The organism is Bacteroides sp. D22 (assembly GCF_000163675.1).
GTDB classification, from domain to species: Bacteria; Bacteroidota; Bacteroidia; order Bacteroidales; family Bacteroidaceae; genus Bacteroides; species Bacteroides xylanisolvens.
The window spans coordinates 93684-191124 of the sequence record NZ_GG774803.1 but is presented as its reverse complement, the minus strand read 5'-3'; the positions used below and the strand labels follow the sequence as shown (position 1 = coordinate 191124).

At 42.3% G+C, this 97441-nt stretch carries 72 protein-coding genes, 1 other RNA gene and 1 pseudogene (1 of these 74 running past the window's edge); 25 read left to right on the top strand and 49 right to left on the bottom strand.

Annotated features, from left to right (window positions below; genetic code table 11):
- Positions 1-239, top strand: a pseudogene (locus HMPREF0106_RS27790) (transposase); the annotation flags it as partial.
- A gap of 37 nt (positions 240-276) precedes the next feature.
- Here the strand turns inward: HMPREF0106_RS27790 and HMPREF0106_RS14575 are convergent.
- The 4 genes from HMPREF0106_RS14575 to HMPREF0106_RS14590 all read right to left on the bottom strand — a co-directional run bounded on the left by HMPREF0106_RS14575 (position 277) and on the right by HMPREF0106_RS14590 (position 5612).
- Complete coding sequence (locus HMPREF0106_RS14575; protein ID WP_004308326.1) at positions 277-1491, bottom strand: sodium ion-translocating decarboxylase subunit beta; 1215 nt, start codon at positions 1489-1491, stop codon at positions 277-279.
- Between the two features lie 14 nt (positions 1492-1505).
- On the bottom strand, positions 1506-1937 hold the full coding sequence (locus HMPREF0106_RS14580) for a hypothetical protein (protein ID WP_008021027.1): 432 nt from the start codon (positions 1935-1937) through the stop codon (positions 1506-1508).
- Between the two features lie 395 nt (positions 1938-2332).
- Positions 2333-2770 carry a hypothetical protein gene (locus HMPREF0106_RS14585; RefSeq protein WP_008645296.1) on the bottom strand — a complete coding sequence of 146 codons (438 nt, stop codon included), beginning with the start codon at positions 2768-2770 and terminating at the stop codon, positions 2333-2335.
- Between the two features lie 82 nt (positions 2771-2852).
- Positions 2853-5612, bottom strand: a complete 2760-nt coding sequence (locus tag HMPREF0106_RS14590) for a transglutaminase domain-containing protein (protein WP_009039725.1) — start codon at positions 5610-5612, stop codon at positions 2853-2855.
- A gap of 326 nt (positions 5613-5938) precedes the next feature.
- Here HMPREF0106_RS14590 and HMPREF0106_RS27425 point away from each other — a divergent pair, with 326 nt between their 5' ends.
- Together HMPREF0106_RS27425 and HMPREF0106_RS14595 are read left to right on the top strand one after the other, a co-directional pair.
- Positions 5939-6076, top strand: a complete 138-nt coding sequence (locus tag HMPREF0106_RS27425) for a hypothetical protein (protein WP_004301914.1) — start codon at positions 5939-5941, stop codon at positions 6074-6076.
- A 93-nt stretch (positions 6077-6169) separates the two neighbouring features.
- Positions 6170-7348, top strand: a complete 1179-nt coding sequence (locus tag HMPREF0106_RS14595; RefSeq protein WP_009039724.1) for a C1 family peptidase — start codon at positions 6170-6172, stop codon at positions 7346-7348.
- A 161-nt stretch (positions 7349-7509) separates the two neighbouring features.
- Here HMPREF0106_RS14595 and HMPREF0106_RS14600 read toward each other — a convergent pair whose 3' ends face one another.
- From HMPREF0106_RS14600 to dinB, 3 genes are all read right to left on the bottom strand, one after another.
- Complete coding sequence (locus HMPREF0106_RS14600; protein WP_008645302.1) at positions 7510-8211, bottom strand: DUF4627 domain-containing protein; 702 nt, start codon at positions 8209-8211, stop codon at positions 7510-7512.
- Between the two features lie 59 nt (positions 8212-8270).
- Complete coding sequence (locus HMPREF0106_RS14605; protein WP_008645303.1) at positions 8271-10205, bottom strand: heparinase II/III family protein; 1935 nt, start codon at positions 10203-10205, stop codon at positions 8271-8273.
- A gap of 478 nt (positions 10206-10683) precedes the next feature.
- Positions 10684-11775, bottom strand: a complete 1092-nt coding sequence (gene dinB / locus HMPREF0106_RS14610) for a DNA polymerase IV (protein WP_004301910.1) — start codon at positions 11773-11775, stop codon at positions 10684-10686.
- A gap of 217 nt (positions 11776-11992) precedes the next feature.
- Between dinB and HMPREF0106_RS14615 the strand changes: the two genes are divergently transcribed.
- On the top strand, positions 11993-13420 hold the full coding sequence (locus HMPREF0106_RS14615; RefSeq protein ID WP_008645305.1) for a DUF4419 domain-containing protein: 1428 nt from the start codon (positions 11993-11995) through the stop codon (positions 13418-13420).
- A complete protein-coding gene (locus HMPREF0106_RS14620) occupies positions 13405-14547 on the top strand; it encodes a YhcG family protein (RefSeq protein WP_162864659.1) in 1143 nt (380 codons plus the stop codon). Before HMPREF0106_RS14615 ends, HMPREF0106_RS14620 begins: the two co-directional genes overlap by 16 nt.
- Before the next feature lie 198 nt (positions 14548-14745).
- Here HMPREF0106_RS14620 and ssrA read toward each other — a convergent pair.
- Positions 14746-15142: a transfer-messenger RNA gene (gene ssrA / locus HMPREF0106_RS25870) on the bottom strand.
- A gap of 183 nt (positions 15143-15325) precedes the next feature.
- On the opposite strand from ssrA, the gene HMPREF0106_RS14625 reads away from it, so the two are divergent.
- Complete coding sequence (locus HMPREF0106_RS14625) at positions 15326-16507, top strand: lactonase family protein (protein ID WP_032851254.1); 1182 nt, start codon at positions 15326-15328, stop codon at positions 16505-16507.
- A gap of 43 nt (positions 16508-16550) precedes the next feature.
- On the opposite strand, the gene HMPREF0106_RS14630 is transcribed toward HMPREF0106_RS14625, so the two are convergent.
- From HMPREF0106_RS14630 to HMPREF0106_RS14665, 8 genes are all read right to left on the bottom strand, one after another.
- Positions 16551-17192, bottom strand: a complete 642-nt coding sequence (locus tag HMPREF0106_RS14630; protein ID WP_009039721.1) for a M23 family metallopeptidase — start codon at positions 17190-17192, stop codon at positions 16551-16553.
- A 28-nt stretch (positions 17193-17220) separates the two neighbouring features.
- Positions 17221-17886, bottom strand: a complete 666-nt coding sequence (locus HMPREF0106_RS14635) for a B3/4 domain-containing protein (RefSeq protein ID WP_009039720.1) — start codon at positions 17884-17886, stop codon at positions 17221-17223.
- A gap of 50 nt (positions 17887-17936) precedes the next feature.
- A complete protein-coding gene (gene pgeF, locus HMPREF0106_RS14640; protein WP_009039719.1) occupies positions 17937-18749 on the bottom strand; it encodes a peptidoglycan editing factor PgeF in 813 nt (270 codons plus the stop codon).
- Complete coding sequence (obgE, locus tag HMPREF0106_RS14645; RefSeq protein ID WP_008021004.1) at positions 18746-19909, bottom strand: GTPase ObgE; 1164 nt, start codon at positions 19907-19909, stop codon at positions 18746-18748. Before obgE ends, pgeF begins: the two co-directional genes overlap by 4 nt.
- An 89-nt stretch (positions 19910-19998) precedes the next feature.
- On the bottom strand, positions 19999-20568 hold the full coding sequence (locus HMPREF0106_RS14650; protein WP_004301902.1) for an adenylate kinase: 570 nt from the start codon (positions 20566-20568) through the stop codon (positions 19999-20001).
- A 59-nt stretch (positions 20569-20627) separates the two neighbouring features.
- Positions 20628-21164, bottom strand: a complete 537-nt coding sequence (gene hpt, locus HMPREF0106_RS14655) for a hypoxanthine phosphoribosyltransferase (RefSeq protein WP_004308350.1) — start codon at positions 21162-21164, stop codon at positions 20628-20630.
- A gap of 40 nt (positions 21165-21204) precedes the next feature.
- On the bottom strand, positions 21205-22749 hold the full coding sequence (locus tag HMPREF0106_RS14660) for a peptide MFS transporter (RefSeq protein WP_009039718.1): 1545 nt from the start codon (positions 22747-22749) through the stop codon (positions 21205-21207).
- A 193-nt stretch (positions 22750-22942) separates the two neighbouring features.
- A complete protein-coding gene (locus HMPREF0106_RS14665) occupies positions 22943-23167 on the bottom strand; it encodes a winged helix-turn-helix domain-containing protein (protein WP_004301899.1) in 225 nt (74 codons plus the stop codon).
- Between the two features lie 1066 nt (positions 23168-24233).
- On the opposite strand from HMPREF0106_RS14665, the gene HMPREF0106_RS14670 reads away from it, so the two are divergent.
- The 3 genes from HMPREF0106_RS14670 to HMPREF0106_RS14680 all read left to right on the top strand — a co-directional run bounded on the left by HMPREF0106_RS14670 (position 24234) and on the right by HMPREF0106_RS14680 (position 27206).
- A complete protein-coding gene (locus HMPREF0106_RS14670; protein WP_008021001.1) occupies positions 24234-25745 on the top strand; it encodes a bifunctional ADP-dependent NAD(P)H-hydrate dehydratase/NAD(P)H-hydrate epimerase in 1512 nt (503 codons plus the stop codon).
- 72 nt (positions 25746-25817) lie between these two features.
- A complete protein-coding gene (locus HMPREF0106_RS14675; RefSeq protein ID WP_009039717.1) occupies positions 25818-26885 on the top strand; it encodes a DUF4831 family protein in 1068 nt (355 codons plus the stop codon).
- A 36-nt stretch (positions 26886-26921) separates the two neighbouring features.
- Positions 26922-27206: a hypothetical protein gene (locus HMPREF0106_RS14680; protein ID WP_004301893.1), complete on the top strand. Its 285-nt coding sequence runs from the start codon at positions 26922-26924 to the stop codon at positions 27204-27206.
- Between the two features lie 18 nt (positions 27207-27224).
- Here HMPREF0106_RS14680 and HMPREF0106_RS14685 read toward each other — a convergent pair whose 3' ends face one another.
- The 16 genes from HMPREF0106_RS14685 to HMPREF0106_RS14760 form a co-directional block, all read right to left on the bottom strand.
- Positions 27225-27575 (bottom strand): PqqD family protein, encoded by a 351-nt coding sequence (locus HMPREF0106_RS14685; protein WP_008645320.1) that lies wholly within the window; start codon positions 27573-27575, stop codon positions 27225-27227.
- 97 nt (positions 27576-27672) lie between these two features.
- Positions 27673-29061 carry an MFS transporter gene (locus tag HMPREF0106_RS14690; RefSeq protein ID WP_004309797.1) on the bottom strand — a complete coding sequence of 463 codons (1389 nt, stop codon included), beginning with the start codon at positions 29059-29061 and terminating at the stop codon, positions 27673-27675.
- Positions 29062-29310: 249 nt separating this feature from the next.
- Positions 29311-29706, bottom strand: a complete 396-nt coding sequence (gene secG, locus HMPREF0106_RS14695) for a preprotein translocase subunit SecG (protein ID WP_004301890.1) — start codon at positions 29704-29706, stop codon at positions 29311-29313.
- A gap of 6 nt (positions 29707-29712) precedes the next feature.
- Positions 29713-30486, bottom strand: coding sequence for a hypothetical protein (locus HMPREF0106_RS14700; RefSeq protein ID WP_008775527.1), 774 nt, complete (start codon positions 30484-30486; stop codon positions 29713-29715).
- A 5-nt stretch (positions 30487-30491) separates the two neighbouring features.
- Positions 30492-31019 carry an LptE family protein gene (gene lptE / locus HMPREF0106_RS14705; protein ID WP_009039716.1) on the bottom strand — a complete coding sequence of 176 codons (528 nt, stop codon included), beginning with the start codon at positions 31017-31019 and terminating at the stop codon, positions 30492-30494.
- Positions 31006-32247 carry a sigma-54 interaction domain-containing protein gene (locus HMPREF0106_RS14710; RefSeq protein WP_004309800.1) on the bottom strand — a complete coding sequence of 414 codons (1242 nt, stop codon included), beginning with the start codon at positions 32245-32247 and terminating at the stop codon, positions 31006-31008. The genes lptE and HMPREF0106_RS14710 overlap by 14 nt, the downstream gene beginning before the upstream one ends.
- A 9-nt stretch (positions 32248-32256) precedes the next feature.
- Positions 32257-33351 carry a 4-hydroxythreonine-4-phosphate dehydrogenase PdxA gene (gene pdxA / locus HMPREF0106_RS14715; RefSeq protein ID WP_004315824.1) on the bottom strand — a complete coding sequence of 365 codons (1095 nt, stop codon included), beginning with the start codon at positions 33349-33351 and terminating at the stop codon, positions 32257-32259.
- A 4-nt stretch (positions 33352-33355) separates the two neighbouring features.
- A complete protein-coding gene (locus HMPREF0106_RS14720; protein ID WP_004309802.1) occupies positions 33356-34396 on the bottom strand; it encodes a DUF4837 family protein in 1041 nt (346 codons plus the stop codon).
- An 18-nt stretch (positions 34397-34414) separates the two neighbouring features.
- Complete coding sequence (rlmN, locus tag HMPREF0106_RS14725; RefSeq protein WP_004309803.1) at positions 34415-35449, bottom strand: 23S rRNA (adenine(2503)-C(2))-methyltransferase RlmN; 1035 nt, start codon at positions 35447-35449, stop codon at positions 34415-34417.
- Positions 35450-35552: 103 nt separating this feature from the next.
- Positions 35553-38906: a DUF4062 domain-containing protein gene (locus HMPREF0106_RS14730; RefSeq protein ID WP_009039715.1), complete on the bottom strand. Its 3354-nt coding sequence runs from the start codon at positions 38904-38906 to the stop codon at positions 35553-35555.
- Between the two features lie 211 nt (positions 38907-39117).
- Positions 39118-41259: a peptidylprolyl isomerase gene (locus HMPREF0106_RS14735; RefSeq protein WP_004320851.1), complete on the bottom strand. Its 2142-nt coding sequence runs from the start codon at positions 41257-41259 to the stop codon at positions 39118-39120.
- A 119-nt stretch (positions 41260-41378) separates the two neighbouring features.
- A complete protein-coding gene (locus tag HMPREF0106_RS14740) occupies positions 41379-42635 on the bottom strand; it encodes a hemolysin family protein (protein ID WP_004314044.1) in 1257 nt (418 codons plus the stop codon).
- Between the two features lie 57 nt (positions 42636-42692).
- A complete protein-coding gene (gene lptC / locus HMPREF0106_RS14745; RefSeq protein ID WP_008645327.1) occupies positions 42693-43310 on the bottom strand; it encodes an LPS export ABC transporter periplasmic protein LptC in 618 nt (205 codons plus the stop codon).
- Positions 43311-43353: 43 nt separating this feature from the next.
- On the bottom strand, positions 43354-44679 hold the full coding sequence (locus HMPREF0106_RS14750) for a tetratricopeptide repeat protein (protein WP_009039714.1): 1326 nt from the start codon (positions 44677-44679) through the stop codon (positions 43354-43356).
- 65 nt (positions 44680-44744) lie between these two features.
- Positions 44745-46022: an OmpP1/FadL family transporter gene (locus HMPREF0106_RS14755; protein WP_009039713.1), complete on the bottom strand. Its 1278-nt coding sequence runs from the start codon at positions 46020-46022 to the stop codon at positions 44745-44747.
- A complete protein-coding gene (locus HMPREF0106_RS14760; RefSeq protein WP_008645330.1) occupies positions 46009-46797 on the bottom strand; it encodes a type III pantothenate kinase in 789 nt (262 codons plus the stop codon). Before HMPREF0106_RS14760 ends, HMPREF0106_RS14755 begins: the two co-directional genes overlap by 14 nt.
- A 652-nt stretch (positions 46798-47449) precedes the next feature.
- Between HMPREF0106_RS14760 and HMPREF0106_RS14765 the strand changes: the two genes are divergently transcribed.
- From HMPREF0106_RS14765 to HMPREF0106_RS14785, 5 genes are all read left to right on the top strand, one after another.
- Positions 47450-48637, top strand: a complete 1188-nt coding sequence (locus HMPREF0106_RS14765) for a DUF4105 domain-containing protein (RefSeq protein ID WP_009039711.1) — start codon at positions 47450-47452, stop codon at positions 48635-48637.
- Positions 48637-50211, top strand: a complete 1575-nt coding sequence (locus tag HMPREF0106_RS14770) for an alkaline phosphatase family protein (protein ID WP_009039710.1) — start codon at positions 48637-48639, stop codon at positions 50209-50211. The genes HMPREF0106_RS14765 and HMPREF0106_RS14770 overlap by 1 nt, the downstream gene beginning before the upstream one ends.
- A gap of 197 nt (positions 50212-50408) precedes the next feature.
- Positions 50409-53726 carry a preprotein translocase subunit SecA gene (gene secA, locus HMPREF0106_RS14775; protein WP_009039709.1) on the top strand — a complete coding sequence of 1106 codons (3318 nt, stop codon included), beginning with the start codon at positions 50409-50411 and terminating at the stop codon, positions 53724-53726.
- A gap of 234 nt (positions 53727-53960) precedes the next feature.
- Positions 53961-55067 (top strand): DUF6340 family protein, encoded by a 1107-nt coding sequence (locus HMPREF0106_RS14780; RefSeq protein WP_009039708.1) that lies wholly within the window; start codon positions 53961-53963, stop codon positions 55065-55067.
- Positions 55068-55128: 61 nt separating this feature from the next.
- On the top strand, positions 55129-55575 hold the full coding sequence (locus HMPREF0106_RS14785; RefSeq protein ID WP_009039707.1) for a hypothetical protein: 447 nt from the start codon (positions 55129-55131) through the stop codon (positions 55573-55575).
- 132 nt (positions 55576-55707) lie between these two features.
- Here the strand turns inward: HMPREF0106_RS14785 and HMPREF0106_RS14790 are convergent, their stop codons facing one another.
- From HMPREF0106_RS14790 to HMPREF0106_RS14810, 5 genes are all read right to left on the bottom strand, one after another.
- Positions 55708-57720: a DUF5689 domain-containing protein gene (locus tag HMPREF0106_RS14790; protein WP_009039706.1), complete on the bottom strand. Its 2013-nt coding sequence runs from the start codon at positions 57718-57720 to the stop codon at positions 55708-55710.
- On the bottom strand, positions 57720-58988 hold the full coding sequence (locus tag HMPREF0106_RS14795) for a hypothetical protein (protein ID WP_008645339.1): 1269 nt from the start codon (positions 58986-58988) through the stop codon (positions 57720-57722). The genes HMPREF0106_RS14790 and HMPREF0106_RS14795 overlap by 1 nt, the downstream gene beginning before the upstream one ends.
- A 22-nt stretch (positions 58989-59010) precedes the next feature.
- On the bottom strand, positions 59011-60762 hold the full coding sequence (locus HMPREF0106_RS14800; protein WP_008645340.1) for a RagB/SusD family nutrient uptake outer membrane protein: 1752 nt from the start codon (positions 60760-60762) through the stop codon (positions 59011-59013).
- Between the two features lie 31 nt (positions 60763-60793).
- Complete coding sequence (locus HMPREF0106_RS14805; protein ID WP_009039705.1) at positions 60794-63970, bottom strand: SusC/RagA family TonB-linked outer membrane protein; 3177 nt, start codon at positions 63968-63970, stop codon at positions 60794-60796.
- 247 nt (positions 63971-64217) lie between these two features.
- Complete coding sequence (locus tag HMPREF0106_RS14810; protein WP_008645342.1) at positions 64218-65240, bottom strand: FecR family protein; 1023 nt, start codon at positions 65238-65240, stop codon at positions 64218-64220.
- A 134-nt stretch (positions 65241-65374) separates the two neighbouring features.
- Between HMPREF0106_RS14810 and HMPREF0106_RS14815 the strand changes: the two genes are divergently transcribed.
- Entirely contained in the window at positions 65375-65950 is a 576-nt protein-coding gene (locus HMPREF0106_RS14815) for an RNA polymerase sigma-70 factor (RefSeq protein WP_004315857.1), read from the top strand.
- Between the two features lie 313 nt (positions 65951-66263).
- Here the strand turns inward: HMPREF0106_RS14815 and HMPREF0106_RS14820 are convergent, their stop codons facing one another.
- The 3 genes from HMPREF0106_RS14820 to HMPREF0106_RS14830 all read right to left on the bottom strand — a co-directional run bounded on the left by HMPREF0106_RS14820 (position 66264) and on the right by HMPREF0106_RS14830 (position 71615).
- Positions 66264-68159 carry an ATP-binding protein gene (locus tag HMPREF0106_RS14820; protein WP_009039704.1) on the bottom strand — a complete coding sequence of 632 codons (1896 nt, stop codon included), beginning with the start codon at positions 68157-68159 and terminating at the stop codon, positions 66264-66266.
- 116 nt (positions 68160-68275) lie between these two features.
- Positions 68276-70912 carry a valine--tRNA ligase gene (locus HMPREF0106_RS14825; protein WP_009039703.1) on the bottom strand — a complete coding sequence of 879 codons (2637 nt, stop codon included), beginning with the start codon at positions 70910-70912 and terminating at the stop codon, positions 68276-68278.
- A 64-nt stretch (positions 70913-70976) separates the two neighbouring features.
- Positions 70977-71615 carry a hypothetical protein gene (locus HMPREF0106_RS14830; protein ID WP_004315854.1) on the bottom strand — a complete coding sequence of 213 codons (639 nt, stop codon included), beginning with the start codon at positions 71613-71615 and terminating at the stop codon, positions 70977-70979.
- A gap of 140 nt (positions 71616-71755) precedes the next feature.
- On the opposite strand from HMPREF0106_RS14830, the gene HMPREF0106_RS14835 reads away from it, so the two are divergent.
- The 9 genes from HMPREF0106_RS14835 to mazG all read left to right on the top strand — a co-directional run bounded on the left by HMPREF0106_RS14835 (position 71756) and on the right by mazG (position 80655).
- Positions 71756-72808 (top strand): DUF3810 domain-containing protein, encoded by a 1053-nt coding sequence (locus HMPREF0106_RS14835; protein ID WP_015532482.1) that lies wholly within the window; start codon positions 71756-71758, stop codon positions 72806-72808.
- A gap of 79 nt (positions 72809-72887) precedes the next feature.
- Positions 72888-73790 carry a helix-turn-helix transcriptional regulator gene (locus tag HMPREF0106_RS14840; protein WP_004315852.1) on the top strand — a complete coding sequence of 301 codons (903 nt, stop codon included), beginning with the start codon at positions 72888-72890 and terminating at the stop codon, positions 73788-73790.
- Between the two features lie 393 nt (positions 73791-74183).
- Positions 74184-74741, top strand: a complete 558-nt coding sequence (locus tag HMPREF0106_RS14845; protein ID WP_008645402.1) for a PD-(D/E)XK nuclease family protein — start codon at positions 74184-74186, stop codon at positions 74739-74741.
- Positions 74742-74743: 2 nt separating this feature from the next.
- A complete protein-coding gene (locus HMPREF0106_RS14850) occupies positions 74744-75862 on the top strand; it encodes a hypothetical protein (RefSeq protein WP_004315851.1) in 1119 nt (372 codons plus the stop codon).
- Positions 75863-75868: 6 nt separating this feature from the next.
- Positions 75869-77143: a DUF805 domain-containing protein gene (locus HMPREF0106_RS14855; RefSeq protein ID WP_004315850.1), complete on the top strand. Its 1275-nt coding sequence runs from the start codon at positions 75869-75871 to the stop codon at positions 77141-77143.
- Between the two features lie 11 nt (positions 77144-77154).
- Entirely contained in the window at positions 77155-77742 is a 588-nt protein-coding gene (locus HMPREF0106_RS14860; RefSeq protein WP_008771153.1) for a hypothetical protein, read from the top strand.
- 11 nt (positions 77743-77753) lie between these two features.
- Entirely contained in the window at positions 77754-78524 is a 771-nt protein-coding gene (locus HMPREF0106_RS14865) for a zinc ribbon domain-containing protein (protein WP_004315848.1), read from the top strand.
- A 135-nt stretch (positions 78525-78659) separates the two neighbouring features.
- Positions 78660-79829 carry an ATP-binding protein gene (locus tag HMPREF0106_RS14870; RefSeq protein WP_008771152.1) on the top strand — a complete coding sequence of 390 codons (1170 nt, stop codon included), beginning with the start codon at positions 78660-78662 and terminating at the stop codon, positions 79827-79829.
- A 37-nt stretch (positions 79830-79866) separates the two neighbouring features.
- Positions 79867-80655 carry a nucleoside triphosphate pyrophosphohydrolase gene (gene mazG, locus HMPREF0106_RS14875; RefSeq protein ID WP_008020955.1) on the top strand — a complete coding sequence of 263 codons (789 nt, stop codon included), beginning with the start codon at positions 79867-79869 and terminating at the stop codon, positions 80653-80655.
- A 218-nt stretch (positions 80656-80873) separates the two neighbouring features.
- Here mazG and HMPREF0106_RS14880 read toward each other — a convergent pair whose 3' ends face one another.
- The 6 genes from HMPREF0106_RS14880 to rpsA form a co-directional block, all read right to left on the bottom strand.
- Positions 80874-81341 (bottom strand): hypothetical protein, encoded by a 468-nt coding sequence (locus HMPREF0106_RS14880; protein ID WP_004315845.1) that lies wholly within the window; start codon positions 81339-81341, stop codon positions 80874-80876.
- Between the two features lie 27 nt (positions 81342-81368).
- Positions 81369-81746 (bottom strand): hypothetical protein, encoded by a 378-nt coding sequence (locus HMPREF0106_RS14885; protein ID WP_008645696.1) that lies wholly within the window; start codon positions 81744-81746, stop codon positions 81369-81371.
- Positions 81747-81793: 47 nt separating this feature from the next.
- Positions 81794-82345, bottom strand: coding sequence for an RNA polymerase sigma factor (locus HMPREF0106_RS14890; protein ID WP_008016827.1), 552 nt, complete (start codon positions 82343-82345; stop codon positions 81794-81796).
- Positions 82346-82369: 24 nt separating this feature from the next.
- Positions 82370-83911, bottom strand: coding sequence for a L,D-transpeptidase family protein (locus tag HMPREF0106_RS14895; protein ID WP_009039702.1), 1542 nt, complete (start codon positions 83909-83911; stop codon positions 82370-82372).
- A complete protein-coding gene (locus HMPREF0106_RS14900; protein ID WP_009039701.1) occupies positions 83901-84839 on the bottom strand; it encodes a ribonuclease Z in 939 nt (312 codons plus the stop codon). The genes HMPREF0106_RS14895 and HMPREF0106_RS14900 overlap by 11 nt, the downstream gene beginning before the upstream one ends.
- A gap of 293 nt (positions 84840-85132) precedes the next feature.
- Positions 85133-86932, bottom strand: coding sequence for a 30S ribosomal protein S1 (rpsA, locus tag HMPREF0106_RS14905; protein WP_008645692.1), 1800 nt, complete (start codon positions 86930-86932; stop codon positions 85133-85135).
- Between the two features lie 96 nt (positions 86933-87028).
- Here rpsA and HMPREF0106_RS14910 point away from each other — a divergent pair, with 96 nt between their 5' ends.
- Positions 87029-93070 (top strand): DUF3320 domain-containing protein, encoded by a 6042-nt coding sequence (locus tag HMPREF0106_RS14910; protein ID WP_032851250.1) that lies wholly within the window; start codon positions 87029-87031, stop codon positions 93068-93070.
- Positions 93071-93120: 50 nt separating this feature from the next.
- Here HMPREF0106_RS14910 and HMPREF0106_RS14915 read toward each other — a convergent pair whose 3' ends face one another.
- The 3 genes from HMPREF0106_RS14915 to HMPREF0106_RS14925 form a co-directional block, all read right to left on the bottom strand.
- Positions 93121-94251 (bottom strand): retron St85 family RNA-directed DNA polymerase, encoded by a 1131-nt coding sequence (locus HMPREF0106_RS14915; RefSeq protein ID WP_009039699.1) that lies wholly within the window; start codon positions 94249-94251, stop codon positions 93121-93123.
- 207 nt (positions 94252-94458) lie between these two features.
- Positions 94459-96666, bottom strand: a complete 2208-nt coding sequence (locus tag HMPREF0106_RS14920) for a DUF5686 family protein (RefSeq protein WP_009039698.1) — start codon at positions 96664-96666, stop codon at positions 94459-94461.
- Positions 96667-96834: 168 nt separating this feature from the next.
- Positions 96835-97441, bottom strand: the 3' portion of a protein-coding gene (locus HMPREF0106_RS14925; protein ID WP_008020943.1) for an Rpn family recombination-promoting nuclease/putative transposase. Its footprint extends 230 nt past the window's final position; only the last 607 of its 837 coding nucleotides appear in the window; the start codon falls outside the window, past its right edge; the stop codon is at positions 96835-96837.

Here is a 97441-nt window from a genome sequence, read left to right as displayed (position 1 = left end):
TGATGACTCCCGTTAAAGCAATAAAGGGAGAGGAGCCTATTATTACTCAAAGAGAGAAAGCGGGCAGAGACCTGTTTTCAACTGCAGTATCAAAGGTCAGACAACCGATAGAATCTTTTTTCAACTGGCTGAATGAAAAAACAAATATTCAAAGAGCGATGAAAGTCAGATCTACATCTGGACTTTTAGTACATACGATGGGCAAAATTGCCATCGCATTCATTTATCTAATTTTCTAAAACAAGGAATCAGAGTTCAACTACTGATTCGCATTATTTATAAATATGGAATTATCGTAATATAAATACCAGTAATAATAGCCGAAGTAATTACTCCCGAGATATTAGCTCCCAAGGCATCTCCCAGAACAAATGAGTCCGGATTATCTTTGCTTACAATCTTTTGTGCAACCTTCGCGGTAGTGGGTACACAGCTAACAGCTGCAATACCGATTACCGGATTGTAATTACCCCGTTTAATAATATACATGATATATCCTCCGATTATTCCTCCAATACCGGAAAGTAATAATGCTACAATACCTAATACTAATAGTTTCAAAATCTTCGGATCGAGCAACAGATGTGCATCACAAAGTACACCCAGCAGGACACCCAACATAAAAGTGGAGCCATAAAGCAACGGACCACTCACAAAATCATAGATATGTTTCATACCCGACTCACGAACAGCAACACCCAGAAACAAAGAGAAGAACAAAGGAGAAGCTACCGGGAACAAGAAACAGAGAATAGCACAAAGAACAGCAGAGAAAGCCAGTTTCACTTTAGCATCGTAATTCTTCGGAGCTTTCTTTGTCACCATCTTAATAGCGCGGAAGCGTTTGGGAACCAACAGTTTTACCAAGTATGGATAGCCTCCATACGTTAAGCCCAAATAAAGATAGGCAACCACCGTAATAGGGACAAAGAGATGCTTTGCCAATGCCAACGAAGTAAACAACACCATTGGTCCGTCGGCTCCACCCACCATAGCCACAGATGCACTTTCTTTCAGAGTCAGACCAAGAGCAGAAGCAATAGGTACTGTCAGAAAAGTGCCCAGCTCTGCGCACAAAGCCAGGAATATACTTGCAAATGGTTTCTGAAGCAGGAAGCCGACATCCAGAAGCGTCCCGATACCCATAAAGACAAAACAAGCTATCAGCCCGTTACTAAACGTCAGGGTATAAACAGGTTGCAGGAAATCTATCTGCATAGTATTCATTAATTGATCCGTATCTGAAAGCATCGGATCGAGAAAGAGATTACCCAGTGTACCGTCGGGCATAATGAGGGTTCCGCAGTTGATAGCTACCATTCCCAATCCCATCGGAATCATTACCATCGGTTCGAGTATACCTTTCCAGCCTAAATAGATCAGTAACAAACCGAGAAGTACTAAAAAAACTCTTGCAGAAGCAAGCACCCATCCGCTTGCCATCATTGTACCAATACCTTGAAACAAGGTAGCAAAATCTATATTTTCCATAAATTAGTTCTCTTTTATTGTTTGTTGTTAGTAAGTTTCTTTGAGTTCTTCTTATTGACATGTGCCTGCTCTTCTTCCCGAAGAAAGAATTCGCGGGTATCCTGTGAATAATAATAATTCATCAGATTATTTTCAGAAGCTCCCGGACTCACGCCATGATAATAGCCGGAATAACCAGTAAAGTTTCTGTCGATCCCCTTACTGTAATCTTCACGGAAATCTCCCAAAGCATCTTCATCTGCAATGGGAATCTGTCGGACTAATCTCTCCACCTTTTGCCGATGCTGACGCCAGCGTCGCAAACGGAGTAGCTCCAAACGGTGGGAACTATAAAAATCAAATGAATCGGCCGCATAGGCAATCAACTTAATGACCGCAGCGACAAAAAAACCGATGAGGAACGTAAGCCCCATCATCGCAAGAGTAGATAGTAATAAATGAATCATAGTAATATAAAAAATTAGGTTGTATAATCTTATTCAAAAAAAGAAGAGGCGCCCAATGGTAAAACCATTACAAAATTTAGACACACATGAAAGTTAATCCCATTGGGCCTTCCTCATCACCATATAGAAGCAATCGGCGGATAACACTTGCCTGAAACCACTTCGGTATATATCCTTGCTTTTATACGACGTAACTCCCGTTTCACAACGGGAACACAATATTTTAATCCTTAAAGACAGGCACATCAATATCCGTCCTTTGTTCCAAGTCATAGGAAATACATTCTTTGTTTTCCATGTTAACATGAATAAAACTAAGATAATAAATAAAGGAAATGATGGTAGATGGAGGATCTGAATAGGCACCTCACCTTACCCAAAGATAAGAATATAGTCTAAATGAGAATATGCGCCAATGTATAGACGTAATACTTACACGAATATTTAGTGTAATTGACATCAAGGCCGGTATGCCCCAAACGATTCTCCGGAAGCATAACATTCAGAGAGCTCAATATCTGTATAATGACAGTATTGGTATTGAACTTCAGGTTCTTGAAAGGAACAATGCTTCTCGGAAAAGAGATATTGTCAAAAATGCAGTCACTAACATTACAAGTGGATGTCTCGTCAACAAACTGCGAATGAGAATCTTTACCTGGCTTGTCGAAGCCGGCAGAAGAAACGCAACAGCATGACACTGCTTCATATCGCATGTCATTAGACGAGGTTTCAGTTTTTTTCTGAAATCCCTGCAATTCTTTATTGGAAACATTACTAAATCCCAATACTAGAAATGCACATGCTAATATGCAAAAAATGTACTTAGTCATAATTTGCTGCAAACGTAATCATTCTTTTCCGAAAAAACGCATTAAGGGCAAGAATTAACGATTATTGTATACCTCCTCTTTTCTATAACCCATGTACAACTTTCATCAATTGCTCACCCAAACCGATTGTATATCCTTGAGAAACAAAGACTACCCTATTAAATGTATCTGCAATGATAAATACCGGCAGAATAGAATTGTTCAAATTCATAGCCTGCACTATTTCTTTGCGGATGCTGTCATCGACATCAATACCGTAGGTGATGATAGACGGAAGTCCTTTAAATTCGTCGGCATTAAATTTCTTGTATTGTTCTTCCGAAGGGAAAAGAAAGACCATCTTACGCCCCCATTGTTCGAAGTCATTGCCCAAAGCGGCTATATCTCTTAGTGCATGATTGGTAGGTTCCTGCCCTACTCCAAGCACAGCTACTACAAAATAGCCACGCCCACAGGTTTGCAGAATACTCTGTTTTGACAAAGATATCACTTTCTCTCCTATTCCCTCCACCGGTGCAAAAAGCGATTCGGAATTGAAATTACCGATAACAGCCACTTTTTCTCCGGATTCACGCAAATGATAAGGTACTTTGGTCGCTACAGGTTTGAATTCGTCTTTCTGTGCAGGTAATACAAAAGAAGAAATTCTCGCCAACACACCTCCATCAGCAAGCCTTGTGCCAGTAACCAACAAGTAATATCCGGTATCCAATGTCCCTATATATCGCAACTCGGGATGTTCTTCGTCACAGCTAATCAATTCTGGTCTGCCCTCCCGCAACCTGGAAATGGTAAACTTATTATAATACTTTACTCTCTTATCATCACGAGCAATTGCCTTACCGTCCTCATAAAAACGATAAATGCCTCTGGATGCCTCCACTTCTTCTTGTTTATCGAAATCAACTTCCACATATCTATTATCCCCCCATTCATCCTTTTCAGGATCCATATAGCTTATGCGTCCATCCATCTTTCTCATATCAGCAGCAATATTCAGGCTACGCGCCAAAGCCACAAAGAAAATATCCCGTGAAAATGAATCCGCCACCTTCGCACGCCAAACCCCTTCCGGAGAAATAGGAATACGCAGAAAGTTATTTTCCTCATCAATCGTAATATTACGGTTTACCCATTCAACTAAAGCTTGCGGATGATTTCGAAAGGTATCTATTTCCGTTTCGGAGAACTTAGACTGAAAGAACGATTTATAAGGCGTCAATACCTCCGTTGAAATACGGGGAGCAAGTATGTCATAAATATCTCCAACCGAAGCATCCATACAGCGCAAGGAGGGAATAACACAATCATATAAATAGTTAGGAACATCTTTCGTATTCAATAAATGATCAATCAATACTTCATAAGGTACATCACGAAGATCTTTTTTAGTAAGCATGGACAGCAAAGCCGCACCTTTCATTAATTTTCCCTGCCGGTCTGCCTCATTCAGAAAACGAACCAATACATCATGATTCCCTCTTGATTCCACTAAGAAAGAAGCCAGTGCCTTCCTTACGAACGAACCTGATTTTCCCTTCAAACAGGATATAATAGAATCAGCTTGTTCCGCAGTCGGGAAAGTAGCGACATAAGCATTGCGAATCGAATCCTCCTGCATCATTCTCCGGTCATTCTCCGCCCGCTGCTCTGGCGTTACTTCCGGTAAAATAGGATTCTCAACAGGAGGAACGATATCAATATCCTCTTCAAATATATCTCCTTCCTTCTTATCAAGTGTCAATGTCAATTCCGGTTGCTTGCTGAAAGATAGCTTGGAAAAGCCGAATGTCCCTTTATAGGAAGCCCATACCAACATATCTCCCTTACCGGCCGTTAATGACACTTGACCACTGGCATCAGTATATTTAGTAGCCACTGTATAGAACTCCGCATAGTTATATACTTTAAACTCCACTCTTGCTCCGGTGACAGGTTGTCCATTCCTATCTTTCACCGTTACCAACGCTTTTGCGATTGGAGCATAATTCTCCGTTACATTGATTTCCGTATAATTCGGTGTCTCAAGCATGATCTCTTCCGGACCGTTGTAACGTCCGAAAACCTTGGTATGCATCAACATTCCCCGACTGGCAGGGGAATTAAACCATCCCAAGTTCAAAACCGGTTCCGGTTCACAGGCTCCGAAGAAATACCAATGTCCATCCGCCCATGCTTCCACCCAAGCATGATTGTCATCCGTATGCGCCCAGCGGGGCGTATACACTTGCCGCGCCGGAATACCGACTGCCCGGAGCGCAGCCACCGTAAATGTAGACTCTTCGCCACAACGTCCATACGCTGTTTTGACAGATGCCAATGGTGAGCTGGTGCGCGCGTCACTCGGACGATAGACTACTTTCTCGTGACACCAGTGGTTCACCTCCAATATCGCGTCTTTCATCGGCAGTCCCTTCACCCTGTCTTTTAGTTCATCATAAAACACACGGCGGGAATCATCCAGATTCTCGTTATTCACCCGGATCGGCAGAACAAAATGACGGAACACTTCATCGGGAATCTCTTTGCCCCAAGGCATCTCGTCACGTGTCTGCTTCGACAGCCGGACATTCTCCAAGTAATAATCTCCCGGATAGTCCGTCACATCCCCTATCGGCATATAAGCGTAGAGAAACATCAATGCTTCGCGCTCGTAGACTGACAAAATAGAATCGGCAAAGATTGCAAATAAATCTCCATGAGGAAGTGCCTGTTTTTTCTGCTCAAAGTCTTGAGCTACTTGATTCCGGTAGGATTCTTCTTTGAGGAAGTGAGCATTGTTACAAGCAAACAGTACAATCGACAAAATCAGGACGCACAAAAGATGGGTGAATGTTTTCATATAAGTGTTTGGTTTATTCTATTAATAAGGTTGCTGACTGACAAAAATAGAAGAATATTTTCTGAATACCTAGATAAGTACATAAAAATGTGATAGATAAGAATAATATTGTCATTGATGGGAAAATCCGGGAATTTTGTAACAGGTTTGTAATATAGACCGTGTTCGAACCCTTATAAAAAAGAAAATTCAAAAGAAAAAGAAGATTTCTTATGTTTTACAGCATATAATTCGAAAACAATTTGTATCTTTGCAGTGTTATTAGAGAAAACAAGATGTAAAACCGCTCTTCAAAACGTGGAGGGCAAAAAAAGAGGAAACAAATTATGAAAAAGAATGCAAATGAAAAAATTATGATGTTACAGTACCGTATTAAACGCTATCAAGCAATGGGAAATGGTGCCATGTGCCAAACATTAAACGGTAAACTTCAAAAACTGCTGTCACAGCAGGTTGCCATGTAAATAAACACACTAATTATAATAAATAGAGCGAGGAACTTTCGAGTATCCTCGCTTTTTTTATACATTTGCAGAAGAAAGATAATAAAACACATTATGAAAAAGCTATTTATGTCGGTTGCGCTCCTCATATTGGTCGTAACCTCTTTTGCACAAACACCTGGTTATGAGTTCACAACCGTTGTATCTCACCAAGCAACGCCTGTCAAAGATCAGGGTTCCACAGGAACCTGTTGGTGCTTTGCCACCGCTTCTTTCATGGAGTCGGAACTGCTCCGAATGGGAAAAGGAGAATATGATCTCTCGGAAATGTTTATCGTCCGCCAAAAGTACATGAATCAGATGGAGGACAATTATCTCCGTCGTGGTAAAGGAAGTATCGGTGAAGGAAGTTTGGCACACACTTTCAAAAACGCTTATAAGAAAGCGGGAATCGTTCCGGAAGAAGTGTACACCGGATTGCCGGGCGATAAGAAAGACCACAATCACGGAGCATTGTCACGCTACCTCAAAGCATTGGTAGACGCAAATATTGAATCTAAAAAGCGTACTCCGCAATTTGATGCGCTTATTAATAATCTGTTCGATATTTATCTAGGTAAGATTCCCGAAAAGTTCACTTATAAAGGAAAAGAATATACTCCTCAATCTTTCACAGAAAGTCTGGGATTGAATATGGATGATTACGTTGAGCTGACTAGTTTCACTCACAAGCCATCTTATGAGACATTCTCACCTGAAGTTCCCGACAACTGGGAAAACCAGCCGATGTACAATCTTCCGTTGGACGAACTGATCGGGGCTATCGACTATGCACTGAACAAAGGATATACCGTATGTTGGGACGGTGACGTTAGCGAACAGGGTTTCTCTTTCAAGAACGGAATCGCCATCAATCCGCAAGTGGAGGATGTGAAAGATTACTCGACTACCGACCGTGCCCGTTTTGAGAAAATGCCTAAATACGAACGAATGGACGAAGTGTTCAAGTTTGAGCATCCTTATCCGGAAATCAACGTAACACCGGAAATCCGTCAGGATGGTTACGAGAAGTTTGTGACAACTGACGACCACCTGATGCACATCACCGGCATTGTGAAAGATCAGAATGGTACTAAATATTATATCACCAAGAATTCCTGGGGAGCGGATAGCAACAAATCCGGAGGTTATCTGAATATGTCTGAAAGCTATGTACGTGCTAAAACAATCTGTGTGATGGTACACAAAGATTCTCTGCCTAAGGAACTGAAGAAGAAACTCGGTATTCAATAAATCGCATGAAATCACTCCCGAAAGGAGATTGACTGTTTCATACATTTATTTAATCGGAACTCTCCATTATATTCATATTAACAAAAGAAATAGGGCAACGAAGTATCACTACTTCACTGCCCTATTTTTTTGTTAACCTACTATATTAAATCCTTTGCTCTTTATTTCTTTTTCAATGTCACGTCGCTGATTTCTACAACACCGCCTTTGTTCTGGGAAAGAATAGCCACATAACAATCTTTCAGAATAGCAGCATCATCGTCTGTATCAGACACTTCCAAGTTAGCATTTGCTTTCTTGCTGCTAATAGCATTTACCACTTGCCCCATATCATAATAAACCACTACTTTAGTCCATTTACCGGCATCTTTAATTTTAAAATTGTACTGTGCGCCCGAAGCATTTGGTTGAGCATCCGCGTCATAGTCTCTACGCATGAAGAAAGTAGTATTGTACTTGCCACTATCGTTCTTTTCCTCATTGGTCTGCTTGATGTATACACTGACCGGAGTTCCTGCTTCTTTAGCTTTTGCATAGAAAGTAAGAACATAGATACCTTTGTCCAAACCATCGGTAATACGTTGTCCCAGGAAAGCTTTATACCAAGAGAGATTCTTTTCGGCACCGGAGTTATCCAATTTCATTGCATTCGGATATTTGGCATCTCCTGTTTCTTCCCAGGCAATAGTAGTTACGCCGTCAGCTTCATTATTCATGATAAACCACTCTCCTGCGGTAGCTTTGTTGGCATTAGTCACTTTAGTCTTCACTTCAGTGGCGAATTTTTCGTTTTTTATCAGGTTCTGCGCACTTACGCTTACTCCTGCTAGGACCAAAAGGCCGGCAAATAACACTTTTTTCATCTTACTGTGATTTAATTGTTTATACTTTATTTTTTCTAGCTTTAAAAATCTATTTCATCCTACTTCACTTGTTGAATAACAAATCCATATTTACCAGTCACTTTCTTTTCTTCAGTCTTTAGTGTGATGCGGTAAATCTCTTTGCCCCATACGTTAGACAGGCGCGGATCATCCAGTTTGATTGTTTCCAGTTCGGCTTTAAACTGCGACGGATAGTTCATTTCTACCTTTTGTCCCTTTACTTCGATGCGGATTTTTCCGGCTGACGGGAAAGTCACATTGCCCCAAGTTAAAAAGTTCATTTGATTAGGAGCAATAGCCTCATCCAACGTATAAATATCACCAATAATAAGTTTTTTATCATCAAGAGCATAAGAGCGAACCCAGCTTTTCACTTTCGCTTCTGCCGGATAAGCAGTAGCTATATCCGTAGAGAACATCCGCTTCTTCTCATTGCAAACGGTATTGGTAGCTTTATACTCCTGCCCGAATTTCTGCGGTACTCCGTTAATCATCGGCAAGTTATGATAGTTGCTCTGCATGGTCCAGATGGTATAGCGGTCTTTACCGAACGTCTGTTTGGTATATGTACCTACACCGGCATCAATAATCACAGGAATTGTATTTACGTATAAAGAAAAGGTTCCTACATCGTTGTGGTTATGGCTTTCGTTATTAAATCCGCCTTTAGCGGCAACAAACATACCGTTCTTGTTCTTCATATAACAGAATTCCGTTTCGGGATACCAGGTTACATCCGGCATATCATGTTTCGGAGTTGCTTTTGCCAGCTCATTACAGCAAAGTAGAGATTGAAGCGAACGAAAAGCATCGTTGCCCATGGTAGCATACGGTTTTCTTCCATTCAACAAGTATGCGGCAAAGTGCATCATTTCATCGCTGTTTACAGCTTTACCGAAGCGATAGATTAACAAAGGATCGCCCCCGCCTTGTGCCGATGCATCAGCAAAATTCACCACCCAGCCATTGCCCACGTATGAGCGGGACATATATTCTCCCATCCGGCGAATCATCGGTTCATTGAACAGAGACAGTTTACCGCCTGTGCCATCAGAGAGTATCTGCAAATAGTCATAGAGCTTTCCGGCGGCATGTCCCCAGTAAGAGGTTCCCTCCTCACAGGCACCATCGGATTTCACGAAGTTGATAAACTTATCGACTGACTGCATGGAACGATAAACAGCTTTCGCCAACTTATCCTTATTGTTCTCCATCAGTAAGAAACATTGCAGGGCATTGGAGTTACACCAGGGATTCCAGTTGTTGATGATTTCTCCCGGTTTCCAGTTAAAAGCCATCCACCACATTTCGTCGTCGTTCATATACGGATCGAGAATACGTTCTTTGATTGCTTTACGCATTTGCAAGGATACCACAGGATTGATTTTGTCGAATGGTTTACGGAAGAAATAGTGTACCCAGGCCATTAAAGCTCCGTATCCGCCTGAACCGAGGTCGATAATCTGTTCGCGGAAGTCGGGAAGTGAACGTTTGCTGCTCTGGCGGGGCAAGTGTGCGGATAGAACCCATGAATTCATTTCGCAGCTCATATATGCTCCGTTCAGTAATTGGTCGATAAAACGTCCTTTCCCTTCGGCCAGTTCGGCGAGCATCAAGGCGTTAAGTGCCTGGCGGTTGGCGTCATAAGGAACTTCCATTATTTTACGGTTACCGCTACGTTCGTATTCCAGATAAGCGGTGGCAGGTATCAGTTGCCATTTATAGTCGAGGAGTTTTTCACCGGCTTCGATGAGGCGTTGCTTATTGGGGCCCATCAAAGAATCCCAGGCGGCACGATCTGTATAAGCAGGATAAGGCATCCATGCTTGTTTCATTACCAACACGTTTTTTAACGTAGTTTCGTCTGCCGCTTTTTGCAGCATATTGCGTTCGGTGTAAGCGTTTGCCTTGAAAGAAAAACTTCCTAAAGCTGCTAGTAAAAGAACACAAAATAAATGTTTCATTCGATTCATGGTATTTTCATTCATTTAAGTATTGCAAAGATAACGTATCTGATAAAAAATGAGGTGAGTAAATCATACGAACCTGATGACAAAAAAGTACATACTTCAAAAATAGTACTCTTAATTGCTATATTTTAGGCTTTTAAGTCATTATAAGAACAAATTAAGTCATTGTAGAAACAAATCAAGTCACTATAAAAACAAATTAAGTCACACGGAAACCGGGTTTTCATTTCGGAAAAACAAAGATGCAGTTTTAGAAAACAGAGGCTTCCTTTGGAGAAAATAGAGGTTCTATTTATTCCAAACAGAGGCTCTGTTTAGGTCAAATAAAGGCTCTATTTTATTTCAAATAGAGTATCTGTTTTACTTCAGACAAAGTATCTGTTTGGATATTCTATCCTCTTTCTTTTTTTCATTCTTTGATTCTCTTCTTTTTCATCCCTTATTCTTTCCTCTTCATCCCTCTATTTCTTCCCCTTCGCCTTCAATCCCAATCGCTAAATTCAAAGCTCAACTGTTCCCAAACACCGTGTTGTTCATCGGCTTCCTCTTTTGGATTGGAGACGGAAAGACCGATGAGCCGGATTGGATGTTGCTCAAATTCGACGCTTTTAAGCAATTCTTTTGCAAGTGGGAGTACCCGGTCTAAGGTGGTGAGTTCCTGCGATTGAGTAAGGCTTCGGGTTATCTGGCTAAAATCATGAAACTTGATTTTCAGAGTAAGCGTGTTGCCTTTGAAGTCTTTTCGCTGAAGACGTTCAATCAGCTCTACTGCTACATGGTATAGTTCGATAATGACCGATGAACGGGCTGAAATATCACGTTCCAATGTACGTTCGCAGCCAATGGATTTACGGATACGAATTGCTTCGACAGGGCGTTCGTCAATTCCTCGTGAGCACTCATAATACAGTGCGCCGGCTTTCCCGAAATGGGCTGTCAGCATTTCAAGAGAGCATTTCCGTAGTTGAAGTCCATTGTGGATGCCAAGTAAATGCATCTTCTTTGCAGTCACCGGACCCACTCCCCAAAAAGATTCGATAGGAAGACGGGCGATAAAATCAAGGGCCTGTTCCGGATGAATGGTACATAAGCCGTCCGGTTTGCGATAGTCCGAAGCTATTTTAGCCAGAAACTTATTATAAGAAACTCCGGCAGACGCAACAAGGTTGAGCTGCTCCCGAATCTTCTGCTTTATTTCCTTTGCTATATCCACAGCCAGGGAAATATCTTTCTTATTTTCAGTGACATCCAGAAAAGCTTCATCCAGAGACAGAGGTTCGATGATATCCGTATATTCGTGGAAAATCTCATGTATCTGACGGGAAACGGATTTATAAACATCCATCCTGCCAGGTACAAAAATGAGTTGGGGACAAAGTCGCTTCGCCTTTTGCGAAGCCATAGCGGAACGGACACCGTAACGCCGGGCTTCATAGCTGGCAGCAGCCACAACTCCCCTCTCTTCTGCATGACCTACCGCTAAAGGCTTGCCACGAAGTTCTGGATTATCACGCTGCTCTACAGAGGCATAGAAGGCATCCATGTCAATATGTATAATCTTTCTCTGCGTCATTGTTTGGGATTAGCAGAGCAAACTTACTATAAATTCCCGAATAAATCCTGCTTATCGGTTCAAGAAATAATATGCTTATGATTTTTATAGATATAAGTCAAAAAAAACATTCAATATCTCGTCAAAGACAGTTCTTATAATATTATATTTGCATATCGTCTATTCAAAATATAGAGGTAGTTAATAAGTTTGTGTCATCATACAACTCTTTAAGATTATGAAAAACACATTATTTTGCTTATTCATATTTTGCAGTGTTTCCACATTCGCTCAAAATGGAATCACTTTTAAGGTCGAAAAGCTTTCAAAGCCTGAAGAATTACTTCATATACACTCCCCGAATGAAATTTACGAAAGTCTTATATTATCAGATATGAACATAGAGCCTTATGAGATAAAAGAGAAGAATATCAAGGTTCCTTATCATATCATTGCAAAGAGCGAATCTCCCGACAGTCTCGTTTCTTTTGGCCCTAATTCTTTTTTCAATGGTATGTATCAGGCTTATGCGGATCACAGGCCATTCGTATTGTCTCCGGACATGATTTGGCTATTAATCAGCCAGGGATTTGCACGGCATATCAATGCCAATCAGGAATCTATGAGAAATGAACTTGTTGATTTCTCCGGCAAACTATCCTTAATTGTAAGAGAAGACAAAAAGCTGGAAGACCCTACTCTTTCGTGGGAGAAAATCTTTCCGCAATTTACAGAACAAATATCCCAATACGCCGGTAAGCATCTGACCGAACTGCTCACCTGCAATTTTTCAACGACTACCTCTTTAGAGAAAGTTGCTTCCGAAATAACAATCATGGAAGCTGTAAAACCTTACTTTGAGTTTATCATCATACGCATTGTCTGTGGAATACCTGAAATAACTCTCGAAGGAACACCGGAGGACTGGGAAAAACTACTGCACAAAGCCAGAGGGTTGAAAGAATACAAACTCGATTGGTGGATTTCAGAACTGGAACCTCTTTTGGAAGAATTTGTCAAAGCATCTAAAGGAGAAGTCAATAAGGACTTTTGGCGCAACATGTTTAAATATCATTCACAGAAACGATACGGAGCCCCAAACATTATTGATGGATGGATCGTGAAGTTTTTCCCTTATGATAAGGAAGGGAAAAGAAATAATCTGAAACAGCTGGAAGGCAAAAATTGTCTCCCTGATGAGATAGTGAAGGTAGATGTAAAGTATCAGGAAGTATATGGCGACGCTATCAAAGAAACTCCATTAGAATTTTGGGCAGGTTTCATTGGATTAGAGCAAAACAGCAAGACTTTTGCTCTGCGACCGCAAATTGGTTGGATGGTCAGGAAGAAAGACGTTAATAAGGAGGGATTAAAAAGTAAATTAAGTGCTGATGCTCAAAAGGATGGTTGGGGAAGCGGCATCAATATCAGAGTAAAAGAATTTCCGGCTGTACTGTTGGAGCTCAAAGAAATAAAAAGGTTGGATATCCAATTTATCGATACAATCAATATACCGGACGAAATATCAAAGATAAAAATCGGATCGTTGAGTTTATATGGAAAGATTACTAAAGAAGGGATAGAACGTATCAAAAGATTATTACCTGACACAGATATAAAAATAAATGGTTCGCGAGGTGGGAGTGCTTCATTTATGACTCCATAATAAAAAGAGGCTATCCAAAAGCCATAAGTCAGATTTCAAAGGCTATCAAGATGCACTATCCCGAAAAGAAAGGATATTCAGCGAGAAGCCTTACCTATATGTGTCAGTTTGCCCGAACATACCCACTAGAGATATTACAAAGAATGCTTTCTTGTGACAAGGTATTGGGAACGCCAACAATCCCCAATATGCTATCCTTGACTGATGAACTGAACTGTTTACCAATTACGCAAGAACCTCTTGCGCAATTTCAGACAAATATATTTCAATCAAAAGAATTTACGCAAGAGCCTCTTGCGCAAATTCAAAAGATAGACAAGACAATCTCCGCAATGCTGCAAACATCCATTGATGATATTGAAAAGGATTTTGTTTGTTCCCCCATTTCAAAAATAAACTGGACCAGTCATGTGATACTATTGGATAGCTCATTACCCTTAGGAAACAAATATTGGTACATGAAACAGTCCGTTGAAAACGGATGGAGCAGCAACGTATTAAAGATACAGATTGAGACTAATCTGTTCAAACGGCAGATAGAAACACAGAAAGTCAACAACTTTACAAAGACCTTGCCCGCTCCTCAAAGTGACTTAGCCAACTATTTGCTGAAAGACCCGTATATATTCGATGTAGCAGGTACAAAAGAACTGGCAGATGAAAGAGATATTGAAAAACAGCTTGTAGAACACGTCACAAGGTATCTATTGGAAATGGGGAACGGCTTCGCCTTTGTAGCCAAACAGAAACATTTCCAAGTCGGGGATAGCGATTTTTATGCAGACCTTATCCTATACTCCATAAAACTCCACGCCTATATAGTCGTAGAATTAAAGGCTACTCCATTCAAGCCAGAATATGCAGGGCAATTGAATTTCTACATTAACATCGTAGACGACCAGTTGAGAGGTGAAAACGACAACAAGACAATAGGATTGTTGCTCTGCAAAGGCAAGGATGAAGTAGTAGCACAATATGCCTTGACGGGCTATGCACAGCCCATAGGAGTAAGCGACTACCAGCTAAGCAAAGCCATTCCCGAAAATCTGAAATCCGCCTTGCCAAGTATCGAGGAAGTGGAGGAAGAATTATCACAGCTACTCGATAACAAGAAAGACGAAAAGTAATCCGATCAGTCCCGTTTGGACAGTCTTGACATTTAAGCCGTCTGCCACCTATACAACGACCGATTCGACCCGAGCATTGACGAACAGATGAATATCACAGAAAATAGAAATATTAAATAAAACAAAAACACCCCGCTTTACATTCTAATAATGTAAAGCGGGGTGCAAATCTCATAAATTACTTAAAATCAGCATTTATTGTGGACCTGGAGGGAATCGAACCCTCGTCCAAACGAGGAAATCATAAGCTTTCTACATGCTTATCTTTGCCTAAATTTTCGTGCAGGAACAGAACCAAAGCCATCAATTCCTGCCTTATCCTCTAAAGTTTCATCAAAAGTGCGAGGCCGCCTTTGACTATCCCCGATGTAACTGCACCACTGAACCGGAATGCTTCGGAGCAACAGCTTCCGAGTGATGTCTCGTCCTGGCACCTAGTGCCTGGATTAAGCTAATCTACTGTGATTCGATTAAGCAGCAAGAGCGTAATTAGTTTCGCCAGATAAAATTTTGATAACTGATATTTAAGTGGAAATTACCGACCCACTGCATGCTTACCTACCATTTCTGCCCGCTGTCAAATCCAGTCAAGCCCAAATTTTTATTCGTACAGAATAGCGATTGTTTAGAACGCTTTCCAAGAGTGCAAAGATAGGAAATGTTTTCTAATTTACGAGAAGACGTTAGCAAATATTATATCAAAGCACTATCTTTACGGAGCTATTTTATATTTAAGATGAAAAAGTATCATGAAAAATCAACCAATAATAAGCTACTTATGATTAAGACATATCTATCTAAAACATCTATATTCAAAGCATTTGCCGCTGTTTGCATATTCGGAATCAGTATCAGTGGCTGTACTTCTAAAAAAAAGACTCCTATGGAAACAACCGATACAACGGAAAACGAACTAACCATGTTGGTGGGTACTTACACATCAGGAACCAGTAAAGGGATATATAGCTACCGCTTCAACGAAGAAAACGGGACTTCCACTCCCTTAAGTGAAGCGGAAATTGAAAATCCTTCTTATCTTGTTCTATCTGCCGACGGAAAATTCGTCTATGCAGTCAGTGAATTCAATAATACGCAAGCTGCCGCCAATGCATTTGCCTTCAATAAAGAAAAAGGTACTTTGCAACTATTAAATTCACAGCAAACGGGAGGTGAAGATCCCTGCTATATCATCGCCAGTGGAAATAATGTGATAACCGCCAACTACAGTGGCGGCAGCATCTCCGTTTTCCCTATCGCAAAAGATGGCTCGCTCCTACCCACTTCCGATATTATACAATTCAAAGGTACGGGAGTAGACAAGGAACGACAAGAGAAACCGCATCTGCATTGTGTCCGTATCACTCCGGATGGTAAATACTTGTTTGCCAATGACTTGTGTACAGATCAAATACATAAGTTTATCATTAACCCAGCTGCAAATGCAGAGAATAAAGAAGCATTTCTGAAAGAAGGATCGCCTGCTGCCTTTAAAATGAAAGCCGGTTCGGGTCCCCGCCATCTGACTTTCTCGCCAAACGGTCATTACGCCTATCTGATTAATGAGTTATCGGGCACAGTAATCGCTTTTGAATACAAAGACGGAGATTTAAAAGAGATCCAGACAATCGCTGCCGATACGGTAAACGCACAAGGAAGTGCTGACATTCATATCAGCCCGGATGGAAAATTCCTGTATGCCAGCAATCGTTTGAAAGCAGATGGTATTGCCATATTCAATATCCACCCGGATAACGGAATGTTGTCAAAAGCAGGCTACCAACTGACAGGGATTCATCCACGCAATTTCATCATCACGCCTAATGGCAAATACTTGTTGGTTGCTTGCAGAGATAGCAATGTGATACAAGTTTATGAAAGAGATGCAGATACAGGACTATTAACAAATGTACAGCAAGATATTAAAGTAGACAAGCCGGTCTGCATAAAATTTGTGCCATAATTTGTCATAATCTCCCGGCTATTCATCAACTACTGATAGCCCTTTACTTTTTATTTTGAGCAATCCGATTGTCAGGAATTTGAGTCTTCACAACGATTTTACTCCCGTTCTTGGTACACTTGATACATTCTTTCCGCAATGTTCTCTCTTTTAAGTCAAAAATGAGATTCGGATTAAAATGTTGCCCGTTAATACGGGTTTCGAAGTGTACATGTTCGGTAGTGGCACGACCGGTACGTCCTGTCAGCCCGATAGGTTGTCCGGCTTTTACAACATCACCAGTTTTAACCAGATTCTTGAAATTGTGGCTATAAAATGTTTCTAATCCGTTAGCGTGACGGATTACAACGATATTTCCGTAGGCATAATAGGGTTTCGACATACGCACCACTCCATCAAAAGCAGCACGAATCGTATCTTTTGCACAGGTCTTAATGTCTGTTCCCGAATGTCCTCCGCGAGTTCCATAGGCAGAGATTACTTTTCCTCCGGGTAATGGAAAAGCATATTCGTGGTCTTTCAGAGAATCCAAATGCAGATAGATATGATTGCTTTTAGCAAATAATCCGGGAGTAGCTACCCGTACATCAGCCATTTCGCGGGCAGAGAAGGAAGGTTTATCCTGCCCGTCAGCAGTCAGTGGCAATAATAATAAAACTGTCAGTAAGATAAGTATGTTTTTCATGTCTTTTTTCTTAGAGCACTCATTCTAATTATTCGAAGAATACGATTTCGCCTCCATCCGATTCTGTATAGTTTCTTAATAAGGTCTGTATCATTTCAGCAGCTTCTCGCAAACCTTCTTTTCCGTTATAACCGTTGACTATGGCTAGGATATGAGTGGTTCCGAGATCCATTTTCGTACGTTCATGATCGCTTGTCGGGGTTCCGATTCCTCCGAAAGAATCGCGATATACAGGTAATCCTTCGATATTCAATACCCCGCGTCCGATACCTTCAAACGGTTCTCCTGCTTTGCCGATACCGAGTTCAAGGTGCGTACCTTGTATTTTGTCCGCGTCAAAACCACCGATCGAATGTCCCGTACGAAGAGACACTAAATTAATAAGGTCTACCAACGTATCAATCTGATATAAAGGAATTCCACGCATCAGGCGGCGGCGTAGAGCTTCGGCTGATGGACGATAACGTCCGGGGTCTTTGCCACAACGCTTATAAGCCTCACGGGTAGCAAAGATAACGGGTTGATGTTTGATGTCTTCCATCTGTGTTGTGGAAGTCAGTTGCCCGGTAAAAGCGTTAATTTCCTGCCAAAGCCCTTCGCTGTAAGCTGTATTTTTCACTGCAGCATACACGGCGGCTCCGGCAAAAACCGGGCATGCGTCTTTTATTTCTTTAGATACTTTTATTTCAAACATAACTTATCATAAACCAATCATCAGCGTCCTGCAATAACGGACACCAATTATTACTTTCTAATCATTATTCCCGACAATGTACGACCGGAATCTATTCCCAGTCTACGTGCAGAGAAGAATTCATCATGATGAATATAGGTACAGATTCCGGCCACTTCTATCTGTTCTGCAGGCACTCCGAGATTCAGTAATTCAATCCGGTTGGCTTCCCACAAATCAATATGATATTTGCCTGTTTCTTTCTTCTTCATAGAAATAAGAGACATATCGAAGCCGCTTTCTTCAAAAGCATCATACACCTCATCACCTACTTCAAATGATTCGAGCGAAATGCTCGGCCCGATGCAAGCTATCACATCTTCGCCTTGCGTCCCGAACATCTTATTCAAGTGGTCCATCACATGACTGACAATATGCTTCACCGTTCCCTTCCATCCGGCATGAACGGCAGCCACAACGTGTTGTTTTTTGTCGTACAGCAATACAGGAACACAATCCGCTGTCGTGACACAAACGCAATATCCCGGCACATTAGTTATCAAGGCATCCATTCCTCGCAGAAGTAGCCGTCTCATTTCCAATGATTCTTTAAAAAATGATTCATTGATAATCAGACTGGCACAGCCATGATTCTGTTCAGGAATAAATAATTCCTTTATCTGATGATTCATGCACTGAAACAACCAGCTCTGATTGCGATTGACATTCATACATGAGTCGTTGGTATAAGGCGAACAGTTGAAAGAGCCGTAAGCTCCGGTGCTTATACCTTCGTGACGCGTAGTTACAAAATGAGCTACTTCGGGATATGCCTCCAGTGACTTATATCCCTTCAACTCGTTATGTTTTGTAAGTGAAATCATTTTTCTTCCCAATCTTCTTCTTCGTATTCATAATCGATATCATCGTCATCGTCGACATCTTCCTCATATTCATAAACGATGTCTTCATCTTCGCCCATGTCTTTGAGTTCCTGTTGCAGACGGGTCACGTCTTTCGGACGGTGAACGATGTCCTCTATCTTATTGCTTTCCTTGTTCAGTTCTTCCCAAAGGATGTCTTTCAACACCGAGATGCCCAAACCGGAAACAGAAGATATGAATACATGTGGAATGCCTTCCGGCAATGTAGGTTCAATCTCGTCCATCAACTCCTGATCGAGCATATCACTTTTGGTGACAGCCAACACACGTTGCTTGTCCAACATTTCAGGATTGAAGGTACGCAGTTCGTTCAGCAAAACTTCGTATTCTTTACGAATGTCGTCGCTGTCTGCCGGAACCATAAACAGCAGTAATGAATTACGCTCGATATGACGCAAGAAACGCAGTCCCAAACCTTTTCCCTGACTGGCACCTTCGATAATACCTGGTATGTCCGCCATCACAAAGGATTTTCCACCGTGATAGGAAACGATGCCCAAGTTGGGTTCGAGCGTAGTAAACGGGTAATCGGCAATTTTCGGTTTGGCAGCCGAAATGGAAGAAAGCAAAGTTGACTTTCCCGCATTCGGGAAACCTACCAGACCGACATCGGCAAGCAGTTTCAGCTCCATGATAACGGTCATTTCCTGCATCGGCTCTCCCGGCTGCGCAAAACGCGGAGCCTGACGGGTGGCCGTCTTGAAATGCCAGTTACCCTGACCGCCGCGGCCGCCTTTGAGCAAGACCACTTCCTGTCCGTCTTCTGTTACGTCACAAAGATACTCCCCTGTCTCGGCATTATAAACTACCGTTCCGCAGGGTACTTCTATTATTTTATCCGCACCGTCTTTTCCGAAGCTACGTCCTTTGCTCCCCGATTCACCATGCCCGGCCATTGCGTGACGGTCATACTTCAAGTGCAGCAATGTCCAGTAATTACGGTTACCGCGCAAGATGATATGACCTCCTCTTCCACCATCGCCCCCATCAGGACCTCCGTTAGGACAATATTTCTCGCGCCTCATGTGCGTAGAGCCTCTTCCGCCCTTGCCCGAGCGACAGTATATCTTTACGTAATCAACAAAATTCGATTCAGCCATATTTTTTTAAAGAGTTAAAGTAGTCAGTAGTTAGAGCAGTTAATTAGAACACTCCGGCTACTGACTTATTTATTTATAATATTGTATTATTACAATTTATCTACTGCTTCGCAGATTTCAGCGAAGATACCTTCCATAGTACCCAAGCCGTTGATGTGTTGGTATTTCTTTTCGTTCTTGTACCAGTCGATCAGTGGAGCAGTCTGTGAATGATATACATGCAGACGTTTCTTGATTGTTTCTTCGTTATCATCAGCACGACCGGAATCCTTGCCACGTTTAATGAGACGTACCATCAGTTCTTCTTCCGGAACATCCAGATCAACCATTACAGAAACGTCCTGTCCTCTTTCTGCCAACATTTTCTTTAATGCTTCTGCCTGTGCAATTGTTCTTGGGAAACCGTCGAAAATTACCCCTTTGCTATCTTTGAAGCTGTCGAATACGCTTGCCAGAATATCAATCATTAATTCATCAGGAATCAATTGACCTTGGTCGATGTAACCTTTAGCTGTTTTACCCAGTTCTGTGCCATTCTTGATTTCAGCACGCAATACATCTCCTGTCGAGATGTGATTGATTCCATACTTTTCTACGATACGTTCGCTCTGTGTTCCTTTTCCTGAACCCGGAGCACCGAAAATTACGATGTTCAACATTTTGTTATTTACAATTTAACGATTTACTATTTACCATTTAAACTGGTACCTATTTAATATTAATCTACTACTGTATAAATATCGGGATAATTACGTCCGAAACCATCATAATCCAGTCCGTAACCTACGATAAAGTCGTTCGGGATTTCCATCGCTACATATTCAATGTTGAGGTTTACCTTGAGCTTTTCAGGTTTCACCAACAGAGAAGCGATATGAATAGCTTCGGGATTGCGTGTACCTAATGTTTCGAGCAGTCGCTGCATCGTCAGTCCTGTGTCTACGATATCTTCCACGATCACAATGGTACGTCCGGCAATGTCTTCATTCAGGCCGATTACCTCTTTAATCACTCCGGTGGAAGTGATGCCCTGATAAGACGCCAACTTCACAAATGAGATTTCACAAGGGATGGTGATGTGCTTCAGTAAATCAGCGGTAAACATGAACGAACCGTTCAACACACTAAGGAAAAGCGGATTCTTACCTGCTAAATCGCGGTTAATTTCGTTCGCTACGCGAATCACTTCTTTCTGAATTTCTTGTTCCTTAATGGAAACGGTAAACAATTTGTCTTTTATCTGAATGGTATCCATAACCGGTAATTTAAAAATAACCTTGCAAAAATACGATTTTTTATTCTACCCCGTGCATCATCTTCTGTAATTTCTTCGAGAGAAGGAACAGAATCAACGAAGCAACACCGGACATTACGACGAATACCATAAAGAAATCATACATGGTAGCAATCTGATAACCAAAGATTGACTTCACTTTTCCGGCTTCCGGATAGAGCCCGCTCAACATTCCCGCAAATTTATTGGCTGTGGCAGTAGACAGATACCAGATTCCCATCATCAGGGAGGCGAAACGCAGCGGACTCAATTTATTTACCATTGAAAGTCCGATAGGCGACAAAGCTATTTCACCCATGGTATGAATAAAGTAAAGTCCTGTCAGCCAAATCATGCTCACTTTCACTCCGGGAACAGCATCTTTCACTCCGAAACAGATGAAAAGATAACCTAAAGAAAGGAGTAACAAACCAATCGCTTGTTTGGTAGGAGAAGCGGGTTCCATCTTTCGTTTGTTTAGGAAACCCCATACACCCGGCATGATATATGCCAGGACAACTACAAACAGTGGATTGAAGGATTGAAACCATGAAGCCGGCATTTCCCAACCGAAAATGTCACGATTCGTCTGTTCGGACGCAAAAAGAGTTAAAGAAGCTCCCGCCTGTTCGTAGGCTGCCCAGAAGAAGATGACAAAGAAGGCTACTATATAGATAACGAAAATACGGCTGCGTTCTATTTTGGTCAATGAACCGTCTAACAAAATCAGAACAGGGAAAACAATGCAGGCGGTAAAAATGCCGATACTCACCCAATCGCCTTCAAATGCATAGTTAAAGAAGGCTATTAAAGCAATGGTAAGAATTGTGATTACAAGGGTATTACGTACTTTGGTACGTTTGTCCATCTTCGGGTGTGAGATATGGCCGGCCTTGTCTTCTTTCTTTTCACGTTTAGCATCGGGGATAATACCAATCGGTTCTCCGGAAGGAGAAAAAAGATATTTATTCTTTTGAGTCTCGAAAAGGACAACGGTGAACAGTGTCATGATTCCGGCTGCAAGAAATCCCCATTTAAAGTCATGCGGATCACCGGTATCACCCAGATAACCACAAATCAAAGGAGCAGCAAAAGAGCCTACATTCACTCCCATATAAAAAATGGTGTATGCAGCATCCAGCCGCCTGTCTCCGGGTTCGTAGAGCTGACCTACCAGAGAAGAGACAGTGGGTTTGAAGCAACCATTGCCCAAGATCAGGAAGCCTAGTCCGCCATACATCATCCAGTGGGCAAGGTTTGTATTATCTAAAGTGGAGGCACTCATAAACATCAGGAATTGTCCGACTGCCATCATCACCGCTCCCCAAAACACAGAACGACGGATTCCCCAATATTTATCGGCAATGTATCCGCCAATCAACGGGGTTAAATAAACTAGTCCGGTATAGCTGCCGTAGATGGATGCTGCCGCTTCTTTGTCAAACAATAATGCCTGCGTCAGGAAAAGAATAAAGATCGCACGCATACCGTAGTAACTGAAACGTTCTGCCGTGCTTGTCGCGAAAATCAGATAAAGGCCTTTCGGATGCCCTTTCAATGCACTCATGAATTTATGTGTTTAGTAGTTTATGGGGTGCAAAGGTACAGAAAAAGTAGATTAGATGCTTCTCTTATCAAACAGAATAATAGGGGGAATAGTAAAAACGAGCATAAAAAATCCTACTGATCCACTTCATTACTTTTTTAGCAGTGTAAATAATAAAGTGGAGATCCATCTTAAATGTAGGTTAGCTACCACCTTAGCCAAAAGTAAATTCGACATTTTCGATACTGGCAAAAAGCATTCCTTCTCTTTTCCTCAAAAAGATCTTGTCTTCTCGGGCCAGCCAACCAATAGCAAGAGCTACGTCTTCAAACGTCAAACTTAATTCACGGCACAAATCGAACATTGAAAGTTCACCTTTTTCATTTAAGATGCGCCATACTTTCCCGGCATTCAAGCCAATTTTTGTCTTTTCCATCATGCAAACTTTAGAAGATTAAACAATCCGTTATTTAGATTTTAATTCATTTTCATTGTGAGCACTGGAAAATGATGTGATGCACATTATCTATCTCCAAAGATAACATTTTTATCGGAAACGGCAAATAATCAAAGGCTTAATAAGGGGAACTGCATTAAAAATTTGTTTAAGAAGGTATGGCGATAAACTAAACACAATTTCCATCCGCGCCTCTACAGAAAAAGATTTTTCATTTCTCATATTCTCATAAATAAGAAACAAGTGGCAGTAAACTAATAAGATAGACTATGAGAAATGATTTAAAAACAGGCATTTCTCATAGTTTCTTCGCAAAATAACCCGGATTTTGCTTCATTTCTCATAGTGTAGTGTGCCGGAAGCTGACATTGAATAAATAAAACTATGTATTCCTTTTGCTTGCTTCCATACACAGTGTCTTAGTTCCACATATTGTGGGAAAAGATTCCCTAAGGCTTGGGAAAGTATTCCCTTATTTTGTGGGAAAGTATTCCCGTATATTGAAGGAAAACTTTCCCACAATATATGGGACAATCGAGACCAATGAGCATCTTCAAGCAAAAAGCCACTATTTTATCTAAATAGTAGCTTCATTTCCTGATAAAAATAAGGCAGGCTGAAAGAAAAAAGGAAGAACAAATGGCTTTTGACTATGAGAAATACCCTGAAATACTATGAGAATAAGGTGGCTTTTGAGCCAAAATATGGGAGAACTTATGAGAAATACCGTTTCGAAAAAGTGTTTCTCATAAGATATCTATTTGATTAGCTTTCGTTTATCGAAAAACAATGAGAATATGAGAAATGAAATGAAGAAATCTAATCTTTTTCAGGAGAAATAAAAGTAAGTTCATAATGGTGCTGCATTGAATTATTTTTTGGCGGAGTTATTCTAACACTTAATAGTTCAAAAGCAGATATTTCTCTGACCCAAAGATAGAACTAATGATGAATTAAAAGTTGCAATTATGGTTTTCTTCCCACAACAAACGGGAAAAGTCAGAAGAATCATGTACATTTGTAATCCGAAAACTAAAAGAACATCGCAATGAAAATATTTCCAAGCAGCAGTATCAAGAAATTGGACGCTTATACCATTGAGAACGAACCTATTGCATCAATCGATCTGATGGAACGTGCAGCAACCGTATTAACAAAAGCCATCACAGACAGATGGAATACGGAAACGCCGGTCACTATCTTTGCCGGACCGGGGAATAATGGCGGAGACGCTCTCGCCGTAGCCCGCATGATGGCTGAAAAAGGATATAAAATCGAGGTATTTCTCTTCAACACGAAAGGAGAACTTTCACCCGACTGCCAGACCAATAAAGAACTGGTAGAAATGATGGAAGAAGTAAAATTCCACGAGATCAGTACCCAATTCGTACCTCCCGCCCTGACGCCCGACCATCTGGTAATCGACGGATTATTCGGTTCAGGCCTGAACAAACCGTTGAGCGGCGGATTCGCTGCCGTAGTGAAATACATCAATTCCTCCCCTGCCATGGTAGTAGCCATCGACATTCCTTCCGGACTGATGGGAGAAGAAAACACATTCAACGTAAAAGCTAATATTATCCGTGCCGACGTAACTTTCAGTCTTCAACTGCCGAAGCTCGCCTTTCTTTTCGCAGAGAACACGGAATTTGTCGGAGAATGGGAAGTGCTGGATATCCAATTGAGCGAAGACGGTATTGAAGAAATGGAGACTAACTACGAAATGTTGGAAATAGAGCAAATCCGTTCACTCATCAAGCCACGCAAACAGTTTGCCCACAAGGGGAACTTCGGCCATGCACTATTGATTGCCGGTTCAAAAGGAATGGCAGGAGCCTCTGTTCTCGCTGCCCGCGCCTGCCTCCGTTCGGGAGTAGGATTACTGACTGTTCATGCACCAATGTGCAACAACGACATCTTGCAAACCTCCATACCCGAAGCAATCGTAGAAACCGACATCAACGAAACCTGTTTTGCCGTACCTACCGACACGGACGACTATCAAGCAGTCGGCATCGGTCCGGGACTGGGACGAAACGAGGAAACGGAAGCTGCCTTGTTGGAACAACTGGAACACTGCCAGACTCCTGTTGTGGTGGATGCCGACGCACTTAATATCCTTGCCAACCACCGCCATGCCCTTACCCACCTGCCGAAGGGTTCCATCCTCACCCCGCATCCGAAAGAACTGGAACGTCTGACCGGCAAATGCCAGGACTCTTACGAACGTCTGATGAAGGCTTGCGAACTGGCCCGTGCCGCCCATGTTCACATTATTTTAAAAGGAGCCTACTCCGCCATTATCACCCCCGAAGGTAAATGTTTCTTCAACCCAACCGGAAATCCGGGAATGGCAACCGGAGGTAGCGGTGACGTACTGACCGGAGTAATCCTGGCACTGCTTGCCCAAGGTTACCCCACCGAGGAAGCCGCTAAAATCGGCACTTACATTCACGGACTGGCGGGCGATGTCGCTCAAAAGAAGCAAGGAATGATCGGAATGATCGCAAGCGATATTATCACCTGTCTGCCGACAGCATGGCGACTTGTAAGCGAATAAAAGTTAAGAACTTACCCTTTTTTCAATAACTTCATTAACTTTGTTTTCAAAACCAGTTAAAAAGAACCGAATATGAAAAAGTTGATTATAGCAGCAGGACTACTTATGACAACGTCCGCCTATGCACAAACCGAAGTACTGACGGGGGTTACCCGAGGAAAAGACTATGGAGTGGTTTACAGTCTTCCCAAAACCCAAATAGAACTTGAAATAAAAGCCAACAAAGTCAACTATACTCCCGGAGAATTCAGCAAATATGCTGATCGTTACCTGCGACTGACCAACGTCTCCGCCGACCCTGAAGAGTATTGGGAACTAGCTAGCGTAAAAGTGAAATCCGTAGGTGTGCCCAACAGCGAAACTACGTATTTCGTAAAATTGAAGGATAAGACAGTAGCACCGCTTATGGAACTGACAGAGGATGGCATTGTGAAAACGATCAATGTTCCTTACAGCAATAGCAGTGCAGGCAAAAAAGCTGCTCCCGCCCCCGCAGTCCTCCAAAAGAAAGCGAATCCTCGCGAATTCCTGACCGAAGAGATTCTGATGGCTAGCTCTACCGCCAAGATGGCCGAGCTGGTGGCTAAAGAGATCTATAATATCCGCGAAAGCAAAAATGCCTTATTGCGCGGACAAGCTGATAATATGCCTTCAGATGGGGCACAGCTTAAGATTATGCTCGACAATCTGAATGCACAGGAAGAAGCCATGACACAAATGTTCTCCGGCACCTGCAACAAAGAAGAAAGAACATTCACTGTCCGCCTTACCCCTGACAAGGAATTCAACAATGAAGTTGCTTTCCGCTTCTCGAAGAAGTTAGGTGTAGTTGCCAACAATGATTTGGCAGGAACTCCGTTTTATATCAGTCTGAAAGACCTGAAATCGGTCAAGATGCCACAGGAAGACGGTAAGAAGAAGAAAGATTTGGATGGAATCGCCTACAACGTCCCCGGACAAGCTATGGTTACACTGACCGACGGTAAAAAGAAACTTTACGAAGGTGAGCTTCCTATTACCCAATTCGGTGTGATAGAATATCTGGCTCCGGTTTTGTTCAACAAGAATTCTACCATCAAAGTTTATTTTGATCCGAATACGGGAGGATTGCTCAAAGTGGACAGAGAAGAAGGGAAATAGAAAAACAAGGAAGTGAACTTCTAAAAAACAAAGAATATGGTTGGTGAAGGACATGCATTCGACATGATACGCCGAATAAAAGAGGGACGGGAAGCTTCCCGCCTACGTCGTGAACGTGCTAACGATAAGTTGAAGCATCTAAACCGTGCAAACGAACCTTATCCACTACCTAACACCACTCCTGAAGAAATGGAACGTATCATCCACGACTCGGAGAAAAAGAAAGAGAAAGACAGCAATTATTTTGTTTGGGGAACGCTTATTATCATGGGAGTCCTGATAGCAATTGCCGTCATACTTTGGGCTGTATTTATCAAATAAATAATAATAAGTTCCTATTTATACGACTGGTATCACCAGTTTTATAAATCCATCTTTCTGCATTTGAGAAAGATAAGCCGATACACGCAACTCGTAGCCCTCTTCATTTTGAAAGTGGTCTGCGAGTTTTTCTATAATCTCACGAACATTGCGTTTTCCATCTATCAGTTCCCATACAGCTGTACCGTGTTCTTCCAATTTCACATGAAGTTCTTTCGACATTCCTTTTGGCACAAGGAAGCGTTGCATCCACGGATATTTAAAACGGGGAAAGGAGAGCACAATTGTCTCCCCTTCCCTTTCTGCTGTAATATGTTCACTGCGACAGGGAATGACCTCTAACAGGTTGATTTTCTCTTTGGCAGCCATACTTCTTATTTTTTATTTCAGAGTATTCATACTGATACTCTTCTGTTTACACCTTGATACAAAATTCCTTTGTTACTTTAGGTATTGAATTTCCTAGTTACTTTTGGATATTCGCCTCTTCCAAACCGTATCCCTTCTTCTTGTTCTCTGCCTTCAACATCAAAGCCACAATCAGAGCAAGCACACCAAAGAGAGCAAAAATAGCCATCGGCAACGTGTAATCATAAGTCTGTGCACCGTCTACTACCGGACCTTTGCAATAAGTATTCAACACCCATCCGATCAACAAAGGAACACCCATCAATCCCCAGTTCTGTACCCAGAAAATCAATGCATATGCGGTACCCAACTGTTTTTCCGGAATAATCTTCGGAACAGACGGCCACATAGCTGAAGGCACCAACGAGAAGGCAAATCCCAATATAATCATGATGATAGTAGCAAACCACCATATATTCAGTATAGGCAGAGCAAACATCGTATGCACAAAAATAAGCATCACTGATCCGATTATCATCAATGTGGCTCCCTTACCAATACGGTCATAAAGCGAGCCGAACAACGGAGTCAGGATAATCGCACCAATCGGCAACAATCCGGGAATCGTTCCCGCCAACTTCGGATCTACATTATACTTCTGCACCATCAAGTCGGCAGCATACTTGATAAAGGGGAATACAGCCGAGTAGAACAATACACATAGTAATGCAATCAACCAGAATCCCTTATTCGTAATGATATACACAATATCTTTCATACGGAACGGCTCTTCCGGTTCCAATCCCTCTGCATCCAAAGAAGCATCCAACTTCTTATCATAGAAAGTATAAAGGAAGAAAGCAATCGTACCCACGCACAACATAATCAGACAAAACAAAATCGGAGCAGGAATATTGGTATGGAATGTGCCACTCTCATCCGTAGATCCGAAAAAGTCGGCCAAAGGAACCGTGAGCACCATTGCCAGAGTTGTTCCGATACGTGCCGTAGCCATTTCAAGTCCCATAGCCAATGCCATTTCCTTACCCTTGAACCATTTCACGATAATTTTGGAAACTGTGATACCGGCAATTTCCACACCTACACCGAAGATAGCATACCCCAATGCAGCCAGGGTTACCTGTGTTTTGAATCCGAAGAGCATGGCACCTTCCGGAAAAGTAGTAGAAATCGCATAGTATTTCAATCCACAACCAAACACCATCAATAAGCAAGCCCCCATTCCGGTGAAACGAACTCCCATCTTATCCAAAATGATACCACCGAAGATCAGCATCAATAGGAATACATTAAACCACCCGTAAGCGCTTGTGAAGAAACCATAATCAAGACTGTCCCATAGTAGTTCTTTCTCAAGCATGGGTTTTAGAGGAGACATTACGTCAGTGAGGAAATAGCCGCATAGCATAGTAAATGCGACCAATGCTAGAACACTCCATCGGAGTACGGCGGAGTCATTCAATTTCTGTTTCAAATGTTCTGTCATTGTTATATTAAAAAATAGTAGTTAATAATCTTCATACGACCAACAAAGGTAGTTAAATCTCGTTTGTTTCTATCAAAAAGAGATTGTTTTTACAAGAAAAAGTTAAGTGCGGATTACACTGACCACGCGGAAGATTGAAAATCCGTGTAATCTGCGTAATCCGCACTTAAATATCAAAGAAATGCAGCATCCGTCTGCACCTTCCCATTAATGGTTTTACCCCAAAGTCTTACCTGACAACGGAGTGAATTACTCTGCTGCAGGAGCAGGAGTTTCAGTAGCCGGTGCCGGAGTTTCTGTAGCAGGTGCATTGGTAGCAGGAGCTTCAGTTTGCGGCGCAGCCGTACCTGCGGGTAAGTTATACGGGTTAGTCTGTTGTTCTTTCTGTGCCTGTTCCAACACTGCGTCTTTAGCAACAGCAGAGCGAGGAACTACATAAGCAGTAGCAATGCTCATTACCACCATGAAGATAGCTAAGCCCCATGTTGCTTTTTCCAGAAAATCTGTAGTCTTGCGCACGCCCATGATGGCGTTAGATGAAGAGAAACCAGAAGCAAGTCCGCCTCCTTTTGAGTTCTGAATCAGCACGATGAAACACATCAACAAGGCTGCAATAACCATTAAGATAACGAATAATAAGTACATTTTTAGTTATTTTGAATTAGCGTTAATAATCAATTTCTCCAAAAATCTGATTTGGTCTGCAAAGTAAGCATTTTTTTTTGGATATTTCAAGCTTAATTTTTTAATTATTTCAAGAGCTTTTGAATATCGTTGCTGTTTAACATAGATTTTTGCCAAAGTTTCCGTAAAACAGCTGTCATCTTCCTCTTCTTCCTTCATCGTTTCTTCTTCGGTAAGTTCGTCCGAAGAGGTTGGCGAAGATGGCATTTCTTCTCTTAAAGGTTTCTTGCAGAGGGGAGAGTCGCTCTCGCTCTTTTCTATAAAGTCGTCAATCAGTTCGTAGCCTTTGAGTTTGGGTGTTTCTTCGGCCGGCTGTTCCGTGGCCGGAGTCTCCTCCAAAAGATAAGAGGTGTAATCCATCGAATAGTCGAAGCTGGTCCGGGCAGTCACCTCTTCGGGTACTGTGGACAAGAAAGCGTCGATCAATGCTAATGTGCGGTCTACGGACGGTTCGTCTTTCAGCACCTCCGTGAGAGGTACTCCCTTTTTCCGTGCTTGCACATCATAGCGGTCACCTTCAATCAACCGGAACAACTGCCGTCTGTCTGCAATGTAAAGAACTGCTTTCCGCAGTTCTCCACCAAAACTAATATCATGGAGAATATACAGATTCTTCAGATACAGCAGACGAAGTGACTGAAAATACGGATACCTCGCAAGAAGATTGCGCAGTTCGTACAAAGTATCCCTATTCAGCGTCTCGGGATGCTGAATCCATTGTTGAAAGTTAACAGAAGTCATTTATATTACCAGTTTGCTACAGTTGCATTAAAAATTTGGTCGGTGATCTCTTTAGACATTTCAGCAATCAATCCGTCCTGTACAGCAGTCAACAACTGGGTAGAGTCGTAGGTACGGAACGCAGAAAACTGTTGTTCAAAGTCTTCGGCATGATTGGTGTTGTTGACAAAACGTACATTGACGGTGATAGTCAACTTCGTCTCCGAAGAATAACCGTCGGCAGATACTGCCTGATTGTACTGATTGTACCCTGTGATTTCTCCGTCAATCTGCAAGTCCGCATTCTGATTCGGCTTGAGCAGTTGCAGACGGGTCTGCCGGATGAAGATATCTTTCAGGTCCTCATTGAATTTGGTTGCCAACGGAGCATATACATACTCCGACTTGATCGGGAAGTCGGCTATCGAAATGGTCTTTACCTTATCATAATTGATAGACGATCCGTTAAACTTATAGGAAACAGTGCACGCAATGACTACCAACGGCAAGCCGAACAGTAACAAAGGGCGTATTATTTTCTTAATCCAATTCATATTCTTTTATTTTTCTATAAAGTGTACGCTCGGAAATATTCAAGTCCTTGGCCGCACTCTTCCGCTTTCCATGATGCCTCTCAAGTGCTTTGCGTATCATTTCTTTCTCCACTTCGTCCAGTGACAAAGGGGATTCTTCTACATATTCTTCCGTGTCTTGTATGTCATCATCATCCTTGCAAACCGTAGGCTGCATGGTGTGAATGATAGCAGGTACCGAAGGTTGATGCGCCGTCACTACCGGAGTAGTAACCACCGTTCCCATTTGTCCTACCTGCCCCACCTGTCCGGCACGTTCCGCCATCAGGTTGTGCACCATCTTCTTCAGCTCCGCCACTTCCTGGCGCATATCGAACAGAACAGAATAAAGAATCTCCCGTTCGCTCTCAAAGCCTTTACTCTCACGCGTTCCCATCAACGCGGGAAGACGTTGCGTATTTTGTGCAGGAAGATAATTCTGCAAGATAGCAGCAGAGATCTCCCTATTGGTTTCAATGATAGATATTTGCTCGGTGATGTTCTTCAACTGACGCACGTTTCCGGGCCACGGGTAAGCCAACAACTCTTTCTTCGCATCCTCCGTCAACTGAATAGCGGGCATCCGGTATTTCTCTGCAAAGTCTGCGGAAAACTTACGAAACAACAAAAGTACATCGTCACCACGTTCACGCAAAGGCGGTATCTGGATAGGCACCGTATTCAACCGGTAATATAAATCTTCACGGAAACGTCCTTCTGCAATCGCTTGTGTAAGATTGACGTTGGTAGCTGCCACCACACGCACATCCGTTTTTTGTACTTTGGACGAACCTACTTTCATAAACTCGCCACTCTCCAGTACACGGAGCAAACGTGCCTGGGTAGACATCGGCAACTCCCCTACTTCATCAAGAAAAATAGTACCACCGTCAGCTTCGCCAAAGTACCCTTTCCGTTCGCCAATCGCACCGGTAAACGCACCTTTCTCATGTCCGAACAGTTCGGAATCAATCGTACCTTCCGGAATAGCGCCACAGTTGACAGCAATATACTGTCCGTGCTTCCTCCGGCTATATTGATGAATAATCTGCGGAAAACTTTCTTTTCCGACTCCACTTTCTCCGGTAATCAGCACAGACAAATCGGTAGGAGCTACCTGAATGGCAACATCTATGGCGCGCGACAATGCTTCAGTATTTCCAATAATACCGAAACGCTGTTTCACTTGTTGTATCTCTGCTTTCGTCATCACTCGTTTTTAATCTTCGTCTACTGTATCCAGCTTCAGTTTATCACTATCGTCACGTTTCTCGTAATACTGTTTACGCAACGGATTGGCACGAGCCACTTTTTCCCGCTGACGATTACGGAACACGTCGATGGCAACATAGATTGCCTGACGGAAAGAATCTTCACAAGCCACTCCCTTGCCTGCAATATCGTATGCCGTTCCATGAGCCGGAGAAGTACGTACTACCGGCAGTCCTGCCGTATAGTTCACCCCGTCTTCCATAGCCAAGGCCTTGAACGGAGCCAGCCCTTGATCGTGATACATCGCCAGGATACCGTCAAAATGAGTATAATTGCCCGAACCCATAAAGCCGTCGGCCGCATAAGGACCGTAGCAAAGGATTCCTTTCTCTTCCATTTCTTTCATGGCAGGGATAATCACTTCCTGCTCTTCCATTCCCAACAAACCACCGTCTCCGGCATGAGGATTGAGAGAGAGCACTGCAATACGCGGAGCGCCGATACCGAAATCCTGTTTCAGACAACGATGGAATATCATCAGTTTCTCCTGAATCAATTCTTTGGTAATCGTAGTCGCAATCTCTCTAACAGGGATATGTGTCGTCACCAAAGCCACCCGGAAGTCATTCTTCATCAAAATCATCAATGACTTATCACCATTGCCCAGACGTTCTTCGATATATTCCGTATGTCCGGGGAAGGAGAACTCTTCCGACTGAATCGTATGTTTGTTGATCGGAGCTGTTACGATAACGTCTATCAACCCTTCGCGATATTCTTCGATGGCACGTTCCAAAGCCCCCAGCGCAGCTTTACCGGCTTCGGGGTCGGGTTTGGAAAATTCCACTTTCACCTCATCATCCGTACAGTTCACCACGCTCAAACGGTTGTACCCCGCTTCGGTAGCAGAGTTGACAATGCTGAAATTGGCCTGTATATCCAGTGCTTTGCGATGATAAGCCGCTACTTTCGGTGAGCCATAAATGATCGGAGTACATAGTTCCAACATCGTAGGGTCGGAAAATGTCTTAAGAATCACCTCATAGCCCACCCCGTTAATATCTCCTTGGGTGATACCTATCCTTATCTTGTTATCTTCCATGTTTTTATTTATTAGTTTGTTCCGCTTCCTTAGATGCTTCTCCCAATGGAATCTGCTTCTGCTGAACTTCATTCGGAAGTTTCAGTGTATACAGAGATGCTTCCATCTGGCGTACTAGGTTGCGTTTCATTTTATCAGGTGAATAAACAAATATTTCTGCAGTAATAATTCGTTGGTTCTTCTCGTCCAGACGAGTATGAGATACATACGGACCACCCATAAAGTCGCCCTTCATACGCCACAGACCACGTGCTTCCATTGTGTAGCTGTTCTGTACATTGATCGGACGGACATCGGTCAGTAAACTATCGGTCGACATATAAACTCCTTCCTTGAATCCGGGGATATTGGCTTTCATCACAGAGTCACGTTTGTGCACAAAATATTCTTTGGTAAACGTATCCTTGTCAGTGTACGGATAAGAGTACATCACAAAGTTACGGTCGGCAGTACCTGTGTTGGTAGAAGCCCAGAAGAAATCATCCCCGGTCTTTGAATTAGCCAGTTCGGCATCCACCCAGATGTCGCATCCGAACAAACTGTCCACTTTCTGCGAAATGAAGTTACTGTGTTTCCCTTCCAGGAACGTAATCTGACGGTTCATTTCCGCACGGGTAAAGAAGTCGACAATCGTCTTTTTGTTCTCTTCCACAAACTTCTCGAACTCTTCTTCGTTCGGAGCCTGGATAGTCAATATCATCTGCGGATTGGCATACACGTCCTTCGCATATTTGAACGAGGCTTTCGTATATATATCCTGTATATCTACAATAATAATGTTACGTATCAACTTCAGCGTAGAATCATAATCTTTCGGCGAAGTATACATAATCCGGAAAGAAGGTTCCGACTGCGGCAAACCGGGCATATCAGCATCGAGCGCATCATGTAAAGCCCTTCCGGCAGCACGATCCCAAACACCGTGATCTACTACAACCAAAAGCTCGTAAGCACGACCACTAGAGGTGTGATTTCCTTTCAGACCACAAGATGCAACGACAAAGGCTACCAAAGCGATGCATAAAATAAAAGAGTACTTTTTCATGATGTTCGGTTTTATATATTAACTTTCATTATTTTTCTCCTGTTTCGCTGTCGACAGCATACCGCAAGCGGCAAAAATATCTTCGCCCCTAGATGAACGGATAGTGGTGAAAAGTCCGTGTGATGTCAGATAATCACGAAAACGGGTCATCGTATCCATGTCCGCCCCCTCGAGGTCTACCCCCGGTATGGCATGAAAACGAATCAGATTCACCCTGCAATCCAGCCCGCGAAGAAGTTTCAGCAACTCTTTGGCATAAACCTGCGAATCATTGAGCCCTTTAAAAACAATATATTCAAACGAAAGTCGACGTTGTTTACTAAAATCATAGTTTTTTAACAGTTCCACCATTTCGGTGATTGAAAACGCCTTTTCCGCCGGCATTAATTCAGCACGCTGAACGGTCAGCGGAGAGTGAAGGCTGATGGCAAGGTGGCAGTCATTTTCTTCGATAAAACGCTGCAATCCTTTCCGTAGCCCGACAGTAGAAAGCGTGATACGCTTCGGACTCCATGCGTAACCGTAGGTAGCGGTCAGTAGTTCCAATGCTTTCAATACCTCATCCAGGTTATCGAGCGGCTCGCCCATTCCCATCATTACGACATTAGTCAGTTTGTCCCGTTCCGGTAGCGAATGAATCTGGTTTATGATCTGGCTGGCGGTCAGGTTAGCCGTATACCCCTGTTTGCCGGTCATACAGAACTTACAGTTCATCTTGCAACCTACTTGTGACGACACGCACAACGTTGCCCGGTCATCATCCGGTATATAAACCGACTCTACAAAATGGTTCTCACCCACTTTATAAAGATACTTCACCGTACCATCTACAGAGCGCATTTCATCTACCGGAGCTTCCGCTCCCACCTCATAGTTCTGCTTGAGCAACTCCCGGTGTTTCAATGACAAATTAGTCATATCATCAATCGAGGCTACCTTCTTTTCGTAAAGCCAGGATGCAATCTGCTTGGCAGCAAAGCCGGGCATACCCAGTCTTTTTGTCAATGATTGAAGCTCTACAAGAGTCATTCCTAAAAGGGGATATTTAGACATTCTTCTTTCTGTTGATAGTTTATATCTGCAAATGTAAGGAAATAAAGTCGATTTCCGTATAGCAGGAATGTAAAAGTTAACAAAAAAGGGAAGTATGCCTCCGTTATGATTCAACCACGCTGATATATTGAAGTAGCTTTTGCGCCATTTCAGAATCCTCGCCATTCTTTTTCACTTCATAACCGTACGCCTCACGGAAACAAGCCAGCGCCTCTTCCCGTTCATTACAAAAGCTGTGCAAAACCCCTAGGTTCTGACAAGCCAGAATCGTATCTTCTTCCTCCCATCCCAGATATTTCTTTCGCAGTTCAAGCTCTCTGAAGAAAGCCTCTTTCGCCATTGGATAATTCTCCAACTTCACATAAGCCTGTGCTTTGTAATAATATACCAGACAGGAAGCATTAGGGTCAGTATCATCGTGAAAATCCAAAGACGTTGCAATACGAATCACGTTATCATAGTCTTTATTCATGTAATACTGCTGCATAATATCACATCTCAATGCCTCGTAGCGGACAGTCAATTCCGCCAGACGCGGTTTTTCGCTGAAATACATTTCATGCAGAAGAGACTCACGGAAGAATAAAGTAGACGCCTGCTCATCGCCACGTTCATTCATCATCCGTTTGAATTCCCTGCACAGATAATACAACTGTTTATGACAAGCGACGATCTGTTTTTTGCTATCTATCTGTATAGCAATGTCCAACGCCTGATTCATCAGCATCCATGCTTCATCGTATCGTTTGATATAATAAAGACATTTACCCTGCATACGCAAACATTTAGCCACTCCACTGGACAGTCTGCCATTCAACGACTCGTGCATTTCAGCTACTTTCCGGAATTTCTCGGCAGCCCTCTCTTCCTCATCCTTATAGTAATCACAATAAGCCAGATATTCGGAAAGTTCAATGACTTCTGCCTGACTCTTCTCATCAGCAGAAGCCGCATGATAATCAAGCGCCCTATTCAAATAGGTCACTGCTTCATTGTATTGCTCATTGTAGTAATATGCCAGAGCTAGATTTCGGCAGGTGTTGGCAATCTCCAGTTCCGGAGTCGGTACAATGTTTTCCTGCATCACCAATGCTTTCAAGAAACAGTCGCATGCCGTTTCGTATTCTTCATTACGGGCATAGCGGCATCCCTCATTCATCTTCAATACCGACTTGGCAATGAGTGGCATGGCAGCACCTTCCATACTCTTCTCACTCACAGCAGCTGCCGCCTTCGTCAGATGGAAAGAACTGCTCAAGAAAGTAGCCATATCATTAGCAATGACAGGAATTAAAAAAGAATCGATCTCATCAAAGTCCAATTCGGCATAGACTTCAGGCGTAACTTCAGGATTGTCGTTCATGATCGCCTTCCAGCTATCTTCCAACAGAGAACGATTCGTGCGATACAGAATCTCGAAAATCTCCACATCACAAATCCAATCCTTCAATATATCCCACTCTTGCATCTTATAGCATTGATAGGTAATCTCCACTTTATAGCGATACGAATCATGGTAGCAGAACTGTTTCATGCGATAGTTATAATCGGCAAAAGTCAACGGATGGGAAAGAATCTCTTCCTCATCCAGCAAAGCGGAAATAATTTCATGGCGACTATCATCTATACATTCGTCATCTTGAGCGAAATAGCGTTCGATTGCCTCTACCATTTGTGTGTCACCAATGCAATATCGTCCTCCTTTGTTGGTGAGCCAGCTGCTCATTTCCACTCTCAACTGCGACCAAAGTATCTGATTAATGTCTGCCATGCTCTTCACTTCATCTTCGGTAAATCCTTCTAAAGTAAGTGAAAGCATCAGAAGCGTTCTTCCAATCTCTTCGGAACCATAATCAGCCGACAAACGCCGTAGCACACTGTCATAGAATTGCCCAACCTCATTGAGCCGGCAATATCCACGCATATATTCATTGAGAGCATCGTACTGACCGAACGAAACCAGCTCGTTGAGCAATACACTTAAACAGCGCGGTTGTTTAGCCAGCACCCACGAAGCAAGAATATCTTCCTGCTGTGCAGACAAAGCCTTGGAGTAAGTAGACAAATATTGCTTTGAGAACGACTTGGCATCCGCCTGTGAAAAGCCATTCAACTGGAAATGAGCGTAGCCATTCTGAACAAAGGGCAGGTAAGCAGTGGATGACGCCGAAAAGCTCAACACGACTTTCACATTCGGGGGAATAGATGCAAATAAAGAAAACAGGGATGCTTCAGTCGGATTCAGATAACTGATGTCATCAATCAACAGAATGATAGGATATCTTGATGCACCCAGCGCGCTCCACAACTGGCTGAACTTTTGGATAGAATTCAAATCCTCTTCAATCTCCTTGAGGTTTCGAAGTGTGTTCCCTGAAAAAGTGTTCAAGCCAGCATCTCCCATCAAAACCGAGTTTTTCACGGCGTCCATGATGGATTTGGCAGTACTTTGGGCCGAGTCCAGTTCTTTTGAAACTTCCGCCGCGAACAAATTTTCTTCACCCAAAGATTGATGCTTGAGTGCGTTCTGGCATTTGGAAGCTAACATTCTCGCCAACGTTTCCGGATAAGAAGACAATGTAGTACTATCCAAGCGATGATAGATAGGAATCATCGGCATATCATTGTTCACCAAATCGCTCCAATGGGCCAACAAAGCGCTCTTGCCAAGACCGCAACCGCCCGTTATCACCAGACACCGTTGTTCATCCGCCGCCAAAAAATCGGCAAACGCCTGATCTGCTTCAGGTATTGGGTGATAATTGAATAAGAGTTCATTGCGCGTCAGCTGTTCTTGCAATGCTTGATTATCTTCAACGGTCAGTACATCCGGAAACTCCCGTTCAAGCAATTCCGTGAAAGCAGCTTCCACAAGGTTACACAACTGATCGGGCGAATCATACTCTTGCACAGGATAACGATCCTGTTGCAAAATACTCTCTTTCAGACGTTTCAATTTAAGAGACTCCTCTTCAGGGCAAGACAGTTCATCATCTGCCGACTGTTTTATATAAAAATAGGCATGTAACGGATTGGGATTGCGCAGTACACCAAACTGCATTTCAATTTCCGTCACACTCAAATGGTGATTCAAGTCATCTTCTATCCAACGATATTCCAAGCTGTCATTGAGAGTTTGAGATAAATCTTCATAACTGGGACACCATCCATAGCGGTCGCCTACCATACCAATGAAGAAAGGCCGGGAGTTAACGATCTCTTTCAGGCATATTTCAACAACCTTGCCGCTTTTCGCATCTTCTTCTGTGATCCCCCAACGCAAATCAACCAATGAAATGGTGGCACCACGGCTGGCAGCCTTCACTTGCAAACCCTTAAAGAGTTTGACTAATGCAGAACGTTCCATCTCCATGTCTCTGAACGTTGACGAAAGGAATACACGGATAACACGTGAATTTTCAGCGGGAACTGAATACTGGGCTAGTTGTTTAGTCATAATATAGATTCGTATTAGTTAATGAAGTATTTCGCAAAGCCAATTGATAAAGATTGGCAAGATATGGAAATTTAATCAGATAACAAAGGCCATAAACAAAAAAAACGAGCACAAAAAAGGCACGGATTACACAGGGTTCGCGGTTCCCTCAAAAGTTTAAACCGCGTAAATCCGTGTAATCCGTGCCTAATATCTATTACTTGCTACTTGTTTAGAAGAACAAGAAGCGTGTATCTTTTACGTTTGCTTTCAGATACAAATCATTCATCAGACGGCTGGCAAAACGTGCGTGCATGTTAGTCAGCGTAGCTTCTTCTGCTTTTGCGTCGAATGTTTCGTTCAGTTTGTCCTTGCCGTATACCTGCAATACAAATACTCCGGCATTACCTTTGATAGGAGCGCTCAACTGATTTACTTCAGCTGCAGAAGCATAAGCACCTACCAGCGGTTCGCTGCTGCGCAATGCTGATACGTATGCAGGAGCTGCAAAAGTAACCATCTTCAAAGAGTCGCTGACTGCATTAGTCATCTCTTTGTACTGGTTGAATGAAGTTGCATTGGCAGCTTTCATGTCAGCCATAATCTTTTCAGCTTTCTTATCTTTTACGATTTCAGCTCTCAACTGATCCTGTACTGCTTTCAACGGACGATATCCTTCCGGCTTAATGCCTACCAGACCTACTACCATCATGTGATCGCTTTCGCCACATTCGTACAAGCCGGAAACATCACCCGGTTTTGCTTTATCAAACGCCCATCTCAACGCTTCTTTTGTACCTCTTACACCACCGATATTGTGTTCAGAGCTACTCAAATCCATTCTGTCGAGCAATCTGTAACCGGCTTCTTCAGCGTTAGCTACCATCTTTTCTACACTCGGATTAGCTGCGATAAACTGGCTGAAATCATTATAAGCGCGGTTGTAAGTTTCTTTGCTGAACTCTACTTCACGTTTGATAACAGCTACTTTATATTTGTCTTTTACAGATTTCTTGTTCGTTACCTGAAGAATTACGTTTGCTTGTCCCATCGGCAAGTTCACCAGTTCGTTTACACCTGTATTGTTGATAGCAGAGATGAATTTCAGGTTATCACCGTCTATCTGTGCACCTTCGTACTGTGCAGAAGTTAGCCAGTTTGCATCACCAGTCTGACCATATTTCTTTGCCAGATCAGCAAAGTTAGCACCACCTTTGATCGCGTTGTAGATACTGTCAGCCAATGTCTTTGTCTTCACAGCATCTTCTGCGTATACCTGAATCTGACGGAATTCAACAGAGTCGGCAGCAGCAGCTTTAGCTACAATTTTGAAAGAGTTGATTGTATTGTCGGCACCGTTATAGTAAGGACCATAAATAGTACCTACCGAAGCAGAGTCCAAACGGGCAACTACATCTGACGGGAAAGCTGTTTTGTTATAGAACAAGTCTACATAAGGAGCTTCCGAGCCAGTCGAGCGGATGAAAGAAGTATAATCTTCCGTAGTAGTAGCCAACTGTTCAGTAGCTTCGTCCACTTCTTTCTGGATAGCAGCTCTGTCTTCAGCACTTGCAGTCACTTGTACATCAATGTACTTGATGTCACGAGTTTCCTGATATTGCTTGAATTGTTCTTTTTTCTTGTTATACAAGTCTTTCAGTTCCGATTCTTTCACTACGATTGTAGAGTCCACTACAGAAGAGTAAGGAATACCAGCCATCAACACGTTGTACTGGTTCACTCTTGCATCGAAAGCGTCCTGTGCTTCCACCGGATTGGAAAGAAGAGCTTTAGATACCAATGCCTGATACTTTTCTGCCAGACGGCTCTCGATCAGTGTTTTCTGAATGAAAGACCAGTATTTATACATGTTATTGTATTGTTCAGCATACTGTGCCGGCATTTGTGATTCGCTCATCTTGGCATATTCCACGAGGAACTTGTTCAACATATCCTTGTCAAAGTTTCCTGTTTGCGGATTCTGGAAAGGAGTTTGTCTCAACAAAGGATGAACGCCTGCTTTCAGGATGTCCTGGATTTCAGCAGCAGAAACAGTCAGTCCCAATGCTTTTGCTTCTTTTTCGATCAGTTTATTGTTTACGTAGGAACGCCATACTTCATCGCGCACCTGATTGGTTTGTTCGTCATTCAAGGCGGTCACCCCACGCATGAGTTTCACCACTTCGGTATATTCTTCTACCAAATTCTGATACTCTTGAGCGGAAAGAGCGTCTCCGTTCACCTCACCTACGTCATGTGCCTGATGCGGCTGCATCACCTTCCATGCGTCACCCGCAATGAAAGCAAACAGCGCCAAGCCGATAACAATCACCAATAGAGGTCCTTTCGACCTAATGTTTTGTAACGTTGCCATTTTGATTAATACGATTTATGTTTATTATTATTTCTTTCTTTTGTCGTTTTAGCGCACGAAGATACAAAAAATGCTAATATGCATCTATTTATTGGCTAAAAATTTCTTGATTATCGTCATTATTCCAAGACTTTTAATCGCACGAGTTCTATTTTTGTCGCTGTGACCTTAATTATCTTGAATTGATAACGTCCTACCCGGACCACTTCATGCAACTTCGGGAAACTCTGATATTGGTTCAGGATCAACCCTCCTACTGTCAGATAATCATCCGACTCGGGCAAGTCGAGTCCGTACGTCTCATTGACTTTTTCTATCTCCAGGCGGGCGGACAACACATACTCGCGTTCGTCGATCTGCTTGCTGATATAGGAAGTGTTATCGTGTTCGTCTTCTATATCTCCAAAGATTTCTTCAACGAGGTCTTCCAGAGACACGATGCCGGACGTACCGCCAAATTCATCCACCACTACGGCAATCGTTTTCTTTTGCTGCATGAAGAGTTTCATCAGTTTATGGGCGGACATGGTTTCGGGCACAATCGGCACTTGTTTCACATTCTCATGCCAGTTTTTCGGGGCACGGAACATTTCCGACGAATGGATATAGCCGACTACGTTATCGATATTCCCGTCATACACGATTATCTTGGAGATTCCGGATTCTATGAAGCGGCTTTTCAGCTCGTCCAGCGAGGTAGTCAGATCAACAGCCACCACTTCGGTACGGGGAACGATGCAGTCGCGGATTTTTATGTTCGAGAAGTCGAGGGCGTTCTGGAAGATTTTCACTTCCGTGTCCAGCTCTTCTTCATTTTCGGCATTATCAATGCTGCTTTGTACGAAATAGTCCAGGTCGACTTTTCCAAAAGCTCTGTCGGACGCATCCTTATTAACCTTCATTCCAAAGAGGCGAAGGAAGATACAAGACAAGCCGGAGGCTAATTTGGAGATGGGATAGAGAACCACATAACAAACAATAAGCGGAATGGCAAAAACATTCAAGACCAGATTGGGATTGATTTTGAAGATTGTTTTCGGCAAAAACTCTCCGGTCACCAGGATAATCAGGGTAGAAATAACGGTCTGCGCCAACACCATCAGGAAATGATTGTCAATGAATCCCGCCAGCAGATTGTCGCCGATAATCTGTGCCATCAGGATACCATAGATAACCAGTGCGATATTATTCCCCACCAACATGGTAGAGATAAATTCATTCGGGTTCTTGAAGAAGATAGAAAGGATGCGGGACGTAATTCCCCCCTTGCGTTCCATCTCAAAACGCAGTTTGTCTACCGACACAAAGGCAATCTCCACTCCTGAAAAGAAAGCGGAAAAGACCATGGTGATAATTAGAGAGATATAAATATTCATAAGTTTTGATTTACGATCAGACGATTTATGAGGTACGGTACAATGATATGACTTCGCCTATTTCGCAGTATCTTTATTCACTGAATCCGGCAGTGCTTTTGTTTCCGGTTGGGGCGGACCGCTACTCGCTTCCTCGTCCACATAGAAAATACCTTCAATATTACGAATGGTATATATAGTCATTTGCTGGTTCGAGTCGAAGCCGTGTCCTGTGATAATTCTGTCCGGTTGCTGAATACGTATAAACTTGTCGGAATACACTTTTTGAGTGGCCTCATTCCAGTAGAGCAGTTCGGTATTAAAACGCTCTCCTTTGCGGTTCTGTATATCCACATTCCCTATCAACTTCCAAAGCCTTTCTTTGTCATAATAATAGGCAGTATCTGCTTTAATACTGGCTTCTACATTAAAGATAGAGTCGAACTGCTCCATATACACACCTTTTTCAAACGCCCAATACGAAGGCTTTTTACGGTCGTACATCATCCACTCTTCCGTGTTCACTCTATAACGTGTCACTCCGGAATCGGAAATAAGGGTAGTAACTCCCAATGTGGTCATCACCGGAAGAGAATCACGTTCTGTGATAGCCTCTCCCATAGCTTTCTGTTTTCCGCCACAGGAAGATAATAAAAGAAGCATAACAACCACCCCGAAGGTGATTGTTATGCTCATGCTTTTATGCAACAAACGGTTTCTTCGTTTTCGCAACATACGGTTATCTAATCGTTGTAGTCTCTCCTATCCAACCGCCGATAGTGATGCGGTCGCCTTGCTTGTAACCTAACATAAACAGGTCTTTAGCTTGTGGAGTATGACCAGAATATCTACCGATCAAGCTGTTAGCTTCTTCAGCTACGCTCGGATCTACTTGTTTTGCACGTTGCAGTTTGTCGATTACTGCAAAGTAAGTACACTTGTTCAAAGCTGACTCGTCGCTCCAGTTAGGACTCATTGCATACAGATTGGCAATCAGGATATATGGAGCACCATAGTTTTCGTTGAACCCGATAGCTTTCTGGCAATATGCTCTTGCTTGAGACAGTTTTTTAGCAGAAGCCAATACAGCTCCGGCAGCGTATGCTTTTTCAGCTTTCTTCACGTTGTCAGTTTCCAATCCAATGGCTTCGTCGAAGAATTTGACAGCACCGTCGATGTCACCTTTCTTAAATGCTTGGTAAGCACATCCGGTAGCGGCATCTGCACTAGGTTCTATTTTGTACACATAGAAAGCAGCCTGTTGATAAGCTTCGCTTTCAGTACATCTCATCATTTTCATGATGTCGATTACTTTCTTCAAGTAAGCCAGATCTGTTTGGTTAGCTTCTACTTTCGGTCCATAGATGTTTTGCAGTGATTCGCAATCAGCCGTTCCGCTGTTTACAAACAAAGCAACCAGATTATCTTTGATACCTTGCAAGTTTTTCTTCTTTGCTTCGTTCGTTTCAGCAGCAATAGCAGCATCAGCATATTCAGAAGCAGCCAGATAATCCTGAATGAATTGTTCCTTATGGTTAGGATCTGTTTTCAGTTTATCCAAAGACATTTGCAAGAAATAGAAGATAGTAGCGGCAGCAGATTCAGCTTTTACTGCATTTACCGACTGGCTCAACCATTGATAAGCCTGATTAACATCAATTTTCGGAGCGAAAGCGATGTAATCTACTGCTTTGATACCCAGAGCTTCATCAGCAGAAGACACTTTTGTACCTTTAGCCAAGAACTCATCTGTGTATTTGATACGCAAATCATGCGTATTCATCAATTCATCAAAATATTTCTGATATTCCGGATTATTCCTATCCTTGATTTGTCCCATCAGGCCTTTCAGAATTTTATATCCGTCAGTAAAAGTATAGAAACGAAGCGTCGGGCAGTTTTCCAACACAGCTTTCCAAGGAGTATACGCATCTTTAAAGTTACCTGCACGCACAGCTTCATGCGAGATACTACTGTTCGAGTTACAGTTAGTCGCATCCTGTGCTACCACAGTGGTTGCCCCTGCCGAAAGGAACAACATAGCCACAAGCGTTTTAATTTTCATTGTATCTAAATTTTAGTTGTTATTATTATAGTCGTCTATTCTTTCTCTTCTTACATTCATTTCAATTACTCTACTCTGCGTTTGAAGAACCAACGTTCGTTGAACGTCAATCCGATGCTAACGCGGAAGATATTTTCGTTTACAAAGGTCGATTCCTGTCCACTTACACGAACAAACTGCCCGCTGATACTAAGGATGGAACGGGAACGAGGCACAGGCAGACCGAAACCGGCTGTTACGCCATATTCGCGGGCTGCGTCTTTACCGCCAATCTTATAATACGGAGTCGTATAATAAGCTCCCAAACGATATTTGATGTGGGATAAATAGGAACGTCCAATCAAATTGGGAATATATTCCGCACCCACTGATATTTTATGACGGTCGCAATACGTGTATGTTTCATCAAAATCTTCACGTACAGCATCATCCGATGTATTTACGCCAAACTTTGTTTTTGACCATTGCTGCAAACTATAATCCAGACCGACAGTCAAACGTTTGTCATAGTTATATGTAAAGCCGACGCCAAAAGTATTAGGCACTTCAAGCGTAGCATCCCAATCCTGACTGACAGTTGAGCTAGCTTGCGTCGTTACTGTATAATCATTATTCAGTTTATGCTTCGGAGAATATACTGCTCCGATAGTCGCTGAATGTTTTTTGTTAAATTCTTGCGTATATTGCAATCCAAAATCCAGTTTATAATCCGACACTGACACAGCATTCTGCCTAATGTAAGAATAAGCAGAAGCGGTATTCGGATAAAGCTGCGTCAACGAGCGGGTTATATCTCCCCAAAAATAAGAAGCATTCACACCAACAGACAGGTTTTTCAAGACTTTTACACCCGCACCAACATACAGTTGATGTAAACCTCCCTCACCAGTAAGGCTTTTCGTGCTATACGGTGAAGTTTCTGTAGCCTCATTGCTTTCCGATACAGAATATCCCACATTAGAGAACGGCAACAGACCGATACTCATCGCTACCCTCGGATGCAAACGAAATTGCATAGCCAGATAGTCAAAGCTAGAGTTTTTAGCGTTCAGTTTCACACCACCGCCACTAATATTCATATTTTGCAGACTAACGCCTCCTTCAAAAATAAACGTCAACGAGTCAATGGCTGTATACGAAGCAGGATTCAGCGGATTGATCTGTGCTCCATCCCGAAGTCCAAAAGCAATTCCCCCCATCGCCTTGCTATTCCCGAAACTCTGATCGGACAAGTCGCCATAGCCATATCGTGTATAAGGAGAGTTTGTATTATTTTGAGCGATTGCCATTCCGGTAACCATCGTGAGCAAAAGCGCACAAAGTGTGTGTTTAAATCCTACCATTATTATAGTTTAAAATTCTATTTAATCCTTTCAACACTAAAAATCTATCTGCAAAGATGATACTTTTTACGCTGCTATCAAAAGAAAAATCATCTCCGCCCGTTAAAAAAACCAAAAGTTCAGGATATTTATGCTTCATAGACTCAATATAACCTGAAATTTCGTATTCCATCCCTTTCATCACTCCGGCACGTATAGCCGTTTCGGTGTCCCGTCCCATCGGGAGTTTGCGCCCGTTGGTGTCTACCAGAGGCAAACGTCCTGTAAACTGATGCAGTGCCTTGAAACGCATCTGCATACCGGGAGAAATATTACCGCCATGATACTGGCCTTTTGAGTCGATAAACTCGTAAGTAATGCAAGTTCCCGCATCAATCACCAATATATCCCGATGAGGAAACTGCTCATTAGCACCCACTACGGCAGCCATACGATCATATCCCAATGTTTCGGGAGTTTCGTACAGGTTGACAACCGGAAGCGGAGTCTGATGATTGAGCCAGAGCAAAGGAAACGGCAAAGCGGCCAAATCAGCTAATACCTTTTCGTTTAGATCAATGACAGTAGCCACGATCCCCTGTTCAACCGGATATTGAGAACAAAGAGCTTTCAAGCAACCTAGAGACTGATTGGATTCAGCTACTACATCCACGATTTCTCCGCCGTCGAAGAAAGCAATCTTTGCCTTTGTATTTCCTATGTCGATTATTAAATTCAAATCTTTTGGTTCTTTAGCGGGCGCAAAGGTAAAGTAAAAAAAGAAAAGTTGAAGCATAGAAGAGGAATTATCTTCTTTTTTCATTTTAGAAATCCCCCCAAACAAAAAATCGAACTATCTATTTTTAAATAGATCAATTATCTTTTATTGTTTATTATGTATTCCACTTTGCGTTCGGCAGTCCTTTTTCATTACATCATAAACTACTAATAAGCAATAGATTACAAGAGAAAAACAGCGTTCCACAAAGCGTTTCACTATTTTGTAATCAATTTTCCGTTCCAGCAGAAACATTATTTCATCCAAACAGAGGCTCCGTTTTATCTCATCTAAAGGCAAATTTCCTGAATCATCTTCATTTTTTCATTCACAAAACACAGAAAAAGTGTGTTGAGCGAACTATATTATATAGATTATTATATTTTAGTATTTATATATGTTCGGTTGGTGGTTCGCCTACTTTTTTCCGAGCGTTGCAAACGCATGACAGACAAGCAGTTGAGCCACCTTCATGGGGTGTTCGTTTGGCTGTTCGATTTTTTAGCCCCAAAATAGAGGCTCTATTTGAGGGAAACAGAGCCTCTGTTTAAGCCATATAGAGCCTCTGTTTGTATGAAATAGAGACTCTATTCCGATAAAACAGAACCACCGTTTTCCCGAATCCAACAATTCTTCCTATATTTGCCACCAAAATAAAACGATCCTGCTAATGAAACGGTTTTTCTTATATACAATCCTCTCCTTCTTCCTGCTGCTTCCGTCCGCCGGACAAGCACCTGCCAACAGCAACGACTCCATCCGCTTGAGTTTGTTGACTTGCGCTCCCGGAGAAGAAATATATTCCCTGTTCGGACACACTGCCATCCGCTATGAAAACCCGTCACAAGGGATTGACGTTGTGTTCAATTACGGATTATTCAGTTTCAACACTCCTAACTTCATCTTCCGTTTCTCGCTCGGAGAAACCGATTACCAACTGGGAGTGACGGATTATGAGCATTTTGCGGCTGAATACGCATTCTACGGACGCAGCGTGTGGCAGCAAACACTAAACCTGACTGATGAAGAGAAAACAAAACTAATCCAGTTATTACAAGAAAATTACCGCCCGGAAAACCGGGTGTACCGTTATAATTTCTTTTACGACAATTGCGCCACCCGTCCCCGGGACAAGATAGAAGAAAGCATTGCAGGAAAGGTGGTTTATCCGACGGAACCGCAGGATGGTTCGCGCACTTTCCGCGACATCGTACATCAATATTGCAAAGGACATCCGTGGGCGCGTTTCGGCATCGACCTCTGTATCGGAAGCGAAGCCGACCAACCCATCACACAACGGCAAATGATGTTTGCCCCCTTCTATCTGATGGATGCTTTCGACGGCGCACAGATTTTCACAGATACCTATTCCCGTCCGCTTGTCAAGACCAACGAACTGATAATCGACGTCACTCCCGAAGCGGATGAAAGCGGCTGGATGCCCACTCCGCTCCAATGCTCGTTACTCTTATTTATACTGACAGCCGCCGCCACGATCTATGGCATCCGCCGGAGAACCGGATTATGGGGGATCGACCTTGTTCTTTTTGGCATGGCAGGTATCGTGGGATGCGTCCTCGCCTTCCTCGCCCTCTTCTCCCAACACCCGGCAGTCAGCTCCAATTTCCTGTTATTGGTTTTCCATCCGGGACAACTTCTTTTCCTTCCCTACATCGTATATTGTGTCCGAAAAGGGAAGAAATGCTGGTACTTGACCTTGAATCTGGTCGTTTTAACACTTTTTATAGTGCTTTTTCCTGTAATTCCGCAAAGATTTGACTTTGCTGTTGTACCTTTGGCACTCGTTTTGCTGATACGTTCAGCAAGCAATCTGATTGTGACATCTAAAAAGAAATAATGAAAGGACTACTAACTTCCCTCATCACCGTACTGACTTTCACCGGGCTACAAGCCCAGTCACTGCCTTCCGCCCCTAAATTAGTGGTAGGGCTGACTATCGACCAACTGCGTACGGACTATCTGGAAGCATTTTCGTCACTCTACGGCGAGAAAGGCTTCAAACGTCTTTGGAAAGAGGGAAGAGTGTTCCATAACGCCGAATATACCTTCTGCAACGTAGACCGCGCTTCTGCCATCGCAGCCATTTACAGCGGCACGACGCCTTCCATGAACGGAATCATCTCCCAACGATGGATGGACGCCTCTACCCTTCGCCCTGTCAACAGCACAGACGACACAGCATTCATGGGATATTACACCGACCAAACGGCCGCACCCACCAAATTACTGACTTCCACCATTGCCGACGAGCTTAAAATAGCTACCCAAGGCAAAGGACTCGTATATGCCATCGCCCCCGATTGCGATGCCGCGCTTTTCGCAGCCGGACATGCCGGAAACGGTGCTTTCTGGCTCAATCCCAACACCGGAAAATGGAGCGGAACGACCTATTATGGAGAATTTCCGTGGTGGGCAAGCCAATACAATGACCGGCAGGCGATTGATTTCCGTATTGCGGGTATGACATGGGAACCGGTATTCCCCCGTGGCATGTACACTTTTCTGCCAGATTGGCGGGATATACTTTTCAAATATAAATTTGATGACGACCGTAACAATAAGTACAGACGCTTCATCGCCAGCCCTTTTGTGAATGATGAAGTAAATGCACTTGCCGAAGAGGCATTGAACAAAAGCTCCATCGGCATGGATGACATTACTGACTTATTGGCACTCACTTATTATGCAGGAAACTACGCACATAAATCCGTACAGGAATGTGCCATGGAAATACAAGACACCTACGTGCGTCTCGACCGCAGTATCGAAAACCTGCTCGAAGCGCTCGACAAGAAAGTAGGACTACAAAACGTGCTTATTTTCGTCACTTCCACCGGATATACGGACAGCGAAGCGGCTGACTCGGGATTGTACAAGATTCCCGGCGGAGAGTTTTATCTCAACCGTTGTGCCGCCCTATTGAATATGTACCTGATGGCTACGTATGGCGAAGGAAAGTATGTGGAAGCTCACCACAACCAGCAGATTTATCTGAATCATAAATTGCTGGAAAAGAAGGAACTGAATCTGGCAGAGATCCAACAAAAGTCAGCAGAATTCCTGATGCAGTTCAGCGGAGTGAACGAAGCATATTCAGCCAACCGGCTGTTGCTGGGTTCATGGACGCCGGAAATTCATAAAATACGCAACGGCTACCACCGCAAACGTTCGGGCGACCTCGTAATCGACGTCCTTCCCGGATGGACTATCGTCAACGAGAACGGCGGCGAAAACAAAGTGGTACGTCATTCTTATATCCCTTCACCGCTGATTTTCATGGGACATTCCGTAAAACCGGCCATTATCCAGACACCTGTAACCATTGAACATATTGCGCCCACACTGGCACATTTCATGCGCATCCGGGCTCCCAATGCCTGTACTTCTGCTCCTATTACCGACCTACGGTAAAAATTTACTCACAAAAACAGGGAGCAAAACATAAATAAATCAGCATTTTAATGTAACTTTGCGGAGATTATTCGCCACAAATCCCACAGATTCACACTGATTAAAAAGAAAGATCCGTGTTCTATATGAAAAAATCTGTGTAAATCCGTGAAATCTGTGGTGCAGAAAAAGATAAATAATAAACTAAATAATATAACATGGGATTTAATGAATTTTTAAGCTCGATTTTCGGAAACAAATCCACACGAGACATGAAAGAAATCAAGCCCTGGGTGGAAAAGATCAAAGCTGCCTACCCGGAGGTTGAGAAACTGGACAACGACGCCCTCCGTGCCAAAACGGAAGAACTCAAAAAATATATCCATGAATCGGCTACCGCCGAACGTGCGAAAGTGGAAGAGTTGAAGGCAAGCATCGAGACACTGGAACTGGAAGACCGCGAAGAAGTCTTCGCACAAATCGATAAGACAGAAAAAGAAATTCTGGAGAAATATGAAAAAGCACTGGACGAAGTACTGCCCGTTGCTTTTTCTATCGTGAAAGCCACTGCCAAACGTTTCACAGAAAATGAAGAAATCGTTGTTACCGCTACGGATTTTGACCGCCAACTGGCTGCAACGAAAGATTTTGTACGCATCGAAGGCGACAAGGCCATCTATCAGAATCACTGGATAGCCGGTGGTAACGATACGGTATGGAACATGGTTCACTACGATGTACAGCTCTTCGGTGGTGTCGTTCTGCACAAAGGTAAGATTGCGGAAATGGCAACCGGTGAAGGTAAAACATTGGTGGCTACTCTCCCGGTATTCCTCAACGCACTGACCGGAAACGGTGTGCACGTGGTTACCGTGAATGATTACCTCGCCAAACGTGACTCTGAATGGATGGGGCCTCTTTATATGTTCCACGGATTGAGCGTGGATTGTATCGACCGTCATCAACCGAACTCCGACGCACGCCGTCAGGCATACCTGGCAGACATCACGTTCGGTACGAACAACGAATTCGGTTTCGACTACCTGCGTGACAACATGGCTATCAGCCCGAAAGACCTTGTACAACGTCAGCACAACTATGCCATCGTCGATGAGGTCGACTCGGTATTGATTGACGACGCCCGTACTCCGTTGATTATCTCCGGTCCTGTACCGAAAGGCGACGACCAATTGTTCGAGCAACTCCGTCCGTTAGTAGAACGTCTGGTAGAAGCACAGAAAGTATTGGCTACCAAATATCTCTCCGAAGCTAAGAAACTGATCGCATCCAACGATAAGAAAGAGGTGGAAGAAGGATTCCTCGCTTTATACCGCAGCCACAAGGCATTGCCGAAAAACAAGGCTTTGATTAAGTTCCTTAGTGAACAGGGTATCAAGGCAGGTATGCTCAAGACGGAAGAAATCTACATGGAACAGAACAACAAGCGTATGCATGAAGTTACTGATCCGCTGTATTTCGTGATCGACGAGAAACTGAATAGTGTAGACCTGACAGATAAGGGTGTAGACCTGATTACCGGTAACTCTGAAGACCCGACATTGTTCGTTCTTCCGGACATCGCCGGACAACTTTCGGAACTGGAAAACCAACATCTGACTAACGAACAACTGCTTGAAAAGAAAGATGAACTTCTGACAAACTATGCCATCAAATCGGAACGTGTACACACCATCAATCAATTGTTGAAAGCTTACACCATGTTCGAGAAAGATGATGAATATGTAGTGATCGACGGACAGGTGAAGATCGTAGACGAACAGACAGGCCGTATCATGGAAGGTCGTCGCTACTCTGACGGATTGCACCAGGCTATCGAAGCCAAGGAACGTGTGAAAGTGGAAGCTGCTACGCAGACCTTTGCAACGATTACTTTGCAGAACTACTTCCGTATGTATCACAAACTGTCCGGTATGACCGGTACTGCTGAAACGGAAGCAGGCGAACTTTGGGACATCTACAAATTGGACGTAGTCGTGATCCCGACCAACCGTCCGATTGCAAGAAAGGATATGAACGACCGCGTTTACAAGACGAAACGCGAAAAGTATAAAGCTGTTATCGAGGAAATCGAAAAATTGGTTCAGGCAGGACGTCCGGTATTGGTGGGTACTACCTCGGTAGAAATCTCCGAAATGTTGAGCAAAATGCTTACCATGCGTAAGATTGAACACAAGGTATTGAACGCCAAACTGCACCAGAAAGAAGCGGACATCGTTGCTACTGCCGGTTTGAGCGGAACAGTAACCATCGCTACCAATATGGCTGGTCGTGGTACCGACATCAAGTTAAGTCCGGAAGTGAAAGCTGCGGGCGGTTTGGCAATTATCGGTACGGAACGTCACGAATCCCGTCGTGTAGACCGCCAGTTGCGTGGTCGTGCAGGACGTCAGGGTGACCCGGGTTCTTCTGTATTCTTTGTGTCACTGGAAGATGATTTGATGCGTCTGTTCTCCTCCGACCGTATCGCCAGCGTAATGGACAAACTTGGTTTCCAGGAAGGCGAAATGATCGAGCACAAGATGATTTCCAATTCTATCGAACGTGCCCAGAAGAAGGTGGAAGAAAATAACTTCGGTATTCGTAAACGTCTGTTGGAATATGACGACGTGATGAACAAGCAGCGTACAGTGGTTTACACCAAACGCCGCCACGCTTTGATGGGTGAACGTATCGGTATGGACATCGTGAACATGATTTGGGACCGTTGTGCCAATGCTATCGAAAACAATGATTATGAAGGCTGCCAAATGGAACTGCTTCAGACATTGGCGATGGAAACTCCGTTCACTGAAGAAGAATTCCGTAACGAGAAGAAAGAAAAGTTGGCCGAAAAGACTTTCAACATTGCGATGGATAACTTCAAACGCAAAACTGAACGTCTGGCACAGATCGCTAATCCGGTTATCAAACAGGTATATGAAAACCAGGGACACATGTACGAAAACATCCTGATTCCTATTACAGACGGTAAACGAATGTATAATATCTCTTGTAACCTGAAAGCAGCTTACGAATCGGAATCTAAAGAAGTGGTGAAATCGTTCGAGAAATCAATCCTGCTCCACGTTATCGACGAAGCATGGAAAGAAAACCTCCGCGAACTGGACGAACTGAAACATTCCGTACAGAACGCAAGTTACGAACAGAAAGACCCGCTGTTGATTTATAAACTGGAATCTGTGACTTTGTTCGACGCCATGGTGAACAAGATCAACAACCAGACTATATCTATCTTGATGCGCGGACAAATTCCTGTACAGGAAGCTCCGGACGAACAGGCTGCCCGTCGTGTGGAAGTGCGTCAGGCTGCTCCTGAACAACGTCAGGATATGAGCAAGTATCGCGAAAACAAGCAGGACTTGAGTGATCCGAACCAACAGGCTGCTGCCAGCCAGGATACTCGTGAACAGCAGAAACGTGAACCCATCCGTGCAGAAAAGACTGTAGGACGTAACGATCCTTGCCCATGCGGAAGCGGTAAGAAGTATAAGAACTGTCACGGTAAAAACCTTTAAGAAGTTGAGAAGGGAGAGTTGAGAGTTAAAAGTTGGGTAAGTAGAAGTTTCTATTTCTTTGTGCTCATTTTTGAATCAGCTTCGCTCAAAAACCTTATTTAATTTTTAACATTAAGGTATAATCTCAAGTTTCAATACACAAAAGAAAGTCTCAAACGGTTAAAAACTGTTTGAGACTTTCTTTTATTCCTCCAAAATTGTACTTTTGTTCAAATTACTAAATAGAACAAAACTATGGCAAAATCTTATTCACTGGCTTTCGTCACTATCTTCCTGCTGACACTGGGCAGCTGTCAGAGTTTGGAACAGATTTCCATTGATTATCTGCAACCTGCCGACTTGAGCTTTCCTCCGCAACTCCGGAAAGTAGCTATCGTGAATAACACCAGCAACACACCGGATAACAAACTAATAACAACGACTGAAAAGATCAAAGAAGGTACACCGCTCGTAAGTCGTGCAACGGCATACGCCAACGGAGATCCTAAGATTGCCACCGAATCACTGGCTGAAGAAATCGCACATCAGAATTATTTTGAAGAAGTAGTCATCTGTGACTCTGCTTTGCGGGCAAATGATAAACTGGCCCGCGAAAGTACATTGAGCCAGGAGGAAGTCCGTCAGTTAGCCTCTAGTTTGGGAGTGGATTTTATCATTGCACTGGAAAATCTGCAACTCAAAGCAACTAAATCTGTCCGTTTTCTGAATGAGTTCAACTGTTTTCAAGGAGCAGTAGACGTTAAAGTATATCCCACGGTGAAAGTGTATCTTCCCGAACGTAGCCGGCCGATGACTACACTCCATCCTAACGACAGCATCTTTTGGGAAGAGTTTGGAGGTACTGCCGTAGAAGCTGCCACCCGCATGATTCGCGACAAACAAATGCTGGAGGAAGCGGCGGTATTTGCAGGGACAGTTCCGGTGAAATATCTCGTCCCTATGTGGAAAAAAGGAACACGGTATCTGTATACCGGAGGTTTGGTTCCCATGCGTGATGCTGCCATCTATATACGCGAAAATTCATGGGACGACGCATACGAACTTTGGAACCAGGCTTTCGAAGGTACCAAGAACCAAAAGAAGAAGATGCGGGCAGCTCTCAACATAGCTGTTTATTATGAAATAAAGGATAGTCTCGCTAAAGCGGAAGAATGGGCGGAAAAGGCACAGCAACTAGCCAAGAAAATTGATAAAAAGAATATCACAGATAGTGTTCAGGCCAGCATTGACGATGTGCCGAATTATTATCTTACGTCCTTGTATTTAGCCGAATTGAAGGAGAGAAACGCTCAATTACCTAAGTTAAAATTACAAATGAGCCGATTTAATGATGATTTTTAAGGAAATTGTGTATCAAATCTTATTTTTTTTATACCTTTGAACTTATAAAAAGAAGGAACCCATGAAACTAAGCCAACAATCACTATCCATTATCGAATCGGCTATCCAAAAGGCAGTCGCTAAATATACATGTAACTGTGAACAAACAGTTGTAACCGATATCCATCTCCAACCGGACCAGACATCGGGACAACTTAATATTTACAATGATGATGATGAAGAACTGGCAAACATCATGATCGAAGAATGGGCTACGTATGAAGGGGATGATTTCCTTGAAAGTGTGGAACCTTCTCTACGCAACATTCTTTGCAGAATGAAAGATGCCGGAGACTTCGACAAGGTGACTATCCTGAAGCCTTACTCTTTCGTTTTGGTGGATGAAGAGAAAGAGACCATAGCAGAATTGTTACTGGTGGACGATGATACGATCCTGGTGAACGATGAATTGCTGAAAGGGTTGGATAAGGAATTGGACGAGTTCTTAAAAGAGTTGTTGGAAAAATAAAATACAGCATTTTTAGGATAGAGTTCGTTCAGGATTAATATAAATATCCGAAAGCATTATATAAAGAGAATCGGAAGCAAACAGGGTATTTCCTGTTGCTTCCGATTATTTTTATAGATACTTCCCTATTGATTATTTATTATATTTGATCGAGATATTAGCAAGTCGAAGCGGCATGAAGCTTGATACGCCGGACGGAAGTCGAACAGGCCGCAATCTGATACAGATATTATCGCGGTTCAATAAAGCATCCGGCAGTTTAAAATCATAGACCTTATAACCCGGAATATTTTTCTCTGTCTGCCCTCCTGCAGCCGTTCTGTCAAACTGTCCCAAAATTGTGAATTCAGAATTATCTACTTTTACCCATTCACCACTCATCGAATAAGCATATTCAACCACGGCCACAGGCCCACCTCCCCAACTTGAATTCATTTCAACCTGAAGAGAAAGTGAGGTAGAAATCCCTACTGTCGATATTTTATCTACATAGAAATATGAACTTGTAGACCATGGTCTACTATTGAAGGCTCCTCCTCGCATACGCCCATAATATCCATCTGTGGTATTAAGATTCATATCTCCCCGAAAATCATCCTGGAAACCTAATATGTAATCTGCATAGGTTTGCTGGAAATGCTTATTACCGTCTTTATTAAGAATAGCATTTGACTGCGATGCTTCTCCACCTGTAGGATGATACTCCGTAAATGTAGAAGCACCTATTTCTTTCCAATCGGGCACATTACAATCCCACTCCACGAGCACCGAAGTGATCTCGTTCATATCACCGATATTGATGTCCTCTCTATGAAGCGGAAGAATACACAACCGGCTTTCGGAGATGTCAAAATTGGTAAGCTTGACTTTCGCTACGATTCCGGTGATGGTTCCTGAACCTTTAGGAAGTGTCTCATGCGCATAAGGAGCATCGAGCGAAGTAAGCATATATGTATTAGAGCCGTTTTTATCTCTGATGCAGGTTGGATAGTATCTGTAGTATGCCGGGAATTTCTCCACCCAATAATTTTTATTCGCCTTACGGTCGGCAGCTCCCGGATCGGTAGTCTTGAAATTAGCAAATGCGCCTACCGGAGAGGCAATCTCGACATCTTTTAAGGTCACAAGGCTGAATACCATATTATCCGTTAGTTCTGCGATTGTTTTTTCAGGAATCGTGAAGGTGGAAAGTTCCGAACTGATTACATGGGCGGCAGTGATACCGCTAATCAGTCTGTAGGTAAAGCTGCCCTCTGATTCTTCCTTTATCGTTCCATCTTTCAAACACAATGAGACTTTGGCAAATTGCGCAAATGTAATCAGAGACTCTGATTCAAATACCACTGTCTCCCCGGTCTCATTCTGAATGACATAACGATTGTTCGGGAAGTTTTTCGATGTACCAGTGGCAACGATCGTTCCTTCAATATATACATTGTTAGTAATTCCACCGACAGGATAACCATAAACGGTTGGATAGCTGACAAGTTCTGCATTCGCATATTCAGAATATGCTTGCGACAGGTTGATTGTAGTCGTGGCTTTACGTTGGTATTGATCGTCATAACTCAATACGATACTTCCTGTACGGGGTGATTGAGAATTTGTTTCCGTATTGAAATAAAGTTTTCCGTCACTTATCCGATACTCTTTCACCCATTCCACTGTCGGCGTAATCACAATATCCGTTTCAGGCACATTGGTCGAAATATCCATATTATATTCGCCTCCTTTGGTAAAGAGTTCCATATTATCACTGGCAGGAACTATAAATGGATAACGGGATAGTTGTTTTATCTTGATTACATCCGAAGTCTTCCCATCTTTTGTAAACACACGAATATCACAGAAACGTTCGGAATCACTGATATTTTCATCATAAGTCACCGTGAAATAAGTTCTTGATGACTGGGCTCCACGTATATCTGTAGAAAACCAGGTTGATTCTGCAAAGTCTATGCGCCACTCGGTATTGGATTTCACTTCAACCTGAACCGGAGCACCTTCAGCCTGAAGAATAATCTCATTATTTGTTATTTCCAATATGCCGGCTTCATTTTCGTCAGAGCATGACGGAAACATGATAATTGCCATCACAGCCCCAAAAGCTGCCCAGGCTATTGAATCTTTAATTTTCATATTCATCAATTATTAGATTTAATTTCACCTGTTTTATATAGTATCTCATAAGCTTCATTTCGATCATTCAACACAAAGATCTGAAACTTCTCTCCTCCCGGATAAACACGTGTAACAACATGTCCGGCGGGTTTTATCTTCAAACCGTCTTCACCCAGCCTGCTCCTGTTACTGTCTACCATACCGGCGGCAAAAACCGACCGTTCACCGGCATAAAGGCTTTGAGACAGCATCCGGCTTAGCGGAGCCGGTTGAGGATGATAGTAATCCCACACGGGAATCACGTAGGCTTGCGCTTTCACTTGGGAAATGTAGGTATCACACATAGCGTCAGAGTATGCATGATGATTGGCCACTACCACATCTGTTTCGCCCAGCAATGTAGCTACAGGTGTTTCTATGTCAAACCATTCCGGCGCTTTTTCCACTCCAAGGATATCTCCGCCCGAGAAGTAATCGAAATTACCGTATGTGATACGTATTCCGCAACTGCAACGGTTCTCGTTCAACTGTTCGCTCGAAGAAGCGGTAGATGGCACAAGCTCTTTGGAAGTCGTTCCGCTGCCTGTCCAAATTTTACCGTTACCCACAATATTACGTACTTCGAATGTAGGATAGGAACCCGGAGCTTTTAATAGTTTGATTTGTGTGTTACTTCCTGTCACAAACCCTTCATTCTTTTTACCTTCCCGGTCACGAGCGGCAACATATAATTTATAGTTTGAGATATGGGCACCCGTAACTTTAGCCGCTGTCGGATAATCGTATGTAGGGTAGCCACGATCTATCAATGTGGAAATATCCAGAAGATTACCCACATGAGTTATTCCGGTAAGTTTGTAGTCCAGCCCTACTTTTTCGATTGCCAGTTTTCCATTCTGTCCGATATGGTCTGTATCGAAGTGAGTAAGCAAGGCATAATCAATAGCACCGTTATTTTTCAACGGCAATGAGAAATGTTTTATATATTGGGCAATCCATTCAGCAGGCCGTTTAGAGTCATTAGGAACTGCTTTCATAATCTCCTGGGTACCGGTGTGTACTCCCAAATCTCCTGCATCCAGCAACATGGTAGTCCCGTCCGGGAAAATAAGATAGGCTGCATTCCCTCTTCCCGTGCTAATCTGATGAATGTCCAAATAACCAGCCTGCCACTCCGGAAGGTATTCATACACTTTATCTACAGCATCATCCGGAAAAGGCTTTTCCTGTTGGCAACTAGCGAATGTAGGCAGCATCATAACGGCTCCTAGAAATAATATCTTACTATTCATTGTTTTATTCTTTAATGTTCTATTAATCAATTTGTTTAACACTGTATATACCGGCTTCCTCTTTCGTCATTTCATTGCCGCCTCCATATCCCGGATTCTGTCTCAAGACGTTGCTGACGGAAATTGACTTTTCCGGAATAGGAAAGAGTTCATAATGATCGTCATTAGTAGCTTTGTGATCCCACCAGGTGCCTGTTGTATATAAGCCCCAACGACGAAGATCGGTACGACGACGCTGCTCGCCAAGAAATTCGACCATCCACTCATCGAGAATCCGATACTTGTCAATATTCGTTTCAGTCACCGGATCAGGGTCTACTTCATTCTCAAAGTTGCGTTTACGCACTTCGTTGAAAAGATTGGCTGCTTCTTTCTTATATCCGCTTCTGTATTTACATTCGGCAAGCATATAATAGATTTCTGCAAAACGAAGAACCGGATAGTCAGGATTAAAAGCAAGTGTCTTGTCTGTATTGTCCGGCACCGGCAGTTTGCACAAACGTATTCCCGAATTCTCTTCTCCGGTACTTATATTGGAAGGAAGTTCATTTACGGAAGAATATTCTCCGTCTTTCACTTTCTTAAATTGTGCTACCTGGTCAACAAATTCAAGAACCTCACCCGGGTATTCATACAGTCCCGTACATTTCACCTCTGTTCCACTTCTTGATATACGTTGTAATTTTCCGTAAAGAAACATTCCTTCGTATTTGCCATTTCCTTTATATACATACAATTTCTTACGAAGGTCTTTCGCATGAAACTTGGCAAAAGGACGTCCGAGTTTGTCCGTATAAGGATCACCATTGGGTTTCAGAGATGGTTGGAGATGCATACCGTTCGTAGAGGAATAGCCGCTAAGATCGAAATAGTTCTTCGCATTATAATGATTATAACGTTCGAACTGCCACTGAAACAGAGTTCCTTTTGCATATTGCGACTGAACGGACCACATCACTTCTTTCGACTTGTTATTTTCGAAGGTGAAAGGACCGAACCAGTCTTCTTCCAACTCGTAATAGCCGTATTTACCGTCTAGTAAATCCTGACAAATCTGCGCACATTCAGCAAAGCGACTTTCCCCTGTATAGACTTCTGCATTAAAATATAATTGAGCAAGTAGAGCAGCCGCGGTTCCTTGGCGTAAGTAACCTTCTTCCAGCATATCTGCTGTTTTTTTCTCTAATTTGGGGATGGCGGCAAGCAGGAGTTCTTCCACATAATTAAAGGTTTCCCGTGCTGTGGAACGTGGAGATTCCTCTGTGGTAGAGCGTCGGTAAATAGGCATACCGCCATAGAAATCAAGTCCTCTCAAATAGAAATAGGCCACTAATGTCTGGAGCTGCATCTGATGATCTGCCTTCAGTTCTTCCGTCATACCTAATGAAACATAGTCTACACCAGCTAAGTCTTCTTTACAGGCTAAAGCCATGGCTACTCCCATACCTACTCCACGCCATGTTTCTTCGTTGTTGGGGTGAAGTGGTGTCCAGTCATGGTGTTGCAGCTGGGCGTATCGGACATCATTGTAATGTATCCCTTTTTGTGTGACACACATCTCGTCTGTTGTACATTCCTGAAGAATGGCACGGTCGAATCCGTGAAACCAACGCCAGTGCGTGAAAGAGCGTACCAGAAAAGAGTAGACAGTTTCCTTAGATGTGAAATAAGTGTCCGGAGTTACTTCGGAATACCACTTCTCATCCAGATTAGTACAACCGGAGGCCACCAGAAGGGTGAGGAAAGAGATTATAATTAGAATATTTCGTCTCATATCATTATATTAGTTTATAGGTACTTTACTATTAGAATTGGATTTTCATACCAAAGGTATATCTACGAGTTTCAGGGTAAATATTATTAAACCATTCATAACCGGGATCCAAACCGTTCACATTCACTTCCGGATTCAATCCTGAATATTTTGTAAAACAGGCAACGTTACGGACGGTCAGGTAAAGATCAATCTTATCTATATACTTTTGCCATTTTTTCATGTTAAGAGAATACCCCAGGCTAATGGCATCAATCTTCAAGAATGTACCATCCTCAAGCCAGTAATCGCAAAGTTGCTTTACTTCTTTGATGTGCCGGTTATCAATGTATGCGTTGCGAAGAACATTCTGGCCTGCCACTTCAGAAAGTCCATAGTACATATTTATGGTATTGAACACATCGAAATCGATCCAGCTACGCAGGTTGATACCTAAAGAGAGATTTTTGTAAGTGAAGGTATGATCCCATGATACCATCAATGCAGGAATGGCATTGCCGATATATCGTTTGTCGTCATACGTTTTTTTATCACTAAGGATTACATTGTCATTCTTATCATACAGAAGCCACCTGCCATTGTCCGTGATACCGGCATATTTCCAGATGTAATAGCTTCCGATTTTTGTTCCGGCCTCAATTCTACCGGCTGATCCGTTTGTACCCGGTGACGGAAATCCTACACGATCCTGATAGGTATTATTGCCCCACAAAGAGGTAATTTTGGAGGAGGAGTGTGATAGGCGCATAGTAGTTGTCCAATTAAAGTTTCTGGTTTTGACAGGTACTCCTCCTATCTCGAACTCCCATCCGGTATTCTCAAGATTACCGTAATTCATGGTGGTTGTTTCATAAACAGCGGGAGGATTGGGAACGTTGATATTATATAACATTCCGGAAACTCTTCTCTTATAGATATCAAACTTACCAAAAAGACGGTTATTCAGAAATGCATAATCCAAGCCGATGTTAAGCTCTGCTTTCTTTTCCCAGTGCAAGTCATAATTGACGTTACGGGCCGGTCCATAAGAGGTGATCCATGTACCGTTATACGGCCACATTGAATTGGAAGAATACATGGCAGTGGATGCTCCTGCAGAGAAATTGTTATTTCCCGTTACACCGTAACCAACGCGTACTTTAAGGTCATCGAGAAAACTGACGTCACGCAGAAATGCCTCATTGGATATACGCCATCCACCTGATACTGCCCAAAATGTTCCCCAACGATGATTCTTTCCGAATTTTGACGAGCCCTCGTGGCGAACACTTCCTGTAAGCATATAGCGGTCTTTATAGCTATAATTCGCCCGGCCAAAGAATGAAATAAGACGTTCACGGGGATATTTGTGGGAAGACATTGCCGCCTTTCCGTCGGAAAGCCAGCTACCTGTCCCCATATCCCAAGCCCCTACTCCATCCACAGGAAAATCGTAGTTAGTCATATTAAAGTTTTCAGAGTTATTTTCCCAATAACTATATCCGGCTACCGCACTAACCGTATGGTCGTCTGCAAAAACACGCATAAAATTGATGGTAGGTTCAAAAGAGACATTGACTGTTTTGCTATATGCATGAAATCCTCTTCCTTTATAACTTCCATTTAAAGAGGTTCTGTGTAACGCGGACGTATAATGTGTCTGCTGATACTGGCGATCTTCCCAGCCAAGAGTGGCTTGTGCCGAGAATCCGGCAGGCAAATTGAGCTTTACCGTTGCATCCGCCTTCAGCCATTTATCAACATTATCTGCCTGTTTCAACATTACTTCTGCTAAAGGATTGTAATATTCACTACCACCAACCAATACATTATATCCTGTTTCACTAGTGCTGTCATATACATGTTCCGTCGGATTCATCTTCAATGCCATGTCGAAATAGGAACTACTGCTCCGCTGATCCCGGTGTGCTTCCCGGTATTCTGTGTGCAAGCCTATTTCCAACAAGTCATTGAGAAGATTAAAGTTTGCATTGATACGCCCCGAATAGTCTTTACGGTTGTCACCAATTGCGATACCTTTTTGATCCTGTGCCATAATAGTAGCATATATTTTAGCTGTATGGCCGCCGCCCGAGAGGTTGACAACATGGCGTTGGGAGAGTGCTCCTTCATTCAAAAGTTCACCGTACCAGTCGGTGGATGCACCTAAATCTGTTCCTACTCCGAACCTAACGAAAGCATCACGATCAAGGACCTGCGGTCTCCTGGAAACTTGCTCGGTAGAGAGTTCGCCCGTATATGATAAGGTTATGGGACCTTCTTTTGCTTTCTTGGTAGTCACTAAGATGACACCACCGGCTGCTCTTGTTCCGTAAATAGCACCTGCAGAGGCATCTTTCAAAACATCAATAGACTGAATATCTTCCTGACTGATAGAACGTAAATCACCTCCGGGAATTCCGTCTATCACAATCAAAGGAGAAGAAGAAGCATTGATGGACGCTACTCCACGCAGCTGGAAACTGGCAGAAGCATTCGGACTGGAAGTCTCGGAAACATTCATACCGGAGATTTTACCCTTTAAAGCTGTCGCAATAGTGGAGCCTCCCATTCCAGTCACTAAATCTTTGGATGATATGGAAGTGATGGAACTGGTCACTGCACGTTTCTCCATCGTTCCATAACCGATAACGACTACCTCATCCAGCAACTGATGATCTTCTTTCAATACCACTGACAAGTTTGTACGGTTTCCCACCTTTACTTCAAGAGACTGAAAGCCAATGTATGAAATCACCAATATAGCATCAGATGCAACCGTCAACTTAAATTTTCCATCCAAATCGGAAACTGTACCTTTCCCGACCACTCCTTTTTCCTGAATACTGGCACCTATTACCGGCTCTCCCTGTACATCCAATATGATACCAGATACAATCATTTTCTTTTCCTGTTGCGGTGACTGTACCTCAACAGACAGTATAATCTTCTTGTCTAGCACTGAATATCGCACATTAGTGCCAGCAAAAACTTCCTTAAGCACACTAAATATATTACTTCTATCAACTGATATAGATACGCGGCGATTCAAATCCACATGTCTGTTATTGAAAAAGAAATCAAAATCAGACTGCTCTTCAATCTCTTTTAAAATATCCTCCACCCGCTGATTGTGTACATCAATACTGATTAAAGTTTTTTGTGCATAACTATCGGACGCATAACATAGCCCGATAGAGCATACCAAGAATAAAATCAAAAGTCTCATAGATAATGGGATTTTGTTAGAAACTCGCCAAAGCGACTTTACCACCCATAAAAATTGGATGCTAAAATAATTTTGCATAAATTTGTGATGACTTAAAGTTAATAAAAAGTTTATCTAAGCTTGTCGCCAAACAAGCATCAAAAAGATTTACCGATTTCCATACGGGAAGATACGCCAATATCATCCCGTATGTTTTTTAATTAAGGGGCTCTGTCTTTCATTGCATTTTTGTTTTAAGGTTAATCAATCAGTATATTTCTATTTTGCTCTTTTCATCCTTCATATCCGGCGAATCAAGATAACGCCAGCGGATTTGAGAAGAAAGCCGAAAATATTCCAAAATACGTTCCAAACGTTGATTAGTAAATGTTCCCGTAAACGAGTCTCCTTTCAAGCGATCATTTTTAATAATGAATTCCACATTATACCGCTTTTCCAACATTCGCAGGCCTTCTTCCAAAGGAGTGTTTCTAAATATAATCTTACCTTCTTTCCAGGCAATCTCCGACTCTCCGGAAGTGGAATAAAGCTGAACCTTATTATCTTTTGAATCATAGACCAATTTCTGTCCCGGATCCATCAGCACTTTTTTCGAGACATCATTTGATTTATAAATAAAACCGATCTTTCCTTCTACCAATGTTGCTGAAATCCGATCTTCTTTTTCGTATGCCTCTACATTAAAATGAGTTCCCAGTACTTCTATTTGTGATTGATGGGAAGTGGAGACTATAAATTTCTTTTCCGGATTCTTAGCCACTTCAAAATAAGCTTCTCCCTGTAAAGTCACATTTCTTGTATCATTATCGAAACGTGAAGGATAACTTAGTGTTGATTCCGAATTCAGATAAACAAGCGTACCATCGGGCAGGGTCAATGAGGTCATCATCCCAGGATTTGTTTTCACTTCCATGATTTGTGCCAATTCCTGTTCGTTTCCTCCCCAATATTGGAGCATCAATGTAACGAGAAGTGGAATGAACAAAATTGCTGCCGCACGTTGTGCCCATTGCCACCACATCGTTCCCTTGTGGCTGTTACCCGACATTCTACTTTTCACCTTCAACAATGCTTTCTCCGTATCGACTTTCTTCATAACATTAACTGTATCCGTGGCAAGATAAAGAGCATGTATCTGTTTTGCCATCCGTCGATTTTCGTCCGATTCGCTCATCCACATCTCAACTTGCAGACATTCTTCTTCCGTTGCCACCCCTTCACAATAACGTGGAAGCAGTTCTTCTATTGTATTTCTATCTGTTTTATCCATATCTTTTTTTATTGCCTTTTACTATAAGACAAGGGAGAATAGGAAGACTCCTAAACTAAAAACCATTTTTTTTCAAAAAATCTCTGTTTCTATCTAAAAAAGCTATATTTGCAGTTAAATTATGGAGCTAATACATGAAAGGAACTTATCAATCAGACAATGATTTTCTATTATCAGCCGTTCAACGCGGAGATCAAAAAGCGTTCGATACACTGTTTCGGAGATATTATCCGATGCTGTGCGCGTATGGTCACCGGTTTGTCGAGTTGGAAGATGCAGAAGAGATTGTAGAGGATTCTCTTTTATGGATTTGGGAAAATCGGGAAACACTGGTTATTGAGTCCTCTCTTAATTCTTATCTTTTTAAGATGGTGTATCGCAGGGCTTTGAACAAGCTTGCACATATTGATGCCACCCAACGGGCGGATACCCGCTTTTATGAAGAAATGCAGGAAATGCTGCAAGATACGGACTATTATCAGATTGAAGAACTTGCGAAACGGATTGAAGATGCTGTCGCGGCATTGCCCGAAAGTTATCGGGAAGCTTTTGTGATGCACCGATTCCGGGATATGAGTTACAAGGAGATTGCAGAAACACTGGGGGTATCGCCCAAAACAATAGATTACCGTATTCAACAAGCGTTAAAGCAACTGCGCGTGGATTTGAAAGATTACCTCCCGTTACTACTACCTCTCTTATTTCCCTAGAGAGACGAAACATATAAGTAACCACCAATATTATTTCATTTGGCTATTACCTGTCAGCTAAAGTATTAATAGATAACTTGCGTTGTATTAAAGATAAACTTACGTTCCTCTAAGGCTAAAGTTCCCTTTGACCTGAAACAAACTATAAACGAAAGTTCCAATTATATAAATGCAACCTTCATTTTTATAAACGCAAGTTTCATTTATAAAAACAAAGCTTCCGTTTATAGATTTCTCTTAGACAAAAACAACTTTGGCAGTAAGGAAAAGGAAGTTTGCAATAAGGAGACAGTAACTTATCTATTAACTAACTTCATCTCTTTCTATAAGGAAGTGTAAACCAGAAAGTAGATCCTTTACCTTCTTCTGAATCTACTCCTATTTTTCCCCCGAGACGCTCAACAATCGTACGACAGATGGAAAGTCCTAAGCCGGTACCTTGAATGAATGGGTTATATTTTACGAATCGTTCGAAAACATGTTCACACTGTTCGTTTGACATACCACAGCCGGTATCTGATACATAAAAATAAATAGTATCGGTATCTGTCATACGATACCCCATACAGATAGTGCCTGTTTGAGTAAATTTGATAGCGTTATTGACAAAGTTGGCAAGCAATTGTATCAGTCGATTCTTATCAATATAAAAAAGACAACCCGGCAAGCGTTCGGTAAATGCAAGGGTAACATCACTGTTTTTCAAACGTAACCGCATACTTTGTTCGATTTCCTCCATTGTCTGATTAACATCGATCGAGGAAGGATAGAAATCAAATGTTCCGGCTTCAATCTTCGACAAATCCAGAATATCATTAATTAATTGGAGCAACAAGTCGGTATTTGTTTCGATGATATCTGCGTACTCGCGCATTTCGACAGGATCTTCTGTATGGGGAAGCATATTTGAAAAGCCCACGATTGCGTTCAAAGGAGTACGTATTTCATGGCTCATGTTCGCCAAAAAGGCAGATTTCAATTGATTAGCCTGCTCCGCTTTCTCCACCGCTTCACTCAAACGGCTATACGCTTTCCGAAGAATACGAATATAATAGACAATAGCAGCTATCAAAAGTAATAGAAAAACAGAACTAGCAATAATCTTAACATAGTGTTGCTGAAAAAAAGTTTGAGGTTTATCAATATATACAGCATCGTCGGGATAGCGACTTGACGGAATATTATAAGACTTTAATACAGGATAACAAAGATAGGAATTTCCTTCCCCTCCCACTCCACCCGGGATATTACGGGCTTGTTCTCCATTCAATATGCGATTCAGGATTTCCAGCAAAGAATCGCAAAAAGACTCCGTCGATACATAATACCCTCCTGCGAAAGTATTGTTCGATAAATTTTCGGGAGATAGCAAAAACAGAGGTGAGGGAGTAAAATTGGTTATAATTTCCTGTATGTGGTCGAAAAGGTAGTTGTTATCATTTTCATTATGAGACTCAAACCAGGAATAGTAAATAATCCCTGTATTAGGTTTATAACTATGCAGGGTATCCAGCAACATTTCTGTCGATAATTGAGTGGTAGAAAGCAGATCCAAACGTAAATCCGGAAAATTCTCTTCGACGGCTTCCTTTACATCTCTACGAGTTTCTTCACTAATATATCTGTCGTCTGAAATAAATGCCAGACGTTGCATATCTGGTATTAGTTTATAAATCAGTTCCACTGTTTCCTTCACATAATAATGCTGCTTTAAAAGTGTCAGATTATAGCCTCTTCTCCATTCTTCACCGGGGACACTATTGGTTTCTGTTAGTGGAGCATGAGACAGCAAAACGTCGAGAGAAGCAGGCAGGCGGTCGCGGGCATTTGTCACTATTACCGGAACGTCTTTCCATACGTCATCAAACAGTTCACGGCAGACAATCCATCCCGGATCTCCAATCAGGACAATGGCAGCGGGAGCTACCGGGTATTTCTCACGCAAATGGGTGACTACGGCATCTGCTTCCATCTTATTCACCAAAGCTGGTACGGAAAGAGATTCCGCTTTGGCAGATATCCCCTGCTTCTGAAGAGCATCGTGTATACACCAATAGAAATTTTTAGCCCAAGGCAGATTAAAATTAATGGAGTTTAAAACCAGTACTTCTTTATTTGTTGTTTCAGTTCGGGCTGACACAGATAATAAGAATCCTTCTATAAAAAGGAATAAGCCTAAGAATGAGATGGTTCGGAGTACTTGTTTCATTTGTGATGTTCTATAATAGCTACGGCAAAGGTAGTATTTATTTCCATTTCGCAAAAAAAAGGCATCTCAAAATTAATTGAGATGCCTTATATTATATAAAACCAGGTATCAAAGAGTTATTTCTTCAACAAGATAGTAAGGCTTTCTTTCAAAGAACGAATGATACTTTCCGCATCCGCCTGTTTCTTGCGTTCAAGTTCTATGACGGCTGCCGGAGCATTGTTCACGAATTTCTCGTTGCTCAATTTCTTCACGATGCCTTGCAGGAAGCTTTCCTTATGTTTAAGTTCGGCCAACAAACGAGTGATTTCCGCATCTATATCAATCATGTCAATCAATGGTACGGCAAATTCGGTCGTTCCAACCATGAAAGAAGCAGCACCTTCTGCTTTTTTGAATACTACATTAATAGCAGAAAGATTACACATCTTGATAATCACCGGATTCATTTTTTCTACCGGATGACTACCCACAACCTGCAATTCGAGTTGTTCCTTCAAAGCAATATTCTTCTGCAAACGAATGCTGCGAACATTGCTGATAATTTCCTTAGCCAATTCAAATTCTTGCAGGAATTTCTCGTTTACCTCAAGAGGCTCTTTCATGAGAGTAACCATCAAACTTGCACCTGGTTCGCGCTCACGCAGTTGTTGCCACAGTTCTTCTGTGATAAACGGCATGAAAGGATGAAGCAACTCAAGCAGACGTTCGAAAGAACTAAGCACCATACTATAAATAAAGCCATTAATGGGCTGTCCATAAGCAGGTTTCACAATTTCCAGCAACCAGGAAGAGAACTCATCCCAGAACAGTTTGTAAACCAACATCAATGCTTCGCTCAAACGATATTTAGAAAACAAATCGGCAACTTCAACCGCAGCTGCATCCAGTCTCTGGTCGAACCATTGAACAGCCAGATGAGCTTCGGGTGGAACTGGAATGGAACCTTTGCCATTAGTCCATCCTTTAATCAGACGGAAAGCATTCCATATCTTGTTGCAGAAGTTACGTCCCTGTTCGCAAAGGGCGTCGTCGAAAAGAATATCGTTTCCGGCGGGAGCTGAAAGCATCATACCCATACGCACACCGTCGGCACCATACTTTTCGATCAGTTCCAATGGATCGGGAGAGTTACCGAGCGATTTAGACATCTTACGTCCCTGTTTATCACGAACGATTCCTGTGAAGTATACGTTCTTAAACGGCATCTGTCCCTCGTATTCGTAGCCTGCCATAATCATACGGGCTACCCAGAAGAAGATAATGTCCGGTCCTGTCACGAGGTCGCTTGTCGGATAGTAGTATTTGATTTCTTCGTTGCCCGGGTTGTTGATTCCGTCGAACAAAGAGATAGGCCACAACCAAGAAGAGAACCAAGTGTCCAGGCAATCTTCATCCTGACGAAGGTCTTCCATTGTCAGGGCGGCATTACCCGTCTTTTCTTTTGCTTTTGCCAGAGCTTCCTCGGGAGTAGCGGCTACTACATAACCACCTTCCGGCAGGAAGTATGCAGGAATACGATGTCCCCACCACAACTGACGGCTGATACACCAGTCTTTGATGTTTTCCATCCAGTGACGGTAGGTATTCTTGTATTTTGCAGGGTAGAATTTCAAATCGTCGTTCATTACCGGAGGCAATGCCATATCTGCGAAATGTTGCATCTTGAGGAACCATTGCATAGACAATTTCGGTTCGATCACAACGTTGGTACGTTCCGAATATCCTACCTTATTAGTATAGGCTTCTATTTTTTCCAGCAATCCGGCAGCTTCGAGGTCTTTCTCTATTTGCTTACGAACATCGAAACGGTCCATACCGATATACATACCGGCAGCTTCGCTCAATGTACCGTTGTCATTGAAAATATCGATACTAGGCAAGTTGTATTTTTCACCCAGCATATAGTCGTTTACATCATGGGCCGGGGTTACTTTCAGACAACCCGTACCGAATTCGATGTCTACATAATCATCCTCAATCACAGGAATGACACGGTTTACCAGCGGAACGATCACTTTCTTTCCTTTCAGCCATTCGTTCTTCGGGTCGTTCGGATTGATACACATAGCCGTATCACCCATAATTGTTTCAGGACGGGTTGTTGCAACAACCGCGTAGCGACCTTCCGGATCACCTTCTACTTTATAGCGAAGGTAATACAGTTTTCCGTGTTCTTCCTTGTAGATTACTTCCTCGTCAGAAAGGGCAGTCAAGGCTTTCGGGTCCCAGTTTACCATGCGGACGCCCCGGTAGATCAATCCTTTATCGAACAGATCGACAAATACCTTGATTACACTTTCGCTACGTTTCTCATCCATAGTGAAAGCAGTACGATCCCAGTCGCAGGATGCGCCGAGTTTACGGAGTTGTTTCAGGATAATACCACCGTGCTCGTCTGTCCATTCCCAGGCATGTTTCAAGAATTCGTCACGAGATAGATCGGTTTTCTTGATACCTTGAGAAGCGAGTTTGTTTACAACTTTAGCTTCGGTAGCAATAGAAGCGTGGTCAGTTCCCGGCACCCAGCAAGCATTCTTGCCTTCCATACGGGCACGACGAACTAAAATATCCTGGATGGTATTATTAAGCATGTGTCCCATGTGTAACACACCGGTGACGTTCGGGGGCGGGATGACGATGGTGTAAGGTTCACGGCCATCGGGTTTTGAACTGAATAATTTGTGGTCCAGCCAATACTGGTACCACTTTCCCTCCACGTCAGCGGGATTGTACTTACTTGCTAATTCCATATTGTTTTATGTATATGATAATGTATATTCTAAAAATAACGGGTGCAAAATTAATAATTTAAATTCAAATCTTACCACCCTCGGGGTGTTTCTGTGCACGGAAAGAGAATTTATATCCCTCATAAAGAGCGAATCCGTAGAACAGGGCAGTCATCGACATTACATTTTTCAACAGAATAGAGAATATCTCTCCATAGTCTACACCTGCCAGGACTTGAAAATAGCCCATTTCATAATCTTGGGAGATATACCCGATAATAGACAAGAAATCACCTAAGATGCAACTAACCAGAGATAATGCCGCACCGGTAATTCCGAAAATGGGACGTATTCCCTTGCCCTGCCGCATCGCAAAACCTACCATGAATCCGATAGCAATGGGCATAAATCCTATCTGACGACCTGTAGAAACGGAGATCAGCCCCCATGCCACCGCACCAACGATGCATGCGACAACTGCACACAATATTCCTTTGGGCAGATTCTCTTCGGCAAGCATTTCCTCTTCTGTCATGAATACCGGAAAGTCTTCCGGCTTGGGAGGCGCTAATCTTTCCAGTTCCTTATCTTGCTCAAAACTGTCACATTCTTCTTCAAAAGCGGGAAGTTCTCCGGTACGTTTACAAACGAGTCCTTTTCCGTTCACAAAATCACGTGACACGCAATTCCTGCAATACTTTTCTATTTCTTCTGATGTAGCCATCTTATCCGGTTTATGTTGAATAACTTTCTCTGATTACGCAGGTACACAAAGTCACTGTTAACAGATTTTTTGCAAATATAGAGGTATTTTTTCGCGCGACGTTTATTAAATGCATATTTTTGTTGACTGATTTTATACAAATGATGAAAAATAAGCCAAATGTAAGATATGTAGCCTTAGGAGCATTATTAATCCTGGTGTGGCTAACGCAATGGATTCCTGCTCTGGCAACGATCTATTCTCAAACAATCTATCCCCTTATCTCCTACGTCCTGTCGTTTTTTTCCGGTTTATTTCCTTTTGCCATAGGGGATTTATTTATTTTCCTTAGCATCACAGGCGTGATTGTTTATCCCTTTTATGCCCGTCTCCGCAAGAAGTTGCCTTGGAAGAAAATCTTATTGCGCGACGGGGAATACTTATTATGGATTTATGTATGGTTCTATCTGGCATGGGGACTGAACTACTCGCAGAAAAATTTCTATCAACGAACAGAAATCCCGTATACCGCCTATACTCCCGAGATTTTCCAAGAATTCGTAGATGATTATATTACTCAACTGAACCGTTCGTATACTCCTGTCAATAGTATCAATCAAGATTTGATACGAGAGGAAACTGTGCGAATCTATCATCAGTTAAGTGATAGCCTGGGCGTAAATCGCCCTCCACACGAGCATCCGAGGGTAAAAACAATGTTATTCACTCCCTTCATTTCGATGGTAGGGGTAACGGGTAGCATGGGGCCTTTCTTCTGCGAGTTTACACTCAACGGAGATTTGCTTCCCGTTAATTATCCGGCCACTTATGCTCACGAACTAGCCCATTTATTAGGTATCACCAGCGAAGCGGAAGCTAATTTCTATGCTTATCAGATTTGCACCCGTTCAGAAGCGATGGGAATCCGTTTTTCCGGATATTTTTCTATATTGGGACATGTATTGGGAAATGCGCAAAGATTACTCCCGGAAGAAAAATACACCCGACTGTTTAAACGCATCCGACCGGAAATTATCGAATTGGCTAAAAATAACCAGGCGTATTGGGCTGCCAAGTATAGCCCTGTAGTTGGTGCTGTGCAGGATTGGATATACGATCTTTATCTGAAAGGGAATAAGATAGAAAGCGGACGGCAGAACTACTCGGAAGTAGTGGGGCTGCTGATTTCCTATCAGGAGTGGAAAAAGAAATAAGTATAGATTGTGCCTTGTTTTGGCACATAGTTTCACGATATTTGCAGCACTAATATAAAACGGATAAACTGATTTCTTTATGGCAAAAGATCTCTTTAATAGATATCTCTGGTTAGTAGACACAATCTATCGGGCTGGAACAATAACACTGGATGAAATTAATCGTAAATGGCTGCAGTGTGAAATGAGTAATGGGGAGGAAATCCCCAATCGGACTTTTCATAATCACCGGAAAGCTATTGAGGAACTATTCGACATTAACATAGAATGCGATAGACATAACGGATGTAATTATTACATAGAAAACACTGAAGAACTTAAAAAGGAAGGACTCAGAAAATGGCTCTTGAATACATTTGCAGTCAATACAACCCTCAATAAAAGCCACAAATTAAAGGATAAAATTCTACTAGAAGACTATCCCTCAGGAGAACAATATCTGATACCAGCCATTGAAGCTATTCATAATTGTATAACGTTGGAAATAACATATCAAAGTTATTGGCAGGACAAATCATATACATTTCAAATTGAACCTTATTGTATAAAAGCCTTCAAACAGCGTTGGTATATCGCAGCACGAAGTCCGTATTACAACAAAGTGTTGATCTACTCCCTCGAGCGAATACTCGAAATGGAACAAACAGATTTATCATTTGAGTGTCCTCAAACGTTCAATCCTAAAGTCTACTTCGACAACAGTTTCGGAGTTATTGTCGATGAAGAATATGATGTAGAAAAAATCAGAATAAAAGTCTACGGAAACCAATGTAAGTATTTCCGTTCCCTCCCGTTACACCATTCTCAAAAAGAAAGTGAAACACATAGTAACTATTCCATTTTCGATTATTCATTACGTCCTACCTATGATTTCTGTCAAGCTATACTATCGCATGGAAATCTTGTAGAAGTTCTAGAACCTCAATGGTTCAGAATTCAAATCGGAACAATGATTCAAAAAATGAATCAACTATATCAATGAATATTATCATAAATGTAATGAAGTGAGTATTCATTAGTAAATAATAAAGCAGTCCGGTCATCTTTTCTGATAAAATTCTTTTAATTCTAAAAAATGTTTCTTAGTTTTGTGATGTATAATCATTAAAAAGAAGTAGTAAGAAACAGAGAACTAAAATTTTCAGACATATTGATTGAACGTTAAGACGTATTATTTCGATTAGGTAAATCTGGTAAATTTATTCAATGATCCGAAATAATAAGTTGAAGTGACGTTCACACCCGAATAGGGCGTGGACTGCTTTTACTTATTTGGATCATAAGGTTTACCAGAACCTACCTAATCAAATAAGCTAAAAGTTAGTTTTACGCTCTTTTTTTTGTACCCATACATTCATTTTAAATTATATAAAACATGGAAAAAGTATCATTACTAATGAAAGATTCTTCCGAAGGAGATTCTCAAAAAGAAACCATGATAGACTTTATTCTTTCATGGACATTACGTAGATCTATACAGCAATACAGTGAAGAGAAACCTATCCTTTATCAATATTGTAGAAAGATTCTCGGCAAACTGATTGGCATCGAAATGACAGACGACGTGCAAGTCACTTCTGTTGAAACTTGGAAACAATGGAAATATATTGACCTATGGGCAAACATACGGATTACATGCAATGGAAAAGAAGAATTTCATGCTGTTTTGATTGAGAACAAAGCGTATACACCAACTCACCATAATCAATTAGCAAGATACAAGGCCATTTTCGACCAAGTATGTGAAGAGTATATGCCTAATACTAAAAGGCATTATATACTAATCACCGCCTTGGATGAAATGCCGGCTATGCTGGCAAACGAATGTAAAGAGAACGGATATATTCCATTCTGCTTGGGAGATTTAAATGATTATGAACAGCAAGATTCGGAAAGCGATTTGTTTAACGAGTTTTGGTTAAGATATTGGTAACTATGGGAAAATTTCTATTAATATGCCTATTCCTCTGTACAGGAATATGTAAGACAAGTGCACAAATAGTAGACTTATCAAAATTCGTTAAGGCAAAGAAAAGCAAGACAGAAGTATTCTCTCAAAAATTACAAAATACGAGAGATTCACTTCTAAGAATCTGCAAAATATATAAATTAGAAGATTTCAAATATAAATTTCCAACTATTTACTTAGGTGAATCAATGGAAAGTTTAAAAGCTAAATCAAAAGAATTCGAAAAAATCAAAGTAGAAATAGAAAATGCTATTAGCAAGAAAGAGTTAGAACAAAAAAGAGTAGACTCCATCCAAAAGGTCAATGATGCCGAAAGAATAGTACAAGAAAGAATAGCTGATTCTTTATATTTAATTCGGGCCGCCCAAACATGGGAATGGTTACATGATAAGAAAGGAAAATGGGAAACAATAGACCGTTCATATCCTAAAGAAGAGCATTACCAAGTAAATTCACTATTTCCCCAATATCAAGTAATAGACCAAAATGCCTATCTGAATGGAAAATTAGTAGGAGTATGCCATCCGGCTAAAAACAATAAAAACAATAGCGAAAAAGAACGTTGTTTTCGCATAGACGTGATGACTTTTTTATGCCAACAAGATTTTCTGAATAACAAATATGAGATACAAAAAGAATCACCTAAAACCCAAGAATACATAAAACAGAAATTAGGACTTAAAAAACAGCTGGAGCCGACTGACAGTCCTGTATATAAAGAAATGATAGCCAATGCAAGCAAACTCCGTATAGCACAAGAAAGGCTACGCAAAGGAGAAATTGATTTGAACACCTACAATAGAATTAAAACAAAATTGGGTGCCAAATTCACCGGAACGGTATATCAAGAAATGGCGGATAGCAACAGTCCGGAAATAAATGCAGGGAAAAGATATCTGGAACAATTACGTACTGATAACAAATCATTAATTGGGGAATATACCATTCAAAGAATAGATGGAACCAACTTCACCTATCAATTCCGTAATAATGAAGGAAAAAAAACGTTTAGCGTGAAAGTTTCATTCTTTGTCAATGAGAAAAAAAATGTTTTATATACAATTTCTTCACTTCAAAAGAAATAAGATACTATGGAAAAAGAAACAAAAAAATGCCCTTTTTGCGGAGAAGAGATTTTGGCTGTAGCCAAAAAATGCAAATACTGTGGTGAATGGTTAGAAGAAAAGCAAACGGTAACTAAGAAAATGGTTGCCTGCCCTGTTTGCACCGAACAAAGAGAAGAAGATGCCACAAGCTGCGAGAACAAAGAGACCCCACAGCCCTCTTTCTTATCCCACTATTTCATCCGTGTCATATGCAAGCAATATGCCGACTTTAACGGAATGGCCACAAGAAAGCAATATTGGCTTTACATCCTATTCTACAACATCATAGCTATTGCCGCATCATGCATAGATATATTATCGGGAATCGACTTCCAACTATTTGGAGAAAGCCTCGGCTATGGTTGGCTATTCACAATCGTCTCACTGACTCTCACCATTCCTTCACTCGCCATCGGTATACGTCGCTTGCACGACATTGGAAAAAGCGGATGGTGGTTTCTGATTGTCCTCCTCCCCTTAGTCGGTATCTTTTGGCTACTCTTCCTGCTGTGCAAGAAAGGAAATGCAGCTAACGCCTCCACTCCTTTAACCATTACCGACAAAATTGTGCTCAATGCGTCGATAGTAGTTGTAGCCATTCTGGTTGTACTCACCTATTTCAAATCTGCCAACCATCTCCAAATGCCTCAACTTCAACACAGCGATTGGACTCTTGACGGAGACACCGCAGGAGTGGATACATTGGGCAATATAGGTTATTCAAAAAACAGGCAAAGCATCAATAGCGGAAACAATGCGGAAATAAAAAAACGCATTATACACGATTTCTCTTGCTATTATGCCATTTATACCTTCTGCTACAACATGAAACAAGCCATAACTAAAGGATACAAAGGAGAAGGTTTGCTAACCCTCACCGAAGAACTTGTAGAAAATGACGATTTACTTGTCATCTCCAATACCGAATTTAAATGGTTATTGCAACAATTCGATTTCTCAAACTTCTCTCGACTATTACAGGCATACGCAAGTGGCAACAGGAGCTTCAGGAGTGATTTCACCGAGAGTGACTTGGGGCATACAGCAATAGAATGTCTTAAAAAACGCAAAGTTGTTTTCAACAGCCAATGGTTTGAGATATTCGACAACTATTTGCCCCATGACGAAGTACAAATAGAAGAGTTTCATAATTTGGGAAATAAAGAGTATCAGGTTGTATTCGATGGTTTTCACAACATATCTCCCAATTTCGTATATAACGTCAGCTATGCCAACGGACTTACCATTACAACGAATTAAATTTTACCATCATGAAACATAACAACTTACTTACATCATTCACTCTATTATCTCTTTTGTGTATCTTCTGCACCTCATGCAACGATATGGAAATGGCAAAAAAAGCGTGCGGCACATGGGAAAGCATCCGCATAGTCGAAGAAGACGGATGCAAAGAGAAAACCTATTATGATTTCGGTTCTGTGAAAGGGAGTATTCCTGGAGGAGACTTAAAAGAAACAACCTACTTCACCGAATGTGGAGAAGTTGAAGACGGACAAGAATATAATATGCAATGCAAAAGTATCATTGAAGGTACATGGAAGATAGAAGTCGGTGACATCTATTTCACTTACGACCTGTCGACTCTGAAAGTCACTTTTGAGGGGATTAGTTTCCCGGGCGCAGATAGATTATCCGAATCTCTTGCACAAAGTTTTATTAAAAACTATGGGCAATCACTCATTCAAGAATCAATAGAAGAATTGAAAGAACATCTCTATAATTGGTATTCAGAAAACGAAAACAACGAAGACTGTTACCAGAATGTGAATATTAAAGGAGACAATATGTCGTTCGATGCAACAGATGGAGTTATTAAACTGATAAGAATAAAATAAAACTTGAAAACATGATAAACAATACCAAACAATGCCCTTTCTGTGGCGAAGAGATACAAGCAACTGCAAAGAAATGCAGGCACTGCGGAGAATGGTTGGAAGACTCAGTTTCCAATACAAAAAATCAAGCCACTACAGAAGTGTCCTTTCAAAGGGATTCAAATAATCATAAAACAGAAGTGAATCATTTAAAAACTCCCATTTCTGACTTTGTCCTAATCCTATTTTGGACAGGAGTCATTGCGACATTCATTTCAATGTCACATCAAAGTGGAGTATGCCACCTTACCAATCCACACAAATGGCTACAAATCATGCAGTGGGCAACCTATATTCCAGAATGGGTGGCTGACTTATTGTCTGGCTTGGTCGATATAATATTCGCTTACGCCTTATATATAGGGATGAAACAACAAACCAAACCCATGAGCGGCTTATTAATTACCAATATTATAATCACTGTAGTAGTATCTTTTTTGATTTTATGTATGGATTTAATCTCTATTGCAGACGAAGATTACATTGGAATACTTATCTCTCTTTTTGTTATATTAGGTATGCTTATTACATCAACCATAATTGGAGTCCAATTTATCCGACACTTCAACGGACTATTAAATAAATTAGGATGGGGAATGTTGGCATCTCTAATCATAGTTATATCTGCCGCCGCTCTAATATCAGAAGATGAATTTAGTATGACTAATACAATTATTTCTTTTATTGAGTTTTGGATAATCAGCTATATTCTATATATACAAGCGGAATTATTAACGGATTGAGCCAACTAAATCCCTCAAGAAGACATTTTCATTTGATTAGCCTTACCAATTGCACAACAAAAGTGCAGAAAATTATAGTTTTCTGCACTTTTGTTGTGCAATTGACGTATATTTGCATATAAATATATACCAACCATGGACAGATTATACGAAAACTTCAATAAACTCCTTAAAGCTACAAGTACCGATTTCATCCGATACAAGTATACTGAAATAAACTGGGATAGCCATATGCTCGGACTTGTTGGGCCACGCGGGGTAGGTAAAACCACCATGTTCCTTCAACATATCAAGCAGAACATGAATCCGAAAGACACATTGTATGTTTCAGCAGACAATATGTACTTTGCCGATAATTCCCTGATTGACCTAACAGACAAATTCAGCAAACGAGGTGGCAAGCACCTATTTATTGATGAAATACACAAATACCCTAACTGGTCTCGTGAATTGAAGCAGATATTCGATTCTTATCCTGATATGCAAGTTCTTTTCACCGGTTCCTCTATTTTGGATATTTATAAAGGAACGGCAGATTTAAGCAGACGTGCCCCCATCTATGAAATGCAAGGGCTGTCTTTCAGAGAATATTTAAGTATGTTCCATCAAATTCATGTACCAGTCTACACATTAGAAGAGATACTGGAACATAAAGTTGAAATTCCGGGAATAGCACATCCACTTCCGCTATTCGCTGAATATATACAACACGGCTATTACCCGTTTAGCAAAGATATCACTTTTGAAATCGAGTTGAACCAAGTAATCAACCAGACTATGGAAAATGACATACCTCAATATGCTAATATGAATGTCTCCACAGGACGTAAATTGAAACAACTGTTGATGATTATTGCCAAAAGCGTTCCATTTAAGCCTGTCATGCAAAAACTTGCTGACATCATTGGAGTTAGTCGTAATTATTTAAGCGATTACTTACTTTATATCGAGAAAGCGGGGATGATAGCTCAAGTTCGCGATGACACAGGCGGGGTCAGAGGTCTGGGCAAAGTAGAAAAAATATATCTTGATAATACTAATCTCATTTATGCATTAGGAAGAGAGAATTCCAATATCGGTAATATCCGCGAAACATTTTTTTATAACCAAATGCGAGTTAAACAGGATATTATATCTTCCAAAATCTCAGATTTCCAAATAGGAGAAAGAACATTTGAAATAGGCGGAAAAAACAAAGGACAACAACAAATAACCGGAGCCAAAGAAGGATACATTGTAAAAGATGATATAGAAACCGGATACGGGAATATTATTCCACTTTGGAATTTCGGAATGAATTATTAATAATAGCCTTATAACAATTTTAATACAAAATATATTTATGTCACATACCAGACAAGAACAGATGGAAGCCTTCGGACGCTTCCTGGACATTCTCGACGAACTGCGTGTTAAATGTCCCTGGGACCGCAAACAGACCAATGAAAGTCTGCGTCCCAACACCATAGAAGAGACTTACGAACTTTGCGACGCCCTGATGAGGGATGACAAGAAAGAAATCTGCAAGGAATTGGGTGACGTATTATTGCACGTTGCTTTCTATGCCAAGATAGGCTCGGAAACAGGAGATTTTGACATCAAAGATGTTTGCGACAAACTGTGTGATAAACTGATTTTCCGTCACCCGCATGTATTCGGAGAGGTAAAAGCAGAGACAGCAGGACAAGTTTCCGAAAATTGGGAACAGTTGAAGCTAAAGGAGAAAGACGGCAATAAGAGTGTATTGAGCGGTGTACCCGCTGCCCTCCCCTCGCTCATCAAGGCTTATCGTATTCAAGACAAAGCCCGCAATGTAGGTTTCGACTGGGAAGAGCGTGAACAGGTATGGGATAAAGTGAAGGAAGAAATCGGAGAGTTTCAAGATGAAGTGGCTAATATGGATAAGGACAAGGCGGAAGCTGAATTCGGTGACGTCATGTTTAGCCTTATCAATGCAGCGCGTCTCTACAAGATCAATCCTGATAACGCTTTGGAACTTACCAATCAAAAGTTTATCCGTCGCTTCAATTATTTGGAGGAACATACTATCAAAGAAGGAAAAAGCCTGAAGGATATGTCTCTTGAAGAGATGGATGCTATTTGGAATGAAGCAAAGAAAAAAGGACTGTAAGACCCATGAGTAACATTGATTTAAATGCCATCATCGAAAGATGATTTGGAGTTCATAACACATGCCAAACAGGATATTCCACTATTGATTGCAGAAATAGAATACTTAAAATCAATGCTGTCTAAATAAAAAAATAGAGGCTCTATTCCGTGCGAGTAGAGCCTCTATTTTACTCAAACAGAGCGTCTATTCATACAAATTAGACGCTCTATTTTTCTTTATTTCTTCTTCGAATCGTTTCCTTTATCCTTGCCACGATTCATTCCTTTTATCATCTCCCGGTGGAAGCGCATTTCCGCACGCTGCACGAGAAATATCTTCTTACTGGAAAGAATCTTTTTGAACTTACCCAGATAAGTCTTATCAAGCTGATCGGCAGCAATACGATTGTTGGCTATCTTATCGTTGATTTCTGCATATTGAGCTTCCGTCGTCTTATCATCTTTACCTTTGCGCATCAAATCCCACGATTCATCATTCAGCTTCTTCTTCTTATCCTGGAGTTCAAAATAGACGGGAAAGAACTTGGCTGCCTCCTTTTTACTCAATCCTGCCTGTTCGGTAATGAATTCCTTTTGTTTTGCCCTGAACTCCTCCCGGGATAAATGCTGATCACATCCGTCAGCAGCCCAAAGAACAGGCATAAAGCCACACAACAAAACAACCCATGCGATTAGTTTTCTCATTTTCTGTATTCAATCAGTTTTAATAAATCATTCTACACTTGCGTCACTCAAATAAACATATAACGAATAATCATCCAGCATAGCGCGGTCTAGTGCCACATCCAGCATTTCGTCCGATACAACTTCAGTATCCACCTCCGTCACCGCCACTTCATCGATCGCAGCAGGTTTGTGATCTGTCGACGCTACCCGGATAATCAGGGCCGCACCCACAAACATAGCAGCGAGATAGAGCAATGGTTTCAGTCTTGTCCATGTGCTGACAGGTTCTTCCTTGAAAACTACTTTTTCTTTTTCAGGAAGTTTATTCATTACCTCCGAAGTCAGGTTTTCAAAGTAACCATCAGGCACTTTGAAGGAATTTTCCTTACCAAGCTTCTTCAATAGGATATCTTCTTCTTTCATACGTTTTTCTCCTCTCTTTTACTTAGACAACGTCCAATTTAAAAGGTTTAATCTATTTCTTCTAAAAACTTCTCTATTTTCTTCACCGCATGATGATATGACGCTTTGAGCGCACCAACCGATGTGCCGAAGATTTCCGACATCTCTTCGTATTTCATTTCCTGATAATATTTCAGGTTGAACACCATACGCTGTTTTTCCGGCAAAGTCAATAGAGCTTTTTGCAGACACAACTGTATTTCGTCGCCCGAAAAGTAGGAGTCACTTTCCAGCTTCTGCACAATCGCAGCTTCAGGATCGTCAATATCCACGGTAGTCATAGCGCGCTGCTTGTTCAGAAAGGTAAGACATTCGTTCAGCGCGATGCGATAGAGCCAGGTAGACAGTTTCGCCTCGGCACGGAAATAATCGATATTCGTCCATGCCTTGATGAAAGTGTTTTGCAGGAGATCGTTCGCATCCTCATGCGACAGTACCATCCGGCGGATTTGCCAATATAATTGCTCGCTATACTGCGCCACAATCATTTCAAATCCTTTCCGCTGTGTACTCTCCTCCTGAAGGAGTTTCAGAACTTCGCGTTCGTTATAAGGAATCATAATCTCTTGTATCTGTATGTTTATTTATGGTTTCAAATTCAGGTTGTTCATTGCCTCTAGTAAAGACGGATCATATTTATAAATGTCCTCACAATACCTCAAATTATTATCGGCAGACAGATAAACTGTCTGATAATCTATAAATAAAGGTATATATTTCTCTAAACTATAATGTTTCAGTTCGCGATAGGCCGCACTGACAGGCAGCTTCTTCCCCTCTTCACTCACCGGCTTGATATCCATTGCAATGCGGATACGGTCTTCCAATAATTCATCCGGTTCTTTCAACAGGAAGAAAGCAAAGTCGAGTGCTTTCTGAAGGCGGACGCAACCATGGCTCACCGCACGATTGTTTCGCGTGAAAGCCCACCGGGAAGGAGTATCGTGCAGATATACGGAATGAGGATTAGGAAAGCGGAAGATGATGCGTCCCAATGAATTCCCCGTTTTATTGTCCTGCTTCACCGTATAAGGTACACCTTTTCCTGCATATTTAGCCCAATTAACCTGATGAGGGTTTACTTGTAAGCCGTTCTTATCGTATACCTTCATGCGATTACGGGTGAAATAGGTCGTATCTCTGCGATAAGTAGGGATGATTTCTTTCCTGATAATACTTTGAGGTACATTCCAGTACGGATTCAGTTCCATATAATAAATCCTGCTCGACAACAGAGGAGTTTTATTTTTCACACTCCCCACACAGATACGCATCTCCAGGATAGAGTCCGTTTCTTCGTTGATTGCCTGCAACATGAATGCCGCCACATTGGCTATCACATATTTCTGTCCTTTGTCCAATGCATATTGCCAACGTGCCCGCTCCATATTTACCAACAGACGATTCCGGTAATAATCCGTAGTATCCGTTTTCCCCCAAGCATTTACACGAACCAGTTCTTCCTGCATCTTGCGATAAAGCGGAGAAGAAGGTTGTGCTCCATGAAGAGCAGCAATTGGATTTGCACGCAAGGAATCGAGGGCGGCATTTGCAAAAGTTACATCACAATGTTTTAAGGGGATACGATTGATCGAATCATTCCATCTGCGTTCCGAAGGCAGGAAACCAAACTTCAACTGGCACACATACGAAAGATATGCGGCTGTCAACTGATATTCCACATCTGCCAACAGACGGTTCATTGTCTTTCCTTCCTGCAACTTCAAAGAACGTATTTGTTGCAATCTCTCACGGATGCTATCGACCGAATAAAGATTCGGGTTAATGCCATGCCGTGAGATGTCTCCCAACCAGAACAACATAGAGTCCGCCACCTGTGCGGCAGGTTTATCGGACACAAGCGAGTCATTCAACCAGAAGAATTCATCTTTTTCCCGATAATGGGCCAACAAAGCCGAATCCCAGGGAGTTACGGGGCTTTCGTTCAAATAGGAACGAATCATCAGACGAATACTGTCGGCATCTATTTGATAAGCAGGGTTGAACAGTTCTTGCAGGGAAGCCAGAGAGTCCGGTATCGGAGATTGGGGGTTCTCTTTCTTACAGGCTGCCAAACAAACGACGAACAGGATTACCGCTCCCCAAAGCAGGCGTCTATTTCTCATACACAGTTCCTCCATCAACGTCAATACACATATTCTCTTTCGCTAAAATGGTTTGCGGGAAAATGGCGGACGCTTCATTAAGCAAAATAGATTCATCCTCGTAACGGGCTGAAAAGTGTCCGATCACCAATTGTTTCACATTGGCGTCCAAAGCTAGTTGTGCGGCTTGCGCAGCCGTAGTATGATAAGTTTCCTTGGCACGTGCCTGCTCTGTCTGCGCAAAGGTAGCCTCATGGAAAAGCAAATCTACATTGCTGATTTGTTCGGCAAGCGACGGGCGATAGATTGTATCGGAGCAATAAGCATATTTACGAGCCGGAGCCGAAGGACGGGTCAGACGCAAATTGGGTATTACTTCTCCTTCGGGAGTTACAAAGTCTGCTCCGTTCTTGATACGGTTCAGTTCATAGACGGGGACTTTATAAAAGTCCACCATGTCTCTGATAATATGGTTCGGACGCTGTTTCTCTTCAAAAAGGAAACCGCAGCAGGGAATTCGATGTTTTAAAGGGATGGTGGTCACAGTCACCGAACGGTCATCGTAAATGAGCATCGGTTCTTTCGTTTCGAATTCATGGAAGAACACCTTATAAGTCAAAGTCTTGCAAAAGAAAGCAAGCATCGGCGCAAACAGCTCTTCCAGTCCTCGTGGAGAATGAATATGCAAATCGGCTGTTCTTCCCAATAATCCGAATGTAGAGATCAGCCCCAACAATCCGAAACAATGGTCACCATGTAGATGAGAGATGAAGATATGATTCAATCGGGAAAATTTCAGTCGCGAACGGCGTAACTGCATTTGTGCTCCCTCGCCACAATCAATCATAAATAGTTTTTCACGCAGGTTCACGACTTGAGAGGTCGCAAAATGTCGCGTGGTAGGCAAAGCGGAACCGCATCCCAATATATGTAACTCAAATTTTTCCATGGTATGCAAAGATAAAGCATTTCAGATTCAATCTTGCAAAGGAAGAAACTTTTTTTTCTATTCACCACAGAGGACACGGAGGACGCAGAGGGTAGATTTATATAAATAAAATATATCGCCATCGTTAGTTTGTTAAATCAAGCCTTCACCCCCTCTGTATTCTCCATATCCTTCCTGTCCTCTATATCCTCTCCATATCCTTCTTACCCTCTGTGTCCTCTACGTCCTCTGTGGTGAATAAAAAAAGGCGCCCCCAACCGGGAGCGCCTTCATCTGAAAATATTCTGTTCTGATTATTTCTTTCCTTCCAACTGTTCTTTCAATGCAGCCAGAGCGTCGATGTCGCCCAGAGTAGTTGAAGCAGCTTGGTTTTGGATCATCGGAGAATCTTCTCTCTTACCAGAAGATGCTTTCTTTGCGCCAGAAGCAGCTTTCTTTTCTGCTCTTTCTTCAGCTTTAGCTACATCTTCGAAGATACGGCTGTGAGACAAGATGATTCTCTTAGCGTCTTTGTTGAACTCGATCACTTTGAATTCAAGTTTCTCATCCAACTGTGCTTGTGAACCGTCTTCTTTTACAAGGTGTTTCGGAGTTGCGAAACCTTCTACACCGTAAGGAAGAGCTACAACAGCACCCTTATCCAACATTTCGATGATAGTACCTTCGTGTACAGAACCTACAGTGAACACAGTTTCGAATACATCCCAAGGATTTTCTTCGAGTTGTTTGTGGCCAAGGCTCAAACGACGGTTGTCTTTATCGATTTCCAATACCTGAACTTCGATGTCAGCACCAATCTGTGTAAATTCTGACGGGTGTTTTACTTTCTTAGTCCAAGAAAGGTCAGAGATGTGGATCAAGCCGTCTACACCTTCTTCGATTTCTACGAATACACCGAAGTTAGTGAAGTTACGTACTTTTGCAGTATGCTTAGAACCTACAGGATACTTTTCTTCGATTGTTTCCCATGGATCTTGTTTCAGTTGTTTGATACCCAAAGACATCTTACGTTCTTCGCGGTCAAGTGTAAGAACAACAGCTTCTACTTCGTCGCCTACCTTCATGAAATCTTGTGCAGAACGCAGGTGTTGGCTCCAAGACATTTCTGAAACGTGGATCAAACCTTCTACGCCAGCAGCGATTTCGATGAATGCACCGTAGTCAGCCATAACAACCACTTTACCTTTCACCTTGTCACCAACCTTCAAGTCAGTATCAAGAGCATCCCATGGGTGCGGAGTCAGTTGTTTCAAGCCAAGAGCGATACGTTTCTTTTCGTCATCGAAGTCAAGGATAACAACGTTGAGCTTCTGATCCAGTTCAACCACTTCTTTCGGATCGCTAACACGTCCCCAAGAAAGGTCAGTGATGTGGATCAAACCGTCTACGCCACCAAGGTCGATGAATACACCGTAAGATGTGATATTTTTAACAGTTCCTTCAAGAACTTGTCCTTTTTCGAGTTTACCGATGATTTCTTTCTTCTGTTGTTCCAGTTCAGCTTCGATAAGAGCCTTGTGAGATACAACAACGTTTTTGAATTCCTGGTTAATTTTAACCACTTTGAATTCCATTGTTTTGCCAACGAATACATCATAGTCGCGGATCGGTTTAACGTCGATTTGAGAACCCGGCAAGAATGCTTCGATTCCGAATACGTCTACGATCATACCACCCTTCGTGCGGCACTTGATGTAACCCTTGATAATTTCTTCATTTTCCAGAGCAGCGTTAACGCGATCCCAAGAACGAGTAGCGCGGGCTTTTCTGTGTGACAGAACGAGCTGTCCTTTTTTGTCTTCCTGGTTTTCGATGTATACTTCTACAGTATCACCTACTTTCAGGTCCGGATTGTAACGGAATTCATTCAAAGGGATGATACCGTCTGATTTGTAACCGATGTTCACAACTACTTCACGCTTGTTCATTGCGATTACGGTTCCGTCAACAACCTCACGGTCGTTCACTTTGTTAAGCGTACCGTCGTAAGCTTTTTCTAGTTCATCGTGGCTAACGTTGGTTACTGTTTCGCCATTTTCATAAGCATCCCAGTTGAAATCTTCAATAGGAGCTACGTTCTTTAAGTTTTCCATTAATAATAAAATTGTTTAATACTTTAATTAAATAAGACATTATATTATCTATAAATCGGGCGCAAAGGTAGAAATATTTTCTTGATTGACAAAAGAATGGCAGAAGAAAAGAGATTTATATCCGTATTTTTTGTAATATTGCAATCTTTAATTTATACAGTTTTTGCCATGGACGAGAGATTGGACAAAGTCAAGGTGCAATGCGACTATTTACCGCTTATTAATTTTGCGATACAACAAAACGGAGCATCGATCATTCATCAGCTTTCTATTGAGAACACGACACCTGTCCCACTGAAGGACATTCAAGTAGTAATCACGACAGAACCGACTTTCGGAAACGCCGCTCCGATGGCTGTTGAACAGATCCCGGCCAACGGTTCGATCCGTCTGTCGTCATTCAATCTCACTTTGTCCGCCAACTACTTCACACAACTGACCGAACGTTTATCCGGCAACCTGAAAATTGAAATTACTGCTGAAGCAGAACCGATATTCTGCCAAACATATCCTATCGACATCCTGGCATACGACCAATGGGGCGGACTCAACGTATTGCCCGAAATGCTGGCTGCTTTCATCACTCCCAATCATACGGCTATCTCACCGATTATCAAAAGAGCAGCTTCCATCCTGGGGCAATGGACCGGCAACCCGTCTCTCGATGAATATCAAAGCCGCACTCCGGACAGGGTGAGGAAACAGATGGCTGCCATCTATACGGCTATCGCGGAGCAACAGATTATATATAGTACCGTTCCCGCCAGTTTCGAAGAATATGGGCAGCGTGTCCGGTTAGCCGATTCTGTGATGGCACAGAAATTGGGAACCTGCCTGGATATGGCTTTGCTCTATGCTTCCTGTCTGGAGGCAATCGGGCTGAATGCTTTAATCGTCATCACGCAAGGGCATGCCTTTGCAGGAGCCTGGCTGGTGCCGGAAACTTTCCCGGATCCTACGATTGATGATGTTTCTCTATTAACGAAAAGAACAGCGGAAGGAATCTACGACATTACTTTGGTTGAAACGACCTGCATGAATATGGGACATTCGTCCGATTTTGACGATGCGGTGAAGAAAGCAAACGGAAAGTTGGCGGACGGGAATAACTTCCTTCTTGCAATAGACATCAAGAGAGCGAGATATTCGGGTGTACGCCCCATCCCTCAACGTATTTTGCACGGACAGGTATGGGAAGTCGACGAAAAAGAGACCAACATTCAGAAAAGTGCCGTTCATGCCACCCCGCAAAGTATCAATCCGTATGATTTATCGGGCAATGAAACCCAGACCGTAATCACCAAACAACTGTTATGGGAAAGGCGGTTGCTGGACTTGAGCCTTCGCAACAACCTGCTGAATATCCGGATTACCAAAAACACGCTCCAACTGATCCCGGCTAATCTGGCCTGCCTGGAAGATGCATTGGCCGACGGTGAAGAATTCCGCATCCTGCACCGCCCTGCCGATTGGGAAAGCCCGGCGATGGATTTCGGAATTTATTCCTCTGTACCGGAGTCTGATCCGGTGGTTGGTTTCATCAACTCGGAGCTTTCACAGAAAAGATTGCGTTTTTATCTGTCCGAAAACGATTTAGGCAAAGCACTGACTCACCTATACCGTTCCTCGCGTACCTCTATTGAAGAGAACGGGGCCAACACTCTTTATCTGGCTCTCGGACTTTTGAAATGGTACGAGACTCCTTCCAGCGAACGTCCCCGCTACGCTCCCATCCTGCTAATGCCGGTTGAAATCATCCGTAAGTCGGCAGCTAAAGGCTATGTGATCCGTTCACGGGAAGAGGAAACGATGATGAATATTACGTTATTAGAAATGCTTCGCCAAAACTTCGGAATTACCGTATCGGGATTAGACCCGTTGCCCACCGATGAAAGCGGCGTTAACGTCAAACTGATTTATTCCATCATTCGTAACAGTATCAAAAACCAACGCAAATGGGACGTGGAAGAGCAGGCCATCTTAGGCATCTTCTCTTTCAATAAGTTCATCATGTGGAATGACATTCACAATAATGCCAATAAACTGGTTCAGAACAAAATTGTTTCAAGCCTCATCAACGGAAAGATAGAATGGGAAGCCGCAACAGAAGAAATAGACGCAACGGATATGGACAAACAACTGTCGCCAACGGACATCGTTTTGCCTATCATCGCCGATTCTTCGCAATTGGAAGCTATCTACGAAGCCGTACACGATAAGACTTTTATCCTGCACGGCCCTCCGGGAACGGGTAAATCGCAAACAATTACCAATATCATCGCCAACGCGCTTTACAAAGGGAAACGTGTCTTATTCGTTGCGGAAAAAATGGCTGCCCTCTCCGTTGTTCAAAACCGACTGGCGGCTATCGGTTTGGCTCCGTTCTGTTTGGAAATTCATTCCAACAAAACAAAGAAATCCGCTGTTATCTCACAACTGAAAGAAACAACGGAAATTATCAGGCAGACACCTCCCGAAGAATTTAAAAAGGAAGCGGAGCGTCTGCTGAATTTGCGGGCGGAACTGAATCAGTATATTGAAGCCCTGCATAAAGAATACCCGTTCGGAGTTTCACTATACGACGCCATTATCCATTATCAATCTGTGGACGTCGAACCTTGTTTTGAGATTCCACAACCTTATCTGGATACATTAGACAAAGATACATTTGCGCAATGGGAAGAGGCTATCGAATCGTTAGTCAGAACCGCCAATGCGTGCGGACACCCTTATCGGCATCCATTAACAGGCATCTCGATTTCCGAGTATTCATCTGCCGGAAAAGAAGAAGCCTCCCAATTACTTACCGCTTTCATTGATTTATTAAATATCATCCGGCAGAAGCTGGATGTATTTTCCGTACTTCTGAAAGATACGGATATACACCCGACACGCAAGGATTTCCAAACGATTGCCTGTATCATCCGGAGAATACTCGATATTCCGGAGCTGACTCCGGGATTGCTGACTCTGCCGTTATTGAATGAAACGCTAAATGAATATCGTGAAGTGGTGGTTCATGGGCAAAAACGTGATGAACAAAGAAAAGAGATAGAGGCAGGATTTACCAAAGAGATTCTGTCCATCAACGCAAAGCAGATGGTAGCCGAATGGAACCGGGTATCCGATCAATGGTTCCTTCCCAGATATTTCGGTCAGCGAAAAATCAAAAAGGCTATCAACATCTATGCTTTAAAAACCATTGAAACAGAAGACATCAAACCGCTACTCCACCGGATTATCCGGTATCAGGAAGAAGAGGACGCTGTTCAGAAATACACCGGCCAACTCCCCTCTTTGTTCGGACGATTCGGCAAGAATGAGGATTGGACTGCCATTGAGCAGATTATCAATGACATGGCTTCTCTTCACTCGCATTTGCTGAATTATGCAAAGGACATAGCCAAGGTGTCACAAATCAAACAGAATTTGTCTGTACAGCTCACAGAAAGAATTCAAACATTCAGAGATATTCACGCTCACTCTTTCAATGAACTGTATCAGTTGTCGGATACACTCACAGTCATTGAAAAGAAGTTGTCCGACACGTTGGGTATATCAACAGAAGAGCTTTATACCTCTTCAGCCGACTGGATAACGATTGCGCTATCAAAAGCCCAAACCTGGAAAGATAACCTCGACAAACTCAAAGACTGGTATCAGTGGTTACAAGCATACCAAACTCTGAATAAACTGGGAATCGGATTTGTCGCGACAGAATATAAGGAAAAGAATATCCCTACCGACCAACTGACAGACATCTTCTACAAGAGTTTCTACCAGGCGGTTATTCAGTATATCATTGCCAAAGAACCCACGTTGGAATTATTCAACGGCAAAATTTTCAACGATATTATTGCTAAATACAAACAAATATCCGCCAAATTCGAAGAAACGACCAAAAAAGAATTGTTTGCGCGGCTGGCTTCCAACATTCCGTCTTTTACTCACGAAGCTATCCAAAGTTCCGAAGTGGGCATCCTTCAAAAGAATATCCGCAACAATGCTCGTGGCATATCCATCCGCAAGCTGTTCGATCAGATTCCTACTTTATTGTCGCGTATGTGTCCGTGTATGCTAATGAGCCCGCTTTCCGTCGCTCAATTCATTGATACGGATGCTGACAAATTCGATTTGATTGTCTTTGACGAAGCGTCACAGATGCCTACTTATGAAGCGGTGGGCGCTATTGCCCGAGGCAAAAACGTGATTATCGTGGGGGACCCGAAACAAATGCCTCCTACCAGCTTCTTCTCGGTCAGCACCGTAGATGAAGATAATATTGAGATGGAGGATTTGGAGAGTATTCTTGACGACTGCCTTGCTTTGTCTATCCCTTCCAAATATTTATTGTGGCACTATCGAAGCAAACATGAGAGCCTCATCGCTTTCAGCAACTCCGAATATTACGATAACAAACTGATGACTTTCCCTTCTCCGGACAACATTGAATCGAAAGTCAGGATAGTCAACATCAACGGTTATTATGATAAAGGCAAATCGCGCCAAAACCGGGCGGAAGCTCAAGCGGTGGTAGACGAAATAGCCAGAAGATTGAGAAGCGAGGAATTGAGAAAGAAAAGTATCGGTGTGGTGACTTTCAGCATCGTTCAGCAAGCCTTGATAGAAGACTTACTTTCCGACCTCTTTATCTTCCATCCCGAACTGGAAACTCTTGCTCTGGAATGTGACGAACCGTTGTTTATCAAAAACCTGGAGAATGTGCAGGGAGATGAACGGGACGTTATTCTCTTTTCTGTGGGCTACGGTCCGGATGCGGAAGGACGTGTCAGCATGAATTTCGGCCCATTGAACCGGGTAGGTGGCGAAAGAAGGTTGAATGTGGCCGTTTCCCGTGCCCGGTATGAGATGATTATCTATTCCACTTTAAGATCGGATATGATTGACCTGAACCGGACTTCCTCTATCGGAGTAGCCGGATTAAAACGTTTCCTCGAATATGCGGAGAAAGGAACTAGGAATACAATCAACAGTGTGACAGCCCAATCAACGGAAACAGCAGCCTCCATCGAGAATATCATTGCCGATAAACTGCGTTCATTGGGATACACCGTGCATACAGACATCGGATGCTCCGGTTACAAAATAGATATAGGTATCGTTGACACCGAAAATACCTCCAACTATCAATTAGGTATTATCTGCGACGGCAAAAACTACAAACGTACCAAGACCGCACGTGACCGGGAAATTGTGCAAAACAATGTACTGAAAGCACTCGGCTGGGATATCTACCGAATATGGACTATGGACTGGTGGGAAAAACCGGACGAAGTAATAGCTGCTATTCAAGAGGCTATCGCACGCAAAAAGAGTTCAAAGGTTAATGCCCAAACAACGACAAGCATCGGAATTGGTTCTGATCCAATGACAGCAGAAAAAGAATCTGTGAACAAAGAGTCGACAGACAAAGAAAAAATAACAAAAAAAGAGCCAATAAAAGAAGAGTCAATAAAAGAAGCAGTACCGACTGCAGAGAGAGATAACAATGAAATTTCATTTGTACTCAAAGCATCACCTGCCACTTCTGAAAAGCAAACTGCTTTCGCATCTTCCGCACAAAGCGGAATACAGCAAAAGTACCGATCGGCAAAGATCACTCCAGGCAGCTATTCGCCGGAAGACTTTTTCTTTAGTGAAAGCTATTCTATCCTCACTTCTCAAATACGGAAGATTATAGAGAATGAAGCTCCGGTCAGCAAATCATTGCTTTGCAAGAAGATTCTGTCTGAATGGGGAATCAGTCGTTTGGGAGCACGGGTAGAAACACAGATAGAGACGGCTTTAGATGCACTAAATATCTATCGTACTGAACATGAAGGATTTGTTTTCTGCTGGAAAAACAGAGAGCAATGTATCTCCTACTCTATTTATCGTCCGGTTTCCGAGCGGGAAGCGACAGATATAGCTCCTGAAGAGATAGCCAATGCCATCCGACAACTGTTGACAGACTCCATTAGCCTGCCTGTGGCAGATTTAATAAAAGCATGTGCACAACAATTCGGCTTTGCCCGTATGGGATCGAACATAGACGCTGCCATGCAAAGAGGTATTCGCGAAGCCATGAAAAGGAATTATGCCAAAATTGAAAACGAACGGGTGACGATTGCGGATTAAATGTTGGTTCGAGTGATCCTGTCTAGTAGATTCAGGTGACAGGAATTAGATCAATACCCTTTCTCCAAACGTTTCAGGGCAGCAATAGAATCGGATACATAGCTATTGTCCGGTTCTATTGACCGCCAATAACAAAGCTCTCCAATCAGCCGTTTCAGATAGACAGGATCACTCGAACCAATCCGTCGCTGATGTTCTGCCAAACCTTTCGTCAGGATGAAATAGACATTCTTCCGGATCTCTCTCTTTCTGGCTTTAGGGATAGTCAGTTTCACACCAGAAGAGATGGACACTCCCGTGATAATCTTTCTACCATACTCATTGATGAAACGGGTCTTTTTATGATTCGGTTCGAATTTCTCATCACGAATGATTTGTTTAATACGGGGAATAATCTGCTCTTTGGGAAATACATCTCCCGAAAAAGTCAGGTCATCGGCATACCGGGTATAAGTCAGTCCGTATTCCGCTGCCAATGCCGCCAACTTCCTATCCATCTCATAACTAACGATATTACTTAATGACGGACTTGTAGGCGCTCCCTGCGGCAAGTGTCTGTGCAAACAACACAACGTTCCCAATACTTTAGATACATTTTCCGGATAACCGATCTTCTCAAATGTCTTTTTCACTCTCGGACTTCGTATAGAAAAGAAAAAATCATGAATATCCATTTTCAACACATACCGCTTTCCTAAATGAGGATTGGCATTGTCGACTACAGAATGACCGTTCCGGAAACCTACCGCTGACGGATGAATCATTGTTACAGGTGATAATATACGTGAATTAATAGTCGCTTGAATGGATTGCATTGTTTTGTTAGGAGCAGAGATCATACGATACCCTCCTTTTCTTTTTCTCATCCAAAATTCCCGGTAATGTACAGAAACGTTTCGTAGTATTTCCTTCAATTGTCCCGTTTCCATTCCCAACAGATTGGCACACCAGACAACAGCCGATTCATCATACTTTTGAACATACTGTGCTCTTGAAACTGTCGCTCCCAAAGCATGCCTAAGCCAGGCTCCATGCTCCCATTTTACTTTAGTAGTCTTTTCTTCCTTACTACCGTCTGTCGCTTTCCATCTTTTATACCCCTCTTGTTTTCTGCTTGAGGAAATCATCTTATAAATCAGAAAACCTGTGACAATAAGTATCGTTATTAGAATTCCGTCCATTTTGTATTATGTATATAAACAAAGAGAAGAGAGGCTGAGTTATTTACTAAAATAAATTTAGGTATTTATACCTTAGAATTTATTTTCTAGGAAAAATACCTGTGCTTACGAGGCGACTACACCTCTTTGATGCTAAATTCGGCCCTCATCCTCTCTTATACAAAGATAAGTATAATCTTTCGATAAAACAACCGGAACGGGGAAAAACTATCGGTTGAACAACTCAAACGTGAACTTACAGCCTATTCCTCCGAATTTCCAGTTTTCGCTGCTTACGAAGACTCCCACGTCGAAAATATGCGTACCGATGCCATATCCGACTTCCAGATAAGGTTGAAGATGCGGCATAGAAAGTGCACTGATGTAAATACGTTCATTCTGCACATAACGGGTGTACTTCATCAGATGCCGGAGAATAAGGAACGGAGCTTCGTAGGTGAAATGCCCCCGCACATAACGACGGGAGGAGTTATACCAACGTGAGTCAAGCACCTGAAATACTCCGCCGATTTCATCATTCCAGCCTACGGGAAGATTATGGCGGGAGAAATTGGCAAAGTCCACAAAATACAGTTCATCCTGATTGGTGAATGCCCCGAATCCGAAACGATAATAAATATTACGCATCAATCCCATCCGGATTTGATGCTGAAGGTCAAACTCTATTCTTTCATATTCGCCCGTACTTTTAAATACTCCTTTAATTCCCCGTTCATAATCGACCGAGAAAGTTGGATAGATAGAATGCAAGTTTATCTTTCGCTTTCCGTTCATATAATAATAGAGTCCCGGCGTCCACTCTATCCGGATGCGGGGAGCGAAACTGATATAAGTGTTCTTGAATTTATCCATAAACTCCGGAGGCGGCATCGGATAATCACCGGTAATCACAAAACGGGAAGGCTCTACGGCTGTTCTTTTATGGGCAGAGAAACCCAGACCGATATCCAGTCCGTTGACTATCTCAACTGTATGGCGGAAGTTAAAATACAAGTCCTTGAAATAATCAAGATGAATTAAATCGAAATTAAAGATACTATCCGGCATGGCTTTCAGTTCGTCGAGCACCTTACTGCTATAGATACGGTTACCATTACCCACATTCAACCGGAAGAATCCCCGTTTCTGCGGCCAGTATTCAAAGTCGGCATTCAACGACCAGTAGAACTCTTTACGCGTGAAGTTGTATCCGAGTTTCGGCACAATACGAAGTAATTTATCCCCTCTGAAAAGACGGTTGTAACGGAAATCCTGTCGATAAGACAAACCGTTGCTTCCGCTATAACTGAATAAAAGCGGATTTATAAACGGAGAGAACCGTACGCTTCCGATATTGGACAAATTGAATTTATAATCTTCTACCATCAAGTCCCCCATCGTTCCCCAAAAGGCCTGACTCTTGGATGGCTTTTGTATGGTAGCCGTGTCACGTCTAAGCGCATTGTCGAAATATAGTTTTTTCTCGCTCTCGTTCAAAGGGATCGGGCGCATGATAGCAAAGGTAGAGGCGTCCGTTTTATAAGCATTCGTATCACACTGCAAGGAGAAAGATTCCGAAAGATTATATTTCCTCTTCTCTTTCTTACGTACCTTCTTTTCTTTCAGTTCGATGGATTTATAATCTAAAGAAGCTGTATAATTACCATCCACCTTATTTCCGAGGAATTTGAAAAGGGCTTCTACATCATAACGCACCGGCAGGAATTCATTTTTCTTGCCGACATCTCCCATCTGAATCCAACAGGTAAATGTTATCAGTTCCGATCTTCCCGAAAAACGGATTTCACGAACACTCCAGACGTTGCTACTAACCACCATATATCCACCTACCAACTGATCGCTCTTGGTACGGGGAATAAAGCGGACTCGATAATCCAGATTATTAGGATCTCCCATCACACTGTCTATCTGGTATTTATAGTATTTCTGTCCGTTTTTAGCCAGTGGTGATAACAAGCGTTCATCATTCAGCAGAGACGAAGAGTAGATATTTACATTAAAGTATTCGAGCAAGCCCGGCAATCCCCTGTTTCCTCTCACCGTTCCCTGGGAGGCTTTTACTTTCTGGTCGTAAATATTGGGAGCCGTATAATGCAGGTCACTGTACGTTTCAAGCAGATATTCGCGAACACCCTTTTGCAAACGAAACATGGAAGGCACATAACGGAGAATAAAATTCTTCTTCTGAATGTCCATCTTACCTTTTATATATAGGTTCGCGCGATAATCGCTGACTATCGTTTCATACAAAGGCGCAAAGGTCATCACACGTTCTATGATGGAGTCGGCAGAGATTTCCTGATGAGTATAAGGATTCATTATATAATTATTGGCTGCCCCCTTTGATATAAAAGAGAACAGACACAATATGCATCCTATCAATATTTTATCTCTCAATTGTCGTATCTCCTTCATTAACGTAGGCAAATATAAAAAAGAATATCGAAAAGCAATGGAATTAAGCTACTAAAAAGAGTTATCAGGGGAAGGAAGCTTTTCACACCTGATTAATATAAATATATGAATAAACAAAAACGACTCATGTTTGAATGCATGAGTCGCCTATTAATAATAGGAGAAAGATTATAATTTCTCTATTTCTTCTTTCGAAATACCCGTAGATTTTATGATAATATCATCATCCACTCCTAATTCTTTCAATTTACGGGCTGTTTCTCGTATACCTTTTTGTATACCTTTTTGCATTCCTTTTTGTTCTGCAAAGTCCAACGTATTAAAATAATCGTTGTAAACTTTCCATTCTTCCTCGTACTGCATTCTTTCCTCCTGGGTCATATTCGCTTTGGAGGCTAACTTTTCCAGTCGTTCAAAAACGGCTTTACGAGCCTTGAAAGGCATTCGATCAAGTGTATCCATGTGCTTTAATATATAAATCCAGCGTTCAAAATCATTTTCACATTCATCCTCTTCTTTATTAAAGTTCGGCAATTCAATAAAAATCTGCCGGAACTTACTATTGAAAAGCTTACCTGTATCCCTGTCAGAAAGGACAACATCCGTTCTGATTTTAGAGGGTATATCCTTGTCCATCACGAAGTTCATGAAGAACACTCCGTACACAGCATCTAATTGAAAGTTCCAAATCCCCTTTCTCGCTTGTTGGGTAATGGCCCTCGAAAGATAGAAAAGGGCACGGTCTTTAAAGTAAGGCTGTTCCCGGTTCTGCATT

Bases quoted from the DNA above. Each gene is read 5' to 3' on its own strand.
- HMPREF0106_RS14575 (WP_004308326.1), bottom strand. From the start codon at position 1,491: ATGGAAAATATAGATTTTGCTACCTTGTTTCAAGGTATTGGTACAATG.
- HMPREF0106_RS14580 (WP_008021027.1), bottom strand. From the start codon at position 1,937: ATGATTCATTTATTACTATCTACTCTTGCGATGATGGGGCTTACGTTC.
- HMPREF0106_RS14585 (WP_008645296.1), bottom strand. From the start codon at position 2,770: ATGACTAAGTACATTTTTTGCATATTAGCATGTGCATTTCTAGTATTG.
- HMPREF0106_RS14590 (WP_009039725.1), bottom strand. From the start codon at position 5,612: ATGAAAACATTCACCCATCTTTTGTGCGTCCTGATTTTGTCGATTGTA.
- HMPREF0106_RS27425 (WP_004301914.1), top strand. From the start codon at position 5,939: ATGAAAAAGAATGCAAATGAAAAAATTATGATGTTACAGTACCGTATT.
- HMPREF0106_RS14595 (WP_009039724.1), top strand. From the start codon at position 6,170: ATGAAAAAGCTATTTATGTCGGTTGCGCTCCTCATATTGGTCGTAACC.
- HMPREF0106_RS14600 (WP_008645302.1), bottom strand. From the start codon at position 8,211: ATGAAAAAAGTGTTATTTGCCGGCCTTTTGGTCCTAGCAGGAGTAAGC.
- HMPREF0106_RS14605 (WP_008645303.1), bottom strand. From the start codon at position 10,205: ATGAATCGAATGAAACATTTATTTTGTGTTCTTTTACTAGCAGCTTTA.
- dinB (WP_004301910.1), bottom strand. From the start codon at position 11,775: ATGACGCAGAGAAAGATTATACATATTGACATGGATGCCTTCTATGCC.
- HMPREF0106_RS14615 (WP_008645305.1), top strand. From the start codon at position 11,993: ATGAAAAACACATTATTTTGCTTATTCATATTTTGCAGTGTTTCCACA.
- HMPREF0106_RS14625 (WP_032851254.1), top strand. From the start codon at position 15,326: ATGATTAAGACATATCTATCTAAAACATCTATATTCAAAGCATTTGCC.
- HMPREF0106_RS14630 (WP_009039721.1), bottom strand. From the start codon at position 17,192: ATGAAAAACATACTTATCTTACTGACAGTTTTATTATTATTGCCACTG.
- HMPREF0106_RS14635 (WP_009039720.1), bottom strand. From the start codon at position 17,886: ATGTTTGAAATAAAAGTATCTAAAGAAATAAAAGACGCATGCCCGGTT.
- pgeF (WP_009039719.1), bottom strand. From the start codon at position 18,749: ATGATTTCACTTACAAAACATAACGAGTTGAAGGGATATAAGTCACTG.
- obgE (WP_008021004.1), bottom strand. From the start codon at position 19,909: ATGGCTGAATCGAATTTTGTTGATTACGTAAAGATATACTGTCGCTCG.
- HMPREF0106_RS14650 (WP_004301902.1), bottom strand. From the start codon at position 20,568: ATGTTGAACATCGTAATTTTCGGTGCTCCGGGTTCAGGAAAAGGAACA.
- hpt (WP_004308350.1), bottom strand. From the start codon at position 21,164: ATGGATACCATTCAGATAAAAGACAAATTGTTTACCGTTTCCATTAAG.
- HMPREF0106_RS14660 (WP_009039718.1), bottom strand. From the start codon at position 22,749: ATGAGTGCATTGAAAGGGCATCCGAAAGGCCTTTATCTGATTTTCGCG.
- HMPREF0106_RS14665 (WP_004301899.1), bottom strand. From the start codon at position 23,167: ATGATGGAAAAGACAAAAATTGGCTTGAATGCCGGGAAAGTATGGCGC.
- HMPREF0106_RS14670 (WP_008021001.1), top strand. From the start codon at position 24,234: ATGAAAATATTTCCAAGCAGCAGTATCAAGAAATTGGACGCTTATACC.
- HMPREF0106_RS14675 (WP_009039717.1), top strand. From the start codon at position 25,818: ATGAAAAAGTTGATTATAGCAGCAGGACTACTTATGACAACGTCCGCC.
- HMPREF0106_RS14680 (WP_004301893.1), top strand. From the start codon at position 26,922: ATGGTTGGTGAAGGACATGCATTCGACATGATACGCCGAATAAAAGAG.
- HMPREF0106_RS14685 (WP_008645320.1), bottom strand. From the start codon at position 27,575: ATGGCTGCCAAAGAGAAAATCAACCTGTTAGAGGTCATTCCCTGTCGC.
- HMPREF0106_RS14690 (WP_004309797.1), bottom strand. From the start codon at position 29,061: ATGACAGAACATTTGAAACAGAAATTGAATGACTCCGCCGTACTCCGA.
- secG (WP_004301890.1), bottom strand. From the start codon at position 29,706: ATGTACTTATTATTCGTTATCTTAATGGTTATTGCAGCCTTGTTGATG.
- HMPREF0106_RS14700 (WP_008775527.1), bottom strand. From the start codon at position 30,486: ATGACTTCTGTTAACTTTCAACAATGGATTCAGCATCCCGAGACGCTG.
- lptE (WP_009039716.1), bottom strand. From the start codon at position 31,019: ATGAATTGGATTAAGAAAATAATACGCCCTTTGTTACTGTTCGGCTTG.
- HMPREF0106_RS14710 (WP_004309800.1), bottom strand. From the start codon at position 32,247: ATGACGAAAGCAGAGATACAACAAGTGAAACAGCGTTTCGGTATTATT.
- pdxA (WP_004315824.1), bottom strand. From the start codon at position 33,351: ATGGAAGATAACAAGATAAGGATAGGTATCACCCAAGGAGATATTAAC.
- HMPREF0106_RS14720 (WP_004309802.1), bottom strand. From the start codon at position 34,396: ATGAAAAAGTACTCTTTTATTTTATGCATCGCTTTGGTAGCCTTTGTC.
- rlmN (WP_004309803.1), bottom strand. From the start codon at position 35,449: ATGTCTAAATATCCCCTTTTAGGAATGACTCTTGTAGAGCTTCAATCA.
- HMPREF0106_RS14730 (WP_009039715.1), bottom strand. From the start codon at position 38,906: ATGACTAAACAACTAGCCCAGTATTCAGTTCCCGCTGAAAATTCACGT.
- HMPREF0106_RS14735 (WP_004320851.1), bottom strand. From the start codon at position 41,259: ATGGCAACGTTACAAAACATTAGGTCGAAAGGACCTCTATTGGTGATT.
- HMPREF0106_RS14740 (WP_004314044.1), bottom strand. From the start codon at position 42,635: ATGAATATTTATATCTCTCTAATTATCACCATGGTCTTTTCCGCTTTC.
- lptC (WP_008645327.1), bottom strand. From the start codon at position 43,310: ATGAGCATAACAATCACCTTCGGGGTGGTTGTTATGCTTCTTTTATTA.
- HMPREF0106_RS14750 (WP_009039714.1), bottom strand. From the start codon at position 44,679: ATGAAAATTAAAACGCTTGTGGCTATGTTGTTCCTTTCGGCAGGGGCA.
- HMPREF0106_RS14755 (WP_009039713.1), bottom strand. From the start codon at position 46,022: ATGGTAGGATTTAAACACACACTTTGTGCGCTTTTGCTCACGATGGTT.
- HMPREF0106_RS14760 (WP_008645330.1), bottom strand. From the start codon at position 46,797: ATGCTTCAACTTTTCTTTTTTTACTTTACCTTTGCGCCCGCTAAAGAA.
- HMPREF0106_RS14765 (WP_009039711.1), top strand. From the start codon at position 47,450: ATGAAACGGTTTTTCTTATATACAATCCTCTCCTTCTTCCTGCTGCTT.
- HMPREF0106_RS14770 (WP_009039710.1), top strand. From the start codon at position 48,637: ATGAAAGGACTACTAACTTCCCTCATCACCGTACTGACTTTCACCGGG.
- secA (WP_009039709.1), top strand. From the start codon at position 50,409: ATGGGATTTAATGAATTTTTAAGCTCGATTTTCGGAAACAAATCCACA.
- HMPREF0106_RS14780 (WP_009039708.1), top strand. From the start codon at position 53,961: ATGGCAAAATCTTATTCACTGGCTTTCGTCACTATCTTCCTGCTGACA.
- HMPREF0106_RS14785 (WP_009039707.1), top strand. From the start codon at position 55,129: ATGAAACTAAGCCAACAATCACTATCCATTATCGAATCGGCTATCCAA.
- HMPREF0106_RS14790 (WP_009039706.1), bottom strand. From the start codon at position 57,720: ATGAATATGAAAATTAAAGATTCAATAGCCTGGGCAGCTTTTGGGGCT.
- HMPREF0106_RS14795 (WP_008645339.1), bottom strand. From the start codon at position 58,988: ATGAATAGTAAGATATTATTTCTAGGAGCCGTTATGATGCTGCCTACA.
- HMPREF0106_RS14800 (WP_008645340.1), bottom strand. From the start codon at position 60,762: ATGAGACGAAATATTCTAATTATAATCTCTTTCCTCACCCTTCTGGTG.
- HMPREF0106_RS14805 (WP_009039705.1), bottom strand. From the start codon at position 63,970: ATGAGACTTTTGATTTTATTCTTGGTATGCTCTATCGGGCTATGTTAT.
- HMPREF0106_RS14810 (WP_008645342.1), bottom strand. From the start codon at position 65,240: ATGGATAAAACAGATAGAAATACAATAGAAGAACTGCTTCCACGTTAT.
- HMPREF0106_RS14815 (WP_004315857.1), top strand. From the start codon at position 65,375: ATGAAAGGAACTTATCAATCAGACAATGATTTTCTATTATCAGCCGTT.
- HMPREF0106_RS14820 (WP_009039704.1), bottom strand. From the start codon at position 68,159: ATGAAACAAGTACTCCGAACCATCTCATTCTTAGGCTTATTCCTTTTT.
- HMPREF0106_RS14825 (WP_009039703.1), bottom strand. From the start codon at position 70,912: ATGGAATTAGCAAGTAAGTACAATCCCGCTGACGTGGAGGGAAAGTGG.
- HMPREF0106_RS14830 (WP_004315854.1), bottom strand. From the start codon at position 71,615: ATGGCTACATCAGAAGAAATAGAAAAGTATTGCAGGAATTGCGTGTCA.
- HMPREF0106_RS14835 (WP_015532482.1), top strand. From the start codon at position 71,756: ATGATGAAAAATAAGCCAAATGTAAGATATGTAGCCTTAGGAGCATTA.
- HMPREF0106_RS14840 (WP_004315852.1), top strand. From the start codon at position 72,888: ATGGCAAAAGATCTCTTTAATAGATATCTCTGGTTAGTAGACACAATC.
- HMPREF0106_RS14845 (WP_008645402.1), top strand. From the start codon at position 74,184: ATGGAAAAAGTATCATTACTAATGAAAGATTCTTCCGAAGGAGATTCT.
- HMPREF0106_RS14850 (WP_004315851.1), top strand. From the start codon at position 74,744: ATGGGAAAATTTCTATTAATATGCCTATTCCTCTGTACAGGAATATGT.
- HMPREF0106_RS14855 (WP_004315850.1), top strand. From the start codon at position 75,869: ATGGAAAAAGAAACAAAAAAATGCCCTTTTTGCGGAGAAGAGATTTTG.
- HMPREF0106_RS14860 (WP_008771153.1), top strand. From the start codon at position 77,155: ATGAAACATAACAACTTACTTACATCATTCACTCTATTATCTCTTTTG.
- HMPREF0106_RS14865 (WP_004315848.1), top strand. From the start codon at position 77,754: ATGATAAACAATACCAAACAATGCCCTTTCTGTGGCGAAGAGATACAA.
- HMPREF0106_RS14870 (WP_008771152.1), top strand. From the start codon at position 78,660: ATGGACAGATTATACGAAAACTTCAATAAACTCCTTAAAGCTACAAGT.
- mazG (WP_008020955.1), top strand. From the start codon at position 79,867: ATGTCACATACCAGACAAGAACAGATGGAAGCCTTCGGACGCTTCCTG.
- HMPREF0106_RS14880 (WP_004315845.1), bottom strand. From the start codon at position 81,341: ATGAGAAAACTAATCGCATGGGTTGTTTTGTTGTGTGGCTTTATGCCT.
- HMPREF0106_RS14885 (WP_008645696.1), bottom strand. From the start codon at position 81,746: ATGAAAGAAGAAGATATCCTATTGAAGAAGCTTGGTAAGGAAAATTCC.
- HMPREF0106_RS14890 (WP_008016827.1), bottom strand. From the start codon at position 82,345: ATGATTCCTTATAACGAACGCGAAGTTCTGAAACTCCTTCAGGAGGAG.
- HMPREF0106_RS14895 (WP_009039702.1), bottom strand. From the start codon at position 83,911: ATGAGAAATAGACGCCTGCTTTGGGGAGCGGTAATCCTGTTCGTCGTT.
- HMPREF0106_RS14900 (WP_009039701.1), bottom strand. From the start codon at position 84,839: ATGGAAAAATTTGAGTTACATATATTGGGATGCGGTTCCGCTTTGCCT.
- rpsA (WP_008645692.1), bottom strand. From the start codon at position 86,932: ATGGAAAACTTAAAGAACGTAGCTCCTATTGAAGATTTCAACTGGGAT.
- HMPREF0106_RS14910 (WP_032851250.1), top strand. From the start codon at position 87,029: ATGGCAGAAGAAAAGAGATTTATATCCGTATTTTTTGTAATATTGCAA.
- HMPREF0106_RS14915 (WP_009039699.1), bottom strand. From the start codon at position 94,251: ATGGACGGAATTCTAATAACGATACTTATTGTCACAGGTTTTCTGATT.
- HMPREF0106_RS14920 (WP_009039698.1), bottom strand. From the start codon at position 96,666: ATGAAGGAGATACGACAATTGAGAGATAAAATATTGATAGGATGCATA.